A 115,343-nucleotide genomic window follows, 5' to 3' on the forward strand; every position below is an offset into this window, starting at 1 on the left:
CGCAGAATGTGGAACTGGACGTGCGATCGCCCGCCAATCACAATCAGCGTCAAAATGTCTGGGTCGTCGTTGGCAAAGCGGTCGAGATAAAGCGGTGTTGAAAGGCGAGGCAGTCGGGGCGCTGGGGAATTGGGCGCTGGAGAATCCGAAGATTGCGAAGCTGGTTCGTGCGAAAAAGTCATGGCAGCGTAAGCCTCCCTTGGAAGTAGGTAATTGAGCAGTACGGAAAAACCGCTAATTCCCAGCATCAAAGCCACCCCAGCCCGTTTTGCCTTAAAAAAATGGCAACGCAAAGCTGAGGTGGCTAGCGGAGTGATACACCGCCTATCTAGCCCACCAGACTGCGCTTCCAGTTTGGGGGTCAGTTCCCTGAGGTGCGCTAACATCTTCAGGGAACGCTTGAGAAATGGAAATTTTTAGTTGTGAGAGACGAACATACTGTAAGTTGGCAGATTACGCAAGCAAATCTTTCAGTCGGTATTATTTCCTCACTGGAACACTTCACTAGAACACTTCACTAGAACACTTCGCCAGGATTGCTCAGGTTTGAGCGGGATTTAAACTACGGTTTTTCGGTCGAGTTTATGGACAATTTGGCAGGCTTCCCGGTATTCTGGAGAATTGGGAGGGAAAATGTCAACCAGGTTTCTGCAAACTGCGCGGCGATTTAGTAAGCTCTCACTTTAACGAAAGTTAGAGAGCTAAAGTGAGGACGCTTTGAGCGCCTTGCCGCCGAATCAATCCCCCTGAAGTTCCCTTAATAAAGGGGCTGCCGGACAGTAGAGACTGCATTTCCGTTCAAGAGTGCTATGAACCTTGCCGATCGCCCACTTCATCTTGCTCCTGAGTCCGTTGAACCCTCATTTCTATACTTTGCCTACGGCTCTTGTATGTGTCCGGTGGACTTGAAGCGATCGCTCGGTGAGCCGACGCACGCCTACGTCATTGGTCATGCCACGCTGCGGGGCTATCGGCTGGGCTTTTTCTGCTATTCCAAATTTCGCGACTGTGGCGTGCTGGATGTGGTACCTGATGAGCAGTCGTCGGTCGAAGGCGTGCTATATCGGCTGCCGCTGCGGTTGAGCGATCGCCTCGATGCTCGCGAGGTCAGCTATCGCCACGAAATCATCACTGTGCAGGCCAACGGGCGCACCTACGACAACGTCCGCACCTACACCGCACTGCACAAGCTGCCCGAAGAAAAAGCCCCCAACGACTGGTACTTCAATGTGGTGCTGCGCGGAGCCGTGACTTGTCGCCTGCCCGAAGCGTACTGCTGGCACCTCTGCCACCACATGCACCAGCTTCAGGAATTTGGACGGGGCGATCGCCTCAAAATTGCCTAGTTTTTTTGCTTAAAAACCTCCTTAAAACTGTTTTCAAAGACCCTGTTCAGAACGCTCCAAAAGTCAAGAAAGCTGGATACAAAGTCTTTCCCCAATTGACAAATAAAAATCACTTAACCTTGAGGAAATAGTATGGAAATCCTAGAGTTTATCAAAACCCTCTAGGATCTCTTTGTGGTTTGCATTTTGTCCCCATGTTTCTGTAGGCTTAGAGGTAGATGTGATAGGTGTCGAGTCTTTAGATTCAGCACCTCACCCAAGTCAAAAAGTCACATCAAATGTGCTGATGGGCAAAATAAGCGAACTTGAACTTAAATCGAGTGTCGTTCTTATACGCTGCCTGTCCTCTTTGAAGGCTTCAGATTCTGTATCCTTCGGAGATTTTTAATCAAGTATGAAGGTGGACTGAATATGCCATTCACAATTGATTCCGCTCGTGGAATCTTCTCATCAAATACATTGGCTGCTGATGTCGTCCCGGCAACGATTGCCCGATTTAATCAGCTCAGCCCTGAAGATCAGCTCGCTTGGATTTGGTTTGCCTACTTAGAAATGGGAAAAACTGTTACTGTGGCCGCTCCTGGCGCAGCACGGATGCAGTTCGCAGAACCCACGCTGAACGAAATTCGTCAGATGAGCTTCCCAGAACAAACGCAGGTCATGTTTGATCTGGCAAATCATGCAGATACCCCAATCTGTCGTACCTATGCATCCTGGTCGCCCAACATCAAGCTAGGATTTTGGTATCAATTGGGCGAGTGGATGGAGCAGGGCATCGTTGCCCCTATCCCGCCCAATTATGAGCTATCGGCCAATGCGTCAGCGGTGCTGCAAACGCTGCGTAAACTTGACTCTGGACAACAAATCACCATCCTCCGAAATGCAGTCGTAGACATGGGATTTGATCCTAATAAATTAGGAGAGTATGAGCGAGTTGCGGAACCCCTAGAAGCGCCCAAAGAGGCTTCTCAACGCACAAAAGTCAGCATTGAAGGCGTTGACAATCCCACGATTCTTGCGTACATGGACAATCTGAATGCGAACGACTTTGGTTCGCTGATTGCGCTGTTTACGCCCGATGGTGCGTTGCAACCGCCGTTCCAGCGTCCGATTGTAGGCCGAGATGCAATTCTGCGGTTCTTTCGAGAAGAATGCCAAAACTTGGTACTGATGCCAGAGCGGGGCATTTCTGAACCCGCCGAAGACGGCTATACCCAGGTCAAAGTGACAGGTAAAGTGCAAACGCCTTGGTTCGGGGCGAGCGTCGGTATGAATATTGCTTGGCGCTTTCTGCTGAATCCTGAAAACAAGATTTTCTTTGTGGCAATCGACCTCTTGGCTTCTCCCAAAGAGTTGCTCAATCTCGCTCGATGAGTCCTTCTATGGGAGACGGGTTCATTGAACAGAGTTGGTTTGCGCTGAGTGGGTAAATATCATTATCGGGTGGATGTGTTAGCGCCAGCGTAATGCATCAGAGTCTTTCGAGGCGATATGTTGCAGCGATGCCTGACAGCATCCTACAAAGTTTATTGATGTCTATCCACTGACTTGCAAGTTCATTTTCAAATCGATTCTGCAAACGGCTCTAAATCCGCGCTTTTTAATGCGCTCTCTTTATAATGCGCTCTCTTTATGTAGAGGGCGCTTTTCAGTATGAGTGATTTTTTAGGATAGATAGCGCACTGTGGCTGGGATATTTCTTGCGGCTGTTATTTTAACAGGCTGGGTTGTCAGTTTACTGTTGTTTCTATTGGTAGATTCTGCCAGTCTTTCGGTTCCCGGCGTTGTTTTCGCAGTTCTACTTCGCACGTTTTTGCATACGGGTCTGTTTGTAATTGGCCACGATGCCATGCATCAGAATCTGCTGCCCAATCACCGACGCATCAATCACTGGATAGGGGCGATCGCCGTTTGGTTATACGCCGCTATTGCCTACTCAACCTGCTGTGCGAATCATCATCAGCATCATCGCTATCCTGAACAAACACGCGATCCTGACTTTCATGACAGCACGCACACCCATCCGTTCTGCTGGTATTTGAAATTTATTCGGGAATATATCGCGGTTTCGTCGGTTTTGGGACTGCTGGGCGGCTGGGGACTGCTGCTGTGGGGGATGAGCCAGGTGGTTCCGATGGCTTGGAGCCGGGTCGTTCTGTTCGTGCTGCTGCCGTTTGTGCTGAGTTCGGTGCAACTGTTTGTGTTTGGCACCTATCTTCCCCATCGTGGCGAATCGGGGCATCAAGTGCCGGAGTCGTTGCGGGCGGGCGATCGCACGCTCAATCCTTCACAAACTCAGTGGAGACCGTGGCTCTGGTCGTTTTTCACCTGCTATCACTTTGGGCAGTATCACCCACTTCATCATCGGTTTCCCAGGGTTCCGTGGTATCAGTTGCCAAGCTTCAGAGAAAAACGCTGACCTTTACCTAATGGGTGAAATTTTGGCAAACTGCCTCCCCAGATTCTGAGAATTATGAGATTATACGTATCATAGGTTTACATTATGATATGTGTTGCGTTAAGAATTTCTGCATAGGTTTTGGCTGCTGCGGGGGGTTTGGCTTTTAAGATGCAAGCGACTGATATCCAATGGTCTAAGGCGGAGAAAGAGATAGCGCGGGCAGCCTTCGAGCGAGCCTATGAGCGTGAAATTCAAGCGTTGGTGAAGGAAGTGCGGGAGCGGGCCCACGGGGTCGGCGAAGTGGATGACCTGTGGACGCTTCATGACTTCCTCAGTGCGCGGCGACACGCCCTGGAAGGGAAGTATGACTATCGGTATTCAGTGTTGATTTTTGTGTTTGCCCAGTTGGTTCAAGAGGGTTGGCTGGAACTGCACGAGCTAGAAGGGCTTGCGACAGACAAGTTGACCAAAGTTTCAGCGTTAACGCGAATGGGCTGTCATTTCTAAGCTGTCATTTTCTAAGCTGTCATTTATTTCTAGACGGGTTGCAAAAGCCAAGAGGCGGGTAAGCGGTCACTTCTCAGATTTCATACTGCTGCCACTCGTTTCTCATTTATGTCTCATTTATGAGACTGTTGTGGAACTGTTATGGGGCTGGAATGAGGCGATAGCGCTGGACGGGATGGGCGAGTTGGCGTTTCTTGTCTGCCGTTTCGTCGAGCCATCATTGGGTTACTCTATGCTTTGCACAAAGTCGTAGAGCCGATGCGCCATCTGGAGCTTGCTGCATGGCGCGATCGCCCTTTTTCTGCCCGTTTTATCCAGAAACACGGCCTGATTTTGGTCGCTGCCAAAGCCGCTATCTGGCAGATCGATGGGGTTGGCGGCGATCGCGTCTAGCCGCTTGCGCTCCAGTTTCTCTAGGGCTGGGGTCACGATGTCCCCGGTTTGAGCAGCGAACCCAATGAGCCGCTGATGGGGCTGTTTGCGCTGGCCCAAGTCGGCAGCGATGTCGGGCGCAGGAACCAAGGGCAGGGCAGTGGGCAGGTCGGCCTTGGGCAGCTTGTGGAGATAGGTCGTGGCGGGCTGCACATCGGCAACGGCGGCAGACAGCAGAATCCAGTCGGCGGTGGGCAGTTCGTGCAGCATGACCTGGTGCATTTCGGCGGCGCTGGTGACGGCAATGCGGCGATCGCCCGCGTCTCTTTGCAGCAGTTCTGCACTCATTGGCCCATGAACCAGCGTCACCGTTGCGCCCCGATGCTGAGCCGCCTGGGCCAGCGCCAGCCCCATTTTCCCCGTCGAGGGGTTGCCAATAAACCGTACTGGATCGAGAAATTCCCGCGTGCCGCCTGTGTTGATTAGCACCTGCTTGCCTGCTAGGTCGCGCTGTCCCCTAGTGTGTTGCAGCGATTCCAACTGAGCGACCAGATCGGGGGGTTCCGCCATGCGCCCTGCCCCCAGGCGATCGCACGCCAGTCGTCCCGCCCCTGGTCCCGCCGTGTGAAATCGCGGATCGTCCTGCACCAATCGCCAGTTGCGCTGCACAGACGGCTGCTCCCACATATCCGTGTTCATCGCCGGAGCTAGCAGCACGGGACAAGTCGAGGCCAGCACCGTATTGGTGAGCAAATTGTCCGCCAGCCCGTGGGCCAGCTTGCCCAGCGTGTTGGCCGTCAGCGGCGCAATCAGCATCACATTGGCCCATTCGCCTAGTTCGATATGCAGGGGTCGCCCGTGGCTGGGCTGCCAAAAGTCGGCATCGGTGTAGGCGGCGTGGCGGGCCAGCGTGGCAAAGGTGAGCGGTGTCACAAACTGCTGTGCGCCGTCCGTCAGCACCACGCGCACCGCTGCGCCAGATTTTGCCAGCGTGGACACCACCTCGCACACCTTGTAGGCGGCAATGCCGCCACCCACGCCAATGAGAATTTTGGGAGATTCCATTCTCGATTTTGGATTTGCGGTTCTGGATGGCTTGTCAAGCTCAGGAACGTTGAGATAGCCGCTGATAGGCTTCGGCGACAGACGTGCGATCGCCCACGTTGCCAGGAAACAGCACCACAGGTAGGTTAGGGAACTGGGGATGGTCGGGCGGGGTGCGAACGACAGACACACCGGGGAGAATCTGCCCCAGCAGGCGGGCGCTGGTGAGCGCCAGTCCATCGCTCAGCGTGTCGTTGGAGGTGATGCCGCCCTTGCTGATCAAGAAGCCCACGTCGGCGGGCAACCCCCGCACAATGTCCATCAGCAGCCGCGATACGGCCATCCCAAAGTCTAGCCGGGTCTGCGCGTCGGCGAAGGTCAACTCTTGGCGACTGGTGAACACAGCGGGGGTCTGTCCTGCTGCGTGGGCCGCGTGAACCTGGTGCAGCAGGTCGGTCAGCAGCGCGTCGCGGGACATCGGGGAATCGGGCAATAACTTGGCGATATCCACCTCGACGGGCACAACTCCCGGCGCTTGCAGCAACACCTCAAGCTGCTCTGTCGTTTTTTTCACATGGGAGCCAACGATGACTGCGCCAGGTTTGCCGTCGCGCACGTAGGTTGCCATGTCTGCCGGGGCAACGGGCTGGGGCGGCAGATTGGCCAGCGCCGTCAGCAAACTGGCCGCACTGCGAAACAGGAAGCGTTTGCCCTGAGATACTGCCACCCGCACATCTGCCGCAAAGCGGTTTAGATCGTCCTGAGTTTCGGCATCTACCACGCCGCAGGTGTTTCCACTGAGCGCCCGCAGCCTGTCTACCACGCCCATCCGCACATCCGCCAACAGAAACCGCTCGACCTGATTGGCGGCAATCCGCCCCTGGGTCTTTTCTGCAACGTAGTCGGGCAAATAGCTGTGGCGATAGGCAAATACCGAATCGCGGGCGAATTCTGTTTCATGAACGGGTGTGGGCACGCCGTTGATCATCAGATAGTGAACGCTGTCGCGGGTAAAGCGGCCCCCCTCGAAAAAAGCGGGCGTGAGGAAGTGTGCGTCAAAGGGCCCTAATTCTTCGGCGATCGCATCGGTTTCTACGGGGTAATGCCCGCGCAGCGTCGAGTCTGAGCGGCTGACGATGAGAAAATCCTGAAGGCCCTCTAGGGCGATCGCCTGCTTCAGATTGCGACACACCTCCCGCGTCACCGCATCGGCTTGGGTCGGTGTCAGGGCGCGAGTGTTGGTTAGCACAAAGAAAATGGGCGACTCATCTGCCAGCCCCAGCCGCAGCGTGTCTACGTCCCATCGCGTCAGCAGCAGGCAGGAGTGAACCGTTTGCGACCCGGTGGGGTCGTCGTCGAGGACGATGATCTTGGGCTGCATGGGGGATTGGAAATTTGGGGTCAGGGGATGATTTTCTCAGATTTTGGTGCGCGATCGCTCTGCTGCGGGTACACTCAATCAGGCCGAATTCATACGCATTTCTCCAGAGCGATCGCCCTTTTTACAGCACTTTCGTAAAATTTGGGCTAACCTCTGAGAGCAGGGTAGTGCATCGTAGCCGCCATCTTACCAAGCCTGGGGTCGCAAACCGATGGGGGAATTGGAACATCAGCCTGATCAGGGCAGCGAAATGTCGAACACCGAGACCAACCCTGGAAATGGAACGCCTCCTTCCAAAGGGGTGGAACAGATTTTGCAGGACGTGACGCAGGATTTGCGATCGCTTCAGCAAGATGTGGTGTCCAGTCTGAGTCAGGATATTTCGCGGCTCCAGGCAGAGCGATCGCGCCTGCAAAACGAAATTGAAAAGCTGCAAAGTCAGCAGCAAGCCCTGCAAAGCCAGCATCAGATTTTCCTAACCCAGCAGCAAATCGCCCAGCAAAAACTCTGGGCCAAGCAGCTTGCCCAAACAATGGCGGGCTATCTCTATAACCTGCTGGCGCAGCGCCTTAGCCAGCTTCCGGGCGAGGCGGTCGCGCCCAACCTGCCGCCTGCTGCCCAATCTGCCAACTCGCAGCAGGCCTTGTCCTTGCTCGATGCGACGCTGAGCCAAACGCTAGCTTCGCTGCAAAGCGACCTAAATGTCTATCACAGCGGGCTGTCGCAGCAAATCGACCGGATGCAAACCCTAGAGCAGCAAGGCGAGGCGCTGCTTGAGGCCCTGGTCAGCCGTCTGAATCAGCAGCTTCAAGCCGTGGGAACCGTTTCGCCGAGCCAGCCTGCCGCCTATTCCACGACGCAAACGTCTTCCACGCTAACGTCGGAACCCGTTTCATCGCCCGCCCGCCCAGGCTTGCCAGAACCGAGCCTGTTCAATCCATCTGCTCCATCCCCCGGCGGATTGACGACGACGGGTGGCGAGGCTGCTCCGAATGGTTATGCTGGGCGAGCGTCCGAGCCGCCAGCGCCGCCGAATGTATCGCCTGATCCTGCATCGCTTGATAGCGGTTCTCCCCCGATTGCGCCGACTCCCCGGCCCACGCCAACGGTTACCGTTTCGTCAAATCCCTTTAGCGTCTCGACGCTAGCGGGCATCGTGCTGGCGGGGCTGCTGATTCTGGCGGGTGTGGCCATGCTGGGCAAGCTGATTGCGGCGCTGCTGGGCGGCGGTACGGGCCTGTCGGTGGGAACTATGCCGCTGCTGCTGTTGACGCTGGCGGCGGGGCTGGCCTACTGGGTGTGGCAACAGGGCAGAGCGCCCCGCCGACTTTCTGGACGAACTGCTGGGCGATTCTCGAAGGGATCGCTACGCGAATCACCCAAGTTGGGTTCTCTCGCAGGCGGCTTGCCTCATCTAGCTCAGCCGCAGGTGGGACTGGTGCTGATTTTGCTTTCCACGCTTGCCCTGTCGCTGCACAACGTGGTGGTGGGCATCATCGGCGGACAAACCAGCATTTTTGGGCTATTTAGCCTGCCGCGCTCGATCACGCTGGATAGCTTTAATGACTCGCTGCTGGTGCTGTGGCTGCGGATGGTGGTGGTGGTGCCTGTGATGGTGGCGATCGCCCGCTGGCTCTATCCCAACGCCTGGCGCGATATTCGCAGCTTTGCCCTGAGCCGCGATCGCGCTCTGCAAGGCTACGTTGTGGGCAGCGGAGCCTGTCTATTTCTCTCGCAGGTGTTTATCTACATTGCGATCGCCGCGACGGGGCCGGGGGTCGCCGTGACGATTTTGTTCATGTATCCGCTGATCCTAGTGCCGCTGGCGTGGCTGCTATTCCGCGATCGCCCCACGCCGCTGCGATGGGTGGTGCTGTTCGCAATTTTGTCGGGAGTGGTGCTGACGGCGCTGCCTAGGTTAATGCAGGCTACCAACGTGTCCACCAACGGCATTTTCTTCGCCATTCTGTCGGGCATCTTCTTTGCGCTGTACCTGATTACAATGCAGGTCAGCTTTGGCAAAAAGCTGCATCCAGTGCCCGTTAGCGTGGTGCAGTTCTTCACGATCTTTGTGCTGGCGAATATTATGCTGCTGCTACTGGGCGTGGAGGAGCCGCCGGATCACCTGCTGGGGCTACTGCTGGGCGGGCTGGTACTGGGCACGCTGACGCTGCTGGGTTATCTGCTCAACAACCTGGGTGTGCGCCTGCTGGGGGCTGCCCGCGCCTCGATTATTTCTGCCAGCGGCCCAGTGCTGACTGCCCTGCTGGCCTATTTGATTACGCCGAGCGAGCGCACGCAGCTTCAGCCTGTGCAGTGGATTGGCATTGTGGTCGTCACGCTAGGCGTGCTGGGACTCAGCTTCGAGCGGATGCGAATGCAGAATAAAACTGCCCCTGCTGCGAAGTAGCGCTCAGCGGTGGGAACCCGGATACCCGGAAGTCTAAATAGCAAGGATTAAACCCGATCAATCGGATTCAACTACGATTCAACTACAGAGAACGGAGAGAGAGGGATTCGAACCCTCGTTAGAGTTACCCCTAAACAGCATTTCCAGTGCTGCGCCTTCAACCACTCGGCCATCTCTCCATACGCTTGCTGATTCGGCTTACTTGCAGCCAAGTCTCAGCATATTTTCAGCCCAACAGCCACCAGTGATGAATGGAGAGTTCATCCACAGAATTTCTATATTACCAGACCTTAGCACCAGTTAATCCCGAAACATGATCCTAACCCGCCCAACGGTCTGATTTCTGCGACCCAATCCCTACCCGAATCTTTGGCAAGGAGGGGGCGATCGCCGTATGATCTCCAAGGCAGTCGCGTCCTACTTCCATAACCCCAATATGCCTCGTTCCCATACGGTTCACATCTGCGATCGCCAGACTGGCACCCAGCACACCGTCGAAGTGCCCGAAGATCGCTACATCCTACACACCGCCGAACAGCAAGGCGTGCGTCTGCCCTTTGCCTGCCGCAACGGAGCCTGCACCACCTGCGCCGTCCGCGTGCGATCGGGCGATATCTACCAGCCCGAAGCAATGGGCCTGTCGCCCGAACTCCGCGCCCAGGGTTACGCGCTCCTCTGCGTCAGCTATCCCCTTACGGATCTAGAAGTGGAAACCCAGGACGAAGACGAGGTCTACGAACTCCAGTTCGGCCGCTACTTTGGCAAAGGTCGCGTCCGCCGCGCGTTGCCTCTAGAAGAAGACTAAGAGAGAAAGACCTCTCAACACCTCAACGCCCCATCCCTCTAAAACCACCATGCCCAATCTCCAAATCTTCCTCGACATTGCCACTGAAGCTGCCCTTGCAGCCGGAGCCGTCCTCCAGAGCTATTGGGGCAAGCTGGATTCGGTGCAGGAAAAGGGGCGACCCGGCGACTTGTTGACCGAGGCAGACAAGGCTTCGGAGGCGGTGGTGCTGGAGATTTTGACGCGGCATTTTCCGAATCACGGCATTTTGGCGGAAGAGTCGGGAAACGTCGGCCTGAGCAAAAGCGAGTTTCTCTGGGCGATCGACCCGCTGGATGGCACGACGAACTATGCCCATCAATACCCGATGTATTCTGTGTCGATTGGGCTGCTGATCGAGGGGCAGCCACAGGTCGGCGTGGTGTATTGCCCCTTTTTCAATGAGCTGTTTCGGGCGGCAAGGGGATTGGGCGCGACGCGCGATCGCCAGCCAATTCGCGTTTCCCACACGGCAGAATTGTCAAAAAGCCTCCTCGTCACGGGCTTTGCCTACGATCGCCGCGAGACGATCGATACGAACTATGCCGAGTTTTGCCAACTGACCCACCTGACTCAAGGAGTGCGCCGGGGCGGCTCCGCCTCGGTCGATCTGGCCTACGTCGCCTGCGGACGGCTAGATGGCTACTGGGAGCGGGGGCTAAGTCCGTGGGACTTGGCAGCGGGCATCGTGCTAGTAGAAGAAGCAGGCGGTCAGGTGACGGCCTATGACAGCGGCCCCTTTGACTTTGCCACCGGGCGCATTCTAGCGACCAACGGACGGATTCACACCGCCCTCAGTCAGGCACTACAAGCCATCCAGCCCCTGCCCGAATTTGACCCAGCCACCTGGCGGGCTTAGACATTTCCCTGCAAACATCTGGTAAACCATGACCCACGCGCAGAGCAATCCGGCTACACTAGAGGGAACTTTGGCTAGGGAATGAGTTGAGAAGCGCTGATGTCGTTTAATCTCGAATCGGGCTTATTTGGCTTGGGTTGCTCAGATTATCACGCGGTGCTGGGCGTGCCTGTGGATGCTGACCCTAAGGACATTCGCAAAAAGTATCTGCGGCTGGCGCAGCGCCTCCACCCAGACAGCTCAGGCCGAGAGTCAGAGGGCGATCGCAAGCGAGCATCAGAGTTCTTGTCCAAGCTGGTGAATCCGGCCTATGAGGAACTGTCCAAAGAAAAGAAGTTCAACGAACATCTGGTAGTGCTGAAACTGAAGGGGCAGCAGGCGCTAAATCAGCAGGAAACGATCTTGCTGCAAAGTGACGCAGCCCGCAGCCTGGCCAGCACCTACGGCGAGTTGGATAGTGCCTACCGGCAGGCGGTAAAGCGGCTGGCAGACGAGCAATACACCCATCTGGATAAAACTGAAGAAATTACTGGACAGATTAGCGAGCTAAATCTGGTGTACCTGATGCGGAAGGCAGGCAAGGGCGAGTTTCCTACGCCAGCCGCCACCAGTCCAGCAAAATCTGCGGCAACCAGCACTCCCGCAGCCAGCGCTACCCCTACCACGGGCACTCGTCCGACCCCCACGCCACCGCCCTCCGCCAAAGCGCCGCCCAGCCGAGAATCGGTGTTGGCCTCCTATTTGCGACGGGCAGAGGAGTTTGAAACCAAGCAAGACTATCCCAGCGCGGTCAAAGAGTTGCGGGATGCGCTCCAGATTGCGCCAAAGAACGGCAGCATCCACAGCCGACTGGGGGCAGTGTATCTGCGGGCAAACCAGCCCACGATGGCCAAGATTCATTTCCGCAAGGCGCTGGAGCTGAATCCAAAAGATGCCGCAGCGGAGGAAGGGTTGCGCCGAGTTGACCCTGCGTTTGCCGCTGCAAGTGCCCAGGCTGCAAAAGCTGACCCTAAAGCCGCAAAGCCGACACCGGGCAAGCCTGCGCCTAAGGGCAAACCAGCCCCCAAAGGCAAGCCCGAGTCGGGCGGCGGGTTGTTTGGCCTGTTTGGTGGTAAGAAGAAATAGGCGGCAAACGGAATCTGAACCCAACTGTCCCGCCTATCACCCACTCATTACAAACTCATCAATGGTGTACCAACCCCCCACAGGAGCCAGGGATTTGTTTCCGCTGGACGTGGCTCAAAAGCGCTGGATTGAGGATCGGGTGCAGCAGGTGTTTCACCGCTGGGGCTATCATCGCATCATTACCTCGACCCTGGAACGAATTGACACGCTGATGGCAGGCGGCGCGGTGCAGCGCTCGACCGTGATTTTGGTGCAGGATCGCGACGAGGAAGAACTGGGACTGCGCCCAGAGTTAACGGCCTCAATTGCCCGCGCAGCGGCCACACGCCTAGCCGGAATGACCTATCCGCAGCGGTTGTATTACAACGCTAATGTCTTTCGGCGATCGCCCCGCAGCGGCATGGGCAGCCAGCACGAGTTTTATCAGGCAGGTGTAGAACTGCTGGGGGCAGACGGGAGCGCAGCGGATGCCGAGGTGCTGCTGCTGCTGAGTGACTGCATTGGCAACCTGGGGCTAACAGACTGGCACCTGATTCTGGGCGAGGCGGGGCTGACGCGATCGCTCCTTTCGGTGTTTCCAGCCTCGGTGCGAGAATCGGTGCGACGGGCGATCGCCTATCTCGATCGACTCCAGCTTGAAGCCCTCCCCCTCAGCCCAGAACTACGCGAGCGGGCGCTGCTGCTGCTGGATTTGCGGGGTCGGCCTGCGGACGTGATTCAGCGCGTGTCGGCGCTGGATCTGGATGACCAGCAGCGGAATACCGTGAACGCGCTCAAGTCCTTGCTGGAACTGCTGCACGACAGCTTCAGCCGCGAACACCGCTCGCCCCCCAATCTGGTGCTGGATCTCAGTCTGGTGCAAACCTTTGACTATTACACGGGCATTGTGTTTGAGGTTGTCAGCAGCGGCGATAGCGGACAGCGCGTGCTGGGGCAGGGCGGCCGCTATGACCAGCTCTTGTCGCTCTATCATCCCCAGCAGCAAACCTGTCCCGGCATCGGCTTCACCTTCAACATTGAAGACCTGCATCAAGTCCTATTGCCCACCGGACAACTGCCTGCCCAAACGCCACCCAGCGATTGGCTCGTCGTTCCCAAAGCCCCAGAGGCGATCGCCGCTGCCTTTGCCTACGCCCAGACGATTCGCGACTCGGCTCATCTGGTGCGCGTAGAGGTAGACCTGATGCCGCGCGACAGCGAAGAAGCGACTCGTCAATACGCCCGCGATCGCCGCATTGGGCAAATCGCCTGGATCGCCGCCGACGGCACGCCAGAGGTTGAGCCGCTATTGGGGCGATCGCCCTGAAAAACAACCTGAAAAACAACCTGAGAAATAACCTGTAGAATAGTCCTGTAAAGCCTTGCCAAATCTAGCTTTCATGACCTTGGATGGATTCCTTGGCTAAGCCCAAGCGAGATCATAATCCTGGTGAGGGACTGAGACAGCCCTATAGGCTGACCTCAATCCTACTGCCTGCTATCTGCCTGCGATCTGTCTGAGAGGAGAACACTGTGCCGCATACCATTGTGACCCACGTCTGTGAAGGCGTTGCCGACTGTGTAGATGCCTGCCCCGTTGCCTGCATCAACCCCGGCCCCGGCAAAAACAACAAGGGAACCGAGTGGTACTGGATTGATTTCAGCACCTGCATCGATTGTGGTATCTGTTTGCAAGTGTGTCCGGTTGAAGGCGCTATCATTCCTGAAGAACGTCCTGACCTCCAAGAAACGCCCTAGCCTGACCCCAAATCCCTAGGTCCCAATTCCCCATGCCCACGGCTCCCTTGCTCACCGTCGAATCGGTCTATGCAGGCTACATCCAGGATCTCGATATTCTCCAGGGCATAAATTTTCGTGTGTATCCTGGCGAAATTGTGGTGGTGGTAGGGCCCAACGGTGCAGGCAAATCAACCCTGGCGAAGACGATTTTTGGGCTGCTCACGCCCCACAGCGGTCGGATTCAGTTTCGCAACGAAGACATCACCGGGCTGAAATCGGATCAGATTGTGCGGCGTGGGATGTGCTACGTGCCGCAAATCGCTAATGTGTTTCCGTCACTGACAATCGAAGAAAACCTGGAGATGGGCGCTTTCACGCGCTCCGGCTCCGTGCAGAGCCTAAAGCAAAAAATTTTTGACGCATTCCCCAGGCTGTCGGAGCGGCGGCGGCAGCGGGCGGGAACGCTGTCGGGTGGAGAGCGACAAATGCTGGCAATGGGGCGGGCGCTGATGCTCGATCCAGAATTGCTGATTCTGGATGAGCCGTCGGCAGCCCTGTCGCCGATTTTGGTAAACGACGTGTTTGAGCGCATCCGGCAGATCAACCAAATGGGCATGGCGATTATGCTGGTGGAGCAAAATGCCCGCAAAGCCCTGGCAATGGCGCATCGGGGCTATGTGTTGGATACTGGGCGCGATCGCATCGAAGGGCCCGGCCCCGAACTGCTCAACAATCCCCGCGTCAGCGAACTCTATCTCGGCGTGCGCCCTGCATCCTGAGCGTAATTTCCACAAACTGCAACTGGAGGAAACCCAATGGCTCCGAAACCCGGCATCTTGCTCACCACTGCCAGTCAGATTGGCGACCTCCAGATTGTCGATCACCTCGGCATCGTCAGCGGCGAGGCGATTTTGGGCGCAAATATTTTCAAGGACTTTTTTGCAGGCATCCGCGACATTGTGGGTGGGCGATCGGCCGCCTACGAGCGATCGCTCCGCGAAGCCAAAGACACCGCCATGCGCGAAATGGTGGAACAGGCTGAGCGCTTGGGTGCAAACGCCGTGATCGCCATTGACATCGACTATGAAACTATCGGCATTAGCAACGGTGGCAGTATGCTGATGGTCGCCGTCAGCGGCACAGCCGTCCGCTACGTCTAGTTAACGCCCAGCAGCTCGCGGCTTCAATCAATTCGGCAACGCGCTTCCTATGATGAAACGTCGCGTTGTCAAGGACGACCCACTGCCCAGAGCGTAGTTGGGGAATCTAGCAGGTTTCGAGCCAAGCTTCAAACACGGTTCGATTGCATGCCCCTTCAATCGTGCTCTTGAGTCCATCCAGATCGATCGGCTGTATCACTTTTTACCGAAAGTCATCGCTGCAAGGTTTAGCCATTGTATTGACGGGGGAAGACGCATCAGTATTTCTCTAGGTTATGTCTTAACCTGCCCAAGTGCAGCCCCGAATGCAGCTCCGAGTGCAGCCCCAAATGCAGCTATGACACCGGCGTAATCTGCTGCTATTCTCGCAAACCTAGAACTTACGCAGTTGGACGATTTCTCGCGAGCGCAGCCCGCGAGAAATCGTCCAAAATCCAGAAAGCTGATCGCAAGCGCGTAAGTCCTGAAACCATTCAAAATTGCTATTGAGAGAGAAATAAAGAAACCTTAAAGAAATATCAGCTGTATCTAAAGGATTGAGTTTGAAGAGATCGAATTTAGGCGGCTTCAACGGTTGGCTGACTCTGTAATTTAACGTAAAGCCTAAGCTGTTTTTTCTCTGCCTTTGCTAGAGCTTTATTGGAAGTTCAGAAAACTACGGAAACACTGTTAAGGTGCCATAAAGATAGATATTTTTACTAGCGTAATTGCCACAAGCCAATGAATTATGAGGATATTCAGAGGTGGAGTGAGAGTTTCCGGATGACTTGGATGAGGCTTGGTTGAAGGCAGTCTCCTGAGCATCTACAGGTGGGCTTTATGGGCTTTAGACAAGCTCTAGCAGACTCGAAAGGGTGGGTCTATTGCTTGATGCCTGGTTTCTGAGGAATGGATGCCCTCTGACAGCAGGTGACTTTGAGCTTAGCGGACATTTAGGAGCGGGACGGTTTCTAGTCAGAACTTCGGTCTTTGTAGAAGGTGTTTTTATGTCTTTAGCTTCCCAAGACTATTACGAGGAAATAGATTTTCAGAAATACTGGAACGTGTTGAAGCGGCGCTGGCTGCCAGCGACTTCTGTGTTTCTGACGTTGACTGTGTTGTCTGCGGCGATCGCGCTCCGTCAGAAACCTTCCTATGAAGCCGAGACGTTGCTTCAAGTCCGGTCAAGCGCCACCTCAAGGCTGACAGGCATCGGTGAGGGGCTAGGTGAGCTAGAAAAGCTAACCCTACAGAGCAACCCAGTCGATAGTCAAGCGCAGATTATTCAATCTGCTCCAATTGTTTCTGAGGTTATTCGATCGCTCGATCTTCGAGACGAAAACGGCAACCCAATGCTAGTCAAAGATCTCGTCGGAAAGTTAACGGCTCGATCAATCCCGGCGACCGATCTATTGCGAGTGACCTACGCCTCAGATGATCCTGAAGAAGCCGCAGCCGTGATTAACCGCTTAGTCGAGGTCTACACCAAAAACAACGTTCTCGTGAATCGCGCTGAGGCCGCTGCCGCCCGAGAGTTTATCGCCAAAGAGCTACCCAAAACAGAAGCTGCTGTGAGGGCAGCAGACTCTGATCTGCGTCGCTTCAAGGAAGAGAACGGCGTGGTTCTGTTGGAAAGTGAAGCACAGGAAGCCGTCAATATTATTTCCAAGCTAGAAGACCAAGTCACTCAGGCCAGGGCTGAACTATCTGACACGTCTGCCCGTCTGGCTCAACTGCAAGGGCGCGTTGGTGCTGACCCTCGTCGAGCAACTGTGATTGCTGCATTGAGCCAGTCTCCGGGTGTTCAGGAAGCGCTGACTCAGCTACAGACCGCCCAACAGGAATTGGCCGTCGAGCGGACTCGCTACACCGAAGACCACCCGGCGATCGCCAACCTCCAGCGTCGGGTTCAGTCCCTGGAAGACCTGTTGAGAAGTCGGGCCATCAGTGTCGCTCGATCCGACTGGAACAACATCCGGAATGATCTACAGGCTGGAGCGCTCCAGCAAGATCTGATTGGTGAATTGGTCAGACTGGAAGTGCAGCGCCAAGGGATTGTACTCCGCCTACAAACTCTGGCACAAGCCAGCAGCGCTTATCGGCAACGGGCAGGCTCGCTGCCTCGGCTAGAACAGCAGCAGCGAGAGCTAGAGCGCCGCCTCAACGCAGCCCAGACGACCTACGAAGCCCTGTTGGTCAGGCTTCAGGAGATTCAGGTCGCAGAGAACCAGAATGTCGGCAATGTCCGCGTTGTGTCATCTGCTACAGTGCCCGACGAGCCGCTTCCCTCCAAAAAGAAGCTTTTCCTGGCTGCTGGCGCGCTCTCAGGAATGCTCTTAGGAGTTGCGACAGCCTTCGGCATCGACCTGTTTGATCGCTCAATCAAGACCGTGAAGGAGGCCAGAGAAGCCCTTGGCTATACCCTCCTGGGCGTGATTCCTGTCTTTACCCGAGCTGGAAAATCCAGTCCAGCCCTGGGTGCTTTGGATCATCCTGCACCCCGCGTTGTGGTTCAGGATATGCCGCAGTCTCCAATCGCTGCGTCTTACCAAATGCTGCAAGCCAATCTCAAGTTCCTGAGTTCTGACAAAGCAGTGCGATCGTTCGTTATCACGAGTTCAGTGGCTCAAGAAGGCAAGTCCGAAGTCGCTGCCAATCTGGCAGCAACGCTGGCTCAGCTCGGTCGAAAGGTACTTTTGGTGGATGCTGACCTGCGCCGACCCGCGCAGCATCACACTTGGAACCTAGTCAATGCTGCGGGCTTGAGTAATCTTCTGGTTGATCAGGTTTCCAGCGATTCGGTAATTCAGGAAGTTATGCCGAACTTATATGTCCTGCCTAGTGGTGTTGTGCCCTCCTAACCCAGTTTGCGCTATTAGACTCCAAGCGTATGGCCGCCCTGGTTGATGACTTCCTCAAAGAGTATGACTTTGTTCTCTTTGACACGCCTCCTCTTGCAGGCATCGCCGATGCAGCAGTTCTTGGGAAAATGACTGACGGCATGGTTTTAATCGTTCGCCCAGGAGTTGTCGATTCATCGCGTGCCCTTGCAGCCAGGGAATTTCTGAAGCAGTCTGGTCAGCAAGTTTTGGGCATGGTACTCAACTGCGTTGATGTTCGCAATGAGCCTGATAGCTACTTCTACTATGCAGGCAGCAAGTACCACTTCAGCAGTTCTTCTACGGCTCTATCTGGAGCTACCCAGATCGGTGCTGGAGTTGGATCTTCCGCCGCAAAGTCGCAATAAGGTTGAAAGAGCGTCTATCTTACCTGATTCGTTGAGATAGATGCTCTTTGGGATGTTGCTAGCCAGTTATCTGGCTGCGTGTATTCATTGCCTGTATTTATGGAATTCACATCAGGAGTGGCTGAAGCAATGCAATACCATATCGTACTTAGCGGGACGCGCTGGGCGCAGACTAATGAAGAGATGAAGCTCGGCAAGCGTCCGCGAAACTACATTGCGCTGCTTCAGGAAAAACTGGGTGCCTGTATACACATGCCCAATGTAGAAGCAAGCAGTGCAGACAAGGTGCGATCGAAGCTATTCGCAGGGCGGCCGGAAAACTGGGCTTTAGCCAGGTATCTTGCTAACCAGCTTACTTCTGATGATGTTGTCTTCTGCAATGCCGAAGACTCATCCATACCCTTCTCTGCTTACTGTGTCAGCAAGAAGGATCGTCCTAAGGTTGTTTCGCTGTTTCAGAACTTTGATCGCCCACGGAATCGGCTCACAGCCAGATGGCTGAGGATTGCTAAGTCTACAGATCTGCTTGTAGTCGGTTCTAAGTTCCAGCAGGATCTGGTTTGCAGAGATCTCAATCTCCCGAAATCTAGAGTGCTGTATCTGCCGCAGTTCGTTGATACAGATTTCTTCACACCGGGACTCCCTTCTTCAGATAAAAAGCGCCCTATTATTGCCAGCGCAGGTCTAGAAAATCGAGATTATCGCCTAGTTGCCGCTGCAACACAGGATATGGATTTAGACGTCAAGGTGTGTGATGCGTCTCGGTTTGCAAAGCGTTTGAAGAAGTCTTTCCCAGATGTGGTTCCTGCCAACATGGAATTTCGCTATTACGAGATGGGAGAGTTGGTTCAGCTTTATCGAGATGCAGATATTTTTGTAATGAGCGTGTTTGAGAGCGATTATCATGCTGGCTCTACCTCATTGGTTGAGGCAATGGCCTGCAAGCGTCCCATCATTGCAACTGCCACAAAAGGACTGTCTTCTTATCTCGATCCAGATGCAATCCTCACAGTCCGTCCGGGCGACGTTGAAGGCTTGCGAAACGCAATATCCTATTTACTCAACAACCCCGACGAAGCAAAGAAACGAGCGGAGCGAGCCTATCAGATTGTGATGGAGCGCCATTCTTTGGAAGTCTATGCAAGCACAATTGCTGCCCGTATGAGGGAACTTGGAGGGGGCGATCGCCCTGACAAAAGTATCCTCACCAAGTCAGCCAAGCAGCCTGCAAACTTGGCATAGATAATATTAAAAAATATCGGACGATATCACCGACGATGTCAGACGATACTGCTCAGCAGAAACTCAATGCAGAATCAGACGCAAGACCTCTACTGAATATAAGTGGCACAGGCATGCAACATAAGCGTAGGCTACTCAGCAACTCGGCCTCAATGCTCGTCAATCGAGTCGTGCAGAGCGTGGCGACTTTCGTGCTATCTGCATCTATCTCGCGTTTTTTGGGCGCAGATGAACTAGGGAGATACTTGCTTGCCTTTAGCTTCTACTACATTTTCGTGGGTATAGCATCGCATGGGCTAAAAAACCTGATGATCCGGATGATTGCTCAAGGAGCAGAGTCCACCAGAGATGAGTCCTTCTATTTGCTAAACTGCACGGTTCTTCAACTGATTATTAGCATTTTGGGCTACGCCAGCCTACTTGTAGTTGTAACAATCCTCCCATATGAGCCTGCAACGAGGCTGACCTGTTACATCATCGGTGCAGCCGTTATCCCCTTCTCACTCTCTAATATGACTGAGGCGTTCTTTCAATCGCAAGAAAGAATGCACTTAATTGCCACTGCTAACGTGCCTGTTTACATCTCCCGAATCTTGGCAATGATTGTAGCAATGCAGCAAGGTTACGGGGTAAACATGATTGCTTTAATATTTGTTGTTTCGGAGACATTAATTTTTCTAATTCAATGGGTTTTGCTGACTCGAGGAATGCAGATAAACTGGAAACTTGACCTGGGTTTTATGCTCGAAAAGTTTAAATCTGCTGCTAATTTCTTCGCTATTGATAGCCTGGGAATCGTTAATGCAAAGCTCGAGTTTCTAATTCTATCCCTAGCAGGAAGTGAGCTTTTAGTTGGGCTGTATGGCGGCATCATTCAGCTTATGCAGCCTTTTGTAATCATTACAGATAGCCTGATGCAGGCAGTTTACCCAGGGATGGTTAAGTCTGTTCAAGAAGGAACCGATCAGCAGCGCAAAATTGCTCAAAGTGCAATCGGGCTTCTTCTTTCAATTGCGCTACCAACTTGTATCGGCTTCTTCTTCTTTGGAGCAGATTTACTACAGTTTGTTTACGGCGATGAGCGCTTCCGAGATGCGGCTATAATCCTGACCGTCTATTCGTTCTCAAGAGTTCTAGCATCCTTTAACCGTCCGTTTGGATTTGTGCTAATGGCAAACGGATTAGAGAGGGTTAATGTGCGCGAAGGTTCTGTGACAATGGCGATTAAGGCTTTGTTTGGCTTTTTCTTAGTGCCCAGATATCAGCTCGCTGGCGCAGTCTCGGTTGCTTTATTGGTTAGTATTTCGACATTCCTTCAGTTCCTATTTGCCATTCGTCGCTTATTTTCAATCAATTTTCTAGAAGTAACTTACTACCCAGCCCTCACATGCGCTTTGATGCTTCCTATTTTTATCGGTCTGCAACGGTTCAATCCAGGCTTCATAGTTGTGCTAGCAATATCCACTTTGACCTATCTTACAATTATCGGATTGCTCGGTGTCTATGCACTGGGCGGCCCTCGATATGTCTGGTCTAAAGTTGCCAACCGTAGCTCTAGCTGGTTCTAGCATAATATGTTCGCAGACTAGTTTTTCTTGTGTTGACTTGAGTCTTTGATGGAGGATGAGGAGCTGTGAAGGGTCTGTGGCGATTCCTTGAACTTGCATTTGTTATCGCTTACTTAATTCTCTACGCTGGCGGCATCCTCGCACTTTTCTTATCTGGAGGATACAGTGAGGGGACTGAGGGTTCTCTAAGGGATGTCGATTTTGCTTTGATACGACAGCTACTCCTGTTGAACTATGCCATTTCTGCTCTGCTCCTAGCGCGGAAATGGAAGTATCTTATTCAACGTCTCTTCAAGACTCCACTCATTTTGCTCATCGTTGGGCTGGTGATATGTTCAGTCCTTTGGTCTGCTCAGCCGAACCTGACGCAAACAAGAGCGATCGCGCTTCTGGGCACTACATTATTTGGAGTCTATTTCGGTACTCGATTTAGCCCAAAAGAGCAACTTAATCTTCTTGGCATCACATTTGGCATTATTCTATTTCTTAGTCTTGTTTTTGTGATTGCTCTTCCAAGCTATGGCAGAATGGCTGGCATTCACGCTGGCGCGTGGCGTGGCATTTTTATTCACAAAAATCCCTTTGGGCAAATGATGGTCTTGAGTTCTCTTGTCTTTCTATCTCTTTCCTCTAGGAAGAACAGAGCCTCATGGATGCCAATGTTAGGGCTAGCTGTTTCTGCACTCATGGTCATCATGTCTGCCTCTAGCTCTTCCTTAATCAACTTTGTTACCTTGATCTTAATATTTATAGTTATCAAGATCGCACTATGGCCGGAACGCATCATGATTCCGGTGGTTTGTGTGCTTGGCGCACTTGGCTGTTTTATCTCTCTCTTTTTAGTGGATTTACTGGAACTGGTCGTTGGTTCCGTAGGCAAGGATCTAACCCTGACAGGGAGAGCAGATATTTGGCCTATTGTCATTCGTCAGGGTTTACAGCGACCGATTTTGGGCTATGGATATAGCGGCTTTTGGGGAGACTGGAACAGTCCTGGTGCAGTCGTTTGGAAGGACTATGGATGGCTTGCACCCAATGCCCATAACGGATTTATTGATCTTTGGATTCAGCTTGGATTTGTAGGTGCCGCAATTTTTTTAGTCTGCCTCTTGCAAATGCTTATGCGAAGCTTTCAGCTATCTAGACAGGCTGAAGCGTCTCTATATCTGTGGTCGGTGATCTACTTGATTTTTACTTGCTTGATCAACTCGACGGAATCATCACTGATGGTTAACAATAGCCTGAACTGGGTTCTTTTTGTTTCGCTTAGCGTTTCTTTGCAGCCCTACAGGCGGCGATCGCAACGAGGTGAGGAATCTGTTGAGATTTCTGCGGGAACGCTAACGCCTTCTGTCGAATAGCAGAATATTTTGCTGGGATTATTTGCTGGGATTATTGGGGAGCCATGATATGAAGATTTTAATGCTGGGGGAAGCCCTTTCTAGAAAGGGCGGTATAGTTTCCGTCCAACAGTTGATTTTGGAACAGGCCGATTCAACGGTTAAGATTGAGCATATCGCAACCTTAGTTGACGGTTCTCCAGCCAAGAAGCTTCTGGCATTTTTCAAATCACTTTTTGACTTATCAAGCAAGCTGCTTTTGGGAAAGATTGACTTGGTTCACATTCATGTTTCTGAGCGAGGCAGCGCCTTTCGTCAGTCTGTCACTACGTTGGTGTCCAAGTTATTCGGCAAACCTGTAGTTATGCACACGCATGGCTCAGAGTTTCATGAGTTTTATAGCCATTTGCCTATTTTTTTAAGAGTTTTTCTAGGTTGGACTTATCGTCAGTGCGATCGATTTATTGTGCTGTCTGAAAGTTGGAAACGGTTTTATGTAGAAGCGCTAAAGCTAAAGGAACAAAACGTATCGGTACTACCTAATGCAGTTAGAATTCCCGATCAAATCCCTCGGCGGATTGGTGGTCGGGATAATGAGGTTCTGTTTGTCTTTTTTGGGCGTATCGGTCAGCGCAAAGGTGCGTTCGACTTGGTGCAATCACTGCTTCATCTGCCTGCGTGCGATCGCACTCGATTGCGGCTCGTAATGGCTGGTGATGGCGAAACAGAAAAACTGCGTGAGCTTGTTTTAGAACTTGGGCTAGATCACATTGTTATTGTCAGAGATTGGGTCAGCCCTCAAGAACGCGAAGCCCTTTCCAGAGAAGCCAGCGTTTTTATCCTCCCTTCCTATAACGAGGGTCTGCCTATGGCCTTGCTGGAGGCTATGAGCTGGGGACTGGCAATCATTACTACCCCTGTAGGGGGTATTCCTGGACTCATCAAGCATAAAGAGAACGGAATTTTAGTGGAGCCTGGAGATATCTATCAGATTGCGGATGCAATTCGGTCGCTGCTTGAGAATAACGCTCTCCGAACTAGCCTTGGACAAGCTGCTCGCGAGAGTGTCCTTCCATTTGGCGCAGATAGCTATTGGAAAGCGCTAACCAATATTTATTCGTCTACTGCCACACAGCGTACTGCCACAAAGCGGTGATCATCATGGTTGTTAGCAATGCTCTATTCGAGGAGATTCGCATCCTCGGCACAAAGTTTCACAAGATTACGGTTTGTGATCTTCTCAACTCCATTGTTGAATATGCAAAGCAAGACAGGAAGACAGTCATTGGCAACGTTAATACTCGTGGCATGAATTTTGCCTATGACCTGCCTTGGTATCGTGATTTTATTAATCGTTCAGAACTGGTTTTTTGCGATGGATTTGGGGTTCTTTTAGGCGCAAAGATGCTGGGCTATTCTGTTAAGGGCAGTCACCGCATGACTTGTCCAGACTATATCGAAAGCCTGGTTCTTTTGTGTGAGCAGCACGATCTTTCGCTGTATCTTCTTGCAGGAAAACCAGGGGTCGTGGACAAGGCGATGGCTCAGATGAAGGCGATCGCCCCTAACCTCCGACTTGCAGGTCATCATGGGCACTTTGCGAAGACTGGCCCAGAAAATGATGCAGTCATTGCAGACATCAACCGATTCCAGCCAGACGTGTTTTATGTGGGCTTCGGAATGCCGCTGCAAGAGAGATGGATTGTGGATAACTTTGACCGCATCGATGCGCGAGTTTTCTTACCGTTGGGAGCCTGTCTGGACTTCTATACGGGAACCGTCTATCGAGGCCCTCAATGGATGACCGATCGCGGGCTGGAATGGCTATCTAGGCTGCTGGTGGAACCGGGGCGGTTGTGGAGGCGATACATTGTGGGCAATCCGCTGTTCTTTTACCGAATCTTCAAGCAGCACATCCAGCAACGTTTTAAGGCTCTGAAACGGTAGCGTTGACCTTTAAGCACTAGGGAATTATGGCAATACAATCCCGGCTCGGCCGTCGCCGATTGTTGCAAATCGGACTTGGGGCAGCGATTGCGGGCTGTTCATCGATTCGGCAAAGGAGTCGCCAAGGCTTCGGCTCTCGCAGTCTATCGCCCAGCACTTTGGCTACAGCAGGCTTCAACTCTCTGGCACAGGTTGCATCCCAGAAAAGGTTTCTCTATGGAGCAGCTTCAGACTACGCCATGCTGTCCTCAGATGCTCAGTTTGCTGCGAGATATGTTGAGAATTGCAGAATTCTTGTCCCAGAAAATGGTCTGAAGTGGCGAGCTTTGCGTCCTTCTCCAACTGAGTTTGACTTTACTAAAACCGACTGGCTATTTGATTTTGCAGTAAAACACAGTCTACAAATGCGTGGCCATACATTGGTATGGCACTTGTCCCTGCCTCGATGGTTTTCAGAAACGGTGAATTCGCGCAATGCGGAGCGCTATCTGATTCATCATATCGAGTCTGTTGCCGGCCGTTATACCGGAAAGGTGCATTCTTGGGATGTGGTGAATGAGGCAATTGAAGTTCCAGACGGTTGCCCCGATGGGCTTCGCAGAAGTCCGTGGCTTGAGTTCTTAGGTGAAGAATATATCGATCTGTCATTTCGTGTCGCTGCCCAAGCCGACCCAAAGGCTTTACGGGTCTACAACGATTATGGGCTACAGTATGACACGTCTAGCCATGCGGCAAAACGTCACGCTGCCTTGCGCTTGCTAGAACGGCTACAGGCAAAAGGTACACCGATTCAAGCATTTGGTATTCAGTCTCATTTACGAGCGAGTGAAACTCGATTCAACGCCGAAAAGCTAAGGCAATTTTTGCGGGATATTGCCAGTATGGGCCTTAAAATCCTGATCACAGAACTAGACGTGAGCGATCAGGGTTTGCCCGCTGATATTGAACAGCGCGATCGCCTAGTGGCAGATGCCTATCGAGAATATCTGGATGTGGTGCTGGACGAACCAGCCGTCATTGCAGTGCTGACTTGGGGGCTGAGCGATCGTTACACTTGGCTGTCGGAGTTCAAGCCCCGCGAAGACGGGCTGCCTGTGCGTCCCCTGCCGCTAGACGAAAACCTAGAGCGCAAGCCTGCATGGTGGGCGATCGCCCAAGCCTTTGATAACGCTCCCCTTCGCTACTGGAGTTTAGACTAAAAGGTTAAGAAAAGCGACCAGACCTAACGACCTAGTCGCTTAATAGTCAAGGACGTATCAAATCACTTGACTATGAGTCATTTTGACAAGCTTCGAGCATTTCGACATCAAGCCTACACCTTGATCGGCAATGGTATAGATGCACTATTTGACCTGATGGATGCAGTGTTGGTCAGCCGGAGTGTTTATTCATTTGCAGAACTGTCGTTATCACCCGTGTTTCGGCGGCAGTGGTCGAGTTTGTATGAATCGCTGCAAGATAGCAATCCGCCACGACAGCAATTGATGGACGTGTACCTGGAGCAGATGCCGCAAGACGAGCAGATCGTGTTAGCCGGAGACCACGAGACTGTAAATTATTTTGTGTAAGCGGTCAAAATTAGTTCAAACATCAGGAGACCGCCCATGCCTCGCCGTCGTCGCCCCCAAGATAAAGTAGACCACCTGCTGGATGAGCTGCTTGCCGATTACTCCACCCCCGAGCAAATCCTGGGAGAACAAGGACTGCTCAAACAACTGACCAAACGACTGGTGGAACGAGCACTGCAAGCAGAATTGAGCCATCACCTGGAAACCGAAGTCCAAGCTCCGCCTCCTGAAGAAACCAGTTCCAGCAAGCGTCGCAATAGTCGTAACGGGTACTCCTCTAAAACCGTCAAAGCAGACTGTGGAGAATTGGCACTCTCGATTCCCCGCGACCGTAACAGCACCTTTGAGCCGATTTTGGTGCCCAAAGGAGAGCGACGCTTGAGTGGGCTGGATGACAAAATCATGGCAATGTATGCCCGAGGCTTGAGCACTCGAGATATTCAAGCGCAACTGGAGGAACTCTATGGGGTGGAGGTTTCTCCCACGTTGATTAGCCAAGTCACCGATGCGGTCAGTGACGAGGTGCGTCAGTGGCAGAACCGCCCGCTGGCTAAGCTGTATCCGATTGTTTACCTCGATGCCATTCACGTTCATGTGCGAGAAGACGGGCGGGTGAGCAATCATGCCGTTTACGTTGTCTTAGGTGTAACGCTTGACGGGATTAAGGAAGTCCTAGGGCTATGGATGTCTGCCAATGAAGGGGCAAAGTTTTGGCTCAAAGTGCTGACCGACCTCAAGAATCGCGGCGTAGAAGACATTTTCATCGCCTGTGTAGATGGACTCAAAGGCTTCCCCGATGCGATTGCAGCGGTCTTTCCCAAAACACGAGTGCAGTTGTGTATCGTGCATCTGATTCGCAACTCTTTGCGCTATGTGCCCTGGGGCAGCCAAGCCGAAGTCATTGCCGACCTCAAGCCGATTTATCAAGCGGCCACGGTAGAGGAGGCTGAGACCGCACTAGAAAACTTCGCTGATAAGTGGGACAGGCTCTATCCCACGATTTCCCAGATCTGGTTGCGTCACTGGAACAACATCATCCCCTTCTTTGACTATCCACCAGACATTCGCAAAGTGATTTACACCACCAATGCAATCGAGTCGCTCAATCGCTCGTTGCGTAAGGTGCTCAAGACAAAGGGATGCTTCCCCAATGAGGAATCGGTCTACAAGCTGCTCTACTTGGCGCTTAACAATATTGCCAAAAAGTGGACGATGCCGATCCGCGATTGGAAAGCAGCACTCATGCGTTTTGCCATTGAGTTCCCCGATCGCTTTCCTCAGTTCTAAGCCTTACACAAAAAAATTGACACTCTCGAGACCACACGGCATGGTCAAGACTGCAGGCAGAAACCCTGCGAGAACGCACCTATGAACACCAGGCAACCCCAATGCGTGGAGCCAAACCCGTGACATTAGGACAGGGCTATAGCACGATTGCTTGGATTCCCCAGACTCAAGGCAGTTGGGCACTCCCGTTGCTGCATGAACGCATTACCAGTGCCGACACACCCATTGAAAAGGCCGCCACTCAACTGGCTCAGGTCTGTCAGAAATTAACAACTCGCCCCTTGTCGTTATGGGATGCCGAGTATGGCTGTGCCCCCTTCCTATTGAAAACGGCTGAGTTGAGTTGTGACAAGTTGATCCGACTGCGCTCAAACCGGGTGCTCTATGGTGCGCCTCCCCCTTACACAGGCATCGGACGACCCCGCAAACATGGCGACAAATTCAAGCTCAATGAGCCGACCAGTTGGTGGCAACCCGATGAGGCACAATCGGTAGAGGACGAAAAATGGGGACAACTGCGATTACAAATCTGGCATGGCTTGCATTTGAGACAGGCAGCAAAGCAGGGATTGTCCTTGATTCGCGTTGAGCGAGTGAGCAGTTCAAAGGATAGCTCGCTCAAACCCTTGTGGCTGATTTGGGTAGGACTAGAATTCCCCCAACTAGCAACGCTTTGGCAGCAATACTTGCGTCGCTTTGCGATTGATCATTGGTATCGCTTTGCCAAACAACGCTTACATTGGACACTGCCCCAGTTGTCCACCCCGGAAGCCTCGCAACGTTGGAGCGACTTAATGCCCCTGCTGACTTGGCAGTTATGGTTAGCCCGACCGGATGTGCAAGATTCACCTCTGCCCTGGCAAAAATCCTCACCCAACCTCTCACCGGGTCGCACAGCAAATGCGTTTGCACAAGTTTTAGTCGTGATTGGAACACCTGCCCCTGCACCCAAACCCCGTGGAAAGTCACCGGGTTGGACTCCAGGTCAACCCCGTTCTCGGCGCATTCGCTATCCAACCGTCAGAAAACGATTTCGCAAACCCAAAGCGAACAACAAAAAGTCTGCTTAATCTCTGACTACTTTGATTTTGCCGTCTCTCTCAATTCCTGCATAGAGTTGGGTCGTTCTCGCCTGCCGTTAGTCTAAACTTCAGGTAGTTAGGACTCAATAGGACGCAATATGAAGGGATTGGTGAAATGGGGCCGTGGGCAATGGGCACAGCCAGGGCAGAGTGCGATGCGAATCACCCAATTTGCCACGCTATTCTGCCTGTGCGTGGCGCTGATTATCGGTTGTGGCGGTTCTCAGACAAACAACACGCCCGGTCCCAATGCAACAGGGACGACGGGTTCCTCTTCGGGCAGCCGCATTGCGATGGGCACAACGCAAAAGATCGAAACGCTCGATCCCGCCGATGCCTACACGATTTTCGGCGGTATTTTGCTGTACAACCTGGGCGATCGCCTCTACACCTACCAACCGGGCACTACCGACATCGTGCCCCAGCTTGCCACCGACATGCCCACTGTCAGCGATGATGGGCTGACCTACGTCATCCCCCTGCGCCAGGGCGTGAAGCTGCACGACGGCACCGACTTCAATGCCGAAGTCATGAAATTTTCGATGGATCGCTTCATGCAGAACGGCGGCGGCCCCTCCTTTCTGCTGTCCGACCAAGTGGAGTCCGTCACTGCCAGCGGTGAATACGAACTGACGATCAAGCTCAAGTCTCCCTTTGCCGCCTTTCCTGCGTTGCTCACCTTCTGGGGTGTTACGCCCGTCCCCCCCAGCAGCTACGAAATTGGAGAAGGCAAATTCAAGCCCGATAGCTTCATCGGCAGCGGCCCCTACAAGGTGGCCTCGCTCACGCCCGACTCTATCAAGCTGGATGTCAACCCCGATTACTGGGGCGAAAAACCCGCCAACGACGGCATTGATATCCAGATCTACGCCAGCCCCGCCAATCTTTACAACACTTTCCGCACCAAAGGGCTGGATGTTGCCTATCAAACGCTTGATCCCGAACAAATTACCAGCCTCAAGCGGGAAACCAGCAGCGGCGGCTGGGAGGTGATCGAAGCGGGCACGACCGTCGTTAACTACATGACGCTGAATCAGAAGGTGAAACCGACCAATGACCTCAATGTCAGGAAGGCGATCGCCGCCATGATCGATCGCAACCTAATCAACGAGCGTGTTTTCCAGGGGCAAGCCGCCCCGCTCTACACCATCATTCCCCCCGCCTTCAAAGATTCTGTCCCCGTATTCAAAGAGGCCTACGGCGACGGCAATTTTGACAAAGCCCGTGAGTTCCTGACTGCCGCTGGCTATTCCGAGGCAAATCCGCTGAACTTTGAGGTCTGGTATCCCTCTGCCTCCACCATCCGCGCCAATGTTGCTAACACCATGAAGCAATCTATCGAGCGCGGTCTGCCCGGCCTCGTCACCGTCACCGTCAACAGCGCCGAACGCGCCACCCTGTCCCAGGGCGTGGACAACGGGCTATACCAAACGGTGTTGCTGAACTGGTATCCCGACTTCTTTGATCCCGACAACTTCGTGCAGCCCTTCCTCAGTTGCGACCAGGGTTCCCCCGAAACCCTCTGCCAGCGAGGGGCTAGCCAGGGCAATGGATCTTTCTACTACAGCCCCAAAGCCAACGAACTCGTCACCAAGCAACGGGCTGAGCAAGACCCCGCTGCCCGCTCCAAGATGTTCAAAGACTTGCAAACCCTGCTAGTCGAAGATGTGCCCTACATTCCCCTGTGGCAGAACAAGGACTACATCTTCGTGCAAAACACGGTCAAAGGCGCGGCCATTCAGCCCACGCAGCAGTTCTTCTTTTGGCAGATGAGTAAGTAGGCATAGGGCAGCGGGTGTGAGAATTTTGAAAACCCCCCACCTCACGCAAAGCAAGATGAGGGGTTGATGAGGGATTTAGATTTTAGGTTATGTTACCCCAGTCGGCTCAAACCCTACGCAAGCGGTGCGCCATTGATGCGGCGAACCGCAATCACGCTGGGCTTGGGCGGGTCGTTGGGCTGTTTGCCCGGCCAGTTGGAGCCGATGGGCACTTCGCGAGTTTGCATAAACTCTTTGCCGTCGGTTGTCCGCATGGCAAACTTGCGAACCTCAGACTTCATGTTTTCTCGCACACCGTGGTATTCACCAGGATGCTGCACCGCAAGGAACAGTGTTGTCTGATCCTTGCTCAAGAATGGGCCTGTAGTTTCGCAATCCATTGGGCCATAGCCAAACATATAGGCTTCGCCGGCGCTTGGGCCAGAGGTCGGAATGTACCAGATGGAGTTGTTGCCGTATAGGCCGCGCAGGTTAGACTGGCTGACCTTAGAACCGTCCGACTTAATCCGACTGGCCACCTCGGTGTTGTGCTTGTCGGTAGACATATCGGTCACCATCCAGATGTTGCCCTTGGCATCGATCTCTAGGTTGTCGGGATTGGCGAAGCCGAGGCCACCGTCCGCAGGCTCTCCGCCCAGTGCCATCATTTCCCAGCGGAAGGTCATTGCGGCGGGGTCATTATTGGTCTCTACTAGCTTCATAATCCAGCCGTATTCCCACTGGGATTCGCCGGTAGGAGCCTTAAACACCTCTTTGTGGGGGCTGCCGTCGCTGCTGCTAGAGGAGCCAGAGGTAAAGGCAATAAACAGAGAACCATCGGGAGCGATGTCGGTGTCTTCGGGGCGAGCGGTGCAGGTTGCGCCGGCTGCGTTTGCCGCGAAGTGAGCATCAATCAGGATCGCACCCTGCTTCTCAGTGGCGTTGCCCGTGTAGAGGTCGCCCAAGGTCTTGAACTGGTCCTTGAAAGCGGCGATCGCCCCATCATCGGTCACTTTCTCAACGCCGCCATTTGGACGCTTGGGCAGGGTGATCATACCACCGACGTGAGCGCTAGGCAGATCAGGGTTGACGGGTGTATCGGCTTTTAGCGCAATCCAGCGACCCGTCCCATCGGGATTAAACTTGGCAGCGTAGAGCATTCCGTCTTCTAGCAGACGAGAGTTTGCTTTGCTCTTTGGATCGCGCACCGTACCAGTGCTGACGAACTTATAGAGGTGACCGCTGCGGCGATCGCAGCCCGAGTAGACACAAAGCCTCTTGCCCGCCTCGGCGCGAATGCCATAGCCCTCATGGCGATAGCGGCCCAGCCAGGTGTGCTTGGTGCCAAAGTCGTTCGGGTTGACCGGATCAATTTCAACCGTCCATCCATACTTATTGCCTTGGTAACCCAGCGCATTGCCCTGGCCCATAATATCCTCGATTTCGCCTTCCCCCGTCACCCACTGGAACGGAAGGCTGCTGAGCGGGAAGGAGGTGCCATCGGCATACACAGGCTCCGGCACTTCGCCCTGAAAGTTTTCTTCGCTCACCAGCACCGTACCCCAAGGGGTTGTGCCGCCAGAGCAGTTTTGGTGGGTGCCGATAATCTTGTCGCCCAAGCCATCAATAAAGCCCTGACCGCTGGCTTTCTTAAATACTGCCGTTGCCGGGCCCGTAGACTTCAAGTAACGTCCATCTTCGAGTCCCGAAATCCCAGTGATCCGACGATCAGCGCGGGAATACGTGCGTTCCCATACGCCGTTGGCGTTCTTCCGCACCGAGATGATGGAGATACCCTGATCGTATTGGGCGGCCTTAGAGATTGCGTAAATCTTCTGGCGCAGCGGGTCGTTGTTGAGCAGAGAAGAGGCATCAATCTTGCCATCGGGAGCAGCCATTGCAGCAGCTTTCACCTCTGCAAGTGGCAGGTCTACGCCAATCACTTGCTTGTAGGTCTGCGACCAAGGCTTAGCGCTGATGTACTCATGGTTAACCACCAGATAGCCTTCGTTTGGCGCAGTTTCAACGAGCGAAAGATAGTCGTTGTTGTAGCCAAAGTGATCGGCCGTGCCGACCTTGTCACCCCAGGAAGCAATGATGTCGTAGGTGTAGCCAGTAGGCAGCACCACGTCATCCTTGACTGTGTAGGTGCTGTATTGAGAGATTTGGCGATCCAGAGAAACACCAGAGGTTTCAACAGGCATGGGCCCCTTAACCGGGGTAAAGGGAGGCATTGCGGTCTGCGCCGAGGCAGGTGTCCTTCTAGAGCGGAAGACAGCTTTTTGTCCATTTTTGCACCAGGGGTTGCAGCGCCAGAGAGCCAGCACTTGCACCCATAAACATCAGGAAGTGTCTGCGTTTGAGACTCATATTTCAGTAGTGTTCTCTCAAAAAGTGCGTTGGATCGTCAGGATTGTTTGCAAACTCAGCCTTGCCTGCACCACCGCGCCCCTTCCAAGACACGTTAAAGCAACGAAACCAGAGTCATCGAGTCAAGTCCAGTGAATCGGAGATTCAGTGTGAGCTTGGGATACAAGCGAACCGCCTGGGGCGCGTTGGATAAGAAAAGGCCGAGAAAAAACTGACACAGCTTAAAAATTTACAGAGTTTGGATTAAGGGTCTGTAATCCCTTCGTTAAGGCTTTGGATCAAATACCTTTGAAAAATCTGTAGATTCAGCCTACGGCTGAGCCGTTTTAGAAGGGTTAGGGAATGGTTAAGGTTTCGGCACAACCTGCGGCAGGCGATCGCCCCGAACGATGGTGTTTAGACGAAGGGCGATCGCCCCCATCAGGAGTTGATCCCACACCTCGGAGTCTTGCTAAGAAATGTGTAATGCCTTTGGAATTATTTACATTGTCACCGCAAGTTTTAACGATCGCTTAATACGACGTGAAGTGCTGAGAATAGTAGGCTTTGGCGATGTGGATATATGATTTCTATTTAATGTATTGGCATAAAATATTCAGAAAGTTTACTGAGACGGGCGATCGCCATTTCATTCGATGTAGTTTCTTATACGATGGTAAATAGAGCGACCTTAAACGCTCTATCGGGAACCCTAGGCCCGAACCATCTCAAACCCGCCCAGACCTGCCTGAATGCTACCGTTGGGAAGTTGGGTTCTCCCCTTCCCCAAGGCAACCTCACACTGAAAATCCTGTTGCTGGCAGGCAATGGCAGGTTTTGAGTCGCACCCCTTTGGTTTGAGAGGATACGCAAGCGTGAGTCAGCATTCTCGTCAGCATGTTCTGGGTCAGCACTCACTGAGTCAGATGCGGCGCTACGACCCGGAGGCGATCGCCCAACACTACCGCGCTCGTCCCTGGCAGGTTCTCTGGCGTGCCGTTTCTATCGCCTGGATGTTTGCCGGGTTTCTCCTGGGTCTGCAAATCGACCAGTGGCGCGGACAAACGGGGGATCACCATCTCTGGCGTGCCGCCCAGCTTCGCCGTATTTTGACCCGCCTTGGCCCCACCTTTATTAAAGTGGGTCAGGCCCTTTCAACTCGACCTGATCTAATCCGCAAAGACTTCCTCGATGAGCTGGTAAAGCTGCAAGACAAGCTGCCGCCCTTCCCTAACGACATCGCCTTCAGCATTATTGCAGCCGAACTGGAGCGCCCGGTTTCCGAACTCTATCAAGACATTTCACCAGAACCCGTCGCCGCTGCCAGCCTTGGTCAGGTCTACAAAGCCAAACTCTACACTGGCGAAACGGTCGCGGTAAAAGTACAGCGCCCCCGTCTGATGCCTGTGATCACGCTGGATCTGTACCTGCTGCGCTGGGCTGCAACCTGGATGGAGCCATTCCTGCCGCTGAATCTGGGACACGACCTAACGCTGATTGTGGATGAATTTGGCACCAAGCTGTTTGAGGAAATCGATTATCTCAACGAAGGGCGCAATGCCGAAGCCTTTGCTGCCAATTTTCAGGACGATCCCACCGTCAAGGTGCCTGCGATCTATTGGCGCTACAGCAGTCAGCATGTGCTGACGCTGGAATGGATCGACGGCTGCAAGCTCAACGACGAGTCGGGGCTATGTGCTATGAACCTCGACCCTGATACGGTCATCAAAATTGGGGTCACTTCGGGTCTGCGCCAGTTGTTGGAGTTTGGCTTCTTCCATGCCGATCCGCACCCTGGCAACCTGTTTGCCATGGCCGATGGGCGCATGGCCTATATCGACTTTGGCATGATGGATCAGCTGGATCAGTCCACCAAAGAAACGCTGGTGGATTCCGTCGTGCATCTCATCAACGAAGACTATGCAGAGATGGCGCGGGACTTTGTAAAGCTGGGGTTCCTCACGCCGGATACTGACATCCGCCCAATTATTCCGGCGCTGCAAGCGGTGTTTCAAAACGCTGTCGGCGCGAGCGTGGGCAACTTTAACTTTAGAACCGTCACCGACGAGTTTTCGGCGCTGATGTATGAGTATCCGTTTCGACTGCCCGCCAAGTTTGCGCTGATTATCCGGTCGCTGATTACTCAGGAAGGGCTGGCTCTCAGCCTCAATCCTGATTTCAAGATTGTGGAAGTGGCCTATCCTTACGTGGCGCAGCGCTTGCTGAAGGGCGAAACACCTGCCCTGCGCCGCCGCCTGCTGGAGGTTTTGTTCAAAGACGGCAAGCTGAACTGGAAGCGACTGGAAAACCTGATTGCGATCGCCCGCAGTGACAACAGCTTCGACCTGCTGCCCACGGCGCAACTGGGCTTGCAATACCTGATGTCCGACGAGGGAGCCTTTTTGCGCCGCGAAATCATCCTCGCCCTCACAGAAGACGATCGCCTCCACACCGACGATGTGCAGCGCCTTTGGGAACTGGTCAAAAACGACTTTCAGCCGGGTCGCTTGGTCAGCGCCGCCTGGGGTGCGATCGCCAGAGAAACGAGCGATCGCGCTGCGGCTCTGCTGCCTTCTGTCGCCACGCTGCTGGTTCCTCGCTCAGAAGATCAGACTCGGTGAATTTTTGGGGAAGGGTTAACTCTTCAGAGGCCTAGCTATGCTGTGTCAGACCGCAATCTTTAAGTTTGCGACTCTTGGAGGGGGCTGACTGAAGTCAGCACTACAAACTCAGCACTACAAACTCAGCACTACAAACTCAGCACTACAAACTCAGCACTACAAACGATTCACTGACAAGGTCATAAAACTGACAAGGTATAGAAAACTCGAAAGCTTGCGCTTGGTTCAGGTGGCTTTGGTTCGCTTGTATTATGCTAGGGATTGCTTGAGACACTCGATTCTCGCAATTGCGGCCGCTCTATGCAAAAACCAAGCGCAACTCGTGACCAGTCTAGCCTCGCAATTTCTCGACGGCTCTCGGTGGCAGAACTGAGCCAGCGCATTTTGGACATGGGCAAAACGGGGGTTTACCGAGCGTCGCTGTTTGAGGCGCTGGGCCCCGTGGCAACGCAGCGGCAAATTCGAGCGGCGATCGCCCATGCCAAGCACTTTGGGCTACATTCGGTTCCCAGCCTGCGCGATACCGAATTGGGCACGTACTATCAACTGGATGTCGCAAAATACCAATCGCTCCAGCATTTGGTAGAAGCCTCTGCGCCGCTAACTGCCGATGGCGATGTGATTGCCAAATATACCCGCGCTACAGAGGCGATCGCCACGATGCTGAATCTGGGGCGTGGGCTAGGCATTCTGCTGGCGGGCGCGGGCGGAGTCTGCGTGTTTTTGGGAAAGCCGCAGGTGAGCTTCGGCCTGCTGAGTGGGGCGCTGAGTTTGGGGCTGCTGTGGCTGCTGCAAGGGGCGATCGCCCATCGACAGCGCTAGGTAGACTTTTCACTACAAAATCAAAAATCGCGGCGGTGTCAGCCAGAAAATCTGACTATTGCCAACGGGCGTTCCGGTCTGAGGCGCAAGCAGCCCCACCACGCCCGCCTTTTTGAAAATAACGTTGCGCTTCACGTCGCCCCACACTAGGCGTTCTGTCCATTCGCTCAGGCAGGGTTCGTGCCCCACCAGTGCCAGGGTTTTCGCTCCCGTCTGCCGCCACTGGTCAAACCAGGGCAGCCAGTCCTGAAGAGAGCCGTCAAAGGTCAGATGGCGCGATTCTTCCAGCGACTGGCCCAACCCCGCGTCGCAGAGAATCTCTGCCGTTTGCCGGGCCCGCACCAGCGGACTCGTCAGCACATGATCAAAACGAATGCCAAGCTGGTGCAGCCGCTCAGCCACCTGCCGGGTTTTGTGCGTGCCCTCTTCGGTGAGCGGGCGCTCGTCATCGTTGGCATAGCTGCCGTGTTCGCCCGCCAGTCCGTGACGAATCAGGTAAAGTTCGAGGGTCATGAAGGGGAATAAACAGAGGACAGGGAAACAGATAGTGACAGAGGCGTAGTGACAGAGGCGTAGTGACAGAGGCGTAGTGACAGAGGCGATAGCGGTGACAGAGGTGAAAAAGTGCCGGATATTGGCAACTCCATTACTGCATTTAACTAGCTATCGAGAACGATTGAGTGCCGTCACGCGCTCGGCGTTGGAGAAGACATCTTCGCCCTGAAGCTGGGACAGAGCGGGTTTCATCTCCATTTTCAGCACGTTGTCTACGTTGATAAAAACGGTTTGCTCTGGCAAGTTGACAATCCACCAGTCTTTTTTTAGCAGGTGGCGCACTTCAAGTTGGGTAGTTTGGCGGGTGCCGTCGCCTTCGATGGGGGCGTAGAGGTTAAAGGATTCGCTGGTGCCGTTGACGTAGTGAAACGTGAGCTGGGTATAGAGAGATTCTTGGTATTCCATGACCTTCCAGTAGTGGGGATGCGGGTGTGCGGTCAATCTGCGTCTCGAAAGGCGCGAATGCTTCAATATTGCGATGGTTTCTGGAAAATCGGCCCAAGATTTTAAGGAATCTTCTCAAGACGTTTCAAGACGTTGGATGGGCGATCGCCCGCCCAGTTTTCCTGACAAGACTAAAAATTCGTCCATTTCCCACTGCTACTTCCCACTGCTACCCCTCGGCTTGGGCAGGGGGCATGGCGCTCATTTGCTCCAGATTGAGGACATTCGCCAGGTCTGCCTCGCTCATCAATCCTTTCTCCAGCACAATTTGCCGCAGGGATTTTCCGGTTTCTAGCGATTCTTTGGCCACCGCCGCTGCGTTGAGATAGCCGATGTGCGGGTTGAGCGCCGTTACCAGGGCAAGGCTGCCTTCGGCATAATGCCGACAGCGATCGCCATTGACCACGATGCCCTTCAGTCCCTTTTCAGTCAGGGCGGCGATCGCATTTCCCAAAATCTCGATGCTCTGGATCAGGCTGTAGGCGATCATCGGCATCATCACATTCAGTTCGAGCTGTCCGGCTTGGGCCGCAAGGGCGATCGCCGTGTCATAGCCCATCACCTGAAAACACACCTGGGAAATCATTTCCGCCATCACGGGGTTGTATTTCCCCGGCATGATCGATGAACCAGGCTGCACCGGCGGAAGCTGAATTTCTTTAAACCCGGTTTTGGGGCCAGAGTCCATCAGCCGCAGATCGTGGGAAATTTTCACCAAATCTTGCGCCAGGTTGCGAACCGCACCAGACACCGCCACAAAGGGAGCCATGCTCTGCATTGCCGCCATCAGGTGCGGGGCGGAGGTCAACGGTTTGCCGATCAGCGTGGAGAGAATCTCTGCGGCGCGAAATCGATACTGCGGATGCGTGTTCATGCCCGTTCCGGCTGCGCTGCCGCCCAGACCCAGCACGGCCAGGTCTTTTTCGGCAAACTGGAGCCGCGCCAGATGATCCGTCAAAATCTGCGCCCATGCGCCAAAGGTGTCGCCCATGCGGACGGGGACGGCATCTTGCAGGTGCGTCCGACCCGACTTCACCACATCGTGATATTCCGCCGCTTTGGACTGGAGAGCGGCGATCGCCCCCCTCAGCGCCGGATAGAGCGATCGCTCCAGCGCCAGCAACCCGCCAATACGAATGGCAGTAGGAATCACATCGTTGGTCGATTGCCCATAGTTGACGTGATCATTCGGGCTAACGCGGCTGTAGTTGCCCTTTTCGTCGCCCAAAATTTCCAGCGCCCGATTGGCCAGCACTTCGTTCACGTTCATGTGGTGCGACGTGCCCGCGCCCGCCTGATACACATCCACCACAAACTGATCGCGCAGGCTGCCCGCCAGCACCTCGTCTGCCGCCTGCACAATCGCCCGACTGAGGTCTTCAGCAATGCAGCCCAGTTCGCCATTGGCGATCGCCGTTGCTTTTTTGATCAGCAAGCAGGCATCGACATAGGTTGGCAATGGCTTTAGCCCGCTAATAGGGAAATTTTCGACCGCCCGCAGGGTTTGAATCCCGTAATACACCGCGTTGGGAATCTGCTTTTCCCCCATCGAGTCGCGTTCTATCCGAAAATCCGCCATATCCACCCGTCGTTTCACGTAATTTCCCGCTATGAAACCCTATTCAACCTGGGCATACTAGCTTTCAGAAGGGTGCATGGCGAGATTGGGACTTCATCATTATGAATGAAACGCTCCGGGAAACTAAACGCCCATCTCACGGGATGTTGATAAATGGCTAATTTTGCATTCTCGATTACCTTAGAGAAAGCAGGGTTTGTGCTGTTTCATTCGCTTCTCCGCCGGATGGCGCGATGACTTAGTGGTGCTATGAGTCAGACGCAAAATCAAGTTAATCAGGTTGATTCTATTCAAGACCGAGTGCAAAACCCAGGGATTCCAGATCAGGCTCAAGAGCACACACAAGAGCATACGCAAGATTTAAACACCTGGCTTGACCAGGGCATGGCGCTCTACGGGGTTGGCCGGTATGAGGGCGCGGTGGCTCGGTTTGACCGTTTATTGCAGCAGCAGCCCGACCACCCGGAAGCCTGGATGAAGCGGGGCTTTGCGCTGCACGCGCTGGAATATGACGAAGAGGCGATCGCCAGCTTTGAGCGGGCACTAAAGCTCAAGCCCAAAAACGCACTGGCCTGGCACGGCAAGGGCATTGCGCTGGCCCGGCTAGAGCGCTATGAAGAAGCGATCGCCAGTTTTGACAAAGCGGTGAAGTTTGACCCGACCGATGCCAAAGCCTGGTATAACCGGGGCTACGCCCAAAATCGGCTGTATCGCTATCGAGAGGCGATCGCCAGTTTTGACAAAGTGGTGGAACTGCGCCCCAACAACTACCGCGCCTGGTATAACCGGGGGCTGGCGCTGGGGGCACTGCGCCGCTACGAGGAAGCGCTGACCAGCCTGGAAACGGCCGTTACCATCAAGCCGACCTGCCACTATGCCTGGAGCTATCGTGGCATTGTCTTGGTCAAGCTGGAGCGGTTTGAAGAGGCGATCGCCAGCTTTGACCAGTCGTTGCAATGCAAAGAAGACAACCCAGAAGCCTGGTATGGCAAGGCGTGTGCCCGCAGCCTCCAGGGCGATCTGGAGCGCACCCTGAGAAATCTGCATCGCGCCGTGGTTCTCAGCCCCAATCTCTACCGCGTGATGGCGCAGACGGATACCAGCTTTGACAATGTGCGCCATAGTCCAGAGTTTCAGGCACTCCTGGGCGGTTGAGGCGGGACGAGCGGGAAAACAAAGGAAACCGAGATCAGGTCGCTTGGAACTGATCTTGGGAACTAATCATCGAGATTTTATCCACAGGTGTTGGACGTGATCTGCGGCGGCTCCTCTCAGTCGAGATTATGTCGATATGATAGGGACACGTTGTTGCGTCGCCCCGACGCTGCAATGGTTTCAGGGTTGTCGCTCTGGCCTGGCTTATGCGCGTCCGCATCGGTACGTTCAATGCTGAAAACCTGTTTGCCCGATTTCAGTTTAAGGAAGACCTGCCCTACGAAGAGCTTCCCGAAAAGTGGACTGCCAGCGTGACGCGGTGCATTCCGTTTTCAAATGGCAAGGAGCGGATCACGGCGGAAGCGATGGGGGCGCTGCGGGCAGATATTTTGGGACTGCAAGAAATTGAAGGCATGGATACGCTCAAGCAGTTTGTCCGCCAGTTTCGTTCGCTGATGCCCGACTATCCCTACAAGCTGGTCATTGATGGCAACGATCGCCGTCTGATTGATGTCGGTCTACTCAGCCGCTTTCCCTTCCGCACCATTCGCACGCATCAATTCGATCGCGCTCCCAGCGGCCACCTGATCTTTTCCCGCGACTGCTTGGAAGTAGACCTCGAACTGCCCGACCGCAAACCGCTGACAGTGTTTGTTAATCATTTCAAATCTATGCATGAGGGGCGCGAGGAAACCATGCATATCCGCAAGATCCAGACCCAGCGCGTTGTGCAGATTTTGCATGAGCGGTTTGGGGCCGATCCGGGCGCGGCAACCTGGGTGATTTTGGGCGATTTTAACGACTACCTGCCGTCGCTGGGGCTAGAGCCGCTGCTCAGCCAGCCCTGGCTGGAAAACGTGATCGAACGGCTGCATCCTGATCAGCGCTGGACACATTTCTTTTCGCGGGGTGAGGAATATCACCAGTTGGATTACATCCTTCTGTCGCGATCGCTCGCCGAAGCCAATCCCCAGGCGCTTCCCTACATTGAGCGGCGCGGTCTGCCCAAACGAGCCGAACGCACCGCAGTCCAGCGGTTCAACGGCGTAGGCAGCAGCGACCCCAAAGCGTCTGACCATTGTCCGGTGGTGATTGAGCTAGAAATTTAGAGATTTTAGATTTGGGGTAGGAATTCTATCAATCCAACAATCCAAAATCGCCAATCCAAAATCCAAAATCACCCCGGCCTCCCAACGCCTAGCCCCTGACTCAGCAGACAGGCAGCAATGCGATCGCTCGCACCGGGTCGCCCCATGCGGCGGCGACCGTTTTCGGCGATTAGTTGCAGGCGATCGGGGTCTTGCAGGAGCGATCGCACGGCTTCGGCTGCCTGGTCGGGCTGTTCGACCAAAATCACCGACGGCCCCAGCAGACGGGTTTGGGCTTCGGCAAAGGCGTAGGTAAACTGCGGTCCTTCGCCCGGAAAGATCAGCGCGGGCTTGCCCAATCCCACCACCTGTTCCGTAGCCGTGCCCGCCATCGCCATCGCCACGTCGCCCCGGTTGACGCAGCCATTAAAGGCCGTCGTCAGCAGCAATGTCGCTTTTTCCTGGCAATAGGCGAGCGGCGGTACGGGGGCAGGGTTCGTCAACTGCCAGCCGCGAGCCTGCAATGCCTGGTGCAAGATTGCCAGATCAAGATAAGGGGCGATCGCCGCCAAAAAGGTCACAGGTTGGTCGAGTCCTGTCACCAGCGATTGCGCCGCATCCAACAAGATTTCCCAATTTCGATAGGCTTCAGGCACCCGCGACCCCGGCAGCAGCGTCACCACCAGCGCCTCGTCGGGAATCGCAAAGTCAATCCCCATCGGTTCCAGATCATCCATCATCGGGTTGCCCAGGTCATACACAGGCAGCTTCCAGCGGCTCAGCACTTCGCTAGTGAGGCTGTCGCGAGGAAACACCGCCCGGCAGCGCCGCCGCCCCATCAGCCAGCGCTCCCAGGGCAAATAGACCGATCCCGACCAGCTTTCCATCCGCTCAAACCAGGAGGTGCGGGGCAAGAGTCCGGCTTCGTCTCGCAGGTAATATTCTGATTTCGCCGTGCCCACAAAAGCGTAAGATGCGCCGCTCCACCAGGCAAACAGCAGCGGCACCAAGTCGCCCACCGCCAAAATCAGGTCGCCCTGCTTCGCCCACTCGCGCACCACGCGAAGCTGGCTGAGGGTGAGTTGCAGCAGCCCGCCGCGCAGGTCTTTGGCAAACTGCCGCCCATCCATGTACACAAAGCCGCCGGAGGGGAGCTGCTTGACTGGGCCAATTACAGGAATGCCGCTTTGGGAAAAGGCATGACCTTCGCCCACCAGCGGCAGCGCCACGATATCTGCCACACGGCCTTCCAGATCTGCCCGATGCCGCAGGGCCCGGAGAATGCGGAGGGCGATCGCATCTTCTCCGTGGCCGTTGCTCAGACACAGTAGCTTCATGCCAAACCATCACTACGCGGTTGAACCTCAAGGATAAGGGATCGCCGCGAAATTGGGTAAGCCAGTCCAGCGCCCGCATTATCGGGATTTCGAGAGGTTAATGCGAGAACTTGTGAAAGAACTCATAGCGCCGTGCCGCTGAAGACCTTTTGCGCCGGGCCCGTCATATAAAGGTGCTGATCCGTCTCCGACCACTCGATCAGCAGCGGCCCGCCCGGAAGCTCCACTGTCGCGCGGCGATCGCTCTTGGCATTTAGCACCGCCGCCACCAGCGACGCACAGGCCCCCGTCCCACAGGCCAGCGTAATGCCCGCGCCCCGCTCCCACACGCGCATCTTCAGATAGTCGGGGCGCACCACCTGAATAAACTCGGTGTTGATCCGCTTGGGAAAAGCTGGATGATGCTCGAACTGGGGCCCGATCGCCTCCAGCGGAATCGCCGCCACATCGTCTACAAACGTGATGCAGTGCGGATTGCCCATGCTGACGCAGGTCACAGCCCAGGTTTGTCCGGCGACTTCCAGCGGCAGGTTGATCACCTTTTCCTCCGGCGTGGCCAGCGTCGTGGGAATTTCGCCCGCCAGCAGCCGGGGCTGCCCCATATCCACCGTGATCTGCCCATCGGCTTCCAAGCGCGGCGTGATCAGTCCCGCCAGCGTGTGAATTTTGTAGACTGGGCGCGGCGATCCGGTTTCGGCGGCTTCCAGGTCGGCAATAAAGCGGGCCAGGCAGCGGATGCCGTTGCCACACATCTCCGGCTCCGAGCCGTCGGAGTTGAAAATTCGCATGGTGTAGTCGGTGCCGTCTTGCCCTGGCAGCGCAAAGATTACGCCATCTGCGCCGATGCCAAAGTGGCGATCGCACCACTCCACTGCTTGCTCTGGGGTGATGCGTGGCTCTGGCTGCTGCCGATTGTCTACCAGAATAAAGTCGTTGCCCAGCCCGTGATATTTCGTAAATGCGATCGCCATAGCGGTGTGTAAGAGGGGTCTAACAAAAACTCAATGCTGCGGGAAGATGTTTCGAGTATCTTGCTTGAATCATCATAGGGTCGCAGTGGGCATTCTGAATATCGCAGCGGGCAGATTGCAGCGGGCGATCGCGCAGCATCCAGCCGGACTCCCCACCATCGATGCAGAGTATCTCCTAAACTGAAAGGAACCCGCCCCATCACCTCTGAATCGCCCAAAATCCAAGATCCAAAATCCAAAACCCTAAGATCTCCAAATCCTATGAGCATTGAACTAGAAACAGGCCTACCCAGCGTCCGTCAGATCCAAACCCTAATCCGCGAAGAGCGCGAAGTAGAACTCAAACTCATTACCAACGACCTGATTACGGGCAAAATGCGGTGGCAAGACCCGCACTGTGTCTGCGTGGTCGATCATTATGACCAGCAAACGGTCATCTGGCGCAGCGCAATCGTCTATATGAAGCCGAAGCTGTAAAGCAGGATCGAGAATCCGGTTCCAGGTTCCGGTGATTGCCCTGATACATCATCGCCGTAGCACATCACCGCGACCCTATTCGGGCGGCCTTCCGTGCCAGGGACTCACCTGCACCACGCCGCCTGGCGTAAACACCACGCGAAAGAGGGCGTTAGGTTCCACAGAGCGATTGGTCTGCCGATATTGTAGGTCGGGCAGCGGCGTTTGGTGGGCATATTGCACGGCGGCATTGTTCATATAGCGAAAGCCCAGGATGTCGCCGTTTTCTGCCACCGAGACTTGATAGACCAAATCTTCGGTAAAGGTAGGCCGCTGTGACCAGGCATCATCGAGGCGATCGCGCAGTTGGGTCTTGAGTCGATCCAGTTGCTCCGGCTCGGTAATCTCATTCGCATTGACCAGGGCTTCGCCTACTGAGCCACCCGTCTCCGGAGAAGCATTTTCAGGGCTAGCAGCGGGGCTAGGACTTGCAGCACTAGCGCTGTCCGAAATGGTAGTATCTGGACTCTGAACTGGGCTAGGGCTTTCGACCGGGACGGGCGAAGCCAGCGGCGTGGGCAAACCTGTCGGCGGGCTGGCTGCGGGAGACGCAGGGCTGACCAAGGGTGCGGGCGTGGCTGCATCCTCAGCAGCTTCGGGACGACGCTCTGGGATAGGCAAGAAGAACAGTGCCGCTGCCGCCGCCGCCAAGCCCGCCAGCCCAATCGCAGCGGGCACGACCTGCTTGGTCATGGGTTCATGGGTCACCGCATAGCGGCGCGACACGGGCGCAAGCTGGAGGGCAAACTCTGGCAAGGTCTGACTATCGGCCAAAAACTGGTCAATCGCTTCCACTAGGTCAAAAAGCTGCACCGTCCGCAAATCAATCTGCACCGGAGCCGACGACCCACCGCCATTTGCCTCACCCACAAACGAATCCGGCTTAACCGTCAGCCGATGCAAATCCGGCTCGACTCGCTCCAGCGACACCAATTCCCCTTGTCCTGGTTGGGTGTGGGGATGGGGCACGCCGCTGAGAATGCCCTGGGCATAGTTGCTGGCTGTGATCGCCAGATCTTCCAAAAACGCCCGGCCGCCGCTAATTGGTTTTGGCTGTCCGGCAAAGTGGCACTCGGCATTGGTCACCATCGACACGACGGGACGCGGCGCTGTGGCAGTCGCTCCGTCGCTTAGCCCTTCTACCACCAGCTTGCAGTTGGGCAGGGTATATTGCCGCTGAATCGTCATGCCACTTCTCCATCAAACAAGCTCGTCCAAAGTCGCTGGGGGCCGGCTGTGCCCGTACAGAAGAGAAGCTGACGCAGCAGCCCCAGCGCTAGGTCATTCAGCTTTTCGTCGGTGTCGTAGAGCAGCACAGCGGCGCGGCGCGGGTTCATGCGAGCGCGAAAGTGGGCCCGAAAGCGCTCCAGGTATTCCGACAAGCGGAAGTGATGCTCTACCGAAAGGTTGCGATCGCTCAATTGCTGATGCGCCAGCAGCAGTTGCCGAATCACCCCCGTCAGTCGCCGCGCCAGGTTGCAAATCACCAGCACCATTGCCTTACCCTCGGCTTGCGTCATGGTTTTGCGCTGGCTGCCATAGCGTCGCAGCGGGTTGGCGCTGCGGAGTCGCCACAGCCCGACGCGATTTTTCACAATGCTTTGCAGATTTAGATCGCTAGCGGTAATCAGCAGCGCCTCCGAACCCCCCAGATCTAGCGCTTCGATCGCCAGCAGCAGTAAGTCAAGCTGCACCCGCGCCCGCCGGGGAACGGTTTCACCAGGAACCTCAATGTCGGGCAGGGTTCCCAAGATGGGAGGAATGGATTGATCGGGCGGGGTTTGTACTTGCATTACGGTACTTACATTCTTCTCATGCAGTGAATTCATCTGCGGCTGTCTCAAAAGTCAGTCTATCAGCGGTTTGATTCCCCGATTCTGACTACTAGGCTGGTCGAGACAAACCCATGCAATCAGAACTTTATGACTGGGATGTTCGACTTTAGGTTGCCCGCGCTTTAAACTTCGACCTTCACGCCGCGCCAAAAGGCGACATGTCCTGCAATTTCCTTAGCGGCATCCTTCGGCGCTGGATAATACCAGGCGGCATCTTTGTTGACCTGGCCATCGACCACGATGTTGTAGTAGCTGGCAACGCCTTTCCAGGGGCAGGTCGTGTGGGTGTCGCTGGGCTGAAAGTATTCAGACTGGATGGCATCGGGTGGGAAGTATTGGTTGCCTTCAACCACCACGCAGCGATCGCTCTCGGCTAGCACGGCTCCGTTCCAAGTTGCTTTGGGCATGGGTTTGTCCTGATTAATCCTTAATCTACAGAGTTGTACAGATCGCTTAAGAACGAGCAGCTAAGAATTGGGCAGTTACTCTAAACCGTGCGGGGCTTTGACAGAATTCGACTTTCGATGAAAACTTTGCAGTGTTGAAAATTAGGGCTAAGAACTAAGGAAAGCTAAAACCCCTAACCATAACTCTTGTAAAAGAGTCCCAATCGCCAATTCTAGCGCGTGAGCTTACCAATCTTAAAGTTCGGCACTAGATTCACTTGAAAGCAAGACTGTGGTTAGGGATTGGGCAGGCGGACAGTTGGCCATTTTGGCGCGAGTGTCTGGGAGATGGGTGTTGCATGGCACGATGCTGCATAAACTAGAGCCAGAAACAAAACGCTGAACAGCATCCGATTGGACGTTTTTTGGCATTTTTGTTGAGCCGTCTAGCGCTGAGAGAACTCCCATGACTGCCGCCGTGTCTACTGCTGCCCCATCACGCAAATCACCCTTTAGCGAGATGCAAGCGGTTCCTGAACTGTTTGCCCGCTGCGCCCAGCAACCGGAGCTTGCCAATCTGACCGCTGTGCATGATCCCCACAGCACGCCAGAAATAAAGCTGACCTACGCCGAGCTATATCAGCAGATATTGCAATTTGCCGCAGGGTTGCAGGCGTTGGGCATTCAGGAGGGCGATCGCGTCGCATTGTTTTCCGACAACCGCCCCCGCTGGCTGATTGCCGACCAGGGCATTATGACCGCCGGGGCAATCGACGCGGTGCGCGGCTCCCAGGCAGACCCAGGTGAACTGCGGTTCATCCTCGACAACAGCGAAGCCGTGGCGATGATTACCGAAGACGCGGCCACGCTGAAGAAAGTCTCGCCCAAGCTGGATGACCTGCCGCTGCAAACGGTAATCCTGCTGACGGACGAAACGCTGGAGGCTCCGGGGCTGGAGATTCTCAACTTTTCGCAGGTGCTGGAACTGGGCAAAGACCGCGCTGTGCAGCCGCCCGCCCAGCGCACCCGCGCCACGCTGGCCACGCTGATGTATACCTCCGGCACCTCCGGCGTGCCCAAGGGCGTGATGCTGAGTCATGGCAACTTGCTGTCGCAGGTTGAAGGCGCGGCGACGGTGGTCGAACCGCAACCGGGCGATCGCGTCCTTAGCATTCTTCCGATCTGGCACTGCTACGAGCGCACGTTTGAGTACTTCATCTTTGCCCACGGCTGCACGCAGATCTACACCAACATTCGGTTTGTCAAAAAAGACCTGAAGGAGTTTCGTCCACAGTTTATGGTGGGCGTGCCGCGCCTGTGGGAGTCGATTTACGAAGGCATCCAGAAACAGTTCCGCGACCAGCCAGAGAAAAAGCAAAAGCTGGTGAATTTCTTGCTCAAACAGAGCGATCGCTACGTCAAAGCAAACCGCACTCTGCAAGGACTCAACCTAGACAACCTCAACCCCTCGCCCTTGGACAAGCTGAAGGCCATGGGCGAAGTGGCAATCACCTCTCCGATCTACCTGCTGGCGGATCGGCTGGTGTTTCAAAAGGTGCGCGATGGCATTGGCGGTCAGATCAAGTTTGTCGTCAGCGGCGGCGGCTCCATTGCCGAGCATCTGGAAGACTTTTTTGAAATGGCGGGTATTCCAATTTTGGGCGGCTACGGACTGACGGAAACCTCGCCTATTACCCATGTCCGCCGCGTCCGGCATAATCTGCGCGGAGCCGATGGACAGGCGCTACCCTACACCGAGACGCGCATCGTCAACCCGGAAACTCGCCAAGATTTGCCCCAGGGACAGCAGGGCTTGATCCTGATTCGCGGCCCCCAGGTGATGCAGGGCTATTACAAGAACCCCGAAGCTACCCGCAAGGCCATCGACCCAGATGGCTGGTTTGACACAGGCGACCTAGGCTGGATGACACAGTGGGGCGACTTGATTATTACCGGCCGCGCCAAGGACACGATTGTTCTCACGAATGGCGAAAACATTGAGCCGCAGCCCATCGAAAACGCCATCATCCGCAGCGTGTATATTGACCAGGTGATGTTGGTGGGACAGGATCAGCGGATGATTGGGGCGCTGGTGGTGCCCAATCTGGAAACGCTGGAATCCTGGGCAGCGACTCAGGGTGAGGCGGTGCGAAATGCAGACGGCACAATCAACCTGGAGTCGAAACCCGTGCAGGACTTGATTCGTCAGGAATTGACCCAGGCAGTGCAAAATCGACCAGGCTTCCGCCCGGATGAGCGGATTGGGCCGTTCCGCATCCTCAGCGAGCCGTTTACGGTGGACAATGGGCTGCTGACCCAGACGCTAAAAGTGCGCCGCAACGTTGTGATGGAACGCTATAGCAGTATGATCGAATCGATGTTTGCCTGAGGCCGTTCCCGCATGTTGTATGGTTCAGGGGCGGCGTGAGGGCGATCGCCAGAGTGTTGCACCAGATCGTGGCACAAACACTTCAAACCTTTATTGAATGGACGATTTCAACTTCCTCATGGACCCCTCCCAATCCTACTTGCTCCTCAAACGCGCTGTGAACGTCAAAGCTGTGGTCACCCCCCGCTGGAAAGAAGAAAAGCAGCAACAGCTCCAACTTCAAATCGACCAGCTTGATGAACAAAAGCAGCAGCTTGAAACCCAAGAGCAGCGCATGATGGCGGAAATGCGAAAGCAAATTATTCGCCCTGACGATCCGGCGATCGCCCAACAAATGAACAATTTCCAACTCCAGGTCAACCAGCGCAAAAGCGAAATCCTGGAGCGTCGCAACCAGGTGTTGCTGCAACTTCAGCAGGTGCAGCTTTTAGACATGGATCAAGAAGTCAGCGAAGGGCTGGTGGAAGGCTTCTGTCGCGTCGAGATGGGCGATAACCTGATCCGCAAAATGCAGATCGAGGTGCTGCTGCGGGACGGCATTGTGGAGGAAATTCGGGGAGAGCTTTAGGCAGGCGTGATAGGCGGTTAGAGCCTGAGAGCAAGCTCTCCGATGCTCCCCAAAATCCAAAACCCAAAATCCCAAAATCGGTTCCTCCCTTCTCATCTCCAAACCCTAACCCCTCTCGCCAAAAATCTGCTTCGTATCGCGTTACAATTCAATCTGCTGAGTCTCCATTGTTTTGGAGTGGGACTTGGCTGCAAAGATTTCGGGGTCGATAGTTTCAGGCAGTCTGAGCTACAGTCAATTACGCTTGACTGGATGACCCAGCTTACATTTCACCATTACTCACGATTTGGGAAGCCGCTCCATGATCCACGAAGTTTTCATGCCTGCGCTCAGTTCTACGATGACCGAGGGAAAGATTGTTTCCTGGGTAAAAGCACCGGGCGACAAGATTGAAAAGGGCGAAACCGTGGTGGTGGTGGAGTCCGACAAGGCGGACATGGATGTGGAGTCGTTCTATGAGGGTTATCTAGCAACGATTATTGTGGACGCAGGCAGCACGGCTCCAGTGGGCGAGGCGATCGCCCTGATTGCCGAAACCGAGGCGGAGATTGAGGCCGCGAAGCAGAAGGCAGCCAGTGCTTCGGCTCCTGCTCCGGCTGCCCCGACTCCTGCGCCTGCTACTACCGAACCGGAACCCGTCGCTGCGACCGTGGAAGAGGCGATCGCCAGCAGCAACGGCAGTTCTGGGCGGCTCGTCGTGTCGCCCCGCGCCCGCAAGCTGGCCAAAGAACTCAAGGTTGACCTAGCCACGCTCAAAGGCAGTGGCCCCCACGGGCGCATCGTTGCCGAAGATGTAGAAGCCGCCGTTGGCAAAGTGTCTGAACCTGCAACTGCGGCAGTGACTCCGGCTGCGGCTGCGGTCGCTGCTCCGGTGACTGCGCCTGCTCCGGCTCCGGCTCCGGCAACTCCCAAACCCGCCCCCGCTCCGGCGGCCCCCGTCACGCCGGGCCAGGTCGTGCCCCTGACCACGCTGCAAAATGCCGTTGTGCGGAACATGGTCGCCAGCCTAGAGGTGCCCACCTTCCACGTCGGCTATACCATCACCACCGACAACCTGGACAAACTCTACAAGCAGATCAAGTCCAAGGGCGTAACGATGACGGCACTGCTGGCCAAGGCAGTTGCCGTGACCCTGAAGAAGCATCCGCTACTCTACGCGGCCTACACCGACCAGGGCATTAAGTACAACAGCGGCATCAATGTGGCGGTGGCGGTGGCGATGGACGATGGCGGACTGATTACGCCCGTTCTGCAAGCCGCTGACCAAATGGATATCTACACCCTGTCGCGCACCTGGAAGGACTTGGTCGATCGCGCCCGCTCCAAGCAGCTCCAGCCCGCAGAATACAGCACAGGCACGTTTACGCTCTCCAACCTGGGAATGTTTGGCGTTGATCGCTTTGATGCCATCCTGCCGCCGGGCCAGGGCGCGATTCTGGCGATTGGCGCATCCCGCCCGCAGGTAGTGGCGACCGCAGAAGGACTATTCGGCGTGCGGACGCAAATGCAGGTTAACCTGACTGCCGATCACCGGATTATCTACGGTGCCCATGCCGCAGCGTTCCTTCAAGACTTGGCCAAGCTGATCGAAACCGACGCGCAATCGCTGACGCTGTAACAGTTCGGTGTAATGGTTCCGCGTAACGGTTCAGTCATTCAGGAATACAAAAACCGACGCAAAAAAAGGGAGCGTCTGCGCTCCCTCCTAACCTGCTTCTCAACCTCGGAGATCAAACCCGCAACCGAGCGCTCGAACTCAGCCGAGCTATTCCGCAGACGTAGCCGCCGCGAAGGCTTGGCGAACTTGAACACTGTTAAATCCAGCTTCCGAAGATTCAAACGTCGCGTCTAGCTCGTCTTCAATCAGGAGGCGATCGCACGGGATCGTGTCTGACAGAATGGCACTAGCCATCATACCGCAGTGGATTTCTAGCATTGCGTCGGGTACAGCCTCAAAAATGAGTCGCTGCCCCGGAAACACCACGCGCTCAAAATACCAGCCAGGAACGTTAGTGATGCGAGCGATCTGGATTTTGCTAGTCGCGTTCACGTAGCAGCAGAGAATGTGAACCGACTTATCGGTGGGGACGGGATCGATAATTTGCGCCATAGCCGTGAGGAGCCTCGTGTAATTGCGTGGGTGGTTTAACCCTAACATCCCACGATCCCAAAGGCTGTAAACTCAACTACCAACGATCCGCACACAAAACTTTACGGGAACGTGATCCCCGCATAAAGTCAGCCGCGACCAACACTTTCTCTGACTCTGTTTCAGCATTCTGGCTGGCTAGCTGCCGCCCATCAGACACTTAAACGTCTGAGCATTGAGTGAGGTCGCGCCAGTCCTCCGCAAACCTTCAATTAAACCAGGTCAAAACCCAGGTCAAAACAAATATCCTCAAGGAGACTATCGCGTTTTTGAGGCTTTCAATGTCTCTGGATACGAAACTTCGATGCACGCCAAGAAAGTCGATGGTATCGTAAAGATATATAAACAAGTATCTCAGATTCGATACCCGTCTCTCACCTGCCTCTACAGCCTGACTCTACAGGCGAAAGCCCCTACCTGAACGCCATCAAGCGGCAGCCCATGTCTCTCACTTGCCTCTACAGCCTGACTCTACGAATTGACGCTTTAGATTGACGCTTTAGATTGACGCTTTTCAACCTCCAGATCAACCCGATTAATCAGCATGACAGCGCACTTGATGTCTCCGCCGACACCGCTTACCCGCCGCGATCGCCTCTCGTCTGATCGGGTGTTATACGTGCGCCTCCCGTGCAACCCTATTTTTCCCATTGGCGTGGTCTACCTGTCCGACCATGTCCACAAAGTGTTCCCCGACGTGCAGCAGCGCATTTTCGATTTGGGAGCCGTGCCGCCTCTGGATTTTGGCCCTGCGCTCGACCGATGCATCGACGAGTTTCGCCCAACGCTGCTGGTGTTTTCCTGGCGCGATATTCAAATCTACGCCCCGGTGGGCGGACGCGGTGGCAACCCGCTGCAAAATGCCTTTGAGTTTTACTATGCTCGAAACCCGCTGATCAAGCTGCGGGGAGCGATCGGCGGCTTTCGCATGGCTGCGTCTTACCTTACCGAACTCTGGCGCAATGAAGGTCTGATTAGGCGCGGGCTAAAGCGGGCGCAGCGCTACTGTCCAGAGGTTCGACTGGTGGTGGGCGGTGGAGCCGTCAGCGTGTTTTATGAACAGTTGGGCAACATGCTCCCCAAGGGCAGCATCATTTCCGTGGGCGAGGGCGAATTGCTGCTGGAAAAGCTGCTGCGGGGGCAGGATTTTTCGGATGAACGGTGCTATGTGGTGGGCGAAACGAAACCGCGCGATCGCCTGATTCACGAACAGCCCGCTCCCCTGGAAAAAGGCGCGTGCAACTACGACTACATCGCTGAGATTTGGCCCGAATTTAGCTACTACTTGCAAGACCAGGATTTTTACGTGGGCGTGCAGACCAAGCGCGGCTGCCCTCACAACTGCTGCTATTGCATCTACACCGTCGTCGAAGGCAAGCAGGTGCGGATTAACCCGGCGGATGAAGTGGTGGCAGAAATGCAGCAGCTTTATCGGCGCGGCGTTCGCAACTTCTGGTTTACCGACGCGCAGTTTATTCCTGCCCGCAAATTCATCGACGACGCGGAGGAACTGCTGCAAAAAATCGTCGATGCGGGCATGACCGATATCCACTGGGCTGCCTACATTCGAGCCGACAACCTGACCCCACGCCTCTGCGAGCTAATGGTGCAGACGGGCATGAACTATTTTGAAATCGGCATCACCAGCGGCTCTCAGGAACTCGTCCGCAAAATGCGGATGGGCTATAACCTGCGGACGGTGCTGCAAAACTGCCGCGATCTGAAGGCAGCCGGTTTCAACAGCCTAGTGTCGGTCAACTATTCCTTCAATGTAATCGACGAAACCTTTGACACGATTCGCCAAACCATTGCCTACCATCGCGCTCTGGAGGATATCTTTGGCGCAGACAAGGTAGAACCCGCCATTTTCTTCATCGGTCTCCAGCCCCACACGCACCTAGAGCAATACGCCTTTGACCACGGCATTTTGAAAAAGGGCTATGACCCGCTAGCAATTCACCTGCCCTGGGTGGCGAAAAAGCTGCTGTGGAATCCGGAACCGCTCGGCTCCTTCTTTGGTGAGGTGTGTCTGCAAGCGTGGCGGCAAAACCCCAACGACTTTGGGCGCGAGGTGATGCGGATTTTGGAACAGCGGCTTGGCCGCGCCGAGCTAGAAGAAGCCCTGACAGCGGCGATTCCCGTAGGAACCGCTTCGCGAATCGCCCCTGCGGTCAAGCGGTAAAGCCCCCACGCGGTCGGATCTACGGGTCTACAGCAAATGGTGGTACTGCGGATCGTCTTGCAGCGCCTTGAGGACTTGCTTGATTTCCTGGGTGCGGTCTTTTTTCACCACCAGCGTCACTTTGTGGTCGCGCACGATCACCGTATCTTCTAGCCCGATGGTGACGATCAGATCTTCGTCGTCGGTGGCATAAAACAGTGCGCCCTGGGTGTCTAGCCCGACGTGACGCGCCAGTTCTACGTTAGGATTGTCGCCCTTTAGCAGCCGCTCAATCGCGTTCCAGTCGCCCAGATCGTCCCAGCTAAAGGCAACGGGCAGCACGTAGGCGCGGTCGGTTTTTTCCATCACGGCATAGTCGATGCTCTGCTTGGGCAGCTTGGGATAGGCTGCTGGGCCGTCTTTCATGAGCGGCTGCATGACGTAAGGCGCGTGGGTTTCCAGTTCCGCCAGCATGACCCCCGCCTGAAAGATGAACATGCCGCTGTTCCAGCTAAAGCGGCCGCTGGCGAGAAATGCCTCCGCCGTGGCGCGATCGGGCTTTTCGGTAAAGCGGCTGACCCGGTAGGCAGCGCAGTCGAGATACGTGCCTGCTGGGTCGCCCTGCTCGATGTAGCCATAGCCCGTCGAGGGGAAGCTCGGCGCAATGCCCAGCGTGGCGATCGCCCCCTGTTCTCGCGCCAGATCTGCCGCAGCCCGCAGCGTATTGTGAAAGGCCGGCAGGTCGCCAATCCAGTGATCGGCTGGAAAAAAGCCGACGATTGCTTCCTCTCCATAGCGGCGGGCAATTTCTAGCGTCGCCCAAGCCACCGCCGGAGCCGTATCTCGTCCCTCGCTTTCCACCAAGAGGTTCGCGTCTGGCAGGTCGGGCATCTGCTCTCGCACGCCATCGGCCAGGTGCGCCGCTGTGATCACCCACAGCCCGTCCCATCCACCCGCAAGGTCAAGGAGGCGATCGCCCGTCGCCTGGAGCAAACTTCTGCCGCTGCCGTCGAGACTGAGAAACTGCTTGGGACGCGCCTTGCGGCTGAGGGGCCAAAACCGTTCGCCCTTGCCGCCTGCCAGAATCACTGGAATCATGCTGCTTGCTCCTCCACGTTTACGCCGCTGCGTTTACCCAATTCCGCCCTATCGTACAAAACTTTTTTCATGCCTGGCGTTGCCAAAACCGCCGACTTTATCGGATTTTCATCTGGAAAACCGGGAGCCAGTATTGAGGTTGCTCTAGGTTGAAGTTGCTTTATAGGTTGAAGTTGCTTTAGGTTAAGGTCGCTTTGCAAAACCGTCACGCAGCTTACGATGCGATCGCTTGGGGTTTGATAAGGTTATGTCCAGTGGGAGAGTAGGTCATCTTGTCGAGTGACCCAAGGGGATCATGTACAAAACGACACATTTGGATAAACTGGTGAAGGGCTAGAACTGCTGCTAAGAATTTCACAGGGGGCATTTCGGAAGCAGCGCAGAGTTTGGATACGAGTTGCAGCCAACGCAGTTACGAGGTGTGAGTCCGAGTGAGACAGTCCAATCCTGAGTCTGAAATTGAGCTTTCTGAACCCGAACAACCTGGTCAAGTCCCCGTACACTCGCCTTCTCCGCGAGCCTCTGCGACTGGGGTTTCCCCTAGTTCCTCAAAGCGGGCGATCGCTCCAGTCGCCCCGCCCAGAGGACGCAGCGTTTTGAACAGGTTGCTGTGGGTTCTGGCCTTTGTTTCTACGGCGACCATTTCCGCGACGCTGGGCGCAGCACTGATGATTCTGATGCCGGAGAGTGGCGATCGCGATGAGCAAAGCAACCTGCGGCAGCGCGTGGGCACGGTATTGGCCAACAGTTTTGGCTATCGGGTGACCCGCCCCGTCAACATTTTGGTGATGGGGGTCGATCACTTTATGGACGCTCCTGAAGATGCCGAAGATACGGTGCTGGGCGGACGCAGCGATGTCATGCTGCTGGTGCGCGTCGATCCAATGACCAACACCGCCAGCATTTTGTCCATTCCTCGCGATACGCGGGTGGAAATTCCCGGCTACGGCGTAGCTAAAATCAATCATGCTAACCAGGAAGGGGGCGCGGCCCTAGCCGCGCAAACCGTCAGCTACAATCTGGACGGCGTGCCCATCGATCGCTACGTGCGCGTTAGCACAGATTCGTTTCGGGCGCTGGTCGATTTGCTTGGCGGCATTGAGGTCTACGTTCCTTTTCGCATGGAATACGAGGACGTAACCCAAAAGCTAAAAATTGACCTAGAAGAAGGACAACAGTGGCTCAATGGTAGCCAGGCCGAGCAATTTGCCCGCTACCGCAACGATGGTCAGGGCGATATTGGACGGGTGCAGCGCCAGCAGCAGCTTTTGAGAGCGCTCAAGGATCGATTGGCAAGCCCAGCAACCGTAACCAAATTGCCGCAAATTATCGCGCTGATGCAGGAGTATGTCGATACCAACCTAACACTAGAGGAAATGCTGGCGCTGGGCAACTTTGCGCTGACGATGGAGCGCAGTGACCTGCGGATGGTGATGCTGCCCGGTCGATTTAGCCGGCCCGACGAGTCGATTGCCAGCTATTGGATCTTGAACCGTCGTGAGCGCGATCGCATCATGCGGGACTATTTCCAGGTGCCAGGGATTGATGTGCAGCTAGCCCGCAGCGCCGATCCTAGTTCCCTCCGCATTGCCGTGCAAAACGCCAGCGGCGACGGGCGAGCAACGCGCCGGTTGGTGCGCTATCTGCGTGAGCAGGGGTTCTACAACGTCTACGTCATTCCAGATTGGTCGGTCTGGGAAGGCGAAACCCAGGTGATTGCCCAACGGGGCGACCTGGAAGGGGCAGCAATCGTGCAGCGATCGCTCGGCGTGGGCGAAGTGGTGTCGGCCTCGATTGGCGATTTGGAGTCGGATTTGACGATTCGGATTGGCACTGATTGGGTAGAGCGAGCAGCAAGCGGACAAGACCACGTTTTGAACTAAGCCCTGTCGCTTCTTCTCAGCGAACCAGCATCGGCCAGCCCTCCAGCGAGGCAGATGCAGTCTTTGTAGGAACCATGAGAAGATAGCATTGGCAGTTACATTGGCAAGCACGGCTGGCAAACACGGCTGGCTAGCCCCGTGAGTAACCCTCGCTGCGTGAGTAAAGCCGAGTGAGTCATCAATGGCTGCTGTGATGCGTTTGGGTTCGGTGAGATGGTCGAGCGTCCTGTGAAATCGGTTGTGGCACGCGGGCTGGGGTTGCTCCTGGTTGTGGGGTTGGCCTGCCTGTGGTTGATGCTGAGCGCAGTTCCGGCGATCGCCGCTGTAGACACGGTGAACTACAATAACGCAGACCTCAAAGGGCAGGACTTTTCGCACACAGACCTATCAGGCAAGGCGTTTGTCTCCGCAGAGATGCGCGACATCAACCTGGAAGGCTCTGACCTGAGCAACGCTATTCTCACCAAAGCGGTGATGCTGCGGGCAAACCTGCGGGATGCCAACCTGACCGCCGCGCTGGTGGATCGGGTCTTTCTGGTGGGCGCAGACCTGACCAACGCGATTCTGGAAGATGCCACCATGACCCGCACCAGCTTTGAAGACGTGACTGTGACGGGGGCAGACTTTACCAACGCCATCCTCGACCGCTACGAAATTTCCAAGCTGTGCGATCGCGCTGAGGGCGTAAACCCGGTGACGGGCGTGGCTACGCGAGACAGCCTTGGCTGTCGATAGGGCTTGCGACATCCCAGTTAGGGCGCTAGCATGGTTCAAATGAACTATTTTCCGCCATGCGTGCCCGACTAGAAAACGACCTCCTCTTCCTCCACTGCGACGATGTGCCACCCTACAAGAAAACAGGGTCGCAGGTGCGAAATACTTACTTTTGGGCGCTAAAGGCGATCGCCGCCCATGCCCCCTACGCCCGCGATTGGGAATTTGATCCAGAGGTTTGGGTCGCGTTGCAACGGCTGTTGCTGTCTTTTGCCGAGTCGGGCTATCTGGGTCTACGTGAAACCCTGCTAGAGTTTCCGCCCGACACCACCATCCCCGACCCGCTCCGCGCCGTGTCTACGTGGGAGTAGGCACTTCAGGAAGATTGCTCTACACAAGCCCAATTGGAGATTTTGGATTTTGGAGCGGGTTCTAATACCAAACTCCTACTTCTTCTTCAGGGTTTGTGACCCTACCAAATTCGGCATTTTGGGCGGCGGGATGGAGGGCAGCACGCCATCTTTCAGCAGCGATTGAGTAGGCGTGGGAACGCTGGAGAGCGCGTGATCAGGCAGCACCGAAACGCGGGGGGTTGCCACAGAGGAAATGACCTCGTTGCCCAGGATTGAGGTATTAACCGGGGGCGGCGCGGGTGGAGTGCTGCCGGAATAGAGAGTGGTGTTGACGGGCGATCGCAGGCTTGGAAACAGGGCAGGATTCAAAACGGACGTGTCTACCTGAACGTCGGGGTGATCCGAGGGATGCTCCGGCAAACGGCCCAACGCTCCATTAATAGGGGGCGGGACTTGGGAAGGGTCAATGCTCATGGCTTTTTCCTTGTCCAGGATTGGCTGAAACCTAGCATATCGTCCACACTGCACCAGAATTGCACCGGAATTATGTCGATCTGTTGCGGTGCTGCCGTTGCCAGAAAAGCGGCACAGTTTCCCTGACTGGAGCGGGCTTCGATTGCCCGCACCATATTTATAGCGATATCAATAATCTTGATGTTAAGATATTCATTATATTCTTGATGTCAAGCATCTTAGTATCGAGATAAATTGCCAGGGAGCTTCAAATTATGAATGGACGCACCGTCTTTTTGCTGGCCGCCCTTGCTGGGGGCGCGATTTTGCCTGTTCAAGTCGCAATTAATACGCTGCTGCGTCGATATGTCGGGGAGCCGATGCAGGTGACGTTCATTTCCTACCTGGCGGGGACGCTGGCTTCGCTGGCGATTTGTCTAGTGGCCCGCTACCCCCTCCCTGCGGCGACCTCGCTGGCGCAAACGTCTTGGTGGATGTGGGTGGGCGGCTGCTTGGGCACGCTCTACGTCTGGTCTACGATTTTCACCACGCCGCGCATTGGGGCAGCGCTGGCGCTTTCGCTGACCATCGCGGGTCAACTGATCGCCGCGCTATTTTTGGATCATTACGGGGCACTTGGACTAACCCGCTACGCCGCCAGTCCGACTCGCATCGCAGGCGTGGTGCTGGTGATTTTGGGTGTGTCGCTGGTGTCCTACGTCAGACGTTGAGGGCGATCGCCCCACTCGCCTCAGCTTGCTAGAAAACACCTAAAAATCTTCGTCCTCATCGTCGTTCAGCGTTTCGATCAGCAGTGACATCTGTGCCTGCTGCTGCGCCAGAAACGCATCGCACTGGTTCAGTTGCTCAACGGCGATCGCAAACTGGCTAAACACGGCTGCTAAATCCAGATCGCCCGTCTCGATTTGCTCGATGATGTTTTCAACCTGGGCGATCGCCGTTTCATAGTGCCAATCGGGAGTTTTTCTTGGGGGGGCATGATTTTAATTAACTTTCTAGAAGATTGGGGTTAAGAGTCAGGAGTCAGGCAAACCGTTTTCGGCAACAGTTCCAGACATCAATCGTTTTTACGTCAGCTCAGGGAACCTTGCCACCTCTCAACGACCGCTGGATCAGGATGAGCTCGCACCCCTCGTTCCTCCAGGCAATCCACAAAGCGATCAATGCTGATTGATGCTCCAAGCTCGCCCGCGTCATCTAGGTCTTGAAGCCATTTCTTCAGAGAAGTAATCATACATAGGGGAAAATCAGCTTTGATGAGGGATTGCTCAAAATCCCAATCAGAAATCGTTGTTCTGGAAATCAAGTCATGGGCTTTGTAACGATAGATGCAAAGGGCGCGGGGTAGGGGAATGCAGGTTGGCATGAGGTCAAAAAGATAAACGAGATATCGGAAGCGTCGGCTTTGACGGAGCCAGTCATAAATCTCCCGCGACTCGGACTGGTCAAGGCAATGCTCCACCTGCATCAGACACCAGAGCCAAATACTTAGACCCTTAACCGCAAGCCAATGCAGAGGGCTTCCTGACCGCTTGCTTCTGAGCTTCGCAATTCTCAACCACTTTCTAGAGGCATTTTCAGCGTTCAGTAGCCAGTCCACACCGCTGCGCTGATTGCTGGGGTACTGCAACCCATATGCCTCAGTCCATAGCGAAGAGAGAATTTGACAGGCTTCCGTATCCAGTTGCTCTAGCTTTCTAAAGTCGTCGCGAGAGCGCTCTGACTGTTCTACCAAATCCTTAAAGGTGCGAATACCAGAAACAAACTGTTCTGATTTCTTCTTGGAAACCAAGCCCCAAAGCAAGGAAACGAGAAATGCTGCCGATGCAACAAAGAGGGCTGCTAAAGCAAGACCTAGTAGGTAGCCTATCACCGTCTGCAAATCTTGCACTTCGTGAAAAACCTTGCCAAATAAGGTCTGTGGAAGGCTCGTTGAATCGAGCTTTAGATCAATGAAATTGGGAAGTGCCAAAACAGGAGCCGCAAGTGCTGCAATGATGCCAAGGCGACGAGTCCATACCTCCAAGCTTTCCTGCGTCATTCGGTCGGCTTGTTGTAGCATCGAATTCACAGTTTCTACAGATCGTCCAACACTCCCTAACAGTTGTTCGTCCCATTCCTTCAAAGATTGCAGGGGCTGTTTCCAGTAGTGATAAGGGTAAGCATCCAACAGGGCTTCTCGCAAATCATTGGGATGAGTATCCTGACAAGAAGAATACGTCAAATTTCGATCCCAAAGGTCTTCTGTTCCATCTCGATAGCCGTCGAATTGCCGCTTCAATTGAGCAACATCGCTGCTTACTTTCTCTAGCGAAGATTGAACTTGTCGCAATGGAAGTGAGAGTTTTTCCATCTCCAGGTAAACTTTTTTCAGAAGACCACCGCTGATAGTCGGCAAGAAACTGATAGCATTGTTAATCAAATCACTAAGCCCATCTAGAGTTCCAGCCCACCGAGCTTGTCGAGATCGCAAAGGCTCATATTCAGTAGAAATCAAGCGTAATTCATGTGTGTGTAGTGTGCATAAGTAAGCTCTAATAACAATCTCTTTCTAATTCTTGTTCAGTGAAAATTTTTCCTTTGCGAAGTGGAAAAGTCAAGTATCGGGGATGGTAGAAATCTCTGCTAATTTGGGCACGCCGCAGTGTCAAGAAGTCTCCTTCTAATACGCCCCCGTTTACTTCTTTTGCAAAGGGATCATCAGACCCAAGACAGGTTTTGACTAGGGGATACAAGCTATCCGATTTCTTAGCTGCTAACTCTTCTGGGCAGGAGGGTGGATTCACATATTGAGCAAAGTAAAAAACGGGGGATATTGCTTCGCAGTCCTTTGCAAATTCTGGCTGTGCTATGCCAAAGCCACAGAAGGATCTGATCTTTGCAAAGACTGTTTCCAACTTGCCCCACATCACGTCTTGCAGCAAGAAGCTTGCCTCATCCACAGACAAATTGGGAACGGCATCGGGTTGAGATTGCAGATCATTGGACGGTGGCGGGGCCCAATAGCCGCCTATCGGGTGGCTGCTCCACAAAGCCAATATCGGGTTGTAGATTAAGCGATCTTGGCTGACAGTGAATTCAACAAATGAAAGTGACCAGAAGATAGAGCAAGAAGACCAATCGATAGAACTTAGGATTTGCTCAATGTAGAGACAAAGTTGTTCCCCGCGGAGTGTTCCATTGAAGTGTTTTTTTAGGGCTGCCAAAAAGTTCTGGGGATAAAGCGGCGCAAAAAACATACACTGGCGCTTATTAAAAGCGTCTCGAAATTTAGCTTCAGACGGCGCAGTTTGAAGCTGAACAGCGTAGGCCTCAAACTCTCTTTTCATTTCATCATTCCACTGCTGAGCCGCCTGAGGGTCTAGCCAATTCCAAGCTGTGCCCTGACTAGATACACCCAAGCTCGCCCCTGGTATGTCTAAGAACAATTGAATTAGTTTGTGGATTGCTCGTGCGTGGTCAGTTGCATCCCTGTCATTCGTGCGCCAGTAGAGCGGGTAGCTAGTCAAGAGCGCGACGCGAGTGAATCCATCTGATGAGGATAATGAGAATTCGTCTGCTCCCTGATTGTTCATTTTATTCATTTGTCGACCTCCCCTAGCCTTTGCCAGTTGAGTACTAATACTTATGTCACTATTGTCGCTCCAGATTTCGGGGCGAGAAGCAGACATTTATTATTCTTTGCACATGTACATATTGTGTCTTATGAGATGCTTTTCACTTCGGCAATCAGTTCACCCTGAGCCAGGGTAATCGTCAGCGTATCGCCGGGGTGGAGGGTTTCGGTGGAGCGGGCGATCGCCCCATTGTCTTGCCGCACCACCGCATAGCCGCGACGCAGGACTACTGCCGGGTCGAGGGTTTGCAGGGTTTGGCGCAGGTAAAGCGTATGCTGCTGGGACTGCTGGAGCCGCTGCTGGGTGCTGCGGATGAGCCGCTGGCGCAGGGACGCAACGACCTGGATGCGCTGCTGCATCTGGCGGTCGAGCCTTAGTCGGGAAAGGCGATCGCGCAGTCGTACAACATGCCGCTGCGCCTGCTCAATCCGCTCGGCGGCAACGCGGTAGAGCGCCAAACACCGCTGCTGATGCTCTTCCACCAGGTCATCTAGAATCGGAACCGCCGCCTCAGCCGCCGCTGTTGGCGTGTGGGCGCATAGGTCGGCCGCCAAGTCAGCCAGCGACTCATCCCGCTGGTGCCCAATGCCCGTGATCACTGGGATGGCACACTCCGCCACTGCCCGCACCACGCGCTCGTCATTAAAACAGTCTAGGTCTTCCGCTGCGCCACCGCCCCGCGAAAGGATTAGCACGTCCGCCCGCCTGTCCCGCTCAACCCGGCGAATCGCCTGGGCGATCGAGGGCGGAGCCAGTTCGCCCTGCACCATCGCAGGCGACAGCAGCACCCGCAACCCTGGATAGCGATGCGACAGCGTGCGCTGAATATCGCCCCAGGCGGCGGCTTGAGGCGACGTGACCACTGCCACCACGCGGGGATGCGGTGGCAGCGGCCGCTTGCGATCGCGGTCAAACAGCCCCTCCGCCTCCAGCCGATTCCGCAGTTGCCGATGACGGAGCGATCGCAGCCCCTCGCCCGCTGGCAGCACTTGCCAGATCGTGAGCTGATAGCTGCCCCGCGCTGGATACACCTTGATTTGCCCCAGCACGATCACCTGCTCACCCCGCACAGGCATCACCGCCAGCCGATCAAGCTGGCTGTTCCACACCACCGCGTTGATTGCTGCCTGCTCATCCGGGTCTTGCAGCGTTAGAAACAAACCACTGCGATGGGAATTCACACTCGACACTTCGCCCGTGACCCAAACCTGCTGAAGCTGCTCATCGTCTTCGAGTAGAGACTGGATATAGGTGGTCAGCCCCGCCACCGACAGGGCCGTATTACGGTAGTGCAGAGAAGAAGACACGGCAAGAACTGGGGGCTAGAGGTTGAGCATTGGGCATAATTTAGAGTCTTCTTAGAGTCGATGGAGTTTAACCGTCGGCTCATCAATAGACCTTAGAAGATCAGCTTAGATCAGCGACTTGGCCAGGTGCCAGAGGAGAGATTCTTGTACTATAATAGTACAGACGTATCCGGGTTTCTAATTTCAGTTTATGAATTGAATCTCTTAAAGCTTCTTGAGACATTAATCGCGAATTAAACCCCAATAAATCAAAAACATCGAATAAATCGAATTCAAACAAAATCAGATTTAGACTCAAAAGAGGCGTTTCCGAACCCAACAAGAGATCTAAACTGAGATCCATCTGAGAGATCCATCTGAGATCATCCATCCATCTCTGACGCTGAAATAAAGCAGCTATTTTGGCTGTTTGTTTTCATAGGCTGTTGATTTCTCCAGACTGCGTGCTTTCCCGGACGGTTTGTTCTTAAAGACCATTCACTCCTCCTGCATCTGTCCCCTCCTGCATCTAGAAGAGGCCCTAATGGCTAAGGCGACTGACAATAGTAAAGTATCGGAACCCAAAGAATCCAAAGAAAGCGCCGAAAAGCGGAAAGCGCTGGACATGGTAATGTCCCAAATCGACCGCAACTTTGGCAAAGGCACGATCATGCGTCTCGGCGATGCCAGCCGCATGAAGGTAGAAACTATTCCCACGGGTGCATTGACGTTGGATCTGGCGCTAGGCGGCGGGCTGCCGAAGGGACGGGTGATTGAAATCTACGGGCCAGAGAGTTCTGGGAAAACCACGCTAGCACTCCATGCGATCGCCGAGGTGCAAAAATCCGGCGGCACGGCTGCCTTCGTAGACGCAGAACACGCACTTGATCCGACCTACTCGGCGAACTTGGGCGTGGATATTGACAACCTGCTGGTGTCCCAGCCCGATACGGGGGAAGCAGCGCTGGAGATTGTGGATCAGCTGGTGCGCTCTACCGCCATCGATCTGGTTGTGGTGGACTCGGTGGCAGCGCTGGTGCCCCGTGCTGAAATTGAGGGCGAAATGGGCGATACCCACGTCGGCTTGCAGGCGCGGCTGATGAGTCAGGCGCTTCGCAAAATCACAGGCAATATCGGCAAAACAGGCTGTAGCGTCATCTTTCTCAACCAGCTTCGGCAAAAAATCGGAATTTCCTACGGCAACCCCGAAACCACCACAGGCGGCAATGCGCTGAAGTTCTATGCCTCGGTGCGATTGGACATCCGCCGGATTCAAACCCTGAAAAAAGGCACGGAAGAGTATGGTATCCGTGCTAAGGTCAAGGTCGCCAAAAACAAGGTCGCGCCGCCGTTTCGCGTAGCAGAGTTTGACGTGATTTTTGGGCAGGGCATTTCCACCTACGGCTGCTTGATGGATTTGGCGGAAGAGACTGGCGTGGTGACTCGCAAAGGGGCGTGGTATAGCTACAACGGCGAGAACATTAGCCAGGGACGCGATAACGCCATTAAGTATATGGAGGAAAATCCCGACTTTGCCAAAGAGGTGGATCAGCTAGTGCGCCAAAAACTGGAGATGGGTGCGGTGGTGTCTGCAAACTCGGTTGCGCCGCCGGACGCAGATGAGGAAGACTACGACGAGCTAGAAGACGAGGAATAGCAGTCTGGATAGCTTGACTACGGATGTTTTAGTCGTCGGCGGCGGTACGGGCGGCACAGCGGCGGCAATCCAAGCGGCGCGGCGCGGTGCGGCGGTGGTGTTGGTGAGCGAGTTCTCTTGGCTAGGAGGAATGCTCACCAGTGCTGGGGTTAGCGCTCCCGATGGCCATGAACTGCGATCGCTCCAAACTGGACTCTGGGGGGCATTTTTGCAATCGCTCTCGGCGCGTCAGCCGGGTGGACTGGATCACGCCTGGGTCAGTTTCTTTACCTACGATCCGGGTGTCGGAGCAGCAATTTTTGCTGAATGGGTGCAGGCGCTCCCCAATTTGCGCTGGATCACGGGGCAAACGCCGCTGGCGGTGCTACGCGAGGGCGATCGCATTACGGGCGTGCGCTTTCAGGAGTTCACCATCCACGCGCAAATCACCCTCGACGGCACGGAACTCGGCGACCTGCTGGCGCTGGGCGACGTGCCCCACCGCTGGGGTTGGGAGTTTCAGCCAGAGTGGAACGAACCGAGCGCTCCGCTGCAACCGACCCTGCTGACGGAGCAATATCCCGTGCAAGCGCCCACCTGGGTTGTGGTGCTGCAAGATTTTGGCGAAGCGGAGGCTCCCAAAATTCCGCCGCCACCTGACTATGACTCAACCCGTTTTGAGGGCGCGTGGGATGGCTATGGGCCGGAGAAATTTCTCAACTACGGGCGGCTGCCGGGCGATCGCTTCATGATCAACTGGCCCCATCACGGCAACGACTATGGGCACAACTTGAACCGCTTGGTGCAGTCTGCTGAAGCGCGGCGCGAGTTCGATCAAGAGGCCCGAAACCACGCCCAGGGCTTTGCCCACTTCATCCAAACCGAACTGGGGCGACGCTATGGGCTGGCGGACAAAACTTTTCCGGCAGCGCCGCGCAGAATGGGCAGCAGTGCCTTTGCGCTGCATCCCTACTACCGCGAGAGTCGGCGGCTGCGGGGGCGATCGCTCGTCACGGAGCCAGACATTCTGCCAATTCCGGGGGGACAGGTAGCTGCGCTGCCTGTAAATGAGCAGGGAGAACCCACGGCGATCGCCCTTGGCAACTATCCCAACGATCACCACTATCCGGGCTACGACTTTCCGCCGCATCCCAAGTCGCTGCGCTGGGGCGGGCGCTGGACGGGGACGCTGTTTTCCCTGCCCTACGATTGCCTGGTGCCAGAAGCGGTTGAAGGGCTTTTGGTATGCGAGAAGAATATCTCCGTATCGCACATTGCTAATGGCGCAACCCGGCTACAGCCCGTCGTTCTGGGGTTGGGGCAGGCAGCGGGCATGGCAGCGGCACTGTGCATCGAGCGAGGCTGCTCCCCTCACAACCTGCCCGTGCGCGAGTTGCAAGAGGCGCTGCTAGCAGATCCCGCGGCTCCGGCTGCCGTGGTGCCGCTGTTTAACCTGCCGCCAGATCATCCCGACTGGCTGCACTGGCAGCGCCATTACCTGGATCATCCCGACCAGTATCCGACCGATGGCAATGTGCCAGGGCAATCGCCCCTGGTGAGGGCAGAGGCGCGATCGCCCCAGCCCATGTCTACAAATACCTCGCCAGCCGTGCGGGGGCTGATTCATCCCCTCGCGCCGCAGTCCTACACAGTAACACTGACGGAAGGGGCGATCGCCTCCCTGCGGACTGCCCAAGCCCTACCCAGTCCCCTCTCTGCCGCCCTGTCGTTAACCTTAGTCACGCTGGATGCAGACATTGACGCGCAGCTTCGGCAACTCCAAACGCCGCAGTGGGCCAACCTTTTGGGAAAAGTCAATCTATCAGGCGGCTGGTTTCTAGCAGAAAACGTAACTCTTTTAACGAGTTTTCCTGATCAGTTTGAGGGGTCTCCGTAACAGAGAGTAGAAACCTTTACACGGATGCTCTCATGCTGACCGCCAACTTATTAATCCTGTTTGTTGCGCTGCCAGCGCTCGTTAGCACTCTGGCTGATGCAAATCTGCCCTCGGCCTCTTTCTCTCGGTCGATTTATAGCCAAATGGCAACGGGCGCTACGCCCCCTGCTAGCGATCAATTCCATCGCGGCAGCGGACGTTGCACGACGACTTGCTCCTGAGCAGCCCTAACCTGTTGCGGCTGCACACTCGAAATGCCTCGCCTGCTCAAGCAACCGTTTAAGTGACTGAATTGCCCGAAAACTGAATACAGCGATATCGCATCACTCCCTGCCAACTTCTAGCGCACAAGTATCTGATCAGCGTCCCAGCTAATTTCCTGACGGCTCGTGGCAAAGATTCCGCCAAAACTCGGCAAATTTTCGGAAAATATCCGGCAAATGCCTAGTGAATCGCTCAGGAAACGCCTGGTATAACAGAGTCAGGTTTGTTCGCTCAGATGCAGTTTGTCAAATCAGTAGCAATCATTCTCCTGTGCAAAGCGTTCCGGTTAGAAAACGTCTATAAGCCCTAGAACTACGGTTTCCAAGTTTACGAAGCGAAAGTTCGCCGATTTGCCCAAAAAGTTTGATCCAGCCTTGGCCGGGATTGGGCGATCGCCAGACTGTTTGAAGGGAGCACCACTACCTGTCTGATTTACAAATCTGCGTTAGCAGGGAAACCTGTTGAGCGGCGATCGCAACAAGATTGCAGGATTGCCATGGCGACTTGCAAACCTTGCAGCCTCCAGCTTAGACCCGCTAAAGCTCTGTTCAGAATTTGGCGATATGGTTTAAGCTAGGGGTATTTTCGGAAGGATTGTACGTCGCCAATCGTACAGTCTGCAGATATTCTGATACCCACTTATTGCAACGGCTCTTCGTAACAAGATGACTAATGATTTGGATCTGATCAAGCGCCTGAGTCCGAGTGCGATGGATCAGATCATGCTCTACCTGGCATTCAGCGCAATGCGAACGGGCGGACATCGCCACGGCGCATTTCTAGACGCAGCAGCCACCGCTGCCAAATGCGCGATTTATATGACCTATCTAGAGCAGGATCAAAACCTGCGGATGACGGGGCATTTGCACCACATCGAACCCAAGCGGGTGAAGGTCATTGTGGAAGAGGTGCGTCAGGCACTCACCGAAGGCAAGCTCCTGAAGATGCTGGGTTCTCAGGAGCCGCGCTACCTGATTCAGTTGCCCTACGTGTGGATGGAGCAGTTTCCCTGGCAGCCGGGGCGATCGCGCATTGCGGGCAGCAGCCTGACCATGGAAGAAAAGCGCCAGATTGAAGAGAAACTGCCGCCCAACCTGCCCGACGCGCAGCTGATCAACTCGTTCCAGTTCATGGACATCATCGAGTTTCTGCACGAGCGATCACAGGAAGACCTGCCCGAAGACCGCCGCCTGCCCATGAGCGAAGCCCTGTCGGAGCATATCAAGCGCCGCCTGCTCTACTCCGGTACGGTGACGCGGGTAGATTCGCCCTGGGGAATGCCGTTCTATGCGCTCACCCGCGCCTTCTATTCGCCGGCCGACCGCGAAGAGCGCACCTACATCATGGTGGAAGACACTGCTCGTTACTTCCGCCTGATGCGTGACTGGGCGGAGTATCAGCCCCGCGTATTGCGAGTGTTGGAAGAATTGGACATTCCTGAAGACCGGATCGAAGACGCGCTGACCGATTTGGATCAAGTGTTGCGGGAATGGGGCGATCGCTACCATAGAGAGGGTGGCGTTCCCTTCGTTGTGCAAATGGCCGTCGGCCCCAAGGACGAAGAGGAATCGTGAGTTCTGCGACGGTCAGGAAATACTTCTGGGCAATACTTCTAGACGATGCTTCCAGATAATGCTGCTGGACGATGCTGCACTGCGCGACTGCACCGCCAGCTAGCATCACTAGTTCACAGCTGCGGAAATAGGTTGGACGCTTGTAGTGGTGACTTCAGTCGCCTAATTTAGGGCTGTCCTGTCTGAAGCAGACTAAAGTCTGCACTACAAACTTAAGCAGACTAAAGTCTGCACTACAAACTAGAGGTAGGATCACTGCACGGAAACATTACACGGCATACTACACAGCAATACTACACAATAAAGTGGGGCGTTTCGCTCTGAATCGCCTGGTGGCTTTTGGCATCAAAATATAGATCTTCAAGGGAAATGCTGTGCAGGGCATCGCGCAGCTTGTCGTGCAGGCGATGCCACAGCGTTAGCGTTACCCAGTCTTCGGCCTGGTCTGTGTCGGGGCTGTGGCGTGGTAGCGGATCGACCTGCTCCCCGACTGCTTCTAGAATTTGCCCCAGCGAAATCTGGGCGGGCGATCGCGCCAGTTGATAGCCGCCCTGCACACCGCGCACCGATGTTACCAATCCTGCCTGCCGCAGCTCGATCAGCAGCTTTTCTAGGTAGGGCGCAGGAAGCTGCTGTCGAGTGGCGATCGCCCGCACAGAGGCTGGCCCGCCGCCCGGTTGCAGGGCCAAATCCAGCAGGGCCTTGACGCTGTAGTGTCCGCGAGTGGTGAGCTTCATGCGGAGTTCATCGGAGGTTGGAGTGTTAAACGCCGTTGGCGGTGGCGATCGCCGCGAAGATTAGAAACAGTCCGCCACCAAGCAGGGTCAGCGTTTTTTCTGACAGGTGACCGGCGATCAGCCTGCCGCCAATGACGGCGATCGCCGCGCAAATGGCGTGTCCCAGGATTGCGCCGACCGATACCCCAAGGGGATTTTTAGCCGCCGCCAGACCGATAGTGGCAATTTGCGTGCGATCGCCCCATTCTGCCAAAAACGTTAGCCCAAAGGCTTGCAGAACCACTGCCAGATTGGTCGGCCGCTTGAGCAGCACTTGTTCCGACTGCGTGATGGTTTCTAGCGCCTCTTCGCAGGCCTCAGTACAGGGGTCGTCAGCCATGCGCCAGCCCTTGATCAAAAGCTGGATTCCAAACGCCAAGAACAGTGCTATCTCAGCGTAATAGACAACCGCTGGCGAAAACAGCGACACCACGCGCCCCATCATCACCGAAATCAGCGTCATCGCCGCCAGCGCACCCACTACGCCCAAAAAGACGAGCGATCGCCGATGTCGTGTTGCCAAAATCACGCCAATGAAAAAAGTTTTGTCGCCCAGTTCTGAAACCGTAATCAGCAGCAGCCCCGCAACAAACGCCTCGAACAGACCCGGCTGATACAAACCTGCCTCGATCATGCTCTCATCTCCTCTCAGGATAAAGGTACAAGCCTGAGTGGACTCGATGAGAGGCAGCGCACTCCACCAAGCCCACTCTAACGGTGGACTTAGTGAAGGTCTCACTGAATGCTCGGTCAGCGCTCTTAGCGACAGCCCAAATGCATTACCTGAACCAGGGTCATCCCCAGTGTGTTGATTCAGGTTCCCGGAATGCGCCGGATAGCTACTCCCCTTCAGTCAATAAGTATTATTGCATGGTTTGGAAAAAAGTTGGTGTCGTGCTGCGAATCCTCAGAAAATCTGGGCAGGTGTTAATGTTGCTCAGGACGAAGGAGCGTGGTTGAATCGGCCCCTTTACGCCGCAACAATTAGTCAACCAAAGTCAATCGAAGTTAGCATCAGTCGGCATCAGTCGGCAGAATTAAATTTTTTTGAGCTAGGACTCTAGAAAACCCATGAAATTGAGCATGACTATAACTTTGAGCCGGGTATCGCACCAAACTTTAAGCATGAGCTTGAAGTTGATGCTCGCAAGCGCGATCGCCCTCGTTGGAGCGATTGGGCTGCCGCTGGATGCCCCAGCCCAGGCTCAGACAGCAACAGCCCTCGCACCAGAGGCGATTCCCGTAGGCAGCGCTTCGCAAATTGCCCAAATCAGCGAAGAGCGAGTCGGCCGCGTCAACCCGGCGCGTCCCATTCGGATCGAAATTATCAACGGCGGTCGGGCTACCATTGCCGCCGCCCTGACGCAGCCCGCCTCCGCCGAACGGCAAATTGCCCCCAATAGCCAAACCGCCTTTGGCACGACGACCACCAGCTTTTTGCCGCTGCCGATTAACCTGCTGGTCTATCCGCTCGGAACTGGCATCGGGCTGAGTGTAGACGTGCTGGTGGAAGATAACGTGATTCAAGTCATCGTTAGCGAACAGCTTTCGGACGATTCGGGCACGATTAACCTGTCGGTTGACGAAAACGGCACCGTGCTGCTGATTTAACGCTAATCCAAGACCGTTCAGATATTGCGACAGTGGGCATCTAGCGAGTATCTGTCGCAGATGAAGCGACGATTGGGAGGCGATCGCCGCTTTAGCAGACCGCAAGACCTGGCAAACTGCGGATCTTTCAGCTAGGAGGGCGATCGCCTTCAAAATATAGAAAAAATGGGAGGGAAGAGGCGGACATAAGCCGGGTTCTGTTCTCGCACTGGCAAGCCAGCCGAGGGCAGTTATCTATCTGGGATGCCTGTCGCCAGACACCTCTAGCGGATTGGCAGATGCAGTGTACACTGCACCTCGGAGCCGGTAAAAGACCAACCGTTGCCCCTTCGACCTTGCTCCCGACCGGGGTTTACCGAGCCAGCGCCTCTCGACGCTGCTGGTGCGCTCTTACCGCACCTTTGCACCCTTACCCAAGTTTTGGATCTTGGATTTTGGATTTTGGGTTGCCGCCAAAATCGCCCATCGCCAATCCAAAATTGCCTGGGCGGTATGTTTCTGTGGCACTATCCTCACGCTCGCGCGCACTTGGCGTTACCAAGCAGGTCTGGTCTTTTGGGAGCCCGGACTTTCCTCAGATGCCATCAGAGCCGCAACCGCGACTCGTCAACATCCGCAACCGCCATCGCCTCCTCTTCCCGATCTCCAGTCTAGTTTGCAAAACTCCCACCCTGCTCTCTGCAATGTTTTCCAAAGAAACCCTCTTCGCCTTGTCGCTCTTCCCCTACCTCGGCTTTTTATGGTTTTTGACAAAGGCAGGCAACACGCCCCGACTGGCGCTGGTGGGGTTTTATATGACGCTGGTGTTTGTGGCGGTGACGATTCCAGCGGGAATCTACGCGGAGCGGGTGGTGGGTGAGTCGCTGGCCAACGTGGACTGGCTACACGGCAGCGCAGAGGCGTTTTTGACCCTGGCGAATGTGCTGGTGGTGCTGGGGTTTCGGCAGGGCATTGTGCAGCGGCGATCGCCCAATCCGGGGCAAGATTCCTCATCCCACGTCCCGAAATCCTAACCAAATTTTTCCATTCGGCGGGCTTGGGGTTAGCATTAGCGAAGGGTGTTGCTTTGAAGCGTGAACGGAGCGCGATCGCCAGACTGCTTTGTGCCGCCGCACTAAACAGAACCAAACCAAACGGAACCAAACCATCTATCTTGAGCAGGAAGGCGCGGGTATTGCTGCTCATGCTTAAGCTCTATGTCTCAGGGCTTTATGTCTAAAAGCTTTATGCCTAAAGCATCTCAAGCTCTTGGACAAGCTTTTTGACGATGGGGTTTCAGCCAGCAATACCAGCCGAGTCGGGAATCTCTGGAGGCAGCGGAGTCGTTGTCTTGGTCGCTCCGTTCCGATCCGGGGGACAATGAACCATACGAGCCTCAGTGCGCTACCACCATGACTTGTTGCCTAAACCCCAAGTGTAAAAGTCCTCAGAACCCTGACGATGCCAACGTGTGTCAGAGTTGCGGAGCCACGCTCACGCCACTCCTGCGGGGACGATATCGACCCCAGTACCCCATCGGACAGGGGGGGTTTGGGCGCACCTATCTGGCGCTGGATGAGGATCGGTTGGGGACGCGCTGCGTGGTGAAGCAATTTTCGCCCCAGGTGCAGGGCACAAAGTCGCTAGAAAAAGCGGTGCGGCTGTTCAACCAGGAGGCGGTGCGGCTGGATGAACTGGGCGAGCATCCACAAATTCCCACGCTGCTGGCCTATTTTGAGCAGGACAATTATCTCTACCTGGTGCAGCAGTTTGTCGAGGGGCAGAGCCTGCTCCAGGAAATGCGGCAGACCGGGGCGTTTGGAGAGCGCCAGATTCGAGAGGTGCTGGCGGATATTCTGCCGGTGCTGCGGTTTGTGCATCAGCGCCAGGTGATCCATCGCGACATTACGCCGACCAATATCCTGCGGCGACAGGGCGATCGCCGCCTGGTTCTCATCGACTTTGGCGTGGCTAAACAGCTTGGCGATGCACCCGTCGCCACAGGAACCCGCATCGGCACAGAGGGCTACGCACCCATCGAGCAGTTTCGCAGCGGTCGCGCCTATCCCGCCAGCGACCTCTACAGCCTGGGGGCGACCTGCATTCACCTGATGACGCAAGTGCGGCCAGATAATCTTTATGACCCGCTGGAGGGTCGCTGGACCTGGCGAGAATACCTGGCAGAAAAGGGCACGCTGGTCAGCGACCAACTGGCGCACATGCTCAACCAAATGCTGAAGGATCTGGTGTCGGAGCGCTATCAGTCGGCCGATGAGGTGATGCGCGATCTGAATGCGGACTATTTCATGCCAACCAGCCGGCCGGGGCGATCGCCCGCTCCTCAGCCTTCTGCCCAACCCTCAGCTTCTCCGTCGCCCCGTGTAGCAGCGTCACCCCAGGCAACTGTACCTCAGCGAGCTGCGTCCCCGGTCGCCTCGCCTGCCCGCCCGTCCAATCCGCCTACCTCTGCGCCGCCCACCTCGCGCCCGCCGCTGGTGCGTCCCACAGTGCCGCAAATTTCAGGCTGGCGCTGTATTCATACTCTGGTGGGGCATGGCTCTTGGGTCACAAGCGTGGCAGTGGACGAAGCGGGGTCGGTCGTGGTCAGCGGCAGCCTAGACGACACGGTAAAGGTATGGAACCTGACCCAGGGCAACCTGCTGTTTAACCTGGCGGGCCATAGCCGCGGTGTCAATGCCGTAGCCATCAGCCCCGACGGGCGCACCTTGCTGAGCGCGGGCGATGACTGCTTGATCAAAGCCTGGTATCTGCCCACGGGTGCGCCTTTGCGGAATCTGTCGGGCCACAGCCGCGACGTGAATGCGCTGGCCGTTAGCCCTGACGGGCGACTGCTGATTAGCGGCGGCGAAGACCGGACGATTCGCCTGTGGAGCCTGGCCAATGGCGCGGTAGTCAAGGTGCTGCCGGGGGTGCTGAGCATGATCAAGGCGATCGCCATCGGTCGCGACGGGCGCACCTTTGCCAGCGGCGGGCTAGACAACAAGGTGCGGATCTGGAGCCTGCAAACGGGCGAACAGCTTCGCCTGCTGTCGGGCCATGTCAGCGCGGTGAATGCCCTCGCCTGCCACCCCGACAACCTGACGCTGGCCAGCGGCAGCCGCGACAAGAGCGTCAAGATCTGGAATCTGCAAACCAGCGAACTGCTGCACAACCTCACCGACCACACCCGCGAGGTGAATGCCCTGGCGTTCAGTCCCGACGGCAAGATTCTCTTTAGCGGCAGCAGCGATGCCACAATCAAGCTGTGGGACGTGGCCAGCGGGCGGCTGATCGATACCCTGGTGGGGCATAGCGATAGCGTGAATGCGATCGCCCTCAGCGGCAACGGTCGCTATCTCGCCAGCGGCAGCTCGGATAATACCGTGCGGGTGTGGCAGCATTGAGGGAAGAGGGAAGAGGGAAGAGGGAAGAGGGAAGAACGAAGAAGGAAGAACGAAGAAGTTTCGTTTTTCGTTCTTCGTTTTTCTTTTTTCTCTCTTCTTTCCTCTCTTCTCCCGTCATGGGCTAGAAGCGATCGCCAAAGGTGGCAATCAACCTGCTCTCGCCTGTGTCGGTAAAGCCAAACTCTAGCCGACCAAAGCCCAGTGGCGTGCGAGCCTGCAACCCCGCCCCAAAACCGAAACCATCCCCCGGCTTGTCGCGGGCGATGGCGGGTTCGCCGATCACGTCATCGGCCGTGCCTAGGTCATTGGCGTAGTCGATGAACAGGATGCCACGCAGGTCGATATCGCGGTTAAACAGGTTCAACCGGGCAACCGGAAAGCGATATTCTGCGGTTGCCTGGATAAAGCTGCTGCTGGTGCTGATGCCGCCGCCCGAAAAGCCCCGCACCGAGTTGTTGCCGCCCAGGTTAAAGCCAATATAGGGCGGCACATCGCCCAGGGTTGTGCCCGCCTGCACGTTTAACACCAGCGTCCGAGGCCCCCGATCAAAGCCGAACAGATTCAACGGCAGGTAGTGGGTATAAGAGCCAGTGAACCGGGTAAAGGCATCGTCCGTGTCGATCAGAAAGCCCTGGCTCGCTCCAAACCGCAGCAGGGAGCCTTCGGTAGAATAGGCCCCGTCGTTGCGGCGATCGACCGCTGCCACAAAGTCCACACTCACTAGGTCGTCAATCCCATTGTTTTCTAGGGTGAAGCGATTGCCGTCCTCGTCTCTGGGGAAGATATTGTCTGAAAAGAAATCGTCGCGCACCGACACCCGCTGATAGGTCACGCCCAGCGCCGACTCGATTTCATTGCCAATCGAAAAGGTATATTCCACGCCGCCGCCCAGTCGGTGAATCCAGGGCGTGTCGCCTGTGGGCAGGTCTACGTCGCGATCGCCCCCTTTGAACGCACCCAAGTGCGATCGCTGGCTAAACACATTTGCGCCAAAGTTGCCAAACACCACGCCCAGATCGGCTCCCAGTGCCGTAGTGCCGCCCACCACCGCCAGGTGAATGTAGCTGTCTGCGCTGAGGGGTTGCCGCAGGCTGGCCACCGCTGACAAACCCGTGCTTTGGATCGTCGTCCGCACCACACGCCGCCGCAGGGGGCTTTGTAGCGCCGTGGGATCAGGCAGATCGCTCGCGAGCTGAAAGCGGAGCGCGTTGCCCTGCTCGAAGTCGTATAGGGCAGGGATTTGGGCGATCGCCTCCGAATCCAGCGCCGTCAGAGACGACTGCCGCTGAGCGGGCACAAGGATAGGCGATTCAGACCCATCCGGTGCATTTCGGGGGGAAACCGTCGGCTCGACCTCTAGCGTCTCTTCGACCCACAAATCCTCAGCGCGGGTCGAAGCGTCTGGCGTGGGCGCGACGACGGTTTCCGGCTCTGGCGCAGACGGCTGAACACCAGACAGACCCCGCCCCTGGCTGCGCGTCGCCTCTGCTTCAAGCCGCTCCAGCGATTCGGGCACTTGCCCCGCCTGGGCCAACAGTGCAAGTCCTGCTACATCGGCTCCGTCCTGCTGGGGATGAAGCGTATCCTGATGAGTTTTCAAGAGTTCTGGAGTTGCCTGAACCGACAGCGCAGACATCAACACCACGCTGATCGTTCCTGCGACCTTCGTCAGCACGCTCAGCGACATCATAGGCAAATGGTAGAACCGTTGCATGGACTTTATCTCCTCACATAAAATTTATGAACCCTGTGCCGCCTTTTGTCCTTAGTAAGAGGAAAATTAAATCGTCAGCCAATCGTCAACCGACTGTCAGCCAACCGTCAGTGAACCGTCCTAGTCAACAAGAAGGATAGCGGGTAGACGGATTCGCTGAAATCAGCGCAATCAATCAATGGTGCTGACCTCATCAAAAAATACATCGTAAGCCGAAGCAAAGCAGAGCCGCAGCCTTGCGAACAAATCGTCATGGCGAGTCGATAGACTGCCGACTCGACTTATCCTGCGCGGATTTTCTCAAAAGCAGATCGTCATCCAGCCAGCGGGAGTGAGCCAGATGACGAGACTTATCGAACATCCCGAAAAAATTATTCAATCCAGTATTCCCAAAGGTGGCTGAAGACGATGCAATACACACTCAGCTTCTGCACTCAGCTTCTGCTTTTATGATGCTGCTCCTAGGCTTCTGCTCTGAATGCTCGAACGGCTTGCAGCCTGGATTCAATCGCGACACACTGGGCCAGTTTTCGCAGGTCGATGCCGGGAATAAATTGACTGGTTGCCGCAGGCTGATAGCTTGCGCCATCAAGCTGGTAGAGCCGAATCTGACTCTCTTCCCAGAACCATACTTCGGGAACGCCCAGTGCTGGATATCGCCTGAGCTTATTCGGGTCGCCGCTCATGAACACCACCTCGAGGGCGAGATCTGGAATCCATTTCTTTTCGCCAAAGCAGTAGGACTCGTCAGCCTGCACCGAGGCGATCGCCTCCTTTTCTTGAGAGAACGACCCCGTTGAGACAAATTCGATCCCTTGGTTTAACAGGTAATCTTCGAGCAGATAGCCCAGGTTGCCCTTGACAATTTCATGCTCTGGCGAGGTAGACAAAACCTCTAGCTCTCCCTGGTAATAAAACAGCCGCACCCCAGGCGAATCGGCAAACCCCCGCTGAATCGCCTGGAAGCTGTCCCAGCTTACGCCCGTCTGGACGCATCGCTGCTGGGTGGAAGGGATAGAGCTTGGGTCATGGCAACAGTCCCAAAGATTCGGTCTAACTTGCCCAGAGCGCTTGCCCAGAGCGCTTGCCCAGAGCGCTTGCCCAGAGCGCTTGCCCAGAGCGCTTGCCCAGAGTGTTGACCTGCGGCTAGCGGTCAAACTGCTTCAGGTATTCCTCTAGCGCCTGGGTGGTGATGTCGGTCATGGAGAGGCCTTTGTCCGTGGCGATCGCCTTCAGCTTTTCATACACCTCATCGCGGATGCCGATGCGGTAGCGGGCTTTGCCAGGGCGGGCGGGTTTGGCGACCTGGCCAGGCTTATACTTCGCTGCAAACTGGCGCAAGGCCTCTAGACCGACGCGGTGGGCAAAATCCCCAAAGCTCTCGTTGGCGTTGCGCTTTTGTTTGAAAAAGACGAACAGCGGCTCCAGCGTTTTTTCCAGGTCTTGAATCGGCATTTTGTCCATGTAGACTAGGCCGAGTCGAGTCTGGTGCGGATCGGCCCCCAGCCAGACTTGGTAAGCATCCGGCGCTTGGCCGACAAAGCCAATTTCCGCCAGGTAGGGGCGGGCGCATCCGTTGGGGCAGCCCGTCATCCGCACGACGAAATGCTCATCGGGCAGGCCCACGCGATCCAACAGGGCGCGAATCCGCTCCAGCACGGTGGGCAGGGCGCGTTCCGATTCGGCGATCGCCAGTCCGCAGGTGGGCAGCGCCGGACAGGCCATGGAATAGCGCACCAGCGTATCGATGTCGGTTTCTGCCTGGATGCCGCAGCGGGTCAGGATGGCTTGAATCTTGGGGCGATCGCCCGGTTCGATGTCGTGCAGCAGAATGTTCTGATGCGGGGTCAGGCGCATGGGCAGCGCGAAGGTCTGCTCAATCTCGCGCAGAGCGGTTTTTAGCTGAAACGTGCCCTCATCTTTGACGCGACCATTTTCTACCGAAATGCCCAAAAACAGTTTGCCGTCGCCCTGCTCATGCCAGCCCAGAAAATCTTTATATTCAAACGGCGGCAGCGGCTTCAGCGGTTGCAGCGGTTTGCCCAGATAGCTCTCCACCATGCTGCGAAACTTATCCACGCCCCAGTCGTGGATCAGATACTTCATACGGGCATGACGGCGCTCAGCGCGATCGCCGTAATCCCGCTGCGTCGCCACGATTGCCTTCACCGCATCGTAAATATCGGCTTTATCGACATAGCCAATCGGGTCAGCCACCCGCGCAAAGGTTTCCTCCTTGTTGTGCGTCCGCCCTAGCCCGCCGCCCGCGTAAATGTTGAAGCCCTCCAGGTTTCCCTGTTCGTCGGTAATCACCACCAGACCCAGATCTTGCGAAAACAGATCAACGGAATTGTCGCCAGGAACGGTCACGCAGGCCTTGAACTTGCGGGGCATGTACTGCGTACCGTAGATCGGCTCTTCATGGTTATGAAAAATCGTGCGATTGCCGTTGCGCTGGCGGGCTGCCACCACGTCGGGATGCTCCTCAGCGGAAATCGCCTTTTCGCCATCCAGCCAGATTTCGTAGTAAGCCCCCGTCTGCGGGGTCAGCAAATCCGCAATGTTGTTGGCATATTCCCAAGCCAGCGCATATTCAGGGCGATTCTTGAACGGGGCGGGTGGGGCCATGACGTTGCGATTCAAGTCGCCGCAAGCCCCAAGCGTAGACCCCAGATTGCGGACAATGGCGGCCACCACCGTTTTCAGGTTCTTTTTAAGAATGCCGTGAATCTGGAAGCCTTGCCGCGTGGTCGCCCGCAGCGTGTGGTTGCCGTATTGCTCCGAGAGCGTGTCCAGCGCCAGATAAAGCTGGGTAGGAATAATGCCGCCGGGGCTGCGCGTCCGCAGCATAAACTGATAGTCTTTCTCCTGGCCTTTGACCCGGTTGTCGCGGTTGTCTTGCTGATAGGAGCCGTGAAACTTGAGGATCTGCACCGCGTCTTCGGTGAAGTGGGTGGTATCTTGCCGCAGCTCGGTGGCGACAGGCTCCCTCAGCCCGTGGCTGCGCTCTTTGATGCCTTCGACCTTGGAAACTTTGGGAGCGGCGGGTGTGGAAGTAGGAGACATAAACAAATCAAGGATGGCAGGTGGTTAAGAATGGCAGTTTTGGGAAGAGGACAGCGGGCACGCCGTAAAGAGCTTGGAAGGGTTAACCATGAACCAGATGCAATGAGGCTTGCGAATGCGGCTTGAAACCAATGAGGCTATTGACTATTAGGTGACTATTAGGCGATGGCCCCATCTCGCCTCATCCGTAGATTACTCAACCGATACCCACGCCCCCAGCATGTACACCAACGTATGACCGAACCAGGATGACCGATAGGATTGAACCCATGTGACCGATATGGTTGACCAACCTACGCTCGAGTTTTTTGCTCAGAATCTACACTTGGAATCTATATCAATAAGCCATGCCCAAGGCGCAACCTACGAACCGACTCCCGCAGCCTGATTCTCACAAGCCTGATTCACAGTGTAGCGCTGGGCCGCAGCTTTTTAACGACTATTCCCGGTATTCCGATTGGAATTAAGCCGTATCAGTCCTTCTAATTGTACCACCCCGCTTCTTAATCTTGGTAGCCCCAGAAGGTCGCCTGTCCTTGCATCTTAAAACCATGACTTTTTTCTCATCCCTCACTCCATTGACCAGGGAAAACCAAGAAAGTCTACAGAACTGGGGTTCAATCTGCATTTTTGTAGCGGTATTTACGGTTTTATGAACCCACATCTGGAGTATCAGATGCATCATGGCTGCGGGACTGCTGCACGGACATCTCGCTGCCTGTAACATTGACGAAACAATCAGAGATGAGATATCTTCTCAAGTAAACATAAGTCGGCCTAATTAAAGAATTTCTAAGTCATTAGTGATTTAAAAAACGCTGGCACCGAAAGTCGCCCTGATTCAGCAGATCTGCGGTAGCTTTTGCGAAAATTGTCAGCTGGTTTGCTGAACCTACTAGCCCAAGGCTTAACCACAGGCCCTATCGAGTTTAGTTTCTGTCCTAGAATCTCTGACCCAGAAGTTTAAGCAGACGCTCTTGATCTCGGCGTGCATAGATTGGGCAGATGATTTGAGCAAGGTTGGTGTGTCCTGATTCTCGTCAGTTTCCTTCGCTAGTGCGTGTCGTTTTCTGTTAAGTATGCTGATTCGCAATCACTGAGGGAATCTTTTTAGGAGATCCACCTCTGGTTTGCGTGTCGGTAGACGTTAGCCATGAGGTGAAAAAGTATGTTTCTGACTCGGGGTCATCGAATTGCGCTGATTTCGGTAGACGGAGATCCAGCGGCTGAAATTGGACAAGAAGAGGCAGGCGGTCAAAATGTTTATGTTCGGCAAGTTGGCGAGACGCTGGCCGCGCAGGGCTGGCAGGTGGATATGTTCACGCGCCGCAGCGACCCAGAGCAGCCGATGATCGTGGAACACCAGCCCCATTGCCGGACAATTCGGCTAGTGGCTGGCCCGGCGGAGTTTATGAGCCGCGATCTGCTGTTTGACTATTTGCCAGAGTTTGTGGAGCAGTTTCTCGCCTTTCAAATGCAGGAAGGGGTTGAGTATTCGCTCGTTCACACCCATTACTGGCTCTCGTCGTGGGTGGGGATGCGGCTGAAGCGCCAGATGCCGTCGCTGGTGCAGGTGCATACCTACCACTCGCTGGGCGCAGTGAAGTATCGCACGCTGGGCGAACTGCCGCCAATTGGCGCGAAACGGCTGGTAGTCGAAAAAGATTGCCTGGAAACGGTGGATTCGGTGGTGGCGACCAGTCCCCAAGAGCGGGAACACATGCGATCGCTCGTCTCCACCCAAGGGCGCATCGACATGATTCCCTGCGGTACTGACATCAGCCGCTTTGGCCACATCACCCGCGCCGAAGCCCGCCGGCAGCTTGGCTTTGCACCCGAAGATAAGATCGTGCTGTATGTGGGTCGATTTGACCCGCGCAAGGGCATCGAAACGCTGGTTCGGGCTGTAGGAGAGTCTGATTTGCGGCATATGCCCAACCTGAAGCTGGTGATCGGCGGCGGCAGTCGCCCCGGCAAGAGTGATGGGCTGGAGCGCGATCGCATCGAAGGGATTGTGCAAGCGCTGGGACTGACCAGCATGACCCAATTCCCTGGCCGCCTGGGCGACACCAACTTGCATCTCTATTACGCAGCGGCGGATGTGTGCGTCGTGCCCAGCCACTATGAACCGTTTGGGCTGGTGCCCATCGAAGCGATGGCCAGCCATACGCCCGTGGTGGCCAGCAATGTGGGTGGGTTGCAATATACCATCGTGCCAGAGGTGACGGGGCTGCTGGTGCCGCCGAAGGATACTGAAGCCTTTGCGGGGGCGATCGCCCGCATCCTCAAAAACCCTGCCTGGCGAGACAAACTGGGCAACGCGGGTCGTCAGCGCGTAGAACTCGGCTTTAGCTGGGACAGTGTTGCATCGCGCCTGGGGCAACTCTATCTCCAGCTCATCGCCAATGTGGCGGATGAGGTTGTCCCGATAGAGGTGGAAAACGCCGCGCAGGAAGTGGCGGCATAGCGCTGGCATCCCGCTGGCTTTGCGCCTCGACAAGACGCTCTCTCGACAGCCCATTGCAGCGCCGGGAGAGCGTCTTGTTTGGGAAACTTGTTTGGGAAACTTTAGTTTGGGAAACTCTCGCGTTGACAAACGGCGATCGCCCTCCATACCCCCGCCGTCAGCACCGCCCCGCCCCAATCCAAAATCTAAAATTTTCTTGCGTCAGTGAAACGCATCCAGTACAATCGTCCATCAAGCTGCCCGTTGGTTCTCTTCGACGCAGCCTACTTTACCCCCGAAATTTTGGTCGTTTAGTCACTTGCGGTGTCGGTAGATGTTCGCACCACCTACCAACACCTGACCCCTCGACAGTCCGTGCCTGTCTCAGGGCTGCGTCCATTGTAGGCCGCCCTGTCCCAGCGCTTCACGTCCGGGGGCGGCCAACATTTCGGGGTTTCCTACCCTACTCGTTTCCTGGAGGAAACCCCAAATGCTGACAATTCAATACACCTGGTCGTCCCCACGCTCGGAGGCGACCCAGTTTTCGCTGCCCCCGCTCACCTGCGAACTGCCCCACCGTCGCCGCCTACGCCACTACATCATCGGCCTGCCCGAAGACGCGCAACTGGTCATCGACCGGCTGCACCTGCTCCGCTACGCCGAACGCTTTGAGTGGACTCGCGCCCTGGAATTCCCGCCCAACGGCATCGTCTTCGACGGTCGCCCTGGCGAGGTGCTGCGCTATCTGCACCGCGAGATCCGGAGCAATCCTGGCACGAATGAGTAAGAACAGATAAGGGCGATTTTGGTAAGGGCGATTTTGGGTTTTAGATTTTGGATTTTAGCAGGGCATCCCTTCAATCTAAAGTCCAAAGTCCTGGGTGCATCCCACTTTTGTCACCCTCACCCTAAATCCCTCTCCCAAAGCGGGAGAGGGACTTCCAATCCGGCTCCCCTTCTCCCTATTTTGGGAGAAGGGGCTGGGGGATGAGGGCAAACTTGCAGAACTTGGATGCGCCCAAAATCCCCAATCCAAAATCCCCAATTCTCTCCCATCCAAAATCCAATATGCAGAAGGCCCTGCCTTAGGTCTTGCCATCCTAACGCCTGCTCTCTCCAGAATGTGGCATTCTGATAGATACTCCAAAAATGCCCCAAAATATTAGATCGACGCAAAATCTAAATTCCCCTGAGTTCAGAGGCAGGACAGAGCAATGGACAATAAGCTGATGTTGATGATTCCTGGCCCAACGCCCGTGCCGGAGTCGGTGCTGTTGGCGCTGGCAAAGCACCCGATTGGCCACCGCAGCGGCGAGTTTGGCACGATTATGGCGGAGGTGACCGCAGGGCTAAAGTGGCTGCACCAGACGGAGAACGACGTGCTGATCCTGACCGCCAGCGGCACGGGGGCAATGGAAGCGGGAATTATTAACTTCCTGAGTCCGGGCGATCGCGTGCTGGTGGGCACAAACGGCAAATTTGGCGATCGCTGGGCCCAGCTTGCCGAGGGCTTTGGGCTACAGGTCGAGCGCGTCACCGCCGAATGGGGCAAAGCACTCAACCCCGAAGACTTCCGCACGCGCCTGGAAGCCGACACCGCCAAGGACATCAAGGCTGTCATCGTCACCCACAGCGAAACCTCGACGGGTGTGCTGAACGATCTGGAAACCATCAATCGGCACGTCAAGGCTCACGGGGCGCTGATTATCGTAGATGCTGTCACCAGCCTGGGCGCAACCAACGTGCCCATTGACGAGTGGGGGCTGGATGTGGTCGCGTCGGGTTCCCAGAAAGGCTTCATGCTGCCGCCAGGACTGGGCTTTGTCGCGGTCGGCCCCAAGGCATGGGAAGCCTACGCCACCGCCAAGATTCCCCGTTTCTATCTCGATCTGGGCAAATATCGCAAAGACGCAGCAAAAAACACCACGCCCTTCACGCCACCTGTGAATATGTTCTTTGCGCTGCAAGTGGCGCTGAAGATGATGCAGGCAGAGGGGTTGGAGAATATCTTTGCGCGGCATCATCGCCAAATGAACGCCACTCGCGCTGCCATGAAGGCGCTGGGGCTGCCGCTGTTTGCGGCCGATGGCACCTCTAGTCCTGCGATTACCGCTGTGGCTCCGGTGGGCGTAGAGTCCGAGAAAATCCGCTCGGTGATGAAGAAAAAATTCGACATTGCGCTGGCTGGCGGACAGGACGACCTGAAGGGCAAGATCTTCCGCGTGGGGCACTTGGGCTTTGTGTGCGATCGCGACATTTTGACGGCCGTGGGTGCGCTAGAAGCCACGCTGCTTGAGCTGGGGTATGACGGCGTGACCCCCGGCGCAGGCGTGGCCGCAGCCGCTAAGATCCTAAATGAAACGGCTTAGGAGCTTTCCTCATGACGCAAACCACGCTAGACGCTCAATCACTTTTTCGGGCGGCCTACGAAAATCGCTACACCTGGGATGAACATTTTCCAGGATTCACGGCTGACGTGACGCTGACTCAGGGCGGCGAAACCTATACGGGCAAGGTGCGGGTGAATGCCGATCTGAGCTATGAGGTCGTCGAACTGTCGGATGAGGCGGTGCGCGAGTCGCTCCAGGGAATGCTCTGGGAAATCGTGACCCACCGCAAGCGCAGCAGCTTTGAGCAGACCCACGGCAAAAACCGCTTCTCGCTGGGCAACACCGACGACACGGGCGCAGTCGAAATCCTCGTCAGCGGCGACGCGATGGGGTCAAACTACAAGCTGCGGAACAACGAAATTTGCCAGGTGAGCCGCGTCATGGGGGGCAATGCCTTTGTGATCAACCACCACAGCAGCCTCGACACGGGCGCGGGCTACATCTCGACGGGCTACGACGTAACGTTCCGCAATGCCGAGACGGGCGAAGTCGTGCGCGAAAACCGGGTAGACAGCACCTACGAAAGCTTTGGCGGCTATTATCTGCTGACGCGCCAGGTGATTCACTCAACCCAGGGCGATACGCAGACCACGACGGAGTTTACCCTGTCGAACATCGAACTGCTGTAGGGTTCTAGCCGCAGCCCAATTTTACGCACCCTGTGCCTCGAAGTTGGGCTGCTTGAGTGGGTGCTTGGTTTTGGATGTGCGAGTTTGGATTTGCGGCAATGGGTAAAAAACTACGCCTAATGCGGGTTGTGGGGATTTTCGGAGTAGAGGCGATCGCCCTTTTGTCCTGTTCACCTGCGCTAGCCAGCCTGAGCAAAATCAGCTTTGACCTGTCGCAGATTTCGCCGGAGGGATTGGTGGGGCCAGCGGATGGAGGGCGATCGCTTTTTGGATTGCCGAGCCGTTATGCTGCAGGTGCGACAGTCCTGCCTAAAACCCTTCCTGCTCTAGCTCCTCAATCACTTGAAGTCCGCGCGGATCGCCCAGTTTCAGCATCGACAGCTTAGCATCCTCCCGAACGCCCATGTCTTCGTCTTCGGCAAAGGCTTCGATCAGCGCGTCGATGGCGGTAGCATAGACCACATTCGACGGCAACTCGCGGCAAAGCTGACCGATCGACCAGGCGCAGTTGCTCCGCACCGCAGCAATTGGGTCTCGACGGAGGGCTTCGATCAGCGGCGGAATGGCGGCGATAATTTCGTCGTATCCCACAGAGGACATTTGCGCCAGGGCGCTAGCGGCCCACAGGCGAACTGCCGGAATGTCGGTTTTTAGCGCCACTAACAGAGGCTCCAACACGCGGCGATCGCGGCTATTCCCCAGCGCCCACACAATGCCCTTTCGCACGTAGCCGTTCCAGTCTTTTTGAAACTGCGCGATCAGTGGTTCCACTGCGTCACCGCTAGGGTTTCGCCCCAGCGCGTAGGCCGCGCTCACCCGCACCAGCGGACACGACTCGCTCAGGAGTCGGATCAGATGTGGTACTGCCCGCGCATCTTCCAATTCGCAAAACGCACGCGCAGCCAGCATCCGCTGCTGTGGTTGGGGCGACTCCAGCAGCGCCAGCATTTCATCGGGATCAGGCTTGGGGGCTTCTGTTTCGCTGTCGGACTCGTCTAGCTTGTCTAGCGGACTTTCCAGGTCAAGATCTAGCTCCGCCGCCAGCACAGAAAGGTCGTCGTTGTCGTACATATTGTCACTTTACAGCAATGCGGGGCCGGGGTTAGGCGTGGAAACGGGGGCCTTCTGACACCTGCTCATTGACGTGTAATTTCGCCAAATCACGTCAGAATCGTGCCGCCCATGAGCTTGCGATAGCGGTAGGCCAGTTCAGACTTCATCAGCGGCCAGCGATCGAGGGTGGGATCTTTGGTCATGGCGGTTTCGGCAGCTTCGCGGGCCAGGTTCAGCACATCCTGATCTTCCACCAGGCTGGCCAGGGCAAAGTCAGGCAGTCCCGATTGGCGAGTCCCCAGCACCTCGCCCGGCCCGCGAAAGCGCATATCCATTTCTGAAATGAAAAAGCCGTCTTGCGACTGCTCCAGCACTTTCAGCCGCTGGCGGGCGGTTTCTGATTTGGTGCTGCTCATCAGCAGGCAGAAGGACTGAGCCGCACCCCGCCCGACCCGTCCCCGGAGCTGATGAAGCTGCGATAGCCCAAAGCGTTCGGCGTGTTCGATCAGCATGACCGTGGCGTTGGGCACGTCTACGCCGACCTCCACAACGGTTGTGGAGACGAGGATCTGCGTCTGTCCGTCGCGAAATTGGGAAATCGCATCGTCTTTTTCGGCGGAGGTCATGCGCCCGTGCAACAAGCCAATTTGAAATTCGGGAAAGATCACATCTCGGAGCCGCTGATATTCCTCGATCGCTGATTTGAGATCCAGCTTTTCCGACTCTTCTACCAGCGGCAGCACGATGTAAACCTGCCGACCCTGAGCAATTTCGCGGCGCATCAGGTCGTAGGCGTGCGATCGCTCTTTTGCCGTCAGCACATTGGTCTGAATCGCCTTGCGTCCGGGGGGCAGTTCGTCGATCTGGCTCACGTCCAGGTCGCCGTGCAGCGTCAGCGCCAGCGTCCGGGGAATCGGCGTGGCGGTCATGGTCAGCACATGGGGATGGTCGCCTTTTTGCTGGAGCCGCGCCCGCTGCTGCACGCCAAAACGATGCTGCTCGTCGATCACCACCAGCCCCAGGCGAGAAAACTGCACTGGGTCTTCGATCAGCGCGTGAGTGCCCACCAGCAGCGGCAGTGCGCCCGTGGCCAGGTCTTCGTGAATTTGGCGACGCTTGGCGGCTTTGGTCGATCCGGTCAACAGTTCTACAGAAAGGTGTAATTGGTTGAACCAGCCCACCAGCTTGCGATAGTGCTGCTCGGCCAGCACCTCTGTCGGAGCCATTAGCGCCGCCTGAAAGCCCGCCTGAATCGCGGCTAGGATTGCCACCACGGCTACTACCGTTTTCCCAGACCCCACATCGCCCTGCACCAGGCGATTCATCGGCGCGGTCTGTTGCAGGTCATTGAGAATGTCGTTGACGACGCGCTGCTGGGCGCTTGTTAGTTGGAATGGCAGGATGTTGTAGAACTCGTCAATCAGCTTGCCTGTTGGCGCGAGGACGGCGCTGGTCTGCTCTTGGCGCTGGGTCTGGCGGCGCTTGAGCAAGCCCAGTTGCAGATAGAAAAACTCGTCAAACACCAGACGGCGACGGGCGGCGGCGAGGGATTCGCCCTCTGGTGGAAAGTGAATGTGGGCGATCGCCTCCTGAATGCCCACCAGTCCGTACTTTTCGCGCAGACCGTTTGGCAACGCTTCTTGCAACTGGCTCACCGCAGGCAGCGCCCCCAGCACTGCCTTTCGCACTACGTCTGCCTGCACGCCTTCCGTTAGCGGATACACTGGCACCACGCGCCCCACCTTCATCGACTCGATCGACCCGCCGATATGGTCGATCACCTCGATCTGCGGGTCGTCCAGCGTTTTGCCCGATTTGCCCTGCTTCACCAGTCCCGACGCGGCCACCACCGCCCCCGGTGGATACAGCCGCTTTTGCTGCTCTTGCCAGCCGCGACTGCGAAACCGCGCCCCGGCGTAAAACCGGCTGAGCTTGATCTGCCCGGTGTGGTCGCGCACGGTCATCTCAAAAATGGCCAGCTTAGCGTTGCGGGGACTGTTGAAGACGGTGCAGCTTTTTACTGTGCCAATCAGCGTTACGGTATGCCCTGGTTCCAGGTCGCGGATATTCACCTGGCGGGCGTAGTCGATGTGGTCGCGGGGGTAGTAGTAGAGCAGGTCGCGAACCGTGTGCAGCCCTAGTTTTGCTAGGCGTTCGGCGTTTTTTGCGCCCACGCCAGGGAGATAGGTCGCTGCCTGATCAAGGGTCAGCCGGGTGTTTTTTTCAACCAGGGGAACCGCTTTGGGGATTTTCGTTTTCGGGGCGGTGCGGGTGGGGGTTGTAGCCGTCGCGACGGTGTTGTCTGAATCGTGGGCGATTCCTTCGGAAAGCTTCGCTAACGCCCCTTCAGCTTCCTCGGCTTGCCCTCGATCTTCGGCCAGGCGCTTGGTCTGATACAGCACGCGGCGTGTATCAGCCACGAGATGCTGCCGCTGGGCAAAGGTGAGGTCAGAATAGCGCGAAAACTCGTGGGCGATCGCCCGCAGCCGCTCCTGTTCAACAATCGGCAACTCGGTCGGCGGCTCTCGCAAAGTCAGCGCCAAAAACTCGCTAAAGCGGTGCTGCTTGCCCTCCAGGTCATTAAAGCCCCGCTCTGCCTCGATTGCCAGTGCCTTTTGCAGTCGCAGCCAGTCCATGCTGGAATTCTAAAGTGAATGATTTGGTTTGGCCAGGGTTAATCTTCGCGCCAGGTGGAGCGCCACGCCTGCTCTGCCTGGGCGATCGCCCGTTCGCGAGACTTTTTCTCATATTCTTGGCCAAGCTGCTTGAGGCGGGCGTTTAACCCACGTAGCTTTGAGCGCCAGTTGGCCAACAGCGGCGACCCAAACTCTAGCTCCGAGAGACGCAGACGGATCGCCACAATTCGAGTAATCGAGACCTGATCTGGCTTGTCGCCCTGCGCTTCGATCATCAGGTTCAACAGGTTGGGCGGGCCGAGCGTCGAGTCAGACGCACCCGCCTTGGCCGCCACTTCCATAATCGGTGCCGGGATCTGGTTGGGCAAAATGTTGACCTGGTGCAGCAGGCGATTCGCCGCCTGAGACTGGTCGCGCAGCACTGCGGCGATCCGTCGCTCAATTTTCGCCTGCCACCGCGCCAGACTATCCATCGGCGACGGCGCTTGATTGGAACTGGAAGCGCCTTTGGCCTTGGCTTTGGCGGCTGCCTCGGAGGTTGCCCGCGAGAGAGACGCTGCGGCTGCTTCGAGCAGGTCTTCCGGAGAAGCATTCAGCGCATCTGTAATGGCAAGCTCCTGAGTTGAAGAAGTGGGGACATCCTGGGGGCGATTCCCGTAGGGATCGCTTCCCGAATCGCCCGCCGCCAAGCCTTCCCCGTTAGATTCCGAATCCTTGCCCAGGTTCTCCGGTGGCTCGTCAAAATACGAGTCCTCATAGGAGTCATCGTCAAACTCCACTTCTGTCAGTCCAAACTTCTCGTTTAACGCGGCTCTCAGTTCTGCCGCCTCATCTTGCGACAAAATCAGCCCCCTAGACTCCTCCGGCGCATCGGGCGCTGGCTCTGCATCAGCATCCCAGCATTCATCTTCGTCTAGCGCCCGCAGCAGACGATCTTGGGCCGCTTGGGCGACCTGACGGAGCGATCGCTGCAAAGCCTCACGCTGGCTCACCGAAAGGCTCAGAAATGCGTCGGGATAGCCCTGCGTGCAGAGGTGGTAGCTGGCCATGATTAGCTGCTGGCGGGTCGTCGTTCCTAGCTCCGTGAGATAGCCGCGATAGACCTGTTCAAATTCTTGCTGCAATTTGGCGATCGCCCCCACCAGCGCCGCCAGATCTTGCTCAATTTGCTCAACCGTTTTTGCCATAGCCGTCCCTCATGCAATGCCAAAAGACTAGAGCATAAAAGCGACTCAGACCCTCCAGCCTGCTGCTTTCACACCCTAGCCTTTTTCAGCGTTCGACAAAGCTTCTCGCCCGAATCGATTAGACGGAGTGTTGGAATCCGAGAACTTGAACTCAAGTTCTCAAAATCCAGCCCTGCCCAGCCCTGCTCTGATCCTACTTCTTCTTTTTCTTCTTCTCTTCCTTCACCTCAGCCTTGGGTGCAGCCTTAGGCTCAGCTTTCGCTTCAGCCTTAGGTTCTTCCTTCTGAGCTTCAGTCTTAGGTTCTTCCTTTTGGGCTTCAGCTTTGGGTTCTCCCTTCGCACCAGTTTGGGCAGCCACTTCTGCGGCGAAGTCGGTCTCCTCCTTCTCAATGCCTTCACCCATTACAAACCGGACAAAGCGGCGCACCTGAATATTTTCGCCCAGGCTGGCAATCACATTCTTAATATGCTCCTCAACAGTAATGCTCTGGTCTTTAATATAGGACTGATCCAGCAGCGACAGTTCCTTCAGGCGCTTCTCAATGCGGCCTTCCACAATCTTGGCGCGGACGGCTTCCGGCTTATTGGACAAGTCATCCTTGCCCGCCTCAATTTCCTTTTCCTTCGCAATCACGTCCTCAGGAATATCAGCCACCTTCACATATTCCACGTTGGGGCTAGCTGCAATCTGCATCGCCACATCGCGCACCAACTGCTGGAACGATTCGTTCCGCGCCACAAAGTCAGTCTGGCAGTTGACCTCAACCAGCACACCAACCCGACCGCCCGTATGAATATAACTTCCAACCAGTCCCTCTGCTGTCGTCTTGCTCAGCGCTTTTTCCGCTTTGGTGATGCCTCGCTTCCGCAGCCATTCCACCGCTTTTTCAATATCGCCGTCAGATTCTGCAAGGGCTTTTTTGCAATCCAGCATCCCTGCGCCAGTCTTGTCGCGCAGTTCCTTGACGAGCTTTGCCGAAATCTCCGCCATGTTCGTTGAGTCCCCGTGTGCAAGTGGTTGAACTGTTGCTATCCAGGTCTTAGGTTACAGGGATCAGGGCCCAGGTGTCAGGTGCTTGCTCAAGCCCGAACCCGACCTGCTGATCCCTGCTTCCTTCACCTCCAATGCCTAGTTTTCTTCGCCTTCTTCATCGTCTGCGAACTCGGCATCTTCGTAGTCGTACTCTTCTTCAGCGCCCTCGTAGTCGTACTCGTCTTCTGCATCCAACTGGCCGTGGCGACCCTCGTAGATGGCATCTGCTAGACGACCGACGATGAGTTTGATCGAACGAATCGCATCGTCGTTGGCAGGAATCGGCACGTCTACCAAGTCAGGATCACAGTTGGTATCCAGCAGCGAAACGATGGGAATACCGAGCTTTTGGCACTCCTGCACAGCGTTGTATTCCCGGCGCTGGTCAACAATCACCACAACATCGGGAATCTTCCGCATCGCTTTGATGCCGCCCAGATATTTCTGGAGTTTCTCTAGTTCGCGGCGCAGCATCGCGGCTTCCTTCTTGGGAAGCAGGTCAAGCTGCCCCGTCTCTTGGCGACGCTCCAGTTCCTTCAGGCGATCGACGCGGGTTTTAATCGTGGCCCAGTTCGTCAACATGCCGCCTAGCCAGCGCTGGTTTACGAAGTAGGAACCGCAGCGAAGAGCTTCTTGAGCCACAATGCCCGCAGCCTGACGCTTGGTTCCAATGAACAAAAACTTGCTGCCCTTTTCGGCTTCGGTACGGACGTAGCTGTAAGCTTCATCCATGTACTGGGCAGTCTGCACCAGGTCGATGATGTGTACCCCGTTGCGTGAGGTGTAGATGTAGGGCGACATCTTGGGGTTCCAGCGGCGAGTTTGGTGCCCAAAGTGAACCCCTGACTCAAGCAATTGAGCCAATGAAACAACTGGCATGAACTTAATCTCCTTTCGGGTTATTCCTCCATCCGGGAGCATCCTGAACAGGTAATTGGAAAGAAGCGCAGCGCAACACTCAATCCACTACAAATGCTTTGAAAGCCTTGATACCTGGGTCTTCAGAACACCCGAAAGCCCGGACGCGCGAATTTAGACAACTTCTCCAGCGTATCACAGCGATCGCCCACTGGCCCCAGAAAATTTCGACTCTGCACATCAGCCGCATTACCCACGCTTCCTAACCTTCGCGGGCTGCCAGTCGTTCGGACGCTGCGGATTGAGTCGGCAGATTGGCTGCTTTTTCTTCTTTCTCGGAGAGGCTACGCTGCATCGCTTCCACAAACTGGCTGACGCGGATCGGGTCGATGGGCTGTTCAATCCGTCCGTGGCGCTTCAGCGAACTGGACACGATCACGCCATCTGCTGCCTGAATCAGGCGAGGAATATTTTCCCAACTGGCTCCACTGCCGATGAATACGGGCGTGTCGCCTGCTGCGGCGCTGGCTAGTTCCAAGTCTTCCAGGCTGGGCGGGCTGCCCGTGGCCCAGCCAGAGAGAATCACCGCATCCGCCAATCCGCGTTCGATCGTTTCCTGAACGGCCGTCGTCAGATTGGGCGATCCCAGCGGGCGGGCGTGCTTCACCAGCACATCGGCAAAAATCTTGACCTCGCTGCCCAGTTCCCGCCGATAGCGCAATAGCTCGTGGGCGCGACCTTCGATTAATCCCTGATCGGTCGCCATTACGCCCGTCAGCACGTTGACCCGGATGAAGTGGGCGCGGGTGCAGGTGGCGATCGCCATCGCGCTCCGAGCATCATTCCGCAGCACGTTTACGCCGATCGGCAGCGTCACCAGGTTCATCAGCCTTTGCACGATAAGACTCATAGCGCTGACCACCGCCGGATCGACGCATTCTTTCGTAAAAGGTGCATCAAAAAAGTTCTCAACGATTAGCCCATCTACGCCGCCTGAGGCTAGCGCAGTCGCTTCTTGCTCAGCCCGCGCAATTACGGCTTTCAGGCTATTGCCCCAACGCGGCGAAGTGGGCAACGGCAACAGATGCACGACCCCAATCACCGGATGCTTTGTTTTGAAAATCTGCGTTAAGTCCACGCGACTAGATAATTGACGAAGCCAGTTCTAAGATGTTCGCTGTGGGTTGGCGATAGAAAAGTCGCTTAAATCCCTGACTAATTCTACGAATCGGCGAACTTGCTGAACAACGAGCGAACTGCATACAGGCCACCCGCATACGTTCAACTTTACAGCAACAAGGGTACGATGACGGCAACCCCAAGGCCGCTGAGAATTGCCTACACTGGAAGCTGATCGGTGCGCGGTTTCGGCGGATCATCCTCTGCCAAGCACGAGGTCGAAGTCAAGGTCAGCGTAAATTCAGTCCTGGAGTTTTGATAGAGTTCAGTGTGTCTGGCGCTACCACAAGATGTTGCCTGACTCTATCTTTTGATAGGTATTTTGATGAAGTATGCCTGAAATGTATAGTTATGTAATGTTTTAGGCTATAGTAGGTGTTAGTTTAGATTAGTGCGATTGCGTTTAACGGTATTCCCTGCACCCTGATCATTATGGGCCGCGTGCCCTGAAAAGGCCGGGGATAAAGGCGGTGAGGATTTCACTGTAATGGGCGATCGCTCCATATTCGTTCTGTTTACCGTTCAACCCGCACATTATCCAAGTTTTGAATGAGTATTAAGCCAACAATTGCGGTTTCTCACCTGGGCTGTGAGAAGAATCGAATCGACACGGAGCATATGCTGGGGCTGCTGGTACAGTCCGGCTATCAGGTGGATTCCAACGAAGAATTAGCTGATTACGTCATTGTCAACACCTGTAGCTTTATCCAGGCGGCCCGTGAAGAGTCGGTGCGAACCCTGGTGGAGCTAGCCGAGGCAAACAAGAAAATCGTGATTACGGGCTGCATGGCGCAGCACTTCCGGAAAGAACTGCTGGACGAAATCCCAGAAGCGGTAGCAGTGGTGGGCACTGGGGACTACCACAAAATTGTGGACGTGATTCAGCGAGCCGAGGCAGGTGAGCGCGTTCAGGAGGTGTCTGCGGAGCCAGTCTACATTGCAGACGAAACCACGCCCCGCTATCGCACGACCACCGAAGGTGTAGCTTACCTCCGCATTGCCGAAGGCTGCGACTATCGCTGCGCGTTTTGCATTATTCCTCACCTGCGCGGCAACCAGCGATCGCGCTCGATTGAGTCCATCGTGGCAGAAGCTCGGCAGCTTGCTGCTGAGGGCGTTCAGGAAATTATCCTGATTTCCCAGATCACCACCAACTACGGCGTAGATTTGTACGGCGAACCCCGGCTGGCGGAACTGCTGCGGGCGCTGGGTGAAGTCGAGATTCCCTGGATTCGGATGCACTATGCCTATCCCACCGGGCTAACGCCGAAGGTGATCGCGGCGATTCAGGAAACGCCCAACGTGCTGCCCTACCTGGATTTGCCCTTGCAGCATTCTCATCCGGAGGTGCTGCGGGCGATGAATCGTCCCTGGCAAGGACAGGTGAACGACGGCATCATCGAGCGGATTAAAACTGCGATCCCCGATGCCGTGCTGCGGACAACCTTTATCGTCGGTTTTCCTGGGGAAACCGAGGAGCATTTTCAGCATTTGCTGGCGTTTGTGCAGCGACATGAGTTTGACCATGTGGGTGTGTTTACCTTTTCTCCCGAAGAGGGCACGCCCGCCTTTAACCTGCCAAACCAACTGCCTCAGGACGTAATGGATGATCGGCGCGATCGCCTCATGCAAGTCCAGCAGCCGATTTCCCTGCGGCGCAACCAGGCACAGGTGGGGCGAGTGGTAGATGTTCTGATCGAACAAGAAAATCCCGAAACGGATGAACTGATTGGGCGATCGGCCCGCTTCTCTCCTGAAGTGGATGGGCTGGTCTATGTCCAAGGCGATGCTCGGCTGGGATCGATGGCCACGGTAGAAATTACCGGAGCCGACGTGTACGACCTCTACGGGCAGATTGCCGATGCCCGCACGCAACTCAGAGGCGCGCTCAGCCGTGTCTCAGCAAACTGAACTCTTTTAAGGAGACCTAATGACGCTTTCATTTACTAGTCTGGGTTTGTCTGAGGCGCGGGCGCGCCATCTAGAAAAGGCTGGATTTGCCGCACCAACGCCGATTCAGGCACAGGCGATTCCCCATCTGCTGTCGGGACGCGACGTGGTGGGGCTGGCCCAGACTGGAACGGGCAAAACGGCGGCCTTTTCGCTGCCGATTTTGGAACAAATTGATGTCAACAACAACGCGGTGCAGGCGCTCATCCTGACACCGACCCGCGAGCTGGCGATCCAGGTCTATCAGTCAATTCGGACGCTGACGGACGATCGCCGACTGAAAATTTTGCCGACCTACGGCGGACAGTCCATCGACCTGCAAATCAACCGCCTCCAGCGGGGCGTGCAAATTATCGTGGGCACGCCTGGACGGGTGCTGGACTTGCTGAAGCGGGGCGACCTGAAGCTGAACAAGCTGGGCTGGCTAGTGCTGGATGAAGCCGATGAAATGCTGAACATGGGCTTTATTCAGGATGTGGAAAAAATTCTGAGCCAGTCGCCTCCAGAGCGGCAGACCGCGTTTTTCTCGGCCACGATGGATCCATCGATTCGAGAACTGGCGGCTAAGTTTTTGCGATCGCCCGTCACGGTCAGCATCGAACAGCCCAAGGCTGCACCGACGCGGATTAATCAGGTGGTGTACATGGTGCCGCGTGGCTGGACGAAGGCCCGCGCTCTCCAACCCATCTTGGAGCTAGAAGACCCCGAATCGGCGCTGATCTTTGTCCGCACGCGCAAGGCCGCCGCCGACCTGACCCGCCAACTGCAAGCCGCTGGACACAGCGTGGATGAATATCATGGCGACCTCAGCCAGTCTCAGCGGGAGCGGCTGCTGCTGCGCTTCCGGCAGCGGCAGGTGCGCTGGGTGGTGGCGACGGACATCGCCGCCCGCGGTCTGCACGTGGACGACCTCAGCCATGTGATTAACTACGACCTGCCCGACAGTGTGGAGAGCTATGTCCACCGCATCGGCCGCACGGGGCGTGCTGGCAAAGAGGGCACGGCGATTACGCTGATCCAGCCGCTGGACAAGCGCAAGCTGCGGGACATCGAGCGGCACATCCGCCAGCAGTTGCAGACGGGCACCATTCCTACCCGCGCTCAGATCGAAGCCCGCTATTTGGAGAAGCTTCAGGGACAACTGCGGGAAGCGCTAGTGGGCGATCGCCTCGCCTCCTTCCTGCCGATCGTGACGCAACTGAGCGAAGAGTACGACATGCGGGCGATCGCCGCTGCTGCTCTGCAAATGGCCTACGACCAGACGCGCCCCGCTTGGATGCGCGGCGACCACGCCTACTCCGACGATGCGCCGATGGAAGAAAGCCGCCCCCGCAGCGACTACAGCAGCGGGGCCCAAGCCCAAGCCCCATCAAGCGCTCCAAAACTTCGGTCAACGAATAGGCTGGCTGCGCTCTCTGGAGGAGACAGCCTCAATAGCCCCGGCACGTCACCAGAAAACTTCAGAGAACCTTGAGGGCGAGATGGATTGATTTCGTCTCGCTCTGTTTTTCATGCTTGCTAAAACGGATAAAATCGCGTTTAGCGGCTTCTTGGGTGTTTCTGTTGGCGTTTCGTCTCGAAAAGAGATTGAAGGGCAAGGTGGCTCAGGTTCAAATTTCTCGACAGCAGCTTTTTGCAGAGGGGGTTCTCCACCAGTTTCTCAGCGTAGAATCTGACACGGCGATCGCCCAAGTCATCCGCACCATGAGCGAAACCCGCAGCAGCTTCACGCTGGTGCTTCAGGCAGGGCAACTGGCCGGCATCTTTACTGAACGGGATGTGGTGCGGGCGATCGCCCAAGGTGCGCTCCAGCCCGCCGAGGCGATCGCTACCGTCATGGTGTCCCCAGTGATCACGCTAGACGAGACCGACTTGGACGATTTGCTCGCAGTGCTGCAAACCTTTCGGCAGCATCGCATCCGGCATTTGCCTATCCTTGGCAGCCAGGGCGACGTGCTGGGAGTAATCACCCCCAACTCGATTCGCAAGCTGCTCCAGCCCAGTGATCTGCTGAAATTTCGCCAGGTGTCAGATGTCATGGTCGGCCAGGTCGTCTCTGCTCTGCCCAGCACACCCGTTGCACATTTGGCCCAGCAGATGACGCAGCATCGGGTCAGTTGTGTGGTGATTGTGCCAGCCCTGCCCCATCTGCCAGATGCCGCACCCGAAAAATATGCCGCCAACTCTGGGCTGACCGACGGTTCCCAGAGCGGTGTCGCGCCATTGGGCATTGTGACCGAGCAAGACATTGTGCGGCTCCAGGCAGACGGGCTAGACCTCGCCCAAACTTGTGCAGGGGAAGTCATGAGTACGCCGCTGCTGCAAACCAGCCCGCAGCAATCTTTGTGGAGCGCCTATCAGCAAATGCAGGAGAACCAGATTCGGCGGCTGGCAGTAGTGGGCAGTCAAGGAGAGTTGGTCGGGATTCTGACGCAAACCAGCGTCATTCACATGCTCGATCCGCTAGAATTGTGCGAAGTGATTCGGGCGCTGCAATCGACCGTCACTCAAAAGAACGAGGCGCTGCACCAAGAAATTCGGCGACGACAAGTGTTGGCTGATGCCCTTGCCAGGAGCGAGGCCCAGCTAAAGGAGGCTCAGGCGCTCATGCACATGGGCAGTTGGGAACTAGATGTCGTAACTCAGACGCTCTCTTGGTCTTCCGAAATTTTTCATCTGTTTGGGCTTGATCCAACACTACCGCCCCCCACTCTGGCGGAAAATCAGCAGCAATACCACCCGAATGATCGGCCCCGGCTGCGTCGAATCTTGTCGCAGGCGATCGCCACTGGACAGCCCTTTCGGTTTCAGGCCCGCATCCTTCGTCCCGATGGCTCGATTCGCTATATCGAAGCTCGCGGCCGTCCCCGGATTTCTGCTGAGGGCACAGTTATCAAGCTATTCGGCACGGCTCAAAGACATTACCGACCAAAAGCAGCTTGAGCAATTGCTGCGATCGCAGGTGCAGCAGCAGCGGGCTCCTCGCCTCGATGACCCAGCGCATCCCGCCAGTCGTTAGATTTAGACGCGATTCTCAATACTGCGGTGCAAGAAGCGCGGCAGTTCTTTCAAGCTGATCGAGTGTTGATTGGTCAGTTTGGCAAGAGCTGGCGCTGCGGGGTGGTGGTAGAGTCTGTTGCACCTGATCAACCCCAAATGATAGGCATGAGTATTCTGCCAGAGCATCTGCCACAGCAGGGGGGAGATTGGCTCCAGTTCTACAGTCATGGCAATGCCAGGGTGATTGCCCATCTGGATCAGGCAAATCTATCTCCAGAGGCGATTGCCTACTGGAAACAATTTCGGGTGCAGGCGGCACTGACGGTGGGGCTATTGCAGGGCGATCGCCTCTGGGGGCTGCTTTCAGTGCAGCAGTGCCATCAGCCGCGCATCTGGGAACGCGCCGAAATCGACTTAATCCAACAGCTTGCCTTGCAGGTAGGCATTGCCATTCACCAGTCAGAACTGTATCGCCAGTTGCAGTATGCCAACCAAGAGCTAGCTTACCTGGCCACTCACGATCAGCTTACCCGCGTAGCCAATCGCCGCTATCTCGACGACTATCTTCAGCAGGAGTGGAACCGCGCCACCCGCGAAGGCACGCCGTTATCGCTTGTACTGTGTGATGTGGACTACTTTAAACAGTACAATGATACTCACGGACACCTCGCGGGCGATGAGTGTCTGGTGGAAATTGCCGCCGCGATCAATCGAACCTTGCGCCGCCCCGCCGATTTTGTCGCTCGCTACGGGGGCGAAGAATTCGCCATCGTGTTGCCCAATACGAACCAAGCTGGCGCGGCTTGTGTGGTGCGGCGCATTCAGCGAGAACTTCGCAAGCTCATCAACCCGTTGCCGTCCCCTGTGACGAATGCCCCGTCTACTCTCAGCTTTGGAATTGTCAGCGTAATTCCGTCCTCCCTTAGCTCACCTTTGAAGCTGCTTGACCAGGCGGATCAGGCCCTCTATCGAGCCAAGGCCCGGGGGCGCGATCGCTATTGCGTAGACTGAAGAATTTGGGGCTTTGGATTGCGGATTCTGGAGTGTTGCCCTAAACCCTGCTTCTCAACCCCTGCTCTCGCTGGAGGCTCAAAAGGCTAACCAGAAGGGCGATCGCCGCTGCCAGGTAAAACACAAACGGTAGCCCAACATGCTTCCAAATGGGCCCCCAGCAGCAGGGGGAGCCGAAAATAGACCCAGCGAGTTGAACCCGGTGCCAATGGCCAGTACGCTGGCCCGCAGTTTTGCTGGAGCCTGATCGGCTAGTAAATCGTAGAGATTTGGCGTAATGATGCCGAAGCCTACGCCAAACAGCGCTGCAACAGGGAGAATGACAAAAATCTGTGTGAGCGAAGGAATTGTGGCAATGGTCAGCCCCATCAGGCAAAACCCAAGGGCGATCGCCCCCCGTCGATTGTTCAGCCGTCGCGCCAGCCGGCTGGCCAGCACCGCCGAACTCACCGCCGCCCCCGCCGCCCGCAGCCCCAGCACCACGCCATTCAGGGCTGGGTCTGCGCCGATGGTTTCTTTCAGGTAAATCGGCGCGTAGGCCACGGTGGCTTGCATCACCAGGGCCGCCGCCGCCAAAAAGAAGTAAATCATCAGCACCGACGGCTGGCGCACCACCAGCAATAGCCCGCCCGTATCAGACAAGCCCGCCCCGCTCGTATTGCGAGGCTCTTCCCGAAACACGAGCGCGGCGATCGCCATCAGCGGAATCCCCAGCAGATACAGGTAAAAAGCGTGCTGCCACTGGTTGCGCCCGACCCAGCCGCCCAGCAGCGGAAAGATAATCGCCGCCGTGGTCATGGCGCTGGTGGCAAAGCCCAAAATGCGCGATCGCTCGTCGCCTTCATACATCGTGCCCAGCAGCCCAATGGTGGCCGCCGCCACCGCCCCACTCGCCGCACCAATCAGCCCCCGCATTAGCAGCAGCATCGGCAGCGTCGTCATGAAAATCGTCGCCACCCCAAACAGCGCGTAGCACAGTAGCGCAGGCAGCATCACCGTCCGCTTGCCCACCCGATCGGCCAGAATGCCGAAGACGGGCGTAAACAGCGCCGTCGTTAGGGCGTGGGTACTGGTCAACATGCCTGCCCAGGAGCGATCAAGTTGCAAATCTCGCACAATTTCTGGAAAAACCGGCGTGACGACGCTACCCGTCATGGTGGTTAGTCCGCCCGCCGCCAGCAGCACCAGCAGTTGACGAAATCGCTTGGACGCAAAGAGCTTGGCAAGGTTCATGCAGAATCATCCGGTCTGGCGGATGCACCAGGGTAGGGTAGGCTGTCTTCAATATAAGGGGATGGGATGAGGGGCAGGTGAGCGCAATCGGGAACGGGGTGCTGAAGTATGCTGACGAGCTGCCGTGTTGCACAGGTTCCTGTTTCCTTCATCAGATTCATCTCACCGTGAAACCACAGCCAGCGTCAGCCTTCAGCCCCCAGACCAATAGCCCGTTACGTCGTAGCCCAACTCAGCAATCATCTGGCGCAACAGCGGCAGGCTAAGGCCGATGACGTTGCTGTGGCAGCCCATGAGTTTCTCCACGAACAGCCCGCCCCGACCCTCCAGCGCGAAGCATCCGGCGCAGTTCATTGGCTCCCCAGTGGCAACGTAGGCTTCAATCTGGCGATCGCTCACGTTGGCAAATTGCACCTGCGTCATGCCGCACCGCACCAGCATCTTGCCCTGCGCCCCGTCGATCAGCGCGTGCCCGGTATATAGCTCACCGACCCGTCCCCGCATCTGCTTCCAGCGGGCGATCGCCTCCTCTACGTGGGCGGGCTTGCCGTGAATCTCGCCGTTCAGCGCCAGCACCGAATCACAGCCCAGCACCAGCGCATCAGGAAACTTGGGCGCAACTGCCCGTGCCTTGCCCTCTGCCAGCTTTTGCACCAGCACGCTAGCATTCGGCTCCCGCACCTGCGACTCATCAAAGGCGCTGGGATACACAATCGGCTCAATCCCCGCTAGTTGCAGCAGTCGCCGTCGAGCAGGAGAAGCAGAAGCAAGGACAAAGGGAGGAAGCATGGGCAAAAGGAAAGAGAGAAAAGGGAAAAGAGAAGAGAGAAGAGAGAAGAGAGAAAAGGGAAAAGAGAAGAGAGAAGAGAGAAAAGGGAAAAGAGAAGAGAAGAAGTTTTTTCGTTCTTCGTTTTTCGTTCTTCGTTCTTCGTTTTTCGTTCTTCGTTCTTCGTTTTTCGTTCTTCGTTTTTCGTTTTTCGTTCTTCGTTCTTCGTTTTTTCCGCCCTCCCTTACCACGGGGCCCAATCGGCCCAGTCGAGATTAAAAATCGATGTGTCAGGGAACTCGATTGGGTTGCCGTTGCGGACAAGAGTTCGCTGGAGTTGCTCAAGCTGGGGTTCGCGGCGGGGCAGGTCGTCCACCAACTGGTAGGGCAACACATTCTCCCGCAGGGCAAAGGCGGCGGTCGTGCCCGCAGCCGCGCCCACAGACCACTCAAAAGAATGAACCCGGTAGGCAGCGGCGACCATCGTGCTAGTGGCGATGCTCTTGCCCGCCACGAGTAAATTATCCAGCTTTTGCGGAATCATGGCTTGCAGCGGAATTTGCCCCGGATAGGCTTGCCCGTGGCCCTGGCGCGTGCCCGGCCGTTCGATATTCCCCGGTGCTTCGGGTGGCGAGTAGGCCATGCAGGGGTGAAAGTCGATGGCGTATTGAGCAATGCCCACTGCATCGGGGTAAATCGTCGAACGGGTGCGGCGCTGAATCTGGTCGGGGGGCGTGTTTTTGGCGATCGCCGACACAGTTTCCAGCCCCGCCAGCGCAATCCACAGATTGCGATACATCTCTGGTGACAGGTTTTGCCGATAAAAATCGGCGCGGAAGTCGGCTTTAGAAATATCCAACTCGTTCATGCTAAAGCCGTTGCGGTAGCCGTAAGTTGGGCGACCGATGATGCGCCGCCCTTCGCGGATGTAAGGATATTTCGACAGGCCGTGAACCGTGCCCATTGGCGACTCCAGCCCTGCCAGCAGGCGGTGATTAGGCGCAGGCTTTTTCACCCCGTCCCCCAGTTGCGAATCCGTCGTGCCCATCGTGAACCAGTAGTAGTAGCCCAGGGCCAGTTCCTCGCCCGCCGCTAGGGTTTCCGTCCGCAGCCCGCCCAGCCAGCCACCCGGAGCAAGCTGCCCCTGCTCTTGCAACTGCTGGCGGGTGTAGATTAGATTGTCGCGGGAAGTGCCAGGGCGATAATCATTGCCCCAGACCCAGTTTTGCATGGAGATATCGCCGGGTTTGGGGCGCGACACGCCAAACACCCGCTCAGTAGACCGTGGCTCTGGACTCCAGATTCGGCGATAGGTAAACACCACGTCGATGTCGGCCAGACGCGGGTTGGGGTCATAGCCGTAGTAAGGCAGATAGCGTTCGTAAAAGGGTGGCTTTTGCTGGGGCTGGGGTTCTGCCGTGCGCTCCATTGCAAAGGTGTAGGTAAAGCCCTGGGTGCAGTAGGGGTCGCCCGTGGTAGTGGGCAGGGATGGGTCGAGGTGCGATCGCGGGTCGAGGCCCAGCCGATAGGGCACGTCCGCCAGGGCAATCAGCTCCCCGGTTTCCGTTGCCTCTACGACGTACCAATCGGCCACACCTGGCTGCCGCCGCGCCTTGGGCACAAAGCGAATCACCTTCTTTTGCAGACGGCTGGAATTTTCGTAGCGGTAGGCATCTTCGATGATTTTCGATAGCGGCTCCGTATTCAGCGGCGGCGTGTTGGGGGCGGGGCTATGCTGGATGGCAGCGGCAGCGGCAATCTGCTTGCCGTCGGCGGTGTAGTCCAGTTCCTTGATCACGGTCGAAGGGAACCATTTGAGCCGGCCTTTGCCTTTCCGGGCCGCATCGCGCAGCATGTCTTCTAGAATCTTTTCGGCATCGCGGGGCAAAAAGCAGGAAACGCTTACCCAGCAGTCGCCGGGGCTGAGCCTACGATATTTCTTCTGAATGCGATCGCGCAATTCCAGATAGCCCCTGGAATAGTAGAGCAACTGCCGCTGTCGCCGCGCCTCATCCAGCGCCGACGTGCCCTGGGAGGTGATCTGTCCACCCATCCAGTCGGTGAGTTCCGTCATGCAGACCGTGCGCCCGGCCAACAGCGCTTCGTAGGAGGTGGCCACGCCCGCCAGCCCGCCGCCGACAACCAGAATCTCGCAGTCTACGGTTTCATTTGGGGTGGGGCGATTGGGAGACGCTGGAGCCTGGGCAGATGCAAATGGGGCAAGGGTCGTGAATCCGACCAGGGAGGCCAGAAAAGCCGCAAAGGAGCGCGTGCGTTTGTTTCGAGTCATACCGGGTGTCCATCAATCAGGGTCGGGGGTTGGGGCCTGGGGGTGGAGCTTGAGGCTGGAGCTTTGGGGTGCAGAGAGATTCACACGTCTTGTCTGTATTTGAACCGTGTCGGGCCCAGCTTTTGCAATGGCTAGACTAGCGCAATTGGGGCAAATGGCGGTGTGATGGGGGTGGCGTTGGCATCAGCGTTGCGGCGCAACATGGCTCAGCAACATGGCTCAACGGTCTGCACCACCCCCAACAACACCCGATTCCTCCCACACTCCGCCACTTTTAATCCCTACGCTCGCTGTTCTCGCTCGTCAGCAAGGATTGCACTAGCTCATACAGATCTGGCTCTGGCCGCCCTTCAATCTGGCGATTTTTCAGGTCGATCAGGCCTTGGGCCAGCGCGGGGGCACGGTTTTTGTAGGTGCTGTTGGCGGTCAGCAGGTCGAGAAACACTTCCCGTTCCACTTGGTCGCGGCTGGCCTCTTCCCCCACAGGCGATTCAAACGTCCGTACATCCGCCTCAAACTTCAGCAGAAAGATCAGCGCGTTGCTGAGAGACTGAAGCTGCTGCTGGAGCGATCGCACGTCTAGCTCTGTCCGCTCAAATCCGACCTCGCCCTCCAGCCGCAGTTCAACGATTGGCTGCGTATCGGGCTGGAGTTGCCCCAGAGAGATGGCTTGCTGAACCAGGGCGATCGCCGTTTGCTGCACGTCCTCAACGGTTTCCGAGCCGCGCAGGGTCTGCCTCAGCCGCACAATCGGCCGCTGGCGATAGTCGCGCTTCAGTTCTGCCCGGATGCCGTCTGGGCAAATGTCCACCAGATACGCGCCCCGCTCAAACCGGGCTTCGTCTATGCTGTTGGCTTCTAGGGAGCCGGGATTAAACACCCAGCCCTCGATTTCGTAGTTTTTGTGAATGTGCCCCAGCGCTAAGTAATCCACGCCCGCCTGCTTCAGCGGCAGCAGGTCACCATAGCGCAGCGCCCCCTGATAGCGAGCGATCTGCCCCTCCAGCCCGTGGTGAAACAGCAGCACCGTCGGCCCTGGCGCAGGCGGCAATTCCCCAATGGCAGCGGCAATTTGCTCGATCGCCCTAGGAGCCGTCGAGCCATACCAGCTAGACCCCAGCACCCGCACGCCGCAGGGCAGGTCGATGTAGCCGCCGTGCTTCGTCTCCGCATCCCAGGGCGAATAGAACGGTTCGCCCCGCGCCACGTCCCCCGGCTCCAGCAGGTACAGCATTTCCCAATCTGCCAGATAGCGCAGCCAGCTTGTATTTACGCCGTAGGGTCGGTTGTCGTGGTTGCCCTCGATGGCCAAAACGGGAATGCCTGCATCTTTGAGGAGGGATAGCACCGCCTGCGCCTGATTCAAGATGTTCGGCTGAAGATTGCGATGCTCGAAAAGATCGCCCGCAACCAGCACAAAGTCTACCTGAGGGGCAATCGCATACCGTTCGACCACATCCATCAGCGTGTAAAAGAAATCCTGCGTCCGCACTTTGTTGTCATAGCGGTCGAAGCCTAGGTGAATATCGGCGATGTGAAGGAATCGAGGCATGGGGGGAGCTAGAGTATGAATGTTCTATCACGCTATTTCTATAACGCTATCTCACCTTGCACCGCTCTGGCACTCTGACCTTCAAACTCCCCGCCCAATCGCATCCGCCACGCGGCACACATCCCGCATCTCAGCCACATCGTGGACGCGCAGGATATCGGCTCCGTAGGCGATCGCCATCGCGCAGGCCGCCGCCGTACCCCAGATTCGCTGCTTCGGATCAGGCTGGTTGAGGATATGCCCAATGAAGCTCTTGCGGGACGGACCGATCAGGATGGGGCAGCCGAGGGGCTTGAAGACCTCGATGCGGCGCAATAGCTCCAGGCTTTGGGCGGCGGTTTTGGCGAAGCCGATGCCGGGGTCGATAGCGATGTGGTGATGGGGGATGCCGCGGGCGATCGCCCCTTCAATGCGCCGCGCCAAAAAGTCGTAGACTTCCTGCACCACATCCTGATAGTCGGTCAATTGCTGCATGGTTTTGGGCGTGCCGCGAATGTGCATCAGCACGATGGGCACGCCCAGTTCCGCCACGGTGGGCAGCATCGCCTCGTCGAAGGTGGCTCCCGAAATATCGTTGATGATATTGGCTCCAGCGGCGATCGCCGCTCTGGCCACGGCGGCCTTGGTCGTATCAACGGAAATCAGCGTATCCAGCGGCGCAAAATCATCAGCCCCCTGGCGGATTGCCTGGATCACCGGAATCACCCGGCGCAACTCTTCCTCCAGCGCCACATCTTCGGCCTGGGGACGGGTGGACTGGCCGCCAATATCCAGTACGTCTGCGCCGTCTTTTGCCAGCCGATGGGCCTGCTGGAGCGCAGAGTGGAGCTGGTCAAACTGGCCGCCATCGCTAAAGCTGTCCGGCGTGACATTCAGCACGCCCATCAAATATGTGCGATCGCCCCAAATAAGCTGGCGATCGCCAGAAAACTGCCACATTTCCACACTTTCAACGAGTTTTAACGAGTTTTAATTTGAAGCTTGCGTATGCTTTGCGTTAAAAATTCTGATCCTTAGTCGAGAATACTGAGATTTCGGGCACTCTAAAATTAAGCCCAGAGACAGTCTCGCTGCAACTCCGGGTGAACACAGAACTTCATCTACCGCATTCACCGCATTTTTACTGAAAAAGCGACTTTACGGCACTGCTGCTGCGAAATGAAGGCTTTTGGGAAATAGGAACCTAACTAGGGGCGATCGCCCGACCTTCAGGCACTGCTTTATCCCAGCGTCTACCCCTGACCATATAAGCCAGACGAAATCAAACCAGATCAATCGCAGACCGAATCTCGATTTTTGAAGCGAATCAGGGAATTAGTAAAGAGAGCCAAAAGAGAGCCATTGGGTTAAACCGAATTTAGCATCGAACTCCAAGCTAAACCGCAAAACGTTTAGTTTTCAACCGTTTGGACAGCCTCATTTCAGCATCCTCAAAGGCTCACACCAGCCCTTGCAGAGGATTGGATTGTTCGCGTCATAGAGCGCGTCTAGACATAGAGCGCGTCTAGCAAAGTCTGACAAGTTCGGCAATCCTGAATGAATGCAGTCTGGCTTTTAGTCTCAACTCAGCCTCTCACCTTTAGCACCTGACCCCAGCACACACTAAAGAGGGTGGATATGGAGAAACTTGGGCAAAACCGCACCACCGAGCGGATTAACTTAGTGGCGCTGCTGCTAATTTTTATCCTGCCGTTTGCAATGGTGGTCTACCAACTGGTGGCAGAGGTCAACCAGCGAATTAACTTTGCCCAATATGAAATTTTTGGGAATGCCTATTTGCGCCCGCTGGAACAATTGATGCTGGACTTACCTCAGGGACGACGACTGGCCCAGCAGGCAGCCCAAGATTCGTCCTTGGAGGCGTTAACCCAGTCACAGGAAGCGTTTCAGAACCAGATCGACCTGGATCTAGCACAACTGCAAGCGGTTGAACGGCAGTTTGGGCAGCGTCTCCAGACCCCAGAGCGCTATAGGGCATTCGTGCAAAGTTGGGAGATGCTCCAGGCAGGGGTAGATGCGACAGGCACGCCGCTCAGCCCAGATGAGGTGCAGGCTCGATATACCCAACTGATTGCTCAGGTGCGCGGGCTAATTTCTCAGGTGGGCGACGCTTCTAATCTGATTCTCGATCCAGATCTGGATAGCTATTACTTGATGGATCTGGCCTTGCTCAAGCTGCCCAGCGCTCAAGACCTGATGGCGCAAGTGCAGCAGCTTGGGGAGTTGGTTGTGCAGCGGCGATCGCTCTCGCCGGAAGAAAAGGGTCGCCTGCTGGTGCTGATGGGTCGGCTCCAGGAAACGATTCGAGACGGCCGCACCAGCCTGAACACGGCCATTCAGCATAACCCTGCGCTGCGAATCCCTCTAGAAGCGCCGATGCAGACGCTAACCAAACAGACCGATCGGTTTCTGGCAGCGCTAAAGGAAGCCATTACCCAGTCCAAAACCGTGCAGGTGCAGCCCACAGCGTATGACCCGGCTGCTTATGAGGCTGCTGCGACTGAAATGCTTGCCGCCAGCCATGCCTTCTGGCAAGACACCTCTACCCAGCTCGATCGCCTGCTGGAGGGGCGAATTCAGAGGTTTGCCCGCAAGATTTACACTGTTGAAGCGTTTGCGCTGCTGGTGATGGTGACGGTGCTTTACGTGTTTATCTCGTTTGCCCGAAACCTGGTCAGCCAGCGGCGATCGCAGACTCGCCTCGCCACCCAACACGCCCTTACTCGCATCCTGTCGGAAGCCACCACCCTAGAAGAGTCTGCACCCCAAATTCTTCAAACGATTTGCGAAAGCTTCCGCTGGGACGTGGGTGAACTGCGCCGCCTCGACCCAGCAACCAAAACGCTGGTCTATGTGGCAGGCTGGCATTGCCCACAGCTAGACGCAGCCCAGCTTGAGTCAGACTTGTGGAAACGCCCCTTTGCCGACAGTGAAGGCATCATCGGACAGGTCGCCACAAGCCGCGAATCGCTTTGGCTAGCCGATATCGCCTGTGACGATTTATTTTTGCAGAAATCCGTTCGCAGATCGGCTATCGAAGCACTGGGGTTGCGGAGTTGGTTGGGGTTTCCCATCTTGAATGGAGACGAGGTGTTGGGCGTGATGTGTTTCCTCAGCCTCGACGCACAAAAGCCCGATGCCGACCTGCTCAAGGTGATGACGACGATTGGTAGCCAAGTTGGGCAGTTTATCAAAATTCGGCTGTCGGAGGAGGCGCTACGCCAGAGCGAGGAACTGCAACGAATGGCGCTGAGCGCAGCCAAGATGGGCGCGTGGGATTGGAATGTTCTAACTGGCGAAGAAAACTGGTCAGAAGAAGCAGAGCGCATTTTTGGGCTGGAGCCAGGTGGCTTTACTCGAACCTATGCTGACTTCTTTGAATTTATCCATCCTGAAGACCGCGACAAAGTGAACGAAGCCCAAGCGCGATCGCTCCAGGATGGGGCCGACTACGCACCGGAATATCGCATCGTGCTGCGCGACGGCAGCTTGCGCTGGATCACCAGCCGCGGCCGGGTGCTGCGCGATGCCGAGGGCAACCCCACGCGGCTGGTCGGCGTGACGATGGACATCACCGAACGAAAACAGTCGGAACTGGCCCTGTCCGAGAGCGAACGCCGTCTGCGGGCTGCTGAGGAAAAATACCGCAGTATTTTTGAAAATGCAGTCACGGGTATTTTCCAGACCACTGCCGACGGCCGCTATCTCAGCGCCAACCCCGCCCTGGCCAAAATCTATGGCTATGAGTCTGTGGACACGCTGATGGAGGCACTGCAAGACATCGAGCATCAGCTATACGTAGACCCCACCCGGCGGCAGGACTTTATCGACCAGATGGCAGCCCACGGCGCAGTGGAGGATTTTGAGTCCCAGGTTTATCGCCAGGATGGAGAAATTATCTGGATTTCTGAAAATGCGATCGCCGTTCGAGATGACCAGGGCAACCTGCTGTATTACGAAGGCACAGTCGAAGACATCACCCAGCGCAAGCAGGCTGAAGAAACTCTGAAGCGACAACTGGCAGCAATCGAGGCATCTGCTACAGGCGTGGGCATCCTCAACGCAGCAGGCGAATTTCTTTACCTCAACAGCGCCCACGCCACCATCTATGGCTACGACGACCCAGCAGAGCTAATCGGGCAATCCTGGACTGTTCTCTACCAATCCAAAGAGCTGGCGCGGTTTCAGCAGGAGATCATGCCAGAGTTTGCCCAGACAGGGCAGTGGCGCGGTGAGGCAATTGGCACTCGCAAAGACGGCAGCACTTTCCCTCAAGAGGTGTCTCTCACAGCGCTAGACGATGGCGGGCTGGTGTGTATCGTGCAGGATATTACCGCTCGTCGCCAGGCCGATACTGCCCTGCGCGAACGAGAAGCCCGCTTTAGCTCGCTGGTAAATAATATTCCGGGTGTGGTTTACCGTTGCGCCTGCGATGAACACTGGACAATGGAATACATCAGCGACCCGATTCGCGACCTGACAGGCTATGAGCCGCAGGAGTTCATCGGCAATCGACTACTAAGTATTAATGACATCACTCCAGCAGAGTATCGATCGACCATCACCCAGACAGTAGAACGGGCGATCGCCCAAAACCAGCCCTATATCCTGGAATACCCCATCCAGCACAAAGACGGCAGCACGCGCTGGGTCTACGAAAAAGGGCAGGGAATTTACGAAGACGGTAAGCTGCGCTGCCTCGACGGGGTGCTGTTCGACATCACCGAGCGTAAGCAGACCGAGGAGCGACTGCATCTGCTGGAGTCGGTCGTGGTCAATACCAACGATGCAGTGATGATTATGGAGGTGGGCGACCCAGCCAACCTCAAGATTGTCTATGTGAATGAAGCCTTTGCCCAGATGACAGGCTACATGCCAGAAGAAGTCATCGGCAAAAACCCTGCCATGTTCCAGGGGCCGGGCACTGACCGAGAGACAGTGGCGCAGGCGCGGGCCGATCTGGCGCAGTGGAAGTCGGTTCAGCTAGAGCTAATCAACTACCGCAAAGACGGCTCAGAATTTTGGGTGGAAATCGAGATGGTGGCGATCGCCAACCAGCGGGGAGAATACACCCACTGGATCTCGGTGCAGCGGGATATCAGCGATCGCAAAGCCGCCGAAGAAGCCCTGCGGAAAGGCAAAGAAGCCGCCGAAGAGGCCAACCGCGCCAAGAGCCAGTTCCTCGCCAACATGAGCCACGAGCTACGCACCCCGCTCAACGCCATCATCGGCTACAGCGAAATGCTGCAAGAAGAAGCTTACGACTTTGGCTATGGCGACATCGTGCCCGATTTAGAAAAAATTCGCGGCGCGGGTCAGCACCTGCTGGCGCTGATCAACGACATCCTCGACATTTCCAAAATCGAGGCGGGGCGCATGGAGCTATATCTAGAAACCTTCGAGCCAGAGTTGCTCTTGCTAGACGTGCAGGCGACCATCGAGCCGCTGATGGCCAAAAACCACAATACCTTCTCAATTCACTGCCCCGACGATCTGGGCACCATGCACGCCGACCTGACCAAGGTGCGCCAGTCGTTGTTTAACCTGCTGAGTAATGCCGCCAAATTTACCGAAAACGGCTCCGTCACCCTCACGGTCGAAAAGCGCGAAGTCACTAGCCTTGCTTACGATAACCCCGACGCGCCGCTCAGCCTTACGCCTGCCCCCTTCCTCCTGTTTCAAGTATCCGACACGGGCATCGGCATGACGGTCGAGCAGATGGCGAAAGTGTTCCAAGCCTTTACCCAGGCGGACGCTTCGACCACGCGGAAATATGGCGGCACAGGGCTGGGGCTGGCCATCAGCCGCCGCTTTTGCCAGATGATGGGCGGCGACATCACGGTGTCGAGCGAGGTGGGTAAGGGCAGTACGTTTACAATCTGGCTGCCGATGGAGGTAGTCGATCCTAAGCAGATCGATGCCAAGCAGATAGAAGCGGCGATCGCCCCTGCCCTGGGCAATGTCCAGAATGGGGATCGCGACAGCGTTGCGGAGCAATATCGCAGCAGCGTTGCGGAGCAATATCGCTCCGCTGGTGATGGTGCTGGCGATCGCAAAACCGTGCTAGTGATCGACGACGACCCCGCCGTGCGCGACCTAGTGCAGCGCTATCTCACCAAAGAAGGCTTCCGGGTGGAAACAGCCGCCAACGGCACAGAAGGCTTGCAGCTTGCCCGCCAGATTCGCCCCGATGCCATCACGCTGGACGTGCTGATGCCCGACACAAACGGTTGGAGCGTGCTGTCAGCCTTCAAAGCCGATCCCGACTTGGCAGAAATTCCCGTTGTCGTGATGACGATTGTGGACGACAAAAGCCGGGGCTTTGCCTTGGGCGCAGCAGACTATCTCACCAAACCCATCGACTATCAGCGGCTGACCCACCTGCTGCAAAAATTTCAGCCCAATCGCCTAGGGGATGCGCTGGAGACTTGTCGAGTGCTGGTAGTCGAAGACGACCCCAACATCCGCCAGATGTTTCGCCGAATGCTAGAGCGGGAACACTGGCAGGTAGCCGAGGCCGAGAACGGGCGCGTCGGACTACAGGCACTCAGCCAGCAGCGTCCCGACCTGATCTTGCTCGACCTGATGATGCCCGAAATGGACGGTTTTCAGTTCATCCACGCGGTGCGAGAGAACCCCGAATGGCGATCGCTCCCGATCGTCGTCGTCACGGCCCTCGATCTCACCCCGGCCGACCATCTGCGGCTAAATGGCTATGTGGAGCAAATCCTGCAAAAGGGCACCTACAGCCGCGACGAACTGCTGCATGAAGTCCATGATCTGGTGTTAACCTGCATTCGCCACCGTCCCACCGGGGTTCGGGAGGGTTCCCTATGAAGCTGGGCTGGGGATCGGTACTGGTGATTGATGATGAAGCGGTAACGCGCCTGCTGGTGGCTCGTCGCCTCAGCGATCAGGTGGCATCAGTGACCACTGTAGAAAGCGGGCAAGAAGGGCTAGAACTGCTGCAAAGTCAGCCGTTTGACCTGGTGCTGCTGGACATCATCATGCCTGGACTCAGCGGCGTGCAAATCCTGGAAAAGATGAAGGCTGACCCAGCGCTTCAGAGCATTCCGGTGATTATGATTTCCGCCGCCGATGACTTGGATAGCGTGGTGCGCTGCATCGAACTGGGAGCCGAAGATTATCTGCTCAAACCGCTGAACGCAGTGCTGCTGCAAGCGCGGACAGGGGCCTGCCTAGAGCGCAAGTGGCTCCGCGACCAAGAGCAATCTTACCTGCGGCAGCTCCAGGCAGAAAAGGAGTCGGCCGAAGCCGCCAACCGCGCCAAGAGTGTGTTTCTAGCCAACATGAGCCACGAACTGCGAACCCCGCTGAACGCCATCATCGGCTACAGCGAAATCGTGCAGGAAGACTTGCAGGCGGAAGGAATTACCCATCTGATTCCCGATTTGCGGAAAATCCGTACCTCTGGGCAACACCTGCTAGGCATCATCAACGACATCCTCGATATCTCCGCGCTGGAGGCAGGCACAGTGTCGCTGGATCTGGAGACGGTGGTGCTAAACCCACTGCTGCAAGAAGTGGTGAACACGGTGCGTCCGCTGGTGCTAGAGCATGGCAACACGCTGCAAGTGCAGTGTCCCGATCATCTGGGCACGATGTACAGCGACCTGTCGAAAGTGCGGCAGATTTTGGTCAACCTGCTGAGCAATGCTGCCAAGTTCACAGAGCAGGGTTCTATTACGCTGACGGTGGCGGTGAAGGGGCTGGAGGCGGCGGGCTGGGAGGACAGAGCAAAATTTGCGGCAGAGGCAGCGTTCCCTGTCCCCGGCGGAGCGTTTGTAGAGTTTCGGGTGAGCGACACGGGGATTGGGATTGCTCCATTGCAGCGCGAGAAGATTTTTCAGCCGTTTGCTCAGGGCGACGAGTCTTCTACCCGACGCTATGGCGGGACGGGGCTGGGATTGTCGATTAGCTATCGCTATTGCGAAATGCTGGGTGGCACGATTTCCGTTGAGAGCGAGCCGGAGCGCGGGTCTACGTTTACGCTGCGGCTGCCTGTGGTGAGCAGCGATCGCCCTGCTCTGTCCCAACTCCACCGCACGCTGGCAGACCAACCCAAGCGCGATCGCCCGCTGGTGCTGATTATCGACGACGACCGGGGCATCCGCGACTGGATGGTGCAAAGCCTAAACCAGGAGGGCTATCGCGTGGTCACGGCCTGGTGTGGACAAGAAGGCTTGCGGCTGGCGCAAGAGCTACAGCCCGACCTGATCGTGCTGGATGTGCTGATGCCCGCGCTAGATAGCTGGGCCGTGCTGTCTGCTCTCAAATCTGATCCGCTGCTGGCGGAGGTTCCGGTAATGGTCACTGCTACACCGCCGACCGAGCTATCCGCCAGCCACCAACTGCCCAACGGGCTAGTGCTGGGCATCACCGACCAGTTCACCCGTCCGGCGGAGTTTGCTCGGCTGACGACCCTGCTGCAAGCCTACCAAGCGCCGCAGGTTAGAGCGGGCAATCGGGCGCTGCTGGTGCATCAAGACCGGGCGACGCGCTCTATCTTGCGACAGGTGCTGGAGCAGGCGGGTTGGCGCGTCACGGAGGGCGATCGCCCCCAAGACACCCTGCCCCATCCCAGTCCACAATCGTCCTCAGCCGTAGACGCACTACTGCCCGACGTGCTGCTGGTGGACTTGCTGGTGCTAGCCAAAGAGGGGTTTCAGCATGTTTACCCGCTGCGAACCATGGGCGGGCGCGTTCCCCCGGTGATCAGCCTGCTCACCCGCGACCTCAGCCCGGCCGACCAGTCCCGGCTGAATGGTCGCCTGGAGCAGTTTCTTCAGCAGAATCTCAGCTCTCAGGGTGATTTTCTCAACCAAATTCGCGACGCTGTTCTCCTTCACTTGTCGAGTCCGCTATGAAGCTTCAACTCCGCATTTTGCTTATGGTGACATCGCTGCTGGCGGCGACTGTCGCCGTCACGACGGGCGTGCTGTCCTGGGGCACTCGCCAGTCGATCCTGGCGCAAACGGAGTCAAACGGGTTGCTGATTGCTGAGTTTTTGGCGCGGATGTCTCGCTTTGCCGATCAGGTGCCCGCCGATGTGGACACGATGATGGGCGACCAGATGCTCGCTCAGGCGGTGTTGACCTCACGGCTGGTGGCGATCGCCCAGCAAGCCAACCTCAGCCCTGCCGAAGTCAATCGGCACCTGGAGGAAATTACCCAAACCACCGCGATCGACGAATTTTGGGTCACCGACCGCGAGGGCAACCTGGTTTACAAAAATCGCTCTGCCCAGGGCATTCAGATGCCACAAGCCAGCAGCTTTCAATCCTTGCTGACGGGCGGCGCAGCGACGGTCGATGTGGATGCGCGGGCGCGAGACACCGATGGCAAAATCTTCAAGTATGTCGCCGTCACCGGGGCTGATCAGCCCCGCATTGTGCAAATCGGGCATGATGCCGAAATTCTCAAAAAACTGCCGCAGCAAATCGGGCTAGAGCGCCTGACCAATGAACTGGTGGATGGAGATGCCGTCGTGGGCATTCGGATTGTCGATCGCCAGCTCCACAACTTGGCCCGCAGCATCACCTCCAGCAGTGGCAACATTGTGAGCCTGTCGGCGGGCGATCGCGCCAAGCTGCTGCGCGTCTTGGAAACGGGGCAGTCCAACACCTATCTCGACGGCTCTCTGCTAAAGGTGGCTGTCCCCATTCGCGGCAACGCCGACTGGATTCAGGGTGCAACGCTGGTTTACCTGTCCACCGATTCGGTCCGCAGTGCCCTCCAGCGCGACCTCTATCGCATTGCCCTGGCCTCTACCGGCGTTATGGCTGCGGGACTGCTGGGGTCGCTGGTGCTGTCGCGGCGCGTCACCCAGCCCGTCGCCCGCCTCACCGATGCCGCAGATGCGATCAAATCCGCTGTGAAAACCGAAGAATTTGACGCGGAAGTCCTGTCAGATGTGGCCAGCCGCCGAGATGAACTGGGCACGCTGGCGCGAGTATTTCAGCGGATGGTGGGCGAAGTGCGCGATCGCGAACAGGGGCTGCACCAGGCCAAAGCCGAACTGCACCGCCGCGAAGAATATTTCCGCTCCATCATCGAAAACACGTCCGACATCGTGACGCTGCTCAGCGCCGACGGTCAGCTCCGCTATGCCAGCCCCGCCCTCAAAACCGTCCTCGGCTACGAACCGTCAGATTTATACGGCAAAAACTTGCTCGATTTCGTTCATCCCGACGACCACACCACCGCCCGCATCGCCCTCAGCCACGCCGTCCACCAGCCGGGAATCACGCTGCCATTTCAGATCCAACTGCGACGCATTGACGGCTCCTGGGCGCGTTTAGAAGCCGTCGGCACAAACCTATTGGGCAATCCGGCGGTGGAAAGCCTCATCCTCACCCTGCGCGACATCACCGAGCGCCAGCGGGCAGAGGATCTGCTGCGCCAAAAGGAAACAGCGGAGCAATCTAACCGCGCCAAGAGCCAGTTTCTTGCCAACATGAGCCACGAGCTACGCACCCCGCTCAACGCCATCATTGGCTACAGCGAAATGCTGCAAGAAGAAGCCGAAGACCTGGGGCAAGACGATTTCGTTCCTGACTTGCAAAAAATCTATACCGCTGGTCGGCACTTGCTCAGCCTGATCAACGACATCCTCGATTTGTCGAAAATTGAGGCGGGCAAGATGGATCTGTATCTCGAAGAATTTTGCTTACCCGATTTGGTGCAAGAAGTCGTCAACACGGTTCGGCCGATGGTGGACAAGAACCACAACGCGCTACTTGTGTGTGCTGATCTAGCGCCAGACACAATGCACGCCGACCTGACCAAAGTCCGGCAAAATCTGCTGAACCTGCTGAGCAATGCTGCCAAATTCACTGAGAATGGCACAATTACGCTTACGGTCGAAAAGCGCCTGAGTTCTGAAATGTCTCAATCAGTCATCTGCTTTCAGGTGACAGATACAGGCATTGGCATGAGCGAGGCTCAAATCGAAAAGGTGTTTCAGGCGTTTACCCAGGCAGACGCTTCGACCACGCGCAAGTATGGCGGCACGGGGCTGGGGCTGGCGATCGCCCAGCGGTTTTGCCAGATGATGGGCGGCGACATCACCGTTTCCAGTGAATTAGGCAAAGGCAGCACCTTCACCATGACGCTGCCCCAGGTCGTTCATCATCCTGACGCTGCGCCCGATGCTGACGCAGATCGGATGGCAGCGGTTGATGAGGGCGAGGATTGTGAAGAGAGTCCGCCCTGCCCCGATCGCCCGATTCTGGTGATCGACGACGACCCGGCGATTCACGACCTGCTCCGCCGCCAGCTTGCCCGCGAAGGCTACACCGTCCACAGCGCCCTCACCGCTGAAGAAGGGCTGACCCTGGCGCGAACCGTCCGTCCCATCGCCATTACGCTAGACGTGATGATGCCCAAGATGGACGGCTGGATGCTGCTGTCGGCGTTTAAGAGCAATCCAGACCTGGCCAATATTCCCGTGATTATGCTGACGATGCTGGACAACAAAAACAGGGGCTATGCGCTGGGTGCGTCGGACTATTTAATCAAGCCGATCGATCGCCACCAGTTGCTCTCGGTGCTGAAAAAGTATGAGTGCGATCGCCCCACCTGCCCAATTCTGATAGTAGAGGATGACCCCATCAACCGTGAACTGATGCGCCAGCTTTTGGAAAAAGAACACTGGCAGGTGATCGAAGCC

Annotated in this window: 89 protein-coding genes, 1 tRNA gene, 1 other RNA gene and 2 pseudogenes (2 of these 93 running past the window's edge); 55 read left to right on the forward strand and 38 right to left on the reverse strand. The window is 56.0% G+C overall.

From position 1 onward, the window contains the following. Positions 1-182: the 5' portion of a hypothetical protein gene (locus O77CONTIG1_RS10065; RefSeq protein ID WP_068510252.1), read on the reverse strand. Its footprint begins 106 nt before the window's first position; the window shows 182 of its 288 coding nt (coding positions 1-182); the start codon lies at positions 180-182; its stop codon lies off the left edge, out of view. A gap of 627 nt (positions 183-809) precedes the next feature. Here O77CONTIG1_RS10065 and O77CONTIG1_RS10070 point away from each other — a divergent pair. The 4 genes from O77CONTIG1_RS10070 (at position 810) to O77CONTIG1_RS10085 (ending at position 4,254) form a co-directional block, all read left to right on the forward strand. Next, a complete protein-coding gene (locus O77CONTIG1_RS10070; protein WP_068510254.1) occupies positions 810-1,346 on the forward strand; it encodes a gamma-glutamylcyclotransferase in 537 nt (178 codons plus the stop codon). A gap of 411 nt (positions 1,347-1,757) precedes the next feature. Beyond that, positions 1,758-2,720, forward strand: coding sequence for an orange carotenoid-binding protein (locus O77CONTIG1_RS10075; protein ID WP_068510256.1), 963 nt, complete (start codon positions 1,758-1,760; stop codon positions 2,718-2,720). Between the two features lie 310 nt (positions 2,721-3,030). Next, the gene (locus O77CONTIG1_RS10080; protein ID WP_084782482.1) at positions 3,031-3,765 is read left to right on the forward strand and encodes a fatty acid desaturase; all 735 of its coding nucleotides are present in this window, start codon (positions 3,031-3,033) and stop codon (positions 3,763-3,765) included. A 150-nt stretch (positions 3,766-3,915) separates the two neighbouring features. After that, complete coding sequence (locus O77CONTIG1_RS10085; RefSeq protein WP_068516360.1) at positions 3,916-4,254, forward strand: hypothetical protein; 339 nt, start codon at positions 3,916-3,918, stop codon at positions 4,252-4,254. A 225-nt stretch (positions 4,255-4,479) separates the two neighbouring features. On the opposite strand, the gene coaBC is transcribed toward O77CONTIG1_RS10085, so the two are convergent. Together coaBC and O77CONTIG1_RS10095 are read right to left on the reverse strand one after the other, a co-directional pair. Further along, on the reverse strand, positions 4,480-5,691 hold the full coding sequence (gene coaBC / locus O77CONTIG1_RS10090) for a bifunctional phosphopantothenoylcysteine decarboxylase/phosphopantothenate--cysteine ligase CoaBC (protein ID WP_068510262.1): 1,212 nt from the start codon (positions 5,689-5,691) through the stop codon (positions 4,480-4,482). Positions 5,692-5,731: 40 nt separating this feature from the next. Further along, the gene (locus O77CONTIG1_RS10095) at positions 5,732-7,051 is read right to left on the reverse strand and encodes a four-carbon acid sugar kinase family protein (RefSeq protein WP_068510264.1); all 1,320 of its coding nucleotides are present in this window, start codon (positions 7,049-7,051) and stop codon (positions 5,732-5,734) included. Between the two features lie 250 nt (positions 7,052-7,301). Here O77CONTIG1_RS10095 and O77CONTIG1_RS10100 point away from each other — a divergent pair, with 250 nt between their 5' ends. Then, positions 7,302-9,461 (forward strand): EamA family transporter, encoded by a 2,160-nt coding sequence (locus O77CONTIG1_RS10100; RefSeq protein ID WP_225894735.1) that lies wholly within the window; start codon positions 7,302-7,304, stop codon positions 9,459-9,461. Positions 9,462-9,553: 92 nt separating this feature from the next. Here the strand turns inward: O77CONTIG1_RS10100 and O77CONTIG1_RS10105 are convergent. Beyond that, a tRNA-Ser gene (locus tag O77CONTIG1_RS10105) sits at positions 9,554-9,640 on the reverse strand. Positions 9,641-9,855: 215 nt separating this feature from the next. Between O77CONTIG1_RS10105 and O77CONTIG1_RS10110 the strand changes: the two genes are divergently transcribed. From O77CONTIG1_RS10110 to O77CONTIG1_RS10140, 7 genes are all read left to right on the forward strand, one after another. Continuing rightward, positions 9,856-10,266, forward strand: coding sequence for a 2Fe-2S iron-sulfur cluster-binding protein (locus O77CONTIG1_RS10110; protein WP_317134242.1), 411 nt, complete (start codon positions 9,856-9,858; stop codon positions 10,264-10,266). Positions 10,267-10,315: 49 nt separating this feature from the next. Then, positions 10,316-11,143: an inositol monophosphatase family protein gene (locus O77CONTIG1_RS10115; RefSeq protein WP_068510270.1), complete on the forward strand. Its 828-nt coding sequence runs from the start codon at positions 10,316-10,318 to the stop codon at positions 11,141-11,143. Positions 11,144-11,242: 99 nt separating this feature from the next. Beyond that, on the forward strand, positions 11,243-12,268 hold the full coding sequence (locus O77CONTIG1_RS10120; protein ID WP_068510272.1) for a J domain-containing protein: 1,026 nt from the start codon (positions 11,243-11,245) through the stop codon (positions 12,266-12,268). Between the two features lie 61 nt (positions 12,269-12,329). After that, the gene (locus tag O77CONTIG1_RS10125; RefSeq protein WP_068510273.1) at positions 12,330-13,574 is read left to right on the forward strand and encodes an ATP phosphoribosyltransferase regulatory subunit; all 1,245 of its coding nucleotides are present in this window, start codon (positions 12,330-12,332) and stop codon (positions 13,572-13,574) included. A 206-nt stretch (positions 13,575-13,780) separates the two neighbouring features. Then, positions 13,781-14,005 carry an indolepyruvate ferredoxin oxidoreductase subunit alpha gene (locus O77CONTIG1_RS10130; RefSeq protein ID WP_068510275.1) on the forward strand — a complete coding sequence of 75 codons (225 nt, stop codon included), beginning with the start codon at positions 13,781-13,783 and terminating at the stop codon, positions 14,003-14,005. 32 nt (positions 14,006-14,037) lie between these two features. Next, on the forward strand, positions 14,038-14,766 hold the full coding sequence (locus tag O77CONTIG1_RS10135) for an ABC transporter ATP-binding protein (RefSeq protein ID WP_068510277.1): 729 nt from the start codon (positions 14,038-14,040) through the stop codon (positions 14,764-14,766). Positions 14,767-14,820: 54 nt separating this feature from the next. Beyond that, positions 14,821-15,147 carry a heavy metal-binding domain-containing protein gene (locus tag O77CONTIG1_RS10140; protein ID WP_068516363.1) on the forward strand — a complete coding sequence of 109 codons (327 nt, stop codon included), beginning with the start codon at positions 14,821-14,823 and terminating at the stop codon, positions 15,145-15,147. Positions 15,148-15,157: 10 nt separating this feature from the next. Here O77CONTIG1_RS10140 and O77CONTIG1_RS26095 read toward each other — a convergent pair. Beyond that, a pseudogene (locus tag O77CONTIG1_RS26095) lies at positions 15,158-15,310 on the reverse strand (transposase); the annotation flags it as partial. Positions 15,311-16,133: 823 nt separating this feature from the next. On the opposite strand from O77CONTIG1_RS26095, the gene O77CONTIG1_RS10145 reads away from it, so the two are divergent. The 12 genes from O77CONTIG1_RS10145 (at position 16,134) to O77CONTIG1_RS10195 (ending at position 30,188) form a co-directional block, all read left to right on the forward strand. Further along, the gene (locus O77CONTIG1_RS10145) at positions 16,134-17,987 is read left to right on the forward strand and encodes a GumC family protein (protein ID WP_197673362.1); all 1,854 of its coding nucleotides are present in this window, start codon (positions 16,134-16,136) and stop codon (positions 17,985-17,987) included. Between the two features lie 29 nt (positions 17,988-18,016). Then, positions 18,017-18,373, forward strand: a complete 357-nt coding sequence (locus O77CONTIG1_RS25480; protein ID WP_197673363.1) for a tyrosine-protein kinase family protein — start codon at positions 18,017-18,019, stop codon at positions 18,371-18,373. A gap of 99 nt (positions 18,374-18,472) precedes the next feature. Next, positions 18,473-19,615, forward strand: a complete 1,143-nt coding sequence (locus O77CONTIG1_RS10150; protein ID WP_068510279.1) for a glycosyltransferase family 4 protein — start codon at positions 18,473-18,475, stop codon at positions 19,613-19,615. A gap of 35 nt (positions 19,616-19,650) precedes the next feature. After that, the gene (locus tag O77CONTIG1_RS10155) at positions 19,651-21,183 is read left to right on the forward strand and encodes an oligosaccharide flippase family protein (protein ID WP_084782483.1); all 1,533 of its coding nucleotides are present in this window, start codon (positions 19,651-19,653) and stop codon (positions 21,181-21,183) included. Positions 21,184-21,248: 65 nt separating this feature from the next. Further along, entirely contained in the window at positions 21,249-22,544 is a 1,296-nt protein-coding gene (locus O77CONTIG1_RS10160; RefSeq protein WP_068510283.1) for an O-antigen ligase family protein, read from the forward strand. A 49-nt stretch (positions 22,545-22,593) separates the two neighbouring features. Then, entirely contained in the window at positions 22,594-23,679 is a 1,086-nt protein-coding gene (locus O77CONTIG1_RS10165; RefSeq protein ID WP_068510285.1) for a glycosyltransferase family 4 protein, read from the forward strand. Positions 23,680-23,684: 5 nt separating this feature from the next. Further along, the gene (locus O77CONTIG1_RS10170; protein ID WP_084783006.1) at positions 23,685-24,470 is read left to right on the forward strand and encodes a WecB/TagA/CpsF family glycosyltransferase; all 786 of its coding nucleotides are present in this window, start codon (positions 23,685-23,687) and stop codon (positions 24,468-24,470) included. Between the two features lie 239 nt (positions 24,471-24,709). Continuing rightward, entirely contained in the window at positions 24,710-25,669 is a 960-nt protein-coding gene (locus O77CONTIG1_RS10175) for an endo-1,4-beta-xylanase (protein ID WP_286132693.1), read from the forward strand. A 72-nt stretch (positions 25,670-25,741) separates the two neighbouring features. Next, entirely contained in the window at positions 25,742-26,038 is a 297-nt protein-coding gene (locus O77CONTIG1_RS10180; protein WP_068510288.1) for a hypothetical protein, read from the forward strand. A 36-nt stretch (positions 26,039-26,074) separates the two neighbouring features. Then, the gene (locus tag O77CONTIG1_RS10185) at positions 26,075-27,325 is read left to right on the forward strand and encodes an IS256 family transposase (RefSeq protein ID WP_068510290.1); all 1,251 of its coding nucleotides are present in this window, start codon (positions 26,075-26,077) and stop codon (positions 27,323-27,325) included. Positions 27,326-27,426: 101 nt separating this feature from the next. Beyond that, entirely contained in the window at positions 27,427-28,395 is a 969-nt protein-coding gene (locus tag O77CONTIG1_RS26100) for a transposase (protein ID WP_225894736.1), read from the forward strand. A 167-nt stretch (positions 28,396-28,562) separates the two neighbouring features. Continuing rightward, positions 28,563-30,188 carry an ABC transporter substrate-binding protein gene (locus O77CONTIG1_RS10195; RefSeq protein WP_068516371.1) on the forward strand — a complete coding sequence of 542 codons (1,626 nt, stop codon included), beginning with the start codon at positions 28,563-28,565 and terminating at the stop codon, positions 30,186-30,188. A 113-nt stretch (positions 30,189-30,301) separates the two neighbouring features. Here the strand turns inward: O77CONTIG1_RS10195 and O77CONTIG1_RS10200 are convergent, their stop codons facing one another. After that, on the reverse strand, positions 30,302-32,401 hold the full coding sequence (locus tag O77CONTIG1_RS10200; protein ID WP_172799664.1) for a PhoX family protein: 2,100 nt from the start codon (positions 32,399-32,401) through the stop codon (positions 30,302-30,304). Positions 32,402-33,391: 990 nt separating this feature from the next. Here O77CONTIG1_RS10200 and O77CONTIG1_RS10205 point away from each other — a divergent pair. Then, positions 33,392-35,137 carry an AarF/ABC1/UbiB kinase family protein gene (locus O77CONTIG1_RS10205; RefSeq protein WP_317134243.1) on the forward strand — a complete coding sequence of 582 codons (1,746 nt, stop codon included), beginning with the start codon at positions 33,392-33,394 and terminating at the stop codon, positions 35,135-35,137. A 300-nt stretch (positions 35,138-35,437) separates the two neighbouring features. Beyond that, a complete protein-coding gene (locus tag O77CONTIG1_RS10210; protein WP_068510298.1) occupies positions 35,438-35,959 on the forward strand; it encodes a hypothetical protein in 522 nt (173 codons plus the stop codon). Between the two features lie 12 nt (positions 35,960-35,971). On the opposite strand, the gene sixA is transcribed toward O77CONTIG1_RS10210, so the two are convergent. The 3 genes from sixA to O77CONTIG1_RS10225 form a co-directional block, all read right to left on the reverse strand. Continuing rightward, positions 35,972-36,472: a phosphohistidine phosphatase SixA gene (sixA, locus tag O77CONTIG1_RS10215; RefSeq protein ID WP_068510300.1), complete on the reverse strand. Its 501-nt coding sequence runs from the start codon at positions 36,470-36,472 to the stop codon at positions 35,972-35,974. Between the two features lie 150 nt (positions 36,473-36,622). Continuing rightward, positions 36,623-36,955 carry a hypothetical protein gene (locus O77CONTIG1_RS10220; protein WP_225894737.1) on the reverse strand — a complete coding sequence of 111 codons (333 nt, stop codon included), beginning with the start codon at positions 36,953-36,955 and terminating at the stop codon, positions 36,623-36,625. A 172-nt stretch (positions 36,956-37,127) separates the two neighbouring features. Next, a complete protein-coding gene (locus O77CONTIG1_RS10225; RefSeq protein ID WP_317134244.1) occupies positions 37,128-38,555 on the reverse strand; it encodes an aspartate ammonia-lyase in 1,428 nt (475 codons plus the stop codon). A 231-nt stretch (positions 38,556-38,786) separates the two neighbouring features. Here O77CONTIG1_RS10225 and O77CONTIG1_RS10230 point away from each other — a divergent pair, with 231 nt between their 5' ends. Then, a complete protein-coding gene (locus O77CONTIG1_RS10230) occupies positions 38,787-39,692 on the forward strand; it encodes a tetratricopeptide repeat protein (RefSeq protein WP_156435134.1) in 906 nt (301 codons plus the stop codon). A gap of 206 nt (positions 39,693-39,898) precedes the next feature. Further along, positions 39,899-40,801 carry an endonuclease/exonuclease/phosphatase family protein gene (locus O77CONTIG1_RS10235; protein WP_068510306.1) on the forward strand — a complete coding sequence of 301 codons (903 nt, stop codon included), beginning with the start codon at positions 39,899-39,901 and terminating at the stop codon, positions 40,799-40,801. 68 nt (positions 40,802-40,869) lie between these two features. On the opposite strand, the gene O77CONTIG1_RS10240 is transcribed toward O77CONTIG1_RS10235, so the two are convergent. Together O77CONTIG1_RS10240 and dapF are read right to left on the reverse strand one after the other, a co-directional pair. Beyond that, positions 40,870-42,117, reverse strand: a complete 1,248-nt coding sequence (locus O77CONTIG1_RS10240) for a lipid-A-disaccharide synthase-related protein (protein WP_068510308.1) — start codon at positions 42,115-42,117, stop codon at positions 40,870-40,872. 122 nt (positions 42,118-42,239) lie between these two features. Further along, complete coding sequence (gene dapF, locus O77CONTIG1_RS10245; protein ID WP_068510310.1) at positions 42,240-43,088, reverse strand: diaminopimelate epimerase; 849 nt, start codon at positions 43,086-43,088, stop codon at positions 42,240-42,242. Between the two features lie 261 nt (positions 43,089-43,349). On the opposite strand from dapF, the gene O77CONTIG1_RS10250 reads away from it, so the two are divergent. Beyond that, positions 43,350-43,565: an Hfq-related RNA-binding protein gene (locus tag O77CONTIG1_RS10250; protein WP_068510312.1), complete on the forward strand. Its 216-nt coding sequence runs from the start codon at positions 43,350-43,352 to the stop codon at positions 43,563-43,565. A gap of 75 nt (positions 43,566-43,640) precedes the next feature. Here the strand turns inward: O77CONTIG1_RS10250 and O77CONTIG1_RS10255 are convergent, their stop codons facing one another. The 3 genes from O77CONTIG1_RS10255 to O77CONTIG1_RS10265 all read right to left on the reverse strand — a co-directional run bounded on the left by O77CONTIG1_RS10255 (position 43,641) and on the right by O77CONTIG1_RS10265 (position 45,846). Then, positions 43,641-44,792 carry a DUF4335 domain-containing protein gene (locus O77CONTIG1_RS10255; RefSeq protein WP_068510314.1) on the reverse strand — a complete coding sequence of 384 codons (1,152 nt, stop codon included), beginning with the start codon at positions 44,790-44,792 and terminating at the stop codon, positions 43,641-43,643. Next, positions 44,789-45,397, reverse strand: a complete 609-nt coding sequence (locus O77CONTIG1_RS10260) for a DUF3038 domain-containing protein (protein ID WP_084782485.1) — start codon at positions 45,395-45,397, stop codon at positions 44,789-44,791. The genes O77CONTIG1_RS10255 and O77CONTIG1_RS10260 overlap by 4 nt, the downstream gene beginning before the upstream one ends. Positions 45,398-45,561: 164 nt before the next feature. Next, the gene (locus O77CONTIG1_RS10265; protein WP_068510317.1) at positions 45,562-45,846 is read right to left on the reverse strand and encodes a DUF427 domain-containing protein; all 285 of its coding nucleotides are present in this window, start codon (positions 45,844-45,846) and stop codon (positions 45,562-45,564) included. A gap of 445 nt (positions 45,847-46,291) precedes the next feature. Here O77CONTIG1_RS10265 and O77CONTIG1_RS10270 point away from each other — a divergent pair, with 445 nt between their 5' ends. From O77CONTIG1_RS10270 to O77CONTIG1_RS10280, 3 genes are all read left to right on the forward strand, one after another. Then, positions 46,292-48,214: an AMP-dependent synthetase/ligase gene (locus tag O77CONTIG1_RS10270; RefSeq protein WP_068510319.1), complete on the forward strand. Its 1,923-nt coding sequence runs from the start codon at positions 46,292-46,294 to the stop codon at positions 48,212-48,214. Positions 48,215-48,332: 118 nt separating this feature from the next. Next, a complete protein-coding gene (locus O77CONTIG1_RS10275) occupies positions 48,333-48,782 on the forward strand; it encodes a YlqD family protein (RefSeq protein WP_068516377.1) in 450 nt (149 codons plus the stop codon). Positions 48,783-49,083: 301 nt separating this feature from the next. Beyond that, entirely contained in the window at positions 49,084-50,400 is a 1,317-nt protein-coding gene (locus tag O77CONTIG1_RS10280) for a dihydrolipoamide acetyltransferase family protein (RefSeq protein WP_068510321.1), read from the forward strand. Between the two features lie 147 nt (positions 50,401-50,547). Here O77CONTIG1_RS10280 and O77CONTIG1_RS10285 read toward each other — a convergent pair whose 3' ends face one another. Then, positions 50,548-50,892 (reverse strand): DUF1830 domain-containing protein, encoded by a 345-nt coding sequence (locus O77CONTIG1_RS10285; RefSeq protein WP_068510322.1) that lies wholly within the window; start codon positions 50,890-50,892, stop codon positions 50,548-50,550. A gap of 583 nt (positions 50,893-51,475) precedes the next feature. Here O77CONTIG1_RS10285 and O77CONTIG1_RS10290 point away from each other — a divergent pair. Beyond that, complete coding sequence (locus O77CONTIG1_RS10290; protein WP_286132651.1) at positions 51,476-53,113, forward strand: photosystem II high light acclimation radical SAM protein; 1,638 nt, start codon at positions 51,476-51,478, stop codon at positions 53,111-53,113. A 27-nt stretch (positions 53,114-53,140) separates the two neighbouring features. Here O77CONTIG1_RS10290 and O77CONTIG1_RS10295 read toward each other — a convergent pair whose 3' ends face one another. Further along, positions 53,141-54,190 (reverse strand): mannose-1-phosphate guanylyltransferase, encoded by a 1,050-nt coding sequence (locus O77CONTIG1_RS10295; RefSeq protein WP_068510323.1) that lies wholly within the window; start codon positions 54,188-54,190, stop codon positions 53,141-53,143. A gap of 596 nt (positions 54,191-54,786) precedes the next feature. Between O77CONTIG1_RS10295 and O77CONTIG1_RS10300 the strand changes: the two genes are divergently transcribed. The 3 genes from O77CONTIG1_RS10300 (at position 54,787) to O77CONTIG1_RS10310 (ending at position 57,158) form a co-directional block, all read left to right on the forward strand. Next, entirely contained in the window at positions 54,787-56,073 is a 1,287-nt protein-coding gene (locus O77CONTIG1_RS10300) for an LCP family protein (protein WP_225894738.1), read from the forward strand. A gap of 213 nt (positions 56,074-56,286) precedes the next feature. Next, on the forward strand, positions 56,287-56,808 hold the full coding sequence (locus O77CONTIG1_RS10305) for a pentapeptide repeat-containing protein (protein ID WP_172799665.1): 522 nt from the start codon (positions 56,287-56,289) through the stop codon (positions 56,806-56,808). A gap of 56 nt (positions 56,809-56,864) precedes the next feature. Next, complete coding sequence (locus O77CONTIG1_RS10310) at positions 56,865-57,158, forward strand: hypothetical protein (RefSeq protein ID WP_068510324.1); 294 nt, start codon at positions 56,865-56,867, stop codon at positions 57,156-57,158. Between the two features lie 75 nt (positions 57,159-57,233). On the opposite strand, the gene O77CONTIG1_RS10315 is transcribed toward O77CONTIG1_RS10310, so the two are convergent. Continuing rightward, positions 57,234-57,614, reverse strand: a complete 381-nt coding sequence (locus O77CONTIG1_RS10315) for a hypothetical protein (protein WP_068510325.1) — start codon at positions 57,612-57,614, stop codon at positions 57,234-57,236. A gap of 254 nt (positions 57,615-57,868) precedes the next feature. Here O77CONTIG1_RS10315 and O77CONTIG1_RS10320 point away from each other — a divergent pair, with 254 nt between their 5' ends. Then, positions 57,869-58,324 (forward strand): DMT family transporter, encoded by a 456-nt coding sequence (locus O77CONTIG1_RS10320; protein ID WP_068510327.1) that lies wholly within the window; start codon positions 57,869-57,871, stop codon positions 58,322-58,324. Between the two features lie 39 nt (positions 58,325-58,363). On the opposite strand, the gene O77CONTIG1_RS10325 is transcribed toward O77CONTIG1_RS10320, so the two are convergent. The 4 genes from O77CONTIG1_RS10325 to xseA form a co-directional block, all read right to left on the reverse strand. After that, on the reverse strand, positions 58,364-58,549 hold the full coding sequence (locus O77CONTIG1_RS10325) for an exodeoxyribonuclease VII small subunit (protein WP_068510329.1): 186 nt from the start codon (positions 58,547-58,549) through the stop codon (positions 58,364-58,366). 137 nt (positions 58,550-58,686) lie between these two features. Next, positions 58,687-60,111: a hypothetical protein gene (locus tag O77CONTIG1_RS10330; RefSeq protein ID WP_156435136.1), complete on the reverse strand. Its 1,425-nt coding sequence runs from the start codon at positions 60,109-60,111 to the stop codon at positions 58,687-58,689. Between the two features lie 37 nt (positions 60,112-60,148). Continuing rightward, positions 60,149-61,198: a hypothetical protein gene (locus O77CONTIG1_RS10335; RefSeq protein ID WP_068510332.1), complete on the reverse strand. Its 1,050-nt coding sequence runs from the start codon at positions 61,196-61,198 to the stop codon at positions 60,149-60,151. Between the two features lie 119 nt (positions 61,199-61,317). Beyond that, positions 61,318-62,538 (reverse strand): exodeoxyribonuclease VII large subunit, encoded by a 1,221-nt coding sequence (gene xseA / locus O77CONTIG1_RS10340; protein ID WP_068510334.1) that lies wholly within the window; start codon positions 62,536-62,538, stop codon positions 61,318-61,320. Between the two features lie 523 nt (positions 62,539-63,061). Here xseA and recA point away from each other — a divergent pair. The 4 genes from recA to hetR all read left to right on the forward strand — a co-directional run bounded on the left by recA (position 63,062) and on the right by hetR (position 67,888). Continuing rightward, complete coding sequence (recA, locus tag O77CONTIG1_RS10345; RefSeq protein ID WP_068510335.1) at positions 63,062-64,174, forward strand: recombinase RecA; 1,113 nt, start codon at positions 63,062-63,064, stop codon at positions 64,172-64,174. 13 nt (positions 64,175-64,187) lie between these two features. Then, complete coding sequence (locus O77CONTIG1_RS10350; RefSeq protein WP_317134245.1) at positions 64,188-66,050, forward strand: FAD-dependent oxidoreductase; 1,863 nt, start codon at positions 64,188-64,190, stop codon at positions 66,048-66,050. Between the two features lie 32 nt (positions 66,051-66,082). Next, on the forward strand, positions 66,083-66,271 hold the full coding sequence (locus O77CONTIG1_RS24450; protein ID WP_156435138.1) for a hypothetical protein: 189 nt from the start codon (positions 66,083-66,085) through the stop codon (positions 66,269-66,271). Between the two features lie 708 nt (positions 66,272-66,979). Then, positions 66,980-67,888 carry a heterocyst differentiation master regulator HetR gene (gene hetR / locus O77CONTIG1_RS10355; RefSeq protein WP_068510337.1) on the forward strand — a complete coding sequence of 303 codons (909 nt, stop codon included), beginning with the start codon at positions 66,980-66,982 and terminating at the stop codon, positions 67,886-67,888. Positions 67,889-68,181: 293 nt separating this feature from the next. On the opposite strand, the gene O77CONTIG1_RS10360 is transcribed toward hetR, so the two are convergent. Continuing rightward, a complete protein-coding gene (locus O77CONTIG1_RS10360) occupies positions 68,182-68,625 on the reverse strand; it encodes an RrF2 family transcriptional regulator (RefSeq protein ID WP_068510338.1) in 444 nt (147 codons plus the stop codon). 25 nt (positions 68,626-68,650) lie between these two features. Continuing rightward, positions 68,651-69,298, reverse strand: a complete 648-nt coding sequence (locus tag O77CONTIG1_RS10365) for a TMEM165/GDT1 family protein (RefSeq protein ID WP_068510339.1) — start codon at positions 69,296-69,298, stop codon at positions 68,651-68,653. 503 nt (positions 69,299-69,801) lie between these two features. Between O77CONTIG1_RS10365 and O77CONTIG1_RS10370 the strand changes: the two genes are divergently transcribed. Further along, on the forward strand, positions 69,802-70,275 hold the full coding sequence (locus O77CONTIG1_RS10370; protein WP_156435140.1) for a hypothetical protein: 474 nt from the start codon (positions 69,802-69,804) through the stop codon (positions 70,273-70,275). 168 nt (positions 70,276-70,443) lie between these two features. Here the strand turns inward: O77CONTIG1_RS10370 and rnpB are convergent. Further along, an RNA gene (gene rnpB, locus O77CONTIG1_RS10375) (RNase P RNA component class A) lies at positions 70,444-70,911 on the reverse strand. Between the two features lie 47 nt (positions 70,912-70,958). Between rnpB and O77CONTIG1_RS10380 the strand changes: the two genes are divergently transcribed. Continuing rightward, positions 70,959-71,288 (forward strand): DUF3593 domain-containing protein, encoded by a 330-nt coding sequence (locus O77CONTIG1_RS10380; RefSeq protein WP_068510346.1) that lies wholly within the window; start codon positions 70,959-70,961, stop codon positions 71,286-71,288. Between the two features lie 378 nt (positions 71,289-71,666). After that, positions 71,667-73,658, forward strand: coding sequence for a serine/threonine-protein kinase (locus tag O77CONTIG1_RS10385; protein ID WP_068510348.1), 1,992 nt, complete (start codon positions 71,667-71,669; stop codon positions 73,656-73,658). 121 nt (positions 73,659-73,779) lie between these two features. Here the strand turns inward: O77CONTIG1_RS10385 and O77CONTIG1_RS10390 are convergent, their stop codons facing one another. The 3 genes from O77CONTIG1_RS10390 to sir all read right to left on the reverse strand — a co-directional run bounded on the left by O77CONTIG1_RS10390 (position 73,780) and on the right by sir (position 78,438). Further along, positions 73,780-75,372 (reverse strand): BamA/TamA family outer membrane protein, encoded by a 1,593-nt coding sequence (locus O77CONTIG1_RS10390; protein ID WP_084782487.1) that lies wholly within the window; start codon positions 75,370-75,372, stop codon positions 73,780-73,782. 461 nt (positions 75,373-75,833) lie between these two features. Next, on the reverse strand, positions 75,834-76,529 hold the full coding sequence (locus tag O77CONTIG1_RS10395) for a Uma2 family endonuclease (RefSeq protein ID WP_225894739.1): 696 nt from the start codon (positions 76,527-76,529) through the stop codon (positions 75,834-75,836). Then, entirely contained in the window at positions 76,519-78,438 is a 1,920-nt protein-coding gene (sir, locus tag O77CONTIG1_RS10400) for a sulfite reductase, ferredoxin dependent (RefSeq protein WP_068510351.1), read from the reverse strand. Before sir ends, O77CONTIG1_RS10395 begins: the two co-directional genes overlap by 11 nt. Positions 78,439-79,606: 1,168 nt before the next feature. Here sir and O77CONTIG1_RS10405 point away from each other — a divergent pair. From O77CONTIG1_RS10405 to O77CONTIG1_RS10420, 4 genes are all read left to right on the forward strand, one after another. Then, positions 79,607-80,905, forward strand: a complete 1,299-nt coding sequence (locus O77CONTIG1_RS10405) for a glycosyltransferase family 4 protein (protein ID WP_084782489.1) — start codon at positions 79,607-79,609, stop codon at positions 80,903-80,905. A 469-nt stretch (positions 80,906-81,374) separates the two neighbouring features. Beyond that, positions 81,375-81,671: a hypothetical protein gene (locus O77CONTIG1_RS10410; RefSeq protein ID WP_225894740.1), complete on the forward strand. Its 297-nt coding sequence runs from the start codon at positions 81,375-81,377 to the stop codon at positions 81,669-81,671. Between the two features lie 427 nt (positions 81,672-82,098). After that, a complete protein-coding gene (locus O77CONTIG1_RS10415; protein ID WP_068510354.1) occupies positions 82,099-83,253 on the forward strand; it encodes a pyridoxal-phosphate-dependent aminotransferase family protein in 1,155 nt (384 codons plus the stop codon). A gap of 11 nt (positions 83,254-83,264) precedes the next feature. Then, on the forward strand, positions 83,265-83,903 hold the full coding sequence (locus O77CONTIG1_RS10420; RefSeq protein ID WP_068510356.1) for a DUF3386 domain-containing protein: 639 nt from the start codon (positions 83,265-83,267) through the stop codon (positions 83,901-83,903). A 309-nt stretch (positions 83,904-84,212) separates the two neighbouring features. Here the strand turns inward: O77CONTIG1_RS10420 and O77CONTIG1_RS10425 are convergent, their stop codons facing one another. The 6 genes and pseudogenes from O77CONTIG1_RS10425 to btpA form a co-directional block, all read right to left on the reverse strand. Next, entirely contained in the window at positions 84,213-84,974 is a 762-nt protein-coding gene (locus O77CONTIG1_RS10425; RefSeq protein ID WP_068510357.1) for a HEAT repeat domain-containing protein, read from the reverse strand. 89 nt (positions 84,975-85,063) lie between these two features. Further along, a complete protein-coding gene (gene recG, locus O77CONTIG1_RS10430; RefSeq protein ID WP_068510358.1) occupies positions 85,064-87,592 on the reverse strand; it encodes an ATP-dependent DNA helicase RecG in 2,529 nt (842 codons plus the stop codon). A gap of 38 nt (positions 87,593-87,630) precedes the next feature. Then, positions 87,631-88,779 (reverse strand): hypothetical protein, encoded by a 1,149-nt coding sequence (locus O77CONTIG1_RS10435; RefSeq protein WP_068510359.1) that lies wholly within the window; start codon positions 88,777-88,779, stop codon positions 87,631-87,633. Between the two features lie 340 nt (positions 88,780-89,119). Further along, positions 89,120-89,770 (reverse strand): annotated as a pseudogene (tsf, locus tag O77CONTIG1_RS10440) (translation elongation factor Ts); the annotation flags it as partial. A gap of 138 nt (positions 89,771-89,908) precedes the next feature. After that, a complete protein-coding gene (rpsB, locus tag O77CONTIG1_RS10445; protein ID WP_068510363.1) occupies positions 89,909-90,691 on the reverse strand; it encodes a 30S ribosomal protein S2 in 783 nt (260 codons plus the stop codon). Between the two features lie 241 nt (positions 90,692-90,932). Continuing rightward, positions 90,933-91,808 (reverse strand): photosystem I biogenesis protein BtpA, encoded by an 876-nt coding sequence (gene btpA / locus O77CONTIG1_RS10450; RefSeq protein WP_068510365.1) that lies wholly within the window; start codon positions 91,806-91,808, stop codon positions 90,933-90,935. Positions 91,809-92,398: 590 nt separating this feature from the next. On the opposite strand from btpA, the gene rimO reads away from it, so the two are divergent. The 4 genes from rimO to O77CONTIG1_RS10470 all read left to right on the forward strand — a co-directional run bounded on the left by rimO (position 92,399) and on the right by O77CONTIG1_RS10470 (position 97,810). After that, positions 92,399-93,760, forward strand: coding sequence for a 30S ribosomal protein S12 methylthiotransferase RimO (rimO, locus tag O77CONTIG1_RS10455; RefSeq protein ID WP_068510367.1), 1,362 nt, complete (start codon positions 92,399-92,401; stop codon positions 93,758-93,760). 19 nt (positions 93,761-93,779) lie between these two features. Further along, on the forward strand, positions 93,780-95,273 hold the full coding sequence (locus O77CONTIG1_RS10460; protein ID WP_084782491.1) for a DEAD/DEAH box helicase: 1,494 nt from the start codon (positions 93,780-93,782) through the stop codon (positions 95,271-95,273). Positions 95,274-95,398: 125 nt separating this feature from the next. Then, positions 95,399-96,742 (forward strand): CBS domain-containing protein, encoded by a 1,344-nt coding sequence (locus O77CONTIG1_RS10465; RefSeq protein WP_172799666.1) that lies wholly within the window; start codon positions 95,399-95,401, stop codon positions 96,740-96,742. A 102-nt stretch (positions 96,743-96,844) separates the two neighbouring features. After that, positions 96,845-97,810 carry a GGDEF domain-containing protein gene (locus tag O77CONTIG1_RS10470; RefSeq protein ID WP_068510372.1) on the forward strand — a complete coding sequence of 322 codons (966 nt, stop codon included), beginning with the start codon at positions 96,845-96,847 and terminating at the stop codon, positions 97,808-97,810. Between the two features lie 78 nt (positions 97,811-97,888). Here the strand turns inward: O77CONTIG1_RS10470 and O77CONTIG1_RS10475 are convergent, their stop codons facing one another. The 5 genes from O77CONTIG1_RS10475 to folP form a co-directional block, all read right to left on the reverse strand. Then, a complete protein-coding gene (locus tag O77CONTIG1_RS10475; RefSeq protein WP_197673365.1) occupies positions 97,889-99,043 on the reverse strand; it encodes an MFS transporter in 1,155 nt (384 codons plus the stop codon). A gap of 192 nt (positions 99,044-99,235) precedes the next feature. Next, positions 99,236-99,832, reverse strand: a complete 597-nt coding sequence (locus tag O77CONTIG1_RS10480; protein ID WP_068510374.1) for a Maf family protein — start codon at positions 99,830-99,832, stop codon at positions 99,236-99,238. 221 nt (positions 99,833-100,053) lie between these two features. Next, a complete protein-coding gene (locus O77CONTIG1_RS10485; protein ID WP_068510375.1) occupies positions 100,054-102,099 on the reverse strand; it encodes an FAD-dependent oxidoreductase in 2,046 nt (681 codons plus the stop codon). A 274-nt stretch (positions 102,100-102,373) separates the two neighbouring features. Further along, a complete protein-coding gene (locus O77CONTIG1_RS10490) occupies positions 102,374-103,651 on the reverse strand; it encodes an exonuclease SbcCD subunit D (protein ID WP_068510377.1) in 1,278 nt (425 codons plus the stop codon). An 81-nt stretch (positions 103,652-103,732) separates the two neighbouring features. Beyond that, positions 103,733-104,590 (reverse strand): dihydropteroate synthase, encoded by an 858-nt coding sequence (folP, locus tag O77CONTIG1_RS10495; protein WP_068510379.1) that lies wholly within the window; start codon positions 104,588-104,590, stop codon positions 103,733-103,735. Between the two features lie 678 nt (positions 104,591-105,268). Here folP and O77CONTIG1_RS26105 point away from each other — a divergent pair. The 3 genes in view from O77CONTIG1_RS26105 to O77CONTIG1_RS10510 are tightly spaced (each overlapping or abutting the next) and all read left to right on the forward strand, a layout consistent with a single transcriptional unit that may run on beyond the window. Further along, positions 105,269-110,488 carry a PAS domain S-box protein gene (locus O77CONTIG1_RS26105; RefSeq protein WP_068510382.1) on the forward strand — a complete coding sequence of 1,740 codons (5,220 nt, stop codon included), beginning with the start codon at positions 105,269-105,271 and terminating at the stop codon, positions 110,486-110,488. Beyond that, positions 110,485-112,539, forward strand: a complete 2,055-nt coding sequence (locus O77CONTIG1_RS10505; RefSeq protein WP_068510384.1) for a response regulator — start codon at positions 110,485-110,487, stop codon at positions 112,537-112,539. The genes O77CONTIG1_RS26105 and O77CONTIG1_RS10505 overlap by 4 nt, the downstream gene beginning before the upstream one ends. Beyond that, positions 112,536-115,343, forward strand: the 5' portion of a protein-coding gene (locus O77CONTIG1_RS10510; RefSeq protein ID WP_068510385.1) for a response regulator. 291 nt of this gene lie beyond the right edge of the window; 2,808 of the gene's 3,099 nt are visible here — the first part of the coding sequence; its start codon is at positions 112,536-112,538; its stop codon lies beyond the right edge, outside the window. The genes O77CONTIG1_RS10505 and O77CONTIG1_RS10510 overlap by 4 nt, the downstream gene beginning before the upstream one ends.

Origin of the sequence: Leptolyngbya sp. O-77 (assembly GCF_001548395.1) — a bacterium.
Taxonomy (GTDB): Bacteria; Cyanobacteriota; Cyanobacteriia; order Elainellales; family Elainellaceae; genus Thermoleptolyngbya.

Coding starts and splice junctions, on each gene's coding strand:
- O77CONTIG1_RS10070 (WP_068510254.1), top strand. CDS start 810: ATGAACCTTGCCGATCGCCCACTTCATCTTGCTCCTGAGTCCGTTGAA.
- O77CONTIG1_RS10075 (WP_068510256.1), top strand. CDS start 1,758: ATGCCATTCACAATTGATTCCGCTCGTGGAATCTTCTCATCAAATACA.
- O77CONTIG1_RS10085 (WP_068516360.1), top strand. CDS start 3,916: ATGCAAGCGACTGATATCCAATGGTCTAAGGCGGAGAAAGAGATAGCG.
- coaBC (WP_068510262.1), bottom strand. CDS start 5,691: ATGGAATCTCCCAAAATTCTCATTGGCGTGGGTGGCGGCATTGCCGCC.
- O77CONTIG1_RS10095 (WP_068510264.1), bottom strand. CDS start 7,051: ATGCAGCCCAAGATCATCGTCCTCGACGACGACCCCACCGGGTCGCAA.
- O77CONTIG1_RS10100 (WP_225894735.1), top strand. CDS start 7,302: ATGTCGAACACCGAGACCAACCCTGGAAATGGAACGCCTCCTTCCAAA.
- O77CONTIG1_RS10110 (WP_317134242.1), top strand. CDS start 9,856: ATGATCTCCAAGGCAGTCGCGTCCTACTTCCATAACCCCAATATGCCT.
- O77CONTIG1_RS10115 (WP_068510270.1), top strand. CDS start 10,316: ATGCCCAATCTCCAAATCTTCCTCGACATTGCCACTGAAGCTGCCCTT.
- O77CONTIG1_RS10120 (WP_068510272.1), top strand. CDS start 11,243: ATGTCGTTTAATCTCGAATCGGGCTTATTTGGCTTGGGTTGCTCAGAT.
- O77CONTIG1_RS10125 (WP_068510273.1), top strand. CDS start 12,330: ATGGTGTACCAACCCCCCACAGGAGCCAGGGATTTGTTTCCGCTGGAC.
- O77CONTIG1_RS10135 (WP_068510277.1), top strand. CDS start 14,038: ATGCCCACGGCTCCCTTGCTCACCGTCGAATCGGTCTATGCAGGCTAC.
- O77CONTIG1_RS10145 (WP_197673362.1), top strand. CDS start 16,134: ATGTCTTTAGCTTCCCAAGACTATTACGAGGAAATAGATTTTCAGAAA.
- O77CONTIG1_RS25480 (WP_197673363.1), top strand. CDS start 18,017: ATGGCCGCCCTGGTTGATGACTTCCTCAAAGAGTATGACTTTGTTCTC.
- O77CONTIG1_RS10150 (WP_068510279.1), top strand. CDS start 18,473: ATGGAATTCACATCAGGAGTGGCTGAAGCAATGCAATACCATATCGTA.
- O77CONTIG1_RS10155 (WP_084782483.1), top strand. CDS start 19,651: ATGTCAGACGATACTGCTCAGCAGAAACTCAATGCAGAATCAGACGCA.
- O77CONTIG1_RS10165 (WP_068510285.1), top strand. CDS start 22,594: ATGAAGATTTTAATGCTGGGGGAAGCCCTTTCTAGAAAGGGCGGTATA.
- O77CONTIG1_RS10170 (WP_084783006.1), top strand. CDS start 23,685: ATGGTTGTTAGCAATGCTCTATTCGAGGAGATTCGCATCCTCGGCACA.
- O77CONTIG1_RS10175 (WP_286132693.1), top strand. CDS start 24,710: ATGCTGTCCTCAGATGCTCAGTTTGCTGCGAGATATGTTGAGAATTGC.
- O77CONTIG1_RS10180 (WP_068510288.1), top strand. CDS start 25,742: ATGAGTCATTTTGACAAGCTTCGAGCATTTCGACATCAAGCCTACACC.
- O77CONTIG1_RS10185 (WP_068510290.1), top strand. CDS start 26,075: ATGCCTCGCCGTCGTCGCCCCCAAGATAAAGTAGACCACCTGCTGGAT.
- O77CONTIG1_RS26100 (WP_225894736.1), top strand. CDS start 27,427: ATGCGTGGAGCCAAACCCGTGACATTAGGACAGGGCTATAGCACGATT.
- O77CONTIG1_RS10195 (WP_068516371.1), top strand. CDS start 28,563: ATGCGAATCACCCAATTTGCCACGCTATTCTGCCTGTGCGTGGCGCTG.
- O77CONTIG1_RS10200 (WP_172799664.1), bottom strand. CDS start 32,401: ATGCCTCCCTTTACCCCGGTTAAGGGGCCCATGCCTGTTGAAACCTCT.
- O77CONTIG1_RS10210 (WP_068510298.1), top strand. CDS start 35,438: ATGCAAAAACCAAGCGCAACTCGTGACCAGTCTAGCCTCGCAATTTCT.
- sixA (WP_068510300.1), bottom strand. CDS start 36,472: ATGACCCTCGAACTTTACCTGATTCGTCACGGACTGGCGGGCGAACAC.
- O77CONTIG1_RS10230 (WP_156435134.1), top strand. CDS start 38,787: ATGAGTCAGACGCAAAATCAAGTTAATCAGGTTGATTCTATTCAAGAC.
- O77CONTIG1_RS10235 (WP_068510306.1), top strand. CDS start 39,899: ATGCGCGTCCGCATCGGTACGTTCAATGCTGAAAACCTGTTTGCCCGA.
- O77CONTIG1_RS10240 (WP_068510308.1), bottom strand. CDS start 42,117: ATGAAGCTACTGTGTCTGAGCAACGGCCACGGAGAAGATGCGATCGCC.
- dapF (WP_068510310.1), bottom strand. CDS start 43,088: ATGGCGATCGCATTTACGAAATATCACGGGCTGGGCAACGACTTTATT.
- O77CONTIG1_RS10250 (WP_068510312.1), top strand. CDS start 43,350: ATGAGCATTGAACTAGAAACAGGCCTACCCAGCGTCCGTCAGATCCAA.
- O77CONTIG1_RS10255 (WP_068510314.1), bottom strand. CDS start 44,792: ATGACGATTCAGCGGCAATATACCCTGCCCAACTGCAAGCTGGTGGTA.
- O77CONTIG1_RS10260 (WP_084782485.1), bottom strand. CDS start 45,397: ATGCAAGTACAAACCCCGCCCGATCAATCCATTCCTCCCATCTTGGGA.
- O77CONTIG1_RS10265 (WP_068510317.1), bottom strand. CDS start 45,846: ATGCCCAAAGCAACTTGGAACGGAGCCGTGCTAGCCGAGAGCGATCGC.
- O77CONTIG1_RS10270 (WP_068510319.1), top strand. CDS start 46,292: ATGACTGCCGCCGTGTCTACTGCTGCCCCATCACGCAAATCACCCTTT.
- O77CONTIG1_RS10275 (WP_068516377.1), top strand. CDS start 48,333: ATGGACCCCTCCCAATCCTACTTGCTCCTCAAACGCGCTGTGAACGTC.
- O77CONTIG1_RS10280 (WP_068510321.1), top strand. CDS start 49,084: ATGATCCACGAAGTTTTCATGCCTGCGCTCAGTTCTACGATGACCGAG.
- O77CONTIG1_RS10285 (WP_068510322.1), bottom strand. CDS start 50,892: ATGGCGCAAATTATCGATCCCGTCCCCACCGATAAGTCGGTTCACATT.
- O77CONTIG1_RS10290 (WP_286132651.1), top strand. CDS start 51,476: ATGACAGCGCACTTGATGTCTCCGCCGACACCGCTTACCCGCCGCGAT.
- O77CONTIG1_RS10295 (WP_068510323.1), bottom strand. CDS start 54,190: ATGATTCCAGTGATTCTGGCAGGCGGCAAGGGCGAACGGTTTTGGCCC.
- O77CONTIG1_RS10305 (WP_172799665.1), top strand. CDS start 56,287: ATGGTCGAGCGTCCTGTGAAATCGGTTGTGGCACGCGGGCTGGGGTTG.
- O77CONTIG1_RS10310 (WP_068510324.1), top strand. CDS start 56,865: ATGCGTGCCCGACTAGAAAACGACCTCCTCTTCCTCCACTGCGACGAT.
- O77CONTIG1_RS10315 (WP_068510325.1), bottom strand. CDS start 57,614: ATGAGCATTGACCCTTCCCAAGTCCCGCCCCCTATTAATGGAGCGTTG.
- O77CONTIG1_RS10320 (WP_068510327.1), top strand. CDS start 57,869: ATGAATGGACGCACCGTCTTTTTGCTGGCCGCCCTTGCTGGGGGCGCG.
- O77CONTIG1_RS10335 (WP_068510332.1), bottom strand. CDS start 61,198: ATGAATAAAATGAACAATCAGGGAGCAGACGAATTCTCATTATCCTCA.
- recA (WP_068510335.1), top strand. CDS start 63,062: ATGGCTAAGGCGACTGACAATAGTAAAGTATCGGAACCCAAAGAATCC.
- O77CONTIG1_RS24450 (WP_156435138.1), top strand. CDS start 66,083: ATGCTGACCGCCAACTTATTAATCCTGTTTGTTGCGCTGCCAGCGCTC.
- hetR (WP_068510337.1), top strand. CDS start 66,980: ATGACTAATGATTTGGATCTGATCAAGCGCCTGAGTCCGAGTGCGATG.
- O77CONTIG1_RS10360 (WP_068510338.1), bottom strand. CDS start 68,625: ATGAAGCTCACCACTCGCGGACACTACAGCGTCAAGGCCCTGCTGGAT.
- O77CONTIG1_RS10365 (WP_068510339.1), bottom strand. CDS start 69,298: ATGATCGAGGCAGGTTTGTATCAGCCGGGTCTGTTCGAGGCGTTTGTT.
- O77CONTIG1_RS10380 (WP_068510346.1), top strand. CDS start 70,959: ATGTTTTCCAAAGAAACCCTCTTCGCCTTGTCGCTCTTCCCCTACCTC.
- O77CONTIG1_RS10385 (WP_068510348.1), top strand. CDS start 71,667: ATGACTTGTTGCCTAAACCCCAAGTGTAAAAGTCCTCAGAACCCTGAC.
- O77CONTIG1_RS10390 (WP_084782487.1), bottom strand. CDS start 75,372: ATGCAACGGTTCTACCATTTGCCTATGATGTCGCTGAGCGTGCTGACG.
- sir (WP_068510351.1), bottom strand. CDS start 78,438: ATGTCTCCTACTTCCACACCCGCCGCTCCCAAAGTTTCCAAGGTCGAA.
- O77CONTIG1_RS10405 (WP_084782489.1), top strand. CDS start 79,607: ATGTTTCTGACTCGGGGTCATCGAATTGCGCTGATTTCGGTAGACGGA.
- O77CONTIG1_RS10410 (WP_225894740.1), top strand. CDS start 81,375: ATGCTGACAATTCAATACACCTGGTCGTCCCCACGCTCGGAGGCGACC.
- O77CONTIG1_RS10415 (WP_068510354.1), top strand. CDS start 82,099: ATGGACAATAAGCTGATGTTGATGATTCCTGGCCCAACGCCCGTGCCG.
- O77CONTIG1_RS10420 (WP_068510356.1), top strand. CDS start 83,265: ATGACGCAAACCACGCTAGACGCTCAATCACTTTTTCGGGCGGCCTAC.
- O77CONTIG1_RS10425 (WP_068510357.1), bottom strand. CDS start 84,974: ATGTACGACAACGACGACCTTTCTGTGCTGGCGGCGGAGCTAGATCTT.
- recG (WP_068510358.1), bottom strand. CDS start 87,592: ATGGACTGGCTGCGACTGCAAAAGGCACTGGCAATCGAGGCAGAGCGG.
- O77CONTIG1_RS10435 (WP_068510359.1), bottom strand. CDS start 88,779: ATGGCAAAAACGGTTGAGCAAATTGAGCAAGATCTGGCGGCGCTGGTG.
- rpsB (WP_068510363.1), bottom strand. CDS start 90,691: ATGCCAGTTGTTTCATTGGCTCAATTGCTTGAGTCAGGGGTTCACTTT.
- rimO (WP_068510367.1), top strand. CDS start 92,399: ATGAGTATTAAGCCAACAATTGCGGTTTCTCACCTGGGCTGTGAGAAG.
- O77CONTIG1_RS10460 (WP_084782491.1), top strand. CDS start 93,780: ATGACGCTTTCATTTACTAGTCTGGGTTTGTCTGAGGCGCGGGCGCGC.
- O77CONTIG1_RS10475 (WP_197673365.1), bottom strand. CDS start 99,043: ATGAACCTTGCCAAGCTCTTTGCGTCCAAGCGATTTCGTCAACTGCTG.
- O77CONTIG1_RS10480 (WP_068510374.1), bottom strand. CDS start 99,832: ATGCTTCCTCCCTTTGTCCTTGCTTCTGCTTCTCCTGCTCGACGGCGA.
- O77CONTIG1_RS10485 (WP_068510375.1), bottom strand. CDS start 102,099: ATGACTCGAAACAAACGCACGCGCTCCTTTGCGGCTTTTCTGGCCTCC.
- O77CONTIG1_RS10490 (WP_068510377.1), bottom strand. CDS start 103,651: ATGCCTCGATTCCTTCACATCGCCGATATTCACCTAGGCTTCGACCGC.
- folP (WP_068510379.1), bottom strand. CDS start 104,590: ATGTGGCAGTTTTCTGGCGATCGCCAGCTTATTTGGGGCGATCGCACA.
- O77CONTIG1_RS26105 (WP_068510382.1), top strand. CDS start 105,269: ATGGAGAAACTTGGGCAAAACCGCACCACCGAGCGGATTAACTTAGTG.
- O77CONTIG1_RS10505 (WP_068510384.1), top strand. CDS start 110,485: ATGAAGCTGGGCTGGGGATCGGTACTGGTGATTGATGATGAAGCGGTA.